The sequence below is a fragment of the Streptomyces sp. TSRI0281 genome, assembly GCF_001905125.1.
Classification (GTDB): Bacteria; Actinomycetota; Actinomycetes; order Streptomycetales; family Streptomycetaceae; genus Streptomyces.
The window spans coordinates 288,358-402,770 of the sequence record NZ_LWLE01000023.1 but is presented as its reverse complement, the minus strand read 5'-3'; the positions used below and the strand labels follow the sequence as shown (position 1 = coordinate 402,770).

At 71.1% G+C, this 114,413-nt stretch carries 100 protein-coding genes, 4 tRNA genes and 1 pseudogene (1 of these 105 running past the window's edge); 43 read left to right on the top strand and 62 right to left on the bottom strand.

Translation table 11 applies throughout. The annotated features are described in order from the left end of the window. On the top strand, positions 1-697 hold the 3' portion of the coding sequence (locus A6A29_RS26815; protein WP_073723604.1) for a fumarylacetoacetate hydrolase family protein. Its footprint begins 164 nt before the window's first position; the window shows 697 of its 861 coding nt (coding positions 165-861); the start codon falls outside the window, past its left edge; its stop codon occupies positions 695-697. 209 nt (positions 698-906) lie between these two features. Here the strand turns inward: A6A29_RS26815 and A6A29_RS26810 are convergent, their stop codons facing one another. Both A6A29_RS26810 and A6A29_RS26805 read right to left on the bottom strand, forming a co-directional pair. Next, a complete protein-coding gene (locus tag A6A29_RS26810) occupies positions 907-1,386 on the bottom strand; it encodes a heme-degrading domain-containing protein (protein ID WP_073723602.1) in 480 nt (159 codons plus the stop codon). Continuing rightward, positions 1,383-2,507, bottom strand: a complete 1,125-nt coding sequence (locus A6A29_RS26805) for a Gfo/Idh/MocA family oxidoreductase (protein ID WP_073723600.1) — start codon at positions 2,505-2,507, stop codon at positions 1,383-1,385. Before A6A29_RS26805 ends, A6A29_RS26810 begins: the two co-directional genes overlap by 4 nt. Positions 2,508-2,563: 56 nt before the next feature. On the opposite strand from A6A29_RS26805, the gene A6A29_RS26800 reads away from it, so the two are divergent. The 14 genes from A6A29_RS26800 (at position 2,564) to A6A29_RS26735 (ending at position 16,018) form a co-directional block, all read left to right on the top strand. Further along, a complete protein-coding gene (locus A6A29_RS26800; protein WP_198953278.1) occupies positions 2,564-3,808 on the top strand; it encodes an ROK family transcriptional regulator in 1,245 nt (414 codons plus the stop codon). A gap of 123 nt (positions 3,809-3,931) precedes the next feature. After that, entirely contained in the window at positions 3,932-4,372 is a 441-nt protein-coding gene (locus A6A29_RS26795) for a hypothetical protein (RefSeq protein ID WP_073723596.1), read from the top strand. Between the two features lie 194 nt (positions 4,373-4,566). Then, positions 4,567-5,547: a hypothetical protein gene (locus A6A29_RS26790; RefSeq protein ID WP_073723594.1), complete on the top strand. Its 981-nt coding sequence runs from the start codon at positions 4,567-4,569 to the stop codon at positions 5,545-5,547. Between the two features lie 95 nt (positions 5,548-5,642). Beyond that, positions 5,643-6,407: a GntR family transcriptional regulator gene (locus A6A29_RS26785; protein ID WP_073723957.1), complete on the top strand. Its 765-nt coding sequence runs from the start codon at positions 5,643-5,645 to the stop codon at positions 6,405-6,407. 146 nt (positions 6,408-6,553) lie between these two features. Then, the gene (locus tag A6A29_RS26780; RefSeq protein ID WP_073723592.1) at positions 6,554-7,678 is read left to right on the top strand and encodes a TIGR03364 family FAD-dependent oxidoreductase; all 1,125 of its coding nucleotides are present in this window, start codon (positions 6,554-6,556) and stop codon (positions 7,676-7,678) included. Between the two features lie 5 nt (positions 7,679-7,683). Next, on the top strand, positions 7,684-8,490 hold the full coding sequence (locus tag A6A29_RS26775; RefSeq protein WP_079183044.1) for a phosphonatase-like hydrolase: 807 nt from the start codon (positions 7,684-7,686) through the stop codon (positions 8,488-8,490). Then, positions 8,487-9,644 (top strand): ABC transporter ATP-binding protein, encoded by a 1,158-nt coding sequence (locus tag A6A29_RS26770; protein ID WP_079183025.1) that lies wholly within the window; start codon positions 8,487-8,489, stop codon positions 9,642-9,644. Before A6A29_RS26775 ends, A6A29_RS26770 begins: the two co-directional genes overlap by 4 nt. After that, a complete protein-coding gene (locus A6A29_RS26765; protein ID WP_073723590.1) occupies positions 9,637-10,518 on the top strand; it encodes a 2-aminoethylphosphonate ABC transporter permease subunit in 882 nt (293 codons plus the stop codon). The genes A6A29_RS26770 and A6A29_RS26765 overlap by 8 nt, the downstream gene beginning before the upstream one ends. Then, positions 10,505-11,302: an ABC transporter permease gene (locus A6A29_RS26760; protein WP_073723588.1), complete on the top strand. Its 798-nt coding sequence runs from the start codon at positions 10,505-10,507 to the stop codon at positions 11,300-11,302. Before A6A29_RS26765 ends, A6A29_RS26760 begins: the two co-directional genes overlap by 14 nt. 51 nt (positions 11,303-11,353) lie before the next feature. Beyond that, positions 11,354-12,415, top strand: coding sequence for a 2-aminoethylphosphonate ABC transporter substrate-binding protein (locus A6A29_RS26755; protein ID WP_073723586.1), 1,062 nt, complete (start codon positions 11,354-11,356; stop codon positions 12,413-12,415). Between the two features lie 298 nt (positions 12,416-12,713). Beyond that, the gene (locus A6A29_RS26750) at positions 12,714-13,502 is read left to right on the top strand and encodes an HAD-IIA family hydrolase (protein WP_073723584.1); all 789 of its coding nucleotides are present in this window, start codon (positions 12,714-12,716) and stop codon (positions 13,500-13,502) included. 82 nt (positions 13,503-13,584) lie between these two features. Next, positions 13,585-14,142 carry a hypothetical protein gene (locus A6A29_RS26745; RefSeq protein ID WP_073723582.1) on the top strand — a complete coding sequence of 186 codons (558 nt, stop codon included), beginning with the start codon at positions 13,585-13,587 and terminating at the stop codon, positions 14,140-14,142. Position 14,143: 1 nt separating this feature from the next. Beyond that, positions 14,144-14,878: a class F sortase gene (locus A6A29_RS26740; RefSeq protein WP_073723580.1), complete on the top strand. Its 735-nt coding sequence runs from the start codon at positions 14,144-14,146 to the stop codon at positions 14,876-14,878. A 93-nt stretch (positions 14,879-14,971) separates the two neighbouring features. Next, complete coding sequence (locus A6A29_RS26735) at positions 14,972-16,018, top strand: glycoside hydrolase family 6 protein (RefSeq protein ID WP_073723578.1); 1,047 nt, start codon at positions 14,972-14,974, stop codon at positions 16,016-16,018. 132 nt (positions 16,019-16,150) lie between these two features. On the opposite strand, the gene A6A29_RS26730 is transcribed toward A6A29_RS26735, so the two are convergent. The 3 genes from A6A29_RS26730 to A6A29_RS26720 all read right to left on the bottom strand — a co-directional run bounded on the left by A6A29_RS26730 (position 16,151) and on the right by A6A29_RS26720 (position 20,652). Then, positions 16,151-18,088 carry a kelch motif-containing protein gene (locus A6A29_RS26730; protein ID WP_073723575.1) on the bottom strand — a complete coding sequence of 646 codons (1,938 nt, stop codon included), beginning with the start codon at positions 18,086-18,088 and terminating at the stop codon, positions 16,151-16,153. Further along, positions 18,085-20,010 carry a glycosyltransferase family 2 protein gene (locus tag A6A29_RS26725; RefSeq protein ID WP_073723573.1) on the bottom strand — a complete coding sequence of 642 codons (1,926 nt, stop codon included), beginning with the start codon at positions 20,008-20,010 and terminating at the stop codon, positions 18,085-18,087. Before A6A29_RS26725 ends, A6A29_RS26730 begins: the two co-directional genes overlap by 4 nt. A gap of 568 nt (positions 20,011-20,578) precedes the next feature. Further along, a tRNA-Lys gene (locus A6A29_RS26720) sits at positions 20,579-20,652 on the bottom strand. Between the two features lie 185 nt (positions 20,653-20,837). Between A6A29_RS26720 and A6A29_RS26715 the strand changes: the two genes are divergently transcribed. The 3 genes from A6A29_RS26715 (at position 20,838) to A6A29_RS26705 (ending at position 24,635) form a co-directional block, all read left to right on the top strand. Next, positions 20,838-22,130 (top strand): peptidoglycan-binding protein, encoded by a 1,293-nt coding sequence (locus A6A29_RS26715; RefSeq protein ID WP_073723571.1) that lies wholly within the window; start codon positions 20,838-20,840, stop codon positions 22,128-22,130. 115 nt (positions 22,131-22,245) lie between these two features. Further along, entirely contained in the window at positions 22,246-23,877 is a 1,632-nt protein-coding gene (locus A6A29_RS26710; RefSeq protein WP_443333365.1) for an SPFH domain-containing protein, read from the top strand. Positions 23,878-24,044: 167 nt separating this feature from the next. Next, positions 24,045-24,635: a lytic polysaccharide monooxygenase auxiliary activity family 9 protein gene (locus A6A29_RS26705; protein ID WP_073723569.1), complete on the top strand. Its 591-nt coding sequence runs from the start codon at positions 24,045-24,047 to the stop codon at positions 24,633-24,635. A 136-nt stretch (positions 24,636-24,771) separates the two neighbouring features. Here the strand turns inward: A6A29_RS26705 and A6A29_RS26700 are convergent. The 7 genes from A6A29_RS26700 to A6A29_RS26670 form a co-directional block, all read right to left on the bottom strand. Continuing rightward, positions 24,772-24,845, bottom strand: a tRNA-Lys gene (locus A6A29_RS26700). A 263-nt stretch (positions 24,846-25,108) separates the two neighbouring features. Continuing rightward, complete coding sequence (locus A6A29_RS26695; RefSeq protein WP_073723567.1) at positions 25,109-25,867, bottom strand: IclR family transcriptional regulator; 759 nt, start codon at positions 25,865-25,867, stop codon at positions 25,109-25,111. A gap of 167 nt (positions 25,868-26,034) precedes the next feature. Next, the gene (gene ehuA, locus A6A29_RS26690; RefSeq protein ID WP_073723565.1) at positions 26,035-26,910 is read right to left on the bottom strand and encodes an ectoine/hydroxyectoine ABC transporter ATP-binding protein EhuA; all 876 of its coding nucleotides are present in this window, start codon (positions 26,908-26,910) and stop codon (positions 26,035-26,037) included. After that, on the bottom strand, positions 26,900-27,541 hold the full coding sequence (gene ehuD / locus A6A29_RS26685) for an ectoine/hydroxyectoine ABC transporter permease subunit EhuD (RefSeq protein WP_073723563.1): 642 nt from the start codon (positions 27,539-27,541) through the stop codon (positions 26,900-26,902). The genes ehuA and ehuD overlap by 11 nt, the downstream gene beginning before the upstream one ends. Further along, positions 27,538-28,269: an ectoine/hydroxyectoine ABC transporter permease subunit EhuC gene (gene ehuC / locus A6A29_RS26680; protein WP_073723561.1), complete on the bottom strand. Its 732-nt coding sequence runs from the start codon at positions 28,267-28,269 to the stop codon at positions 27,538-27,540. Before ehuC ends, ehuD begins: the two co-directional genes overlap by 4 nt. Before the next feature lie 16 nt (positions 28,270-28,285). Continuing rightward, entirely contained in the window at positions 28,286-29,188 is a 903-nt protein-coding gene (gene ehuB / locus A6A29_RS26675) for an ectoine/hydroxyectoine ABC transporter substrate-binding protein EhuB (RefSeq protein ID WP_073723559.1), read from the bottom strand. Positions 29,189-29,448: 260 nt separating this feature from the next. Beyond that, positions 29,449-30,426, bottom strand: a complete 978-nt coding sequence (locus tag A6A29_RS26670; RefSeq protein ID WP_073723557.1) for a D-2-hydroxyacid dehydrogenase — start codon at positions 30,424-30,426, stop codon at positions 29,449-29,451. Positions 30,427-30,628: 202 nt separating this feature from the next. Between A6A29_RS26670 and A6A29_RS26665 the strand changes: the two genes are divergently transcribed. Together A6A29_RS26665 and A6A29_RS26660 are read left to right on the top strand one after the other, a co-directional pair. Further along, the gene (locus A6A29_RS26665; RefSeq protein WP_073723555.1) at positions 30,629-31,393 is read left to right on the top strand and encodes a maleate cis-trans isomerase family protein; all 765 of its coding nucleotides are present in this window, start codon (positions 30,629-30,631) and stop codon (positions 31,391-31,393) included. Between the two features lie 113 nt (positions 31,394-31,506). Continuing rightward, positions 31,507-32,601, top strand: a complete 1,095-nt coding sequence (locus A6A29_RS26660; RefSeq protein WP_073723553.1) for an LLM class flavin-dependent oxidoreductase — start codon at positions 31,507-31,509, stop codon at positions 32,599-32,601. Between the two features lie 122 nt (positions 32,602-32,723). Here the strand turns inward: A6A29_RS26660 and A6A29_RS26655 are convergent, their stop codons facing one another. Beyond that, positions 32,724-34,616, bottom strand: coding sequence for a putative bifunctional diguanylate cyclase/phosphodiesterase (locus tag A6A29_RS26655; RefSeq protein WP_073723551.1), 1,893 nt, complete (start codon positions 34,614-34,616; stop codon positions 32,724-32,726). 383 nt (positions 34,617-34,999) lie between these two features. Between A6A29_RS26655 and A6A29_RS26650 the strand changes: the two genes are divergently transcribed. Beyond that, positions 35,000-36,241: a M6 family metalloprotease domain-containing protein gene (locus A6A29_RS26650; RefSeq protein WP_073723549.1), complete on the top strand. Its 1,242-nt coding sequence runs from the start codon at positions 35,000-35,002 to the stop codon at positions 36,239-36,241. Between the two features lie 107 nt (positions 36,242-36,348). Here A6A29_RS26650 and A6A29_RS26645 read toward each other — a convergent pair. The 7 genes from A6A29_RS26645 to A6A29_RS26615 form a co-directional block, all read right to left on the bottom strand. Then, a tRNA-Lys gene (locus tag A6A29_RS26645) sits at positions 36,349-36,422 on the bottom strand. Next, positions 36,413-37,099 (bottom strand): hypothetical protein, encoded by a 687-nt coding sequence (locus A6A29_RS26640; protein WP_073723547.1) that lies wholly within the window; start codon positions 37,097-37,099, stop codon positions 36,413-36,415. Before A6A29_RS26640 ends, A6A29_RS26645 begins: the two co-directional genes overlap by 10 nt. 211 nt (positions 37,100-37,310) lie before the next feature. Next, positions 37,311-37,652 carry a hypothetical protein gene (locus A6A29_RS26635; RefSeq protein WP_073723545.1) on the bottom strand — a complete coding sequence of 114 codons (342 nt, stop codon included), beginning with the start codon at positions 37,650-37,652 and terminating at the stop codon, positions 37,311-37,313. A 104-nt stretch (positions 37,653-37,756) separates the two neighbouring features. After that, a complete protein-coding gene (locus A6A29_RS26630) occupies positions 37,757-39,091 on the bottom strand; it encodes an AAA domain-containing protein (protein WP_073723544.1) in 1,335 nt (444 codons plus the stop codon). Further along, on the bottom strand, positions 39,088-40,755 hold the full coding sequence (locus tag A6A29_RS26625) for a hypothetical protein (protein WP_073723543.1): 1,668 nt from the start codon (positions 40,753-40,755) through the stop codon (positions 39,088-39,090). Before A6A29_RS26625 ends, A6A29_RS26630 begins: the two co-directional genes overlap by 4 nt. After that, positions 40,746-41,927, bottom strand: coding sequence for a hypothetical protein (locus A6A29_RS26620; RefSeq protein WP_385728332.1), 1,182 nt, complete (start codon positions 41,925-41,927; stop codon positions 40,746-40,748). The genes A6A29_RS26625 and A6A29_RS26620 overlap by 10 nt, the downstream gene beginning before the upstream one ends. After that, complete coding sequence (locus A6A29_RS26615; RefSeq protein WP_073723542.1) at positions 41,818-42,804, bottom strand: phosphatase PAP2 family protein; 987 nt, start codon at positions 42,802-42,804, stop codon at positions 41,818-41,820. Before A6A29_RS26615 ends, A6A29_RS26620 begins: the two co-directional genes overlap by 110 nt. Positions 42,805-43,133: 329 nt before the next feature. Here A6A29_RS26615 and A6A29_RS26610 point away from each other — a divergent pair, with 329 nt between their 5' ends. Continuing rightward, a complete protein-coding gene (locus A6A29_RS26610; protein WP_073723541.1) occupies positions 43,134-43,730 on the top strand; it encodes a histidine phosphatase family protein in 597 nt (198 codons plus the stop codon). A 504-nt stretch (positions 43,731-44,234) separates the two neighbouring features. On the opposite strand, the gene A6A29_RS26605 is transcribed toward A6A29_RS26610, so the two are convergent. Then, on the bottom strand, positions 44,235-45,635 hold the full coding sequence (locus A6A29_RS26605) for a transcriptional regulator (protein WP_073723540.1): 1,401 nt from the start codon (positions 45,633-45,635) through the stop codon (positions 44,235-44,237). 239 nt (positions 45,636-45,874) lie between these two features. Between A6A29_RS26605 and A6A29_RS48215 the strand changes: the two genes are divergently transcribed. Further along, on the top strand, positions 45,875-46,405 hold the full coding sequence (locus tag A6A29_RS48215; RefSeq protein WP_198953276.1) for a hypothetical protein: 531 nt from the start codon (positions 45,875-45,877) through the stop codon (positions 46,403-46,405). 75 nt (positions 46,406-46,480) lie between these two features. Continuing rightward, positions 46,481-47,392, top strand: a complete 912-nt coding sequence (locus tag A6A29_RS26595) for a spermidine synthase (RefSeq protein WP_073723539.1) — start codon at positions 46,481-46,483, stop codon at positions 47,390-47,392. An 86-nt stretch (positions 47,393-47,478) separates the two neighbouring features. Here the strand turns inward: A6A29_RS26595 and A6A29_RS26590 are convergent, their stop codons facing one another. Then, positions 47,479-48,033 (bottom strand): hypothetical protein, encoded by a 555-nt coding sequence (locus A6A29_RS26590; protein ID WP_073723538.1) that lies wholly within the window; start codon positions 48,031-48,033, stop codon positions 47,479-47,481. An 89-nt stretch (positions 48,034-48,122) separates the two neighbouring features. Between A6A29_RS26590 and A6A29_RS26585 the strand changes: the two genes are divergently transcribed. Continuing rightward, a complete protein-coding gene (locus A6A29_RS26585) occupies positions 48,123-48,827 on the top strand; it encodes a response regulator transcription factor (protein ID WP_073723537.1) in 705 nt (234 codons plus the stop codon). Next, entirely contained in the window at positions 48,824-50,281 is a 1,458-nt protein-coding gene (locus A6A29_RS26580; RefSeq protein WP_073723536.1) for a sensor histidine kinase, read from the top strand. The genes A6A29_RS26585 and A6A29_RS26580 overlap by 4 nt, the downstream gene beginning before the upstream one ends. A 309-nt stretch (positions 50,282-50,590) precedes the next feature. Here A6A29_RS26580 and leuA read toward each other — a convergent pair whose 3' ends face one another. After that, a complete protein-coding gene (gene leuA, locus A6A29_RS26575; protein WP_198953308.1) occupies positions 50,591-52,342 on the bottom strand; it encodes a 2-isopropylmalate synthase in 1,752 nt (583 codons plus the stop codon). A gap of 291 nt (positions 52,343-52,633) precedes the next feature. On the opposite strand from leuA, the gene A6A29_RS26570 reads away from it, so the two are divergent. Further along, on the top strand, positions 52,634-53,347 hold the full coding sequence (locus A6A29_RS26570; protein WP_073723535.1) for a FadR/GntR family transcriptional regulator: 714 nt from the start codon (positions 52,634-52,636) through the stop codon (positions 53,345-53,347). Positions 53,348-53,378: 31 nt separating this feature from the next. Here the strand turns inward: A6A29_RS26570 and A6A29_RS26565 are convergent, their stop codons facing one another. Genes A6A29_RS26565 through aspT (A6A29_RS26555) form a run of 3 tightly spaced genes read right to left on the bottom strand, consistent with a single transcriptional unit; the run spans position 53,379 to position 58,430 of the window. Continuing rightward, complete coding sequence (locus A6A29_RS26565; protein WP_073723534.1) at positions 53,379-55,025, bottom strand: bifunctional aspartate transaminase/aspartate 4-decarboxylase; 1,647 nt, start codon at positions 55,023-55,025, stop codon at positions 53,379-53,381. Between the two features lie 23 nt (positions 55,026-55,048). Then, positions 55,049-56,752, bottom strand: a complete 1,704-nt coding sequence (aspT, locus tag A6A29_RS26560; RefSeq protein ID WP_073723533.1) for an aspartate-alanine antiporter — start codon at positions 56,750-56,752, stop codon at positions 55,049-55,051. 1 nt (position 56,753) lies between these two features. Continuing rightward, on the bottom strand, positions 56,754-58,430 hold the full coding sequence (gene aspT / locus A6A29_RS26555) for an aspartate-alanine antiporter (RefSeq protein WP_073723532.1): 1,677 nt from the start codon (positions 58,428-58,430) through the stop codon (positions 56,754-56,756). Between the two features lie 736 nt (positions 58,431-59,166). On the opposite strand from aspT (A6A29_RS26555), the gene A6A29_RS26550 reads away from it, so the two are divergent. The 6 genes from A6A29_RS26550 (at position 59,167) to A6A29_RS26525 (ending at position 66,751) form a co-directional block, all read left to right on the top strand. After that, positions 59,167-60,489, top strand: coding sequence for an ABC transporter substrate-binding protein (locus A6A29_RS26550; protein WP_073723531.1), 1,323 nt, complete (start codon positions 59,167-59,169; stop codon positions 60,487-60,489). 142 nt (positions 60,490-60,631) lie between these two features. Then, positions 60,632-61,630, top strand: a complete 999-nt coding sequence (locus A6A29_RS26545) for a carbohydrate ABC transporter permease (protein WP_073723530.1) — start codon at positions 60,632-60,634, stop codon at positions 61,628-61,630. A gap of 15 nt (positions 61,631-61,645) precedes the next feature. After that, positions 61,646-62,563: a carbohydrate ABC transporter permease gene (locus A6A29_RS26540; protein WP_073723528.1), complete on the top strand. Its 918-nt coding sequence runs from the start codon at positions 61,646-61,648 to the stop codon at positions 62,561-62,563. Between the two features lie 63 nt (positions 62,564-62,626). Next, complete coding sequence (locus A6A29_RS26535; protein WP_073723526.1) at positions 62,627-64,114, top strand: GH1 family beta-glucosidase; 1,488 nt, start codon at positions 62,627-62,629, stop codon at positions 64,112-64,114. 230 nt (positions 64,115-64,344) lie between these two features. Then, entirely contained in the window at positions 64,345-65,376 is a 1,032-nt protein-coding gene (locus A6A29_RS26530; RefSeq protein WP_073723524.1) for a LacI family DNA-binding transcriptional regulator, read from the top strand. 178 nt (positions 65,377-65,554) lie between these two features. Further along, entirely contained in the window at positions 65,555-66,751 is a 1,197-nt protein-coding gene (locus A6A29_RS26525; RefSeq protein WP_079183023.1) for an esterase-like activity of phytase family protein, read from the top strand. Between the two features lie 307 nt (positions 66,752-67,058). Here A6A29_RS26525 and A6A29_RS26520 read toward each other — a convergent pair whose 3' ends face one another. The 10 genes from A6A29_RS26520 to A6A29_RS26480 form a co-directional block, all read right to left on the bottom strand. Next, positions 67,059-67,364, bottom strand: coding sequence for a hypothetical protein (locus tag A6A29_RS26520; RefSeq protein ID WP_073723522.1), 306 nt, complete (start codon positions 67,362-67,364; stop codon positions 67,059-67,061). A 69-nt stretch (positions 67,365-67,433) separates the two neighbouring features. Continuing rightward, positions 67,434-68,537, bottom strand: coding sequence for a methyltransferase domain-containing protein (locus A6A29_RS26515; protein ID WP_073723520.1), 1,104 nt, complete (start codon positions 68,535-68,537; stop codon positions 67,434-67,436). Beyond that, a complete protein-coding gene (locus tag A6A29_RS47635) occupies positions 68,534-68,665 on the bottom strand; it encodes a hypothetical protein (RefSeq protein WP_274535838.1) in 132 nt (43 codons plus the stop codon). The genes A6A29_RS26515 and A6A29_RS47635 overlap by 4 nt, the downstream gene beginning before the upstream one ends. 369 nt (positions 68,666-69,034) lie before the next feature. After that, complete coding sequence (locus A6A29_RS26510) at positions 69,035-70,240, bottom strand: helix-turn-helix domain-containing protein (RefSeq protein ID WP_073723518.1); 1,206 nt, start codon at positions 70,238-70,240, stop codon at positions 69,035-69,037. Positions 70,241-70,590: 350 nt separating this feature from the next. Continuing rightward, a complete protein-coding gene (locus A6A29_RS26505) occupies positions 70,591-70,998 on the bottom strand; it encodes a hypothetical protein (protein WP_073723516.1) in 408 nt (135 codons plus the stop codon). A 232-nt stretch (positions 70,999-71,230) separates the two neighbouring features. Then, positions 71,231-71,713: a hypothetical protein gene (locus A6A29_RS45935; RefSeq protein WP_073723514.1), complete on the bottom strand. Its 483-nt coding sequence runs from the start codon at positions 71,711-71,713 to the stop codon at positions 71,231-71,233. Between the two features lie 135 nt (positions 71,714-71,848). Further along, positions 71,849-71,921, bottom strand: a tRNA-His gene (locus tag A6A29_RS26495). 126 nt (positions 71,922-72,047) lie between these two features. Next, positions 72,048-72,650 carry an oligoribonuclease gene (orn, locus tag A6A29_RS26490; RefSeq protein ID WP_073723945.1) on the bottom strand — a complete coding sequence of 201 codons (603 nt, stop codon included), beginning with the start codon at positions 72,648-72,650 and terminating at the stop codon, positions 72,048-72,050. 10 nt (positions 72,651-72,660) lie between these two features. After that, positions 72,661-73,866, bottom strand: coding sequence for a helix-turn-helix domain-containing protein (locus A6A29_RS26485; protein ID WP_073723512.1), 1,206 nt, complete (start codon positions 73,864-73,866; stop codon positions 72,661-72,663). 360 nt (positions 73,867-74,226) lie between these two features. Continuing rightward, the gene (locus tag A6A29_RS26480; protein WP_073723510.1) at positions 74,227-74,535 is read right to left on the bottom strand and encodes a hypothetical protein; all 309 of its coding nucleotides are present in this window, start codon (positions 74,533-74,535) and stop codon (positions 74,227-74,229) included. Between the two features lie 376 nt (positions 74,536-74,911). Between A6A29_RS26480 and A6A29_RS26475 the strand changes: the two genes are divergently transcribed. Then, complete coding sequence (locus tag A6A29_RS26475; protein WP_073723508.1) at positions 74,912-75,433, top strand: universal stress protein; 522 nt, start codon at positions 74,912-74,914, stop codon at positions 75,431-75,433. Positions 75,434-75,692: 259 nt separating this feature from the next. Here A6A29_RS26475 and glmS read toward each other — a convergent pair whose 3' ends face one another. The 3 genes from glmS to A6A29_RS26460 form a co-directional block, all read right to left on the bottom strand. Beyond that, positions 75,693-77,522 (bottom strand): glutamine--fructose-6-phosphate transaminase (isomerizing), encoded by a 1,830-nt coding sequence (gene glmS, locus A6A29_RS26470; RefSeq protein WP_073723505.1) that lies wholly within the window; start codon positions 77,520-77,522, stop codon positions 75,693-75,695. Positions 77,523-77,565: 43 nt separating this feature from the next. Beyond that, a complete protein-coding gene (locus A6A29_RS26465) occupies positions 77,566-77,841 on the bottom strand; it encodes a hypothetical protein (RefSeq protein ID WP_073723503.1) in 276 nt (91 codons plus the stop codon). 87 nt (positions 77,842-77,928) lie between these two features. Further along, entirely contained in the window at positions 77,929-78,807 is an 879-nt protein-coding gene (locus A6A29_RS26460) for a DUF4429 domain-containing protein (RefSeq protein ID WP_073723501.1), read from the bottom strand. Positions 78,808-78,880: 73 nt separating this feature from the next. Here A6A29_RS26460 and A6A29_RS26455 point away from each other — a divergent pair, with 73 nt between their 5' ends. After that, on the top strand, positions 78,881-80,560 hold the full coding sequence (locus tag A6A29_RS26455) for a beta-N-acetylhexosaminidase (protein WP_158074471.1): 1,680 nt from the start codon (positions 78,881-78,883) through the stop codon (positions 80,558-80,560). A gap of 638 nt (positions 80,561-81,198) precedes the next feature. Here A6A29_RS26455 and A6A29_RS26445 read toward each other — a convergent pair. From A6A29_RS26445 to A6A29_RS26400, 10 genes are all read right to left on the bottom strand, one after another. Beyond that, the gene (locus A6A29_RS26445; RefSeq protein ID WP_073723496.1) at positions 81,199-82,044 is read right to left on the bottom strand and encodes a siderophore-interacting protein; all 846 of its coding nucleotides are present in this window, start codon (positions 82,042-82,044) and stop codon (positions 81,199-81,201) included. Positions 82,045-82,264: 220 nt separating this feature from the next. Further along, positions 82,265-82,540: a hypothetical protein gene (locus A6A29_RS26440; protein ID WP_073723494.1), complete on the bottom strand. Its 276-nt coding sequence runs from the start codon at positions 82,538-82,540 to the stop codon at positions 82,265-82,267. Between the two features lie 361 nt (positions 82,541-82,901). Then, positions 82,902-83,693 carry an ABC transporter permease gene (locus tag A6A29_RS26435; RefSeq protein ID WP_073723492.1) on the bottom strand — a complete coding sequence of 264 codons (792 nt, stop codon included), beginning with the start codon at positions 83,691-83,693 and terminating at the stop codon, positions 82,902-82,904. Then, positions 83,690-84,691: an ATP-binding cassette domain-containing protein gene (locus A6A29_RS26430; protein ID WP_198953267.1), complete on the bottom strand. Its 1,002-nt coding sequence runs from the start codon at positions 84,689-84,691 to the stop codon at positions 83,690-83,692. Before A6A29_RS26430 ends, A6A29_RS26435 begins: the two co-directional genes overlap by 4 nt. A 133-nt stretch (positions 84,692-84,824) precedes the next feature. After that, the gene (locus A6A29_RS26425) at positions 84,825-85,670 is read right to left on the bottom strand and encodes a DUF4097 family beta strand repeat-containing protein (RefSeq protein ID WP_073723488.1); all 846 of its coding nucleotides are present in this window, start codon (positions 85,668-85,670) and stop codon (positions 84,825-84,827) included. A gap of 82 nt (positions 85,671-85,752) precedes the next feature. Next, positions 85,753-86,271 (bottom strand): hypothetical protein, encoded by a 519-nt coding sequence (locus A6A29_RS26420; RefSeq protein WP_073723486.1) that lies wholly within the window; start codon positions 86,269-86,271, stop codon positions 85,753-85,755. 341 nt (positions 86,272-86,612) lie between these two features. Then, a complete protein-coding gene (locus tag A6A29_RS26415; RefSeq protein ID WP_073723484.1) occupies positions 86,613-87,779 on the bottom strand; it encodes an acyl-CoA dehydrogenase family protein in 1,167 nt (388 codons plus the stop codon). Between the two features lie 9 nt (positions 87,780-87,788). After that, positions 87,789-88,745: a hydroxymethylglutaryl-CoA lyase gene (locus A6A29_RS26410; protein WP_073723482.1), complete on the bottom strand. Its 957-nt coding sequence runs from the start codon at positions 88,743-88,745 to the stop codon at positions 87,789-87,791. Beyond that, entirely contained in the window at positions 88,742-90,697 is a 1,956-nt protein-coding gene (locus A6A29_RS26405; protein ID WP_073723480.1) for an ATP-binding protein, read from the bottom strand. Before A6A29_RS26405 ends, A6A29_RS26410 begins: the two co-directional genes overlap by 4 nt. Positions 90,698-90,704: 7 nt before the next feature. After that, entirely contained in the window at positions 90,705-92,327 is a 1,623-nt protein-coding gene (locus A6A29_RS26400; protein ID WP_073723478.1) for a carboxyl transferase domain-containing protein, read from the bottom strand. A gap of 99 nt (positions 92,328-92,426) precedes the next feature. Between A6A29_RS26400 and A6A29_RS26395 the strand changes: the two genes are divergently transcribed. The 4 genes from A6A29_RS26395 (at position 92,427) to A6A29_RS26380 (ending at position 95,689) form a co-directional block, all read left to right on the top strand. Then, a complete protein-coding gene (locus A6A29_RS26395; RefSeq protein WP_073723476.1) occupies positions 92,427-93,044 on the top strand; it encodes an SACE_7040 family transcriptional regulator in 618 nt (205 codons plus the stop codon). 162 nt (positions 93,045-93,206) lie between these two features. Further along, positions 93,207-93,869 (top strand): GOLPH3/VPS74 family protein, encoded by a 663-nt coding sequence (locus A6A29_RS26390; protein WP_073723474.1) that lies wholly within the window; start codon positions 93,207-93,209, stop codon positions 93,867-93,869. A gap of 84 nt (positions 93,870-93,953) precedes the next feature. After that, positions 93,954-94,436 carry a hypothetical protein gene (locus A6A29_RS26385; RefSeq protein ID WP_073723472.1) on the top strand — a complete coding sequence of 161 codons (483 nt, stop codon included), beginning with the start codon at positions 93,954-93,956 and terminating at the stop codon, positions 94,434-94,436. After that, entirely contained in the window at positions 94,433-95,689 is a 1,257-nt protein-coding gene (locus A6A29_RS26380; RefSeq protein ID WP_073723469.1) for a DUF418 domain-containing protein, read from the top strand. Before A6A29_RS26385 ends, A6A29_RS26380 begins: the two co-directional genes overlap by 4 nt. Positions 95,690-95,706: 17 nt before the next feature. Here the strand turns inward: A6A29_RS26380 and A6A29_RS26375 are convergent, their stop codons facing one another. Both A6A29_RS26375 and A6A29_RS26370 read right to left on the bottom strand, forming a co-directional pair. Then, positions 95,707-98,727 carry an acyltransferase family protein gene (locus A6A29_RS26375; protein WP_079183043.1) on the bottom strand — a complete coding sequence of 1,007 codons (3,021 nt, stop codon included), beginning with the start codon at positions 98,725-98,727 and terminating at the stop codon, positions 95,707-95,709. A 24-nt stretch (positions 98,728-98,751) separates the two neighbouring features. Then, a complete protein-coding gene (locus A6A29_RS26370; protein ID WP_073723467.1) occupies positions 98,752-100,527 on the bottom strand; it encodes a glycosyltransferase family 2 protein in 1,776 nt (591 codons plus the stop codon). A 676-nt stretch (positions 100,528-101,203) separates the two neighbouring features. Here A6A29_RS26370 and A6A29_RS26360 point away from each other — a divergent pair. Continuing rightward, entirely contained in the window at positions 101,204-101,983 is a 780-nt protein-coding gene (locus A6A29_RS26360; protein ID WP_073723462.1) for a phosphatase, read from the top strand. Positions 101,984-102,160: 177 nt separating this feature from the next. Here the strand turns inward: A6A29_RS26360 and A6A29_RS43400 are convergent. From A6A29_RS43400 to A6A29_RS26340, 4 genes and pseudogenes are all read right to left on the bottom strand, one after another. After that, positions 102,161-102,480 (bottom strand): annotated as a pseudogene (locus A6A29_RS43400) (LCP family protein); the annotation flags it as partial. Between the two features lie 257 nt (positions 102,481-102,737). Beyond that, positions 102,738-103,703 (bottom strand): cation diffusion facilitator family transporter, encoded by a 966-nt coding sequence (locus tag A6A29_RS26350; RefSeq protein ID WP_073723460.1) that lies wholly within the window; start codon positions 103,701-103,703, stop codon positions 102,738-102,740. Positions 103,704-103,841: 138 nt separating this feature from the next. Beyond that, the gene (locus A6A29_RS26345) at positions 103,842-104,717 is read right to left on the bottom strand and encodes an acyl-CoA thioesterase (RefSeq protein ID WP_073723458.1); all 876 of its coding nucleotides are present in this window, start codon (positions 104,715-104,717) and stop codon (positions 103,842-103,844) included. A gap of 19 nt (positions 104,718-104,736) precedes the next feature. Further along, positions 104,737-105,894, bottom strand: a complete 1,158-nt coding sequence (locus A6A29_RS26340) for an acyl-CoA dehydrogenase family protein (protein WP_073723939.1) — start codon at positions 105,892-105,894, stop codon at positions 104,737-104,739. Between the two features lie 222 nt (positions 105,895-106,116). Between A6A29_RS26340 and A6A29_RS26335 the strand changes: the two genes are divergently transcribed. After that, complete coding sequence (locus A6A29_RS26335; RefSeq protein WP_073723456.1) at positions 106,117-106,458, top strand: DUF5713 family protein; 342 nt, start codon at positions 106,117-106,119, stop codon at positions 106,456-106,458. 66 nt (positions 106,459-106,524) lie between these two features. On the opposite strand, the gene A6A29_RS26330 is transcribed toward A6A29_RS26335, so the two are convergent. Both A6A29_RS26330 and tnpA read right to left on the bottom strand, forming a co-directional pair. Continuing rightward, on the bottom strand, positions 106,525-106,878 hold the full coding sequence (locus A6A29_RS26330) for a mycothiol transferase (protein ID WP_079183021.1): 354 nt from the start codon (positions 106,876-106,878) through the stop codon (positions 106,525-106,527). Between the two features lie 102 nt (positions 106,879-106,980). Then, positions 106,981-107,409 carry an IS200/IS605 family transposase gene (tnpA, locus tag A6A29_RS26325; protein ID WP_073723454.1) on the bottom strand — a complete coding sequence of 143 codons (429 nt, stop codon included), beginning with the start codon at positions 107,407-107,409 and terminating at the stop codon, positions 106,981-106,983. 51 nt (positions 107,410-107,460) lie between these two features. Here tnpA and A6A29_RS26320 point away from each other — a divergent pair, with 51 nt between their 5' ends. Beyond that, positions 107,461-108,660 (top strand): RNA-guided endonuclease InsQ/TnpB family protein, encoded by a 1,200-nt coding sequence (locus tag A6A29_RS26320; protein ID WP_073723937.1) that lies wholly within the window; start codon positions 107,461-107,463, stop codon positions 108,658-108,660. Here the strand turns inward: A6A29_RS26320 and A6A29_RS26315 are convergent. Beyond that, the gene (locus A6A29_RS26315) at positions 108,619-108,873 is read right to left on the bottom strand and encodes a mycothiol transferase (RefSeq protein WP_079183020.1); all 255 of its coding nucleotides are present in this window, start codon (positions 108,871-108,873) and stop codon (positions 108,619-108,621) included. The genes A6A29_RS26320 and A6A29_RS26315 overlap by 42 nt on opposite strands. 257 nt (positions 108,874-109,130) lie before the next feature. Here A6A29_RS26315 and A6A29_RS26310 point away from each other — a divergent pair, with 257 nt between their 5' ends. Beyond that, positions 109,131-110,078, top strand: coding sequence for a 4Fe-4S domain-containing protein (locus A6A29_RS26310; protein ID WP_079183019.1), 948 nt, complete (start codon positions 109,131-109,133; stop codon positions 110,076-110,078). Positions 110,079-110,482: 404 nt separating this feature from the next. Here the strand turns inward: A6A29_RS26310 and A6A29_RS26305 are convergent, their stop codons facing one another. The 4 genes from A6A29_RS26305 to A6A29_RS26290 are packed head-to-tail and all read right to left on the bottom strand — an operon-like array spanning position 110,483 to position 114,393. Then, positions 110,483-111,127 (bottom strand): hypothetical protein, encoded by a 645-nt coding sequence (locus A6A29_RS26305; RefSeq protein WP_241838656.1) that lies wholly within the window; start codon positions 111,125-111,127, stop codon positions 110,483-110,485. 11 nt (positions 111,128-111,138) lie between these two features. Then, a complete protein-coding gene (locus A6A29_RS26300; RefSeq protein ID WP_073723452.1) occupies positions 111,139-113,601 on the bottom strand; it encodes a hypothetical protein in 2,463 nt (820 codons plus the stop codon). Continuing rightward, positions 113,598-114,023 (bottom strand): DUF6507 family protein, encoded by a 426-nt coding sequence (locus A6A29_RS26295; protein WP_073723450.1) that lies wholly within the window; start codon positions 114,021-114,023, stop codon positions 113,598-113,600. Before A6A29_RS26295 ends, A6A29_RS26300 begins: the two co-directional genes overlap by 4 nt. Positions 114,024-114,081: 58 nt before the next feature. Further along, on the bottom strand, positions 114,082-114,393 hold the full coding sequence (locus A6A29_RS26290) for a pore-forming ESAT-6 family protein (protein WP_073723448.1): 312 nt from the start codon (positions 114,391-114,393) through the stop codon (positions 114,082-114,084). Between the last annotated feature and the right edge of the window lie 20 nt (positions 114,394-114,413).

The window sequence follows — 114,413 nt, the reverse complement described above, 5'->3', positions numbered from 1 at the left end:
CGGACTGCCCGCACTGGACGCGGAAGGGCTGCGGGTCGGCCCGCCGCTCGGCCGGATCGGCAAGATCGTGTGCATCGGGCTGAACTACCACGACCACGCCACCGAGACCGGCGCGGCGATCCCCGCCGAACCGATCCTGTTCTTCAAGGCGCCGGACACCGTCGTGGGGCCCGAGGACACCGTGCTGGTGCCGCGCGGGAGCCGCAAGACGGACTGGGAGGTCGAGCTCGCCGTCGTCATCGGGCGCACCGCCCGCTATCTGGACTCCGCCGAGGAGGCGCTCGGACACGTCGCCGGTTACGCCACGGCGCACGACGTCTCCGAGCGCGAGTTCCAGATCGAGCGCGGCGGCACCTGGGACAAGGGCAAGAACTGCGAGACGTTCAACCCGCTGGGCCCCTGGCTGGTGACGGCCGACGAGGTGCCCGACCCGCAGGCACTTCCGCTGCGGCTCTGGGTCAACGGCGAGCTGAAGCAGAACGGCACCACCGCCGACCAGATCTTCCCGGTCGGCGAGGTGGTCCGCTATCTCAGCCAGTTCATGACGCTGTACCCGGGCGATGTGATCAACACCGGTACGCCGGCCGGGGTCGCCCTGGGGCAGCCCGATCCGAAGCCCTACCTCAGGGCGGGTGACGTCGTGAAGCTGGAGATCGAGGGGCTCGGACGGCAGCGGCAGGAGCTGAAGGACGCCTGATCCGCTGATCGACGGGTGAGTACGGCAGGGGCGGGGCACCGCGTGTCGCGGCGTCCCGCCCCCGCGTCCGCCCCTGTCCCTGCCCGGGCTCCTGCTCCTGCCCGGGCTCCTGCTCCTGCCCGGGCTCCTGCTCCTGCCCGGGCTCCTGCTCCTGCCCGGGCTCCTGCTCCTGCCCGGGCTCCTGCCCGAGCTCCTGTGCCTGCGCTGTCTCAGGCACCCAGCGTCGCGGCGAACTGCTCCAGCGCCTCGACCACCAGCGCGTGGTCCTCGGCCTGGGGCAGGCCGGAGACCGTGACCGAGCCGATCACGCCCGCGCCCTCGACCGAGATCGGGAACGAACCGCCGTGCGCGGCGTACCTGTCCGGGTCCAGCCGCGAGGACTCCTCGAACGTCGTTCCCTTCGCCCGGAACCGCGTGCCGACCAGGTAGGAGCTCTCGCCGTACCGCTCGACCACCCTGCGCTTGCGGTCGATCCACGCGTCGTTGTCCGCGCTGGAACCGGGCAGCGCGGCATGGAAGAGCTGCTGGGCGCCGCGCCGGATGTCGATCGCGACCGGGGCGTGCCGCTCGCGTGCCAGGGAGACCAGGAGGCCGCCGAGCGCGTACGCGTCGTCGTACCCGAAGTGCGGCAGCGTCAGGCTGCGCTCCTGGGAGATGAGTTCCGAAATGGTCGGAGCCCTGTGGCTCATGAGCGTCGCTCCTCGTCGGTGAACGCGTTCTCGTCGTGGTGCGGCAGCAGGGTCACGGAGACGCCCTCGCGGGCCGAACGGCGGGCGGCCTCCAGGACGTCCAGCGCGGCGGCGGCCTGAAGCGCGGTCACCGGGTTCGGGCCCGTGCCGCGTACGGCGGCGGCCACGGCGGCGTAGTACGCGGGGTAGTCGCCCGGCAGCGTACGGACCGGGGCGCCGCCGCCCGTCAGCGGGGACTCACCGGAGCCGATGCGGCCCCACAGCTCCTCGGGCTCCTCGCCCCAGGGCTCCCCGGCGGCCGGGCGCAGGCCCGCGCGCAGGGCGGCCTCCTGCGGGTCCAGCCCGTACTTCACATAACCGGCCTCCGAGCCGAGCACCCGGAACCGCGGGCCGAGCTGGGCCGCGGTGGCACTGACGTACAGATGCGAGCGGACCCCGTTCGCATGCGTGATCGCCAGGAACGTGTCGTCGTCGGCGGCCGCACCCGGACGGCGTACGTCGGCCTCCGCGTACACCTGCACGGCCGGGCCGAACAGGAAGAGGGCCTGGTCGACCACATGGCTGCCCAGGTCGTACAGCAGCCCGCCGATCTCCTCCGGATCGCCCGACTCGCGCCAGCCGCCCTTGGGGTGCGGACGCCACCGCTCGAAGCGGGACTCGAAGCGCTGCACCTCGCCCAGCTCGCCGTCGGAGATCAGCGCCGCGAGCGTACGGAAGTCGTTGTCCCAGCGGCGGTTCTGGAAGACCGAGAGCAGCAGCCCGCGCTCCTTCGCCAGCGCGGCCAGCTCCCGTGCCTCGACGGCGCTGCCGGCCAGCGGCTTGTCCACGACCACCGGCAGACCCGCCGTGAGCGCGGCCCTCGCGATCGGGACATGGGTCTTGTTCGGGGTGGCGATCACGACCAGGTCCAGCTCGTCCGCCCGCGCCCAGAGCTCCTCGGGCGAGGCGGCGAACCGGACCTCGGGGAACTCGGCGCGGGCCTGCGCCTGCCGCTCCTCGTTCGACGTGACGACCGTGTCGAGGACCAGGCCCCCGGTCGCGGCGATCAGCGGGGCGTGGAAGACGGAGCCGGCCAGACCGTAGCCGACGAGTGCGACGCGAAGGGGAGCGTGGGCAGTCATGCATTCCACTTAAGCAACGCTGTTGCCAAAGTGCAAGCGTCGGAGACAATGGGGTGGTGAACAGGAGCGATACCAGGAACGGAGCCGGGGCCAACCTTCCGACGCTGCGCCACCACAACGCCGCGCTGGTGCTGGACCTGCTGCGGGCGGCGGGCGGGGACGGCATCAGCCGCCTCGAACTCGCCGAGCGCACCGGGCTCACCCCGCAGGCGGTCAGCAAGATCACCGCCCGGCTGCGGGCGGAGGGCCTCGTCGCCGGGGCGGGCCACCGCGCCTCCACGGGCGGCAAGCCCCGCACCCTGCTGCGCCTGGTCCCGGAGGCGGGATTCGCGGTCGGGCTGCACCTGGACCGCGATGAACTGACCGCCGTCCTGGTCGACCTCACCGGTACGGCGGTGGCCGCGCGGAAGGCGCCGCTGGACCTCGGAGCCCCGGCCGGGCAGGTACTCACGGACGCGGCGGACGCGGTACGGGAGGTGTGCGCGATGCGGGAGGTGTCCACGGGCCGGGGGGCGGACGCGGTACGGGAGGTGTCCACGGGCCGGGGGGTGGACGCGGTACGGGAGACGGGCGCCGGCGCGCCGGAGCGGCGGATGCTCGGGGTGGGCGTGGCCCTGCCCGGCCCCCTGGACCACCGCGACGGGGTGCTGCACCGCGTCACGGGGTTCCCGCAGTGGGACGGGTACCCGCTGCGGGACGCCCTCGCCGCGCGGACCGGGCTGCCCGTGGTCGTGGACAAGGACACCAACGCCGCCGCCCTCGGCCTCGCCCTGGGAGCGCCCGACGCGGGCGACTTCGCCTACCTGCACCTGGGGACCGGGCTCGGCGCGGGGCTCGTGCTGGGCGGGGAGCTGCACCGGGGGACACGCACCGGGGCCGGGGAGTTCGGGCACCAGACCCTCCAGCTCGACGGCCCCGTGTGCGGCTGCGGGGGGCGCGGTTGCGTCGAGGTGCTCTGCCTCGCCGCCGAGGCCCGGGGCGACCGGGCGGAGGCCGCACGGGTGCTGGGGACCGGCGCCGCCAATCTGGTCGGGCTGCTCGGCATCGAACGGGTGGTGCTGGGCGGGCGCACCGTGGCCGCCGATGAGGACGCGTACGTACGGGGGGTGCGTGCCGTGATCGAGGAGCGCGCCCGGCGGGACGGGACCGGGCGGCCCGTACCGGTCACCGTCGCCGGGGGAGGCGACCGGCCGGTCGCGGAGGGCGCCGCACAACTGGTGCTCGCGCCGCTGTTCGGGCGGGTGGGGAGAATGGGTCCGGCGTCCGGCGGCCAGGACCTGTCCGGAACGCGCGACGCATGACCTATGACGGTGACGGATGACCGGTCACCGGACCGGTGACCGGTGACCGGTGACCGGTTGCCGATGGACGGCGTACGACGGACGCCGGACGACGGAAGCGACAGCGGGCCGAGGGGCGGGGTTGTGGGAGTGATCGAGCGGCTGTGGGCGGCAGGGGAGATGCCGTACGGCGACGCGCTGTACCGGCCGGACGACACCGCCCTGGAGGTGCATGTGGAGGGTCCCGGCGCCTACCACCCGGACGCCGGGCAGCCGATCCCCTTTCGCCTGGGGGAGCCGGTCGACCTGGCGCGGGTCATCGAGGAGGAGGGCATCACCGAGGCGGACCCCTACTTCGAGAGCCCGTTGCCGGACGGATCGGGATGGCTGTCCGGCGGCGGCAGCGGGATGGGCAACGTCGGCTACCTCGCCCGTCTCGACGCCGACCGCTCCTTGCGGTGGGTGGCCGTCATGTGGAGTTCCAACCCCTTCGTCGGCGTGCGCCACGAAGGGACGACCGCCGTCTTCACCAACGACTGGCACAACCTGCTGACCCTCGATCTCGCCGATCCGGCCTTCGGCTGACCTTCCACGGGGGCCGTACGGGCGACGGCCCGGCATGTCGCCGCCCCGCATCCGCGCGCGCGTGGCAACGTCGCTGTTCGCGTCGCATGTGTACGGGCGGGACGGCCTCCATCCGCGCCGCGCGTGGCAACGTCGCCGTCCACAGCCGGTGGCCCCCGCCCCGGTCGTTCGCGAGCAGCAAAGGGTGTCCCCCTATGCCCCCCAATCCCCCCGCACGGCTGCGCGACGGCCGCGCCTTCACCACCTTCGGACTGGCCGCGGGCCTCGCCGTGCCCGCCGCCCTCCTCGGCGGCACTCCGGCCGCCGCCCGGCCGGTCCCGGTGGCCGTACCCGCCACCGCCCCCGCCGCCGTCCCCGCGTCCCTCCCCGCCGACCAGCAGCCCGCCTGCGGTGACCCGGACACCAAGGACTTCCCCATCGACACCCGGATCCACGGTGGCCCCGACACCTACGCCTCCGGCGGCGGCTACGGCACCTGGTACCTCGATCTCACCAACACCACCTCCGAGTCGTGCCGCGCCATCCACCCGGTCCTGGTCCTCACCGACCAGGACCGGAAGCTGACCGCGGACCAGATCCAGCTGGAGTTCTCCGACGGCACCGGACCCGGCGCGGAACACCGGGTCACCTGGGAGACCACGGACCGGGACGAGCAGATCGGGGTCTTCGGCGGCGGTGAGTCGGACGAGGCGTTCCCCGGCTTCACCGTCCCCGCCGGACGTACCGTCACCGTCCAGGTCCGGATGGCTTTCACCTCCGACACCCGGCCCGGCAGGGTCACCGCCAACGCCGCCGTCGTCCAGCGCCACCCTGGGAGCCCCACCGGCAAGGGCGCGGGCAAGGACAAGGGCGACGGGGGCTGGGTGGGGGAGTCGGAGGACTACCCCTTCCGCATCGTCGAGGGCGACCTCGACAGCGGCGAACCGCGCGACTCCGGCGGAGACGGGGACGCCGAAGCGGGCACCGGTACGGGTACGGACCCGGAGACCGGCACCGACGGTACGGCGCCCCGCCCCGACTCCCCGCTGCGTGACGCCGCCGGGAATCCCCTGCCCGAGCTCGCCCGCACCGGGCAGGACCTGACGGCCTGGGCCGGGATCACCGCCGGTGCGCTGTTCGTCGGCGGGTCGGCCATGGTCGTCCGGGTCCGTCGGCTCCGGCGCGGCCAGGACTGAGCCCGCCGCGCATCCGCGCATCCGCGCATCCGCAGGTCCGCGCCGCGCGGCCGTCCGGCACCGGGATGTTCATCTGTGTCTGCCACCATCGGGCCGTGGACTACCTGAACGACCAGGCACCTGGCGCACCGATCCGTTCCGGCATTCCGGAGCACGGCCGTATCCCCAAGTACTACGCCGTCAAGGCTCATATCTCCGTCCTGGTGGACGAGTTGGGCGAGGGGGGCCTGCTGCCCACCGAGCGGGAACTCGCCCTGCGCTACGAGGTGTCGCGCGAGACCGTGCGTCAGGCGCTGCGCGAACTCCTGCTGGAGGGGCGGCTGCGACGGCAGGGCCGGGGCACCGTCGTCGCCGGTCCCAAGCTGGAACAGCCCCTCTCCCTGGCCAGCTACACCGAGGGCGTCCGCCGCCAGGGCCGGCAGCCCGGCCGTCATCTCATCGGCCTCGACCGCTTCCCCTGCCCCGAGGCCATAGCGGCCGAGATCGGGGTCCCGCGCGGCGAACCCGTCTGGCACCTGGAGCGCGTGCTGCTCGCCGACGACGAGCGGGTCGGCCTGGAGAGCACGTACGTCTCCGTCGCCCGCGTCCCGGAACTGGACACGGGGTTCGACCCGGACTCCTCCTTCTACGCCTACCTCCACGACCGGCTCGGGGTCTCCTTCGGGGACGCGGACGAGCGGATCGAGACGGTGCTGGCCACCCCGCGCGAGGCACTGCTGATCGGTACGCCGCCCGCCCTGCCGATGCTGCTGCTCCACCGGCTCTCGCGGGACACGGACGGCCGCCCGCTGGAGCGGGTGCGGACCCTGTTCCGCGGCGACCGGTTCTCCTTCACCGCCCACCTGGGCCGCCGCGGCTGACCTGCCGCTCGCGCGCGGCAGTCGACGCGATCGACTCACGTCGATAACGGGAACATAACAGGTCTAGGCCAAGCTTGGGTGGTCGTTCACCGTCCCGTTGCCGTACGGATCCGTACGGGCCACCCGCTCCGAGGAGCGTTGCCGTCGTGAGAGTCATCGTCGTAGGAGCCGGCGTGGTGGGAACCATGCACGCCTGGCACGCAGTGAACCGCGGCCACGAGGTCGTACAGATCGAGCGCGAGAGCGAGGCACGCGGAGCGTCGCTCCGGAATTTCGGACAGATATGGGTCAGCGGGCGGGCCGGTGGCGAGGAGCTGGAGACCGCGCTCCGCGCCCGTGAGCTGTGGCAGGAGATCGGGGAGCGGGTCCCGGACCTGGGCTTCCGGGCCTGCGGCTCGCTCACCCCCCTGCGCAACGAGCTGGAGACCGCCGTCGCCGAGGCGGCCGTCGCCAGGCCCGATGCGGCGGCCCGCGGCTACAAGCTGCTCACCGCCGCCGAGGCGCGCGCGGTCAACCCCGCCCTGCGCGGCACCTTCACCGCCGCCCTGTGGTGCGAGCGCGACGCGGCCGTCGAGCCGCGCACCGCCCAACTCGCCCTGAAAGAATCCCTGTTGGCCTCCGGGCGCTATACGTTCCTGGGGGGCCGCGAGGTCCGCGAGGTGGTCGGTACCGCCTCCGTGCGCGACGACCACGGTGACATCCACACCGGTGACGCCGTCATCCTGGCGACCGGCGCCTGGCTCGGCGGCCTCGTCCGCGAGCTGGCCGGACCCGCCCTCCCCGTGCGCCGTGTCCGCCTCCAGATGATGCAGACCGACCCGCTCGGCGAGGCGCTCACCACCTCCGTCGCCGACGCCGACAGCTTCCGCTACTACCCGGCGTACCGGGGCGGGGCACTGGACGCGCTCAACGCCGGACAGGCCCAGGACCCGACCGCCGCCGAGCACCGGATGCAGCTGCTGATGGTGCAGCGCCGCGACGGCGGACTGACCATCGGCGACACCCACGAGTACGAGCACCCCTTCGCCTTCGACACGGTCGAGGAGCCCTACGAGCACCTCACCCGGGTCGTCGAGTCCTTCCTCGGCCGCCCGCTGCCGCGCGTGCGGCACCGCTGGGCCGGGGTCTACGCCCAGTGCACCGACACCAGCCGCGTCGTCCACCGCCAGCAGGTGCGCGACGGCGTCTGGCTGGTCACCGGGCCCGGCGGACGCGGCATGACCTGCTCGCCCGCCATCGCCGAAACGACCGCCAACGAACTGGGCTGGTGAACACCATGACCACGCACAACCCCCAGGGCCCGCAGGCCCCGCAGCCCCCGCAGAACACTCAGGCCCCGCAGAACCAGCAGGACCCGCAGGGCGCGAAGACCCCCCTGACCCCCCTGGTACCCCTAACCCCCCTGAACCTCGTCGTCCTCGACATGGCCGGCACCACCGTCATCGACGGCGGCCTCGTCGAGCAGGCCTTCGCCACCGCCGCCGGGCGCCTCGGCGTGATCCCCGGCTCCGCCGACCACGCGGCCAAGCTCGACTACGTCCGCGCCACCATGGGCGAGTCCAAGATCTCCGTCTTCCGCCACCTCTTCGGCGACGAGGACAAGGCCCAGCAGGCCAACCTCGCCTTCGAGGAGGCGTACGGCGAACTCGTGGACGGCGGCCGTATCGCCCCCGTCCCCGGCGCCCGCGAAGCCATCGAACGCCTCACGGCCGAGGGCCGGACCGTGGTCCTGTCCACCGGCTTCGCCCGCACCACCCAGGACGCGATCCTCGCCGCCCTCGGCTGGCAGGACCTCGTCGCGCTGACGCTCTGCCCCGCCGACGCCGGTGGCCGTGGCCGCCCCTACCCCGACATGGTCCTCGCCGCGTTCCTGCGCACCGGCGCGGTGGACGACGTCACGAGCCTCGTCGTCGCGGGGGACACCTCGTACGACATGCTCAGCGGGGTCCGCTCCGGCGCCGGGATCGTCGCGGGTGTCCTCACCGGCGCCCACGACAAGGACCAGCTGACCCGCCACGGAGCCACCCACGTCCTCGGGTCGGTCGCCGAGCTGCCGGACCTGATCGCGCGGGCCGAGGCATGACGGGCGGGGCGGACGCCGTGCGCGGCGGCATCAGGTTCGACCGGGTCAGCGTCGCGTACGGCGGGAACGTCGTCCTCGACCAGCTCGACCTGACCGTCGAACCCGGCGAGGTCATGGCGCTCCTGGGCCCCTCCGGCTCCGGGAAGACCACCGCCCTGCGCGCCGTCGCCGGATTCGTCCGGCCGGCCTCCGGGCGGGTGTACCTGGGCGACCGCGACGTCACCGGGCTGCCCCCGCACAAGCGGGGCATCGGCATGGTCGTCCAGCAGTACGCGCTGTTCCCGCACATGCGGGTCCAGGACAACGTCGCCTTCGGGCTCAAGGCCCGCAAGACGGCGAAGTCCGAGATCCCCGAGCGGGTCGCCGAGGCCCTCGAACTCGTCGGCATGGCCGCGTACGCCACGCGCTACCCGCGCGAACTGTCCGGCGGCCAGCAGCAGCGCGTCGCCATCGCCCGCGCGCTCGCCATCCGCCCCGATGTCCTGCTGCTCGACGAACCGCTCTCCGCGCTCGACGCGCAGCTCCGCTCCGGCATGCTCGCCGAACTGGCACGGCTGCACCGGGAGTTGCCGGACGTCTCCATCCTGTACGTCACCCATGACCAGGTCGAGGCGCTCACCCTCGCCGACCGGATCGCCGTGATGGACCGGGCCCGGCTCCAGGACTGCGGCACCCCGCAGGAGCTGTACCGCCGCCCGCGCACCGAGTTCACCGCCTCGTTCGTCGGCAACGCCAACCTGCTGCCGGTCACCGTCACCGACACCACCGACCGCGTCGACTTCGCCGGTCACCACCTCGCCGTGCCCACCGGCCAGGTCGCGAGCGGCGTCACCGCCACCCTCTGCGTCCGGCCCCACCTGGTCGGACTCGGCGACGGGCCCAACGCCCTGACCGGGGCCATCACCGAGGTCCAGTGGCGCGGCTCCACCCACCGGCTGTACGTCGACATCGACGGCCACCGGGTCAAGGCCGACCTGCGCGAACTGCGTGAGACCCCGGCCCTCGGCGACAAGGTCACCCTGCACTTCGCCGCCGAGGACGCGGTACTGCTGCCGGTCGGGGCGGCGGCCGGAGCCCAAAGCCCTCCGGCGGCCGGACCCCAGGACGGTTCGGCGGCCGAGGGCGCGACGATATCCGGAGGGGTCCATGGCTAGCGTCGCCGCCCAGGACGTCCGCCGGGGCCCGTCCGGCAGCCGCATCGTCCGCGAACGCAGGACGGGCATGCTGTGGGCGCTGCCACCCGTCATCGTCCTCGCGCTCGTCTTCCTCTACCCGCTGGCCCTCGTGGTCCAGCAGTCCTTCTCCCCGGACGAGGGCGGCATCTCCCTCACCCCGTACGCCGACGTCTTCGCCTCCCGGTCCTTCCGCGACGCGCTCACCACCACGGTGTGGCTCGCGGTCGGTTCGACCGTCGGATGTCTCGTTCTCGGCTTCGTGCTCGCGCTGGTCATCGCCTTCGTGCCGTTCCCCGGCGGCAAGGCGGTCGCCAAGTTCATCGACGTGTTCCTCTCCTTCCCGTCGTTCCTGATCACGCTCGCCCTGCTCTTCATCTACGGCAGCGTCGGCATGGCCAACGGCATCTGGACGGATGTCACCGGCACCGCGGACGGCCCCTTCCACTTCCTCACCACACCCTGGGGCGTCCTGCTCGCCGAGATCACGTTCTTCACGCCCTTCGTGATGCGGCCCCTGCTCGCCGCGTTCTCGCAGATGGACACCGCCCAGTTGGAGGTCGCCTCCTCGCTCGGCGCCAAGCCGGCCCGGATCGTGCGGCAGGTGATCCTCCCCGAGGCGCTCCCGGCGCTCGCCGCGGGCGGCAGCCTCGTCCTGGTGATGTGCCTCAACGAATTCGGGATCGTGCTGTTCACCGGGGCGAAGGGCGTCACGACGCTGCCGATGCTCGTCTACGGCAAGGCGATCCTGGAGTCCGACTACCCGGCCGCCTGTGTCGTCGCCGTCGTGAACATCGCGATCTCCGTCGGCCTCTACAGCCTGTATCGGATGGTGAGCCGCCGTGTTGGTGCATAGCCGAACCGGGAAGTGGGCCACCTGGGCCGTCTTCTTCCTGCTCTTCGTCCCGCTCTTCGCGGTGCCGCTGCTGGTCATCGTCGCCGCGTCGTTCACCACGAACTGGTCCGGCGCCTTCCCCTCCGGGCCCACCACCGAGCACTACGCCGCCGCCACCAGCGGCGACTCCCTCCAGGCACTCACCACCAGCCTGGTCACCGCCCTCTCCGCCAGCCTCCTCGCCCTGCTCATCGGCAGCTGGGCCGCGCTGGCCGCCGCCTCGCTGCACAAGCGGGGGAAGCGGTTCCTGGACGCGCTGTTCATGCTGCCGGTCGCCGTGCCGTCCGTCGTCGTCGGCCTCGCGGTGCTCGTCGCGTTCAGCCGGCCGCCGGTCCTGCTCAACGGAACGCGCTGGATCGTGATCCTCGCGCACACCGTTCTTGTCACGGCGTTTGCCTATCAGTCGGTTTCGGCCGCCATAGTGCGTCTTGACCCGATGTACGAGCAGGCGGCGGCCAGCCTCGGCGCCCGCCCCTCGTACGTCCTGTGGCGGATCAGGCTGCCGCTCCTGCTGCCGTCCCTGACGGCGGCGGCGGGGCTCTGCTTCGCCCTGTCCATGGGCGAGCTGAGCGCCACGATGATGCTCTACCCGCCCGACTGGACACCGCTGCCGGTGCAGATCTTCGCGGCCACCGACCGTGGCTCGCTCTTCACCGGAGCCGCGGTCGCCGTGGTCCTGATGGGGACGACGCTGCTCGTACTGCTCGGCGTCTCCCGCATCCGCACCAGGGCCTCGTACCGCTGATCCGCGGCCCCTCCTCGTACGCCACGACTTTTTCCCAGGAGAACGACACCCATGCGCAAGAGCCACCTCAAGCCGATCGCCGCCGTATCCGGGGCGCTCGCCCTCGCCGTCACCCTCTCCGCCTGCGGCGGCTCCTCGGCCGCCTCCGACGAGAAGGTCGTCACCGTCTACAGCGCCGACGGCCTCAAGGGCGAGAACGGCGACGGCTGGTACGACAAGGTCTTCAAGGACTTCGAGAAGAAGACCGGCATCAAGGTCAAGTACGTGGAGGGCGGCTCCGGCGAGATGGTGCAGCGCGCCGTCCGCGAGAAGTCCAACACCCAGGCCGATGTGCTCGTCACGCTGCCGCCCTTCATCCAGCAGGCCGACTCCAAGGGGCTGCTGACGGCGTACGCGCCGGCCGGCGCCGACCAGGTCGACGGCGCCGACAAGGCGGCCGACAACAAGTGGACCTCCGTCGTCAACAACTACTTCGGCTTCATCTACAACAAGAAGGAGCTGAAGACCCCGCCGAAGAGCTGGGAGGAGCTGCTGGACGGAAAGTTCAAGGAGAAGGTCCAGTACTCCACCCCGGGCGTCGCGGGTGACGGCACGGCCGTCCTCATCAAGGCGATGCACGACTTCGGCGGCCAGGAGCCGGCGATGGCGTACCTGAAGAAGCTCCAGACCAACAACGTCGGCCCCTCCGCCTCCACCGGCAAGCTCGCCCCCAAGGTGGACAAGGGCGAACTCCTCGCCGCCAACGGTGACGTCCAGATGAACTTCGCCCAGTCCAAGGACATGCCCAACCTCGGCATCTGGTTCCCGGCGAAGGGCGACGGCAAGCCCACCAGCTTCGCCCTCCCGTACGCGGCGGGTCTGGTCGACAAGGCCCCGCACAGCGCCAACGGCAAGAAGCTGCTCGACTTCATGCTCTCCGAGCAGGCCCAGAAGGACGTCAGCGCGGTCGGCGGCGGATTCGCCGCCCGCGAGGACATCGAGGCGGCCGACGCCAACGCCGTCGAGCTGACCGAGCTGATGGAGGGCGTGGAGATCTTCGAGCCGGACTGGTCGGACATCGGCACCAACCTGGACGACTACGTGGACGCCTGGAAGTCGGCCACGGGCAGCTGACCGCCGTCGGAGCGCCCCGCACACGCGCGGACCGCGGGCCCACCGCACCGGCGCAGACCACCGGTGGAAGATAACAAAAGTGTAACAGGTCTGGACCCGCGCTCAACTCCTCGTCGGCGGACGGGGAGTTGAGCGCTCCCGTCGGCCGTGCGGCGGTCCACGCCCCCGACCGGGCCCGCCGGGCGGACCGCGGACCGGCACCCCTCTAAAATCGGGTACGTCGGCGCTGCACAACGCGGTGCCGCCGGCGTCCCGGCACCTCGTGTGCACAGCGTACGTACGGCAGGAGTCCCGTCACATGGCAGAGCGCAAGCCGATCGAATCCTGGCTCACCGACATGGACGGGGTCCTCATCCACGAGGGCACGCCGATCCCCGGTGCGGACGCCTTCATCAAGCGGCTGCGGGATTCCGGGCTGCCCTTCCTCGTCCTCACCAACAACTCCATCTACACCGCACGCGACCTGCACGCCCGGCTGAAGCGCATGGGCCTGGACGTACCGGTGCAGAACATCTGGACCTCCGCCCTGGCCACCGCCCAGTTCCTCGACGACCAGCGCCCCGGCGGCACCGCGTACGTCATCGGCGAGGCGGGGCTCACCACGGCGCTGCACGACATCGGGTACGTCCTCACCGACCACGACCCGGACTACGTGGTGCTCGGCGAGACCCGTACGTACAGCTTCGAGGCGCTGACCAAGGCGATCCGGCTGATCAACGGCGGCGCCCGCTTCATCTGCACCAACCCGGACGAGACCGGCCCGTCCGCCGAGGGCCCGCTGCCCGCCACCGGCTCCGTCGCCGCTCTCATCACCAAGGCCACCGGCAAGGACCCGTACTTCGCGGGCAAGCCCAACCCGCTGATGATGCGGACCGGACTGAACGCCATCGGCGCCCACTCCGAGACCAGCGCCATGATCGGCGACCGGATGGACACCGATGTCCTGGCGGGTCTGGAGGCGGGCATGCAGACCTTCCTGGTCCTCACCGGCCTCACCTCCCTCGCCGACATCGACCGCTACCCCTTCCGGCCGTCCACCGTCGTCGACTCCATCGCCGATCTGGTCGACCTCGTCGACCTGCGCTGATACCGGTCCGCCGTCGCCCGACCGGGCGCGTGCGGATGCGGAAAGCGGCCGCACGCGTGAACCTTCCAGAAGGAGGTTCACGATGCGTTCACTGCCCCTCACATTCTGTGCCGCAGCGGCGGTCGCGGCGATAGCCCTGCCCGCGCCCGTCGCTCTGGCCGCCCACACCGCCCCGGCCGGTAACGACGACCGAGGTTCGGTCTCGGTGACCCCGTCCACGATCGCCCCGGGCGGGGAGGTGGAACTCCGGACCGACGTCTGCGGCAAGGGCAGGTCGGCCAAGGGCAACTCCGACGCCTTCGTCTCCGAGGTCCACTTCGCCCCCGCCGACGGGAAGGGCATCTTCGCCGAGGCCCGGATCCGCTCCGACGCCGAGCCCCGCTCGTACGATGTCTGGGTGACCTGCAAGGACGGCAAGGGCAAGGCCACCGGCAGCCTCACCGTCATGCACCACAGCCGGCCCTCTCCCGTCGCGCCCGTCAGGGCCGGTGGCGGTGGCACCGCCACCCTCGCCGACCAGGCCGCCCAGTCGGACGGACCGGGCACCCGGCACGCGGTGACCGGGCTGGTGCTCGCCGCCGTCGCGGCCGTCGCCGTCGCCTTCCGCAGCGTGCGCCGCCGCCGCCCGGCCACGGACTGAGGTGTCCGCCTCGGACCGCCCGGCAGGCACCGGGCGGTGGCTCACCGGAGTGGCCTGGGCCGTCCTGCTGCTCGGCCTCTGGCTCTGGGGCCGCGAGGCCGGGGACGGACCCGGGGGCAACTCGGCCCCGACGACCGGCGATGTCGCCGCTGTCGGGCGCCCCCTGGGCGTCCCGCTGCCCCCGGCGCACGACCCCCTCGACGGGGCGCCGCCGCGGAGCGTGGAGATCCCGTCCGTGGGCATCGATGCACCCGTCGTCCCGCGCGGCCTGGACAGGGCGGGGGCGATCGACCCGCCCCCGTACGAGACGCCGCAGACCGTCGGCTGGTACGGCAGCGGCACCGAGCCCGGCACCGAGGGTGCCGCGCTCTTCGTCGGCCATGTCGACACCGAGACGAAACCGGCCGTGTTCTACGGGCTCAGCGCCGCCCGCCCGGGGGAGAAGGTCCGGGTGACCAGGACCGACGGCACGGTCGCCGAGTTCACCATCGACGACGTCCAGGTCTTCACCCGGGAACGCTTCGACGCGCAGAAGGCGTACGGACCGCGCGAGGACGGCCGGGCGGAGCTCCGGCTGATCACCTGCGGGGGCACGTACGACCACCGGACGCGCTCGTACACGGCGAACGTGGTGGTCTCCGCCTATCTGACCGGGGAGAAGGCCGCCGAGAAGGCCGGGAAAGCGGCCGGGGCGAGGGCCGGAGCAGCCGGCCGCGTCCGGCAGGCGGCCTCATGAGCGCCCGGACCGCTGTGTCAGGATGGATCGGACCGGCAGTACATCGGTGCAGGCAGTGAGAACAGTGCAGGCAGTGCACCCAAGGGGGAGTGGATGTACGGCAGTTACACCGGCCGGTCCGGGACGGGCGCTCGCGCGCGAACGGGCCTGCGGAGCGGTACGGCGGCCGCGGTCGGCGCCGTCCTGCTGCTGGCGGGATGCTCATCGTCCGACGACGGCGACAAGGGCGGCCCGGCGGCCGTCGAGCAGCAGCCCAAGGACAAGGACCCGTTCTGGGTCAACCCCGACGGGAACGCGGCCCGGCAGGTCGCCGACTACACCGAGGACGGCGACAGCGAGAAGGCCGGCCTGATCAGGAGGATCGCGCGGCAGCCGGTCGGCGAGTGGATCGGCACGGACAATCCCGAGGGCGAGGCGAAGGGCTTCACCGAGGCGGCCGCGAAGGCCGACCGGGACGCCCTGCTGGTCCTCTACAACATCCCGCACCGCGACTGCGGCCAGTTCTCCAAGGGCGGCGCCGCCGACGGCAACGCGTACCGCGCCTGGCTGGACAGTGTCGCCAAGGGCATCGGCGACCGCCGGGCCACGGTGATCCTGGAGCCCGACGCCCTGCTGCACCTGGTCGACGGCTGCACGCCCCAGCAGTTCCACGAGGAGCGCTACGACCTGCTGAAGGGGGCGGTCCAGCGGCTGAAGCGGCAGCCCGGCACCTCGGTCTACGTGGACGCGGGCAACGCGGGCTGGCAGTCCCCCGACGCGCTGTTCCAGCCGCTCCAGCGGGCGGGCATCGCGGATGCCGACGGCTTCGCGGTCAACGTCTCCAACTACCAGGCCACCGCCGCCAGCACCGACTTCGGCAAGCGGCTCTCGGCGAAGGTCGGCAACAAGCCGTTCGTCATCGACACCAGCCGCAACGGCAACGGCCCCTACCGCGGCGGCGACCCCGCGGAGAGCTGGTGCAACCCGCCGGGCCGCGCGCTGGGCGAGCCCCCGACCACGCGGACCGGCGACGACCTGGTCGACGCCTACCTCTGGATCAAGCGTCCGGGGGAGTCGGACGGCGACTGCAGGGGCGGCCCGAAGGCGGGGGCCTGGTGGCCGGAGTACGCCTTGGGGCTGGCCCGTAACGCTGGCCCGTGACGCAGGCCCGTCACTCAAGCCCGTCACTCAGGCCCGTCCGGTGAGGTGAGGGCGAAGGCCGCGCCCGGCAGCCGTCGCCCTCACCTCACCGGATGCCCTCGATCTCCGGTCGGGCTCAGTCTCCGGCCGGGCTCACTCCGGTACCTCCACCCACGTCCCCTCGGACGGGGTGCCCTTGTCGTCGGTGACGAACAGCATGTACCAGCCCGATGGCACGAGCGCCCGGTTCCTGGGCACCTTCACCGTGATCCCGTCCGCCGACTTCTCCAGCTCCAGGGCCACCGACCGCTGGTCCGTGTCCGTGACATGGGTGACCGCGCTGGGCCGCATCAGCTTCGCCGAGGTGATCGACGACGCGTGCCGGGTGGTGAACAGCCCCTTGCCGCCGCGGGCGATGCTCGCCGGCCCGGCCGTCAGCTCCGGCCGCGAGTCGCGGTACAGATAGGGCGGGGTATAGATCTCGATGCGCTGCTCGAACGTGCCGGGACGGGTGTTGGCCTTGTCCGAGTAGAGCGAGTCCGAGCCGAAGATCATGACCCGGCCGTCCGGCAGCAGCACCGAGCCGGAGTGGTAGTTGCGCCCCACCGCCGGGTCCGCGACCCGCTCGTACGCGTCGGACTTCGCGTCGTACAGCCGGGCCTGGAGCACATCCGAACCGCCGCGCCCGCGGTAGTCGTTGGAGCCGCCGGTGACCAGCAGGGAGTCGTCGGGCAGCAGGGAGGCGCTGGGGTAGCGGGTGCCCTCGGCCAGGGACGCGCCATCGGCGAAACGCGGCTTCTTCTGCCCGAGGTCGACCAGCCGGGACTTCTCGCTGGACTCCTCGGACTCGCCCACCCCGCCGCCGCCGATCACCATGAACTTCTCGTCCTGGGCCGGGGGCAGCCGTACGGTCGCCGAGGTCTCCAGCTTGTCCGGGTCGCTGAGCCCGGGGATCTTCGTGAACTTGTTGGTCGCCAGGTCCCAGACGCCGGGGGCGCGGCCGACGTCGGCCGGCCCGTATCCGGCGTTGGAGCCGGAGTAGAAGAGCTTGCCGTCGTTGAGGAGGAAGACCGCGGGGTAGGTGGGGAACTTCCGGACGATGCCGGTGTACTCCCACGTCTTCGTCTCCGGGTCGTAGACCTCGTCCTTGCCGGGCACGATCTGCCCGATCTCGTCCAGACCGGAGAGGGCGAGGACCTTGCCGTCCTTGAGCGTGGTCAGCGTCGGGTACCAGCGGGCCTCGTTCATCGGGTCGACGGTGATGTACTTCTCCGCGACCGGGTCGAACTCGAAGGCTTCCCTGATGCCCTGGAAGTCCTTCTTGTCCAGGGCGAGTTTCTGGGCGATCCCGTAGACGTTGCGGGTGTCGGAGCCGGACAGGCCCGCGATCCGGTAGTTGTCCTCGGTGCCCGTCTCGTGCTTCGTACCGGACTTCTGGGCCTCGACGTAGATCCGGCCGAGACCGGGGTCGTTGCGCAGGAAGGCGCCGGTGTTCTTGTCGAAGACCTTGGTGGCCTTCTCGATCAGCACCGGGTCCTTGGAGACGAACGTCTTGCCGTTGTCCTTGCCGGTGAACCGGGTGCCCGCGGGCAGGGTGACCGGCTTGTCCGGGTCCTCGTTGTGGACGATCATCAGGCCGCCGGCCTTGGTGACGTCGCCCTTGAGCTTCTCGTACCGTTTGGTGCCGCCGGCTATGAGGAGCTTCCCGTCCGGCAGTTGGGTGTGACCGGAACAGAACATGTCCTTGGGCGTGGGTATGTTCTTGAAGGCGTTGGTCTTCGGGTCCCACAGCACCGAGCGGAAGCTCTTCGCGTCGAAGTTCTTCTGGTTGTTCCCGGAGCCCGCGACGAGCAGCACCTTGCCGGTGTGCAGCAGGGCCGCGTGGATCGTGTTGATCCGGAACTCGGACGGGATGTCCAGGAAGTCCCAGTGACCGTTGGCTGCCTTGTACTCCGGCTTGTTGATCGCGTACTCGTGATAGCGCTCGATGCTGAAGCGGTACAGCCACGGCCCGTTCGCTCCCGCGAGCGCGAGAACCACCGCCGTACTGATCGCCATGCGGCGCGTACGGCGGCTCGGACGGTACTTCATTTCTTACGTCCCCCAAGGGCGATCTGCATGGTCTGGTCATTGCCGGGGAAACCGGTCTGCGCCGGAACGGCCGGCTCCGGACGGGGGGCCGACGGTCCGCCGCCGCGGTGCGATCCGCTCCGGCGCTTCTTCTTCTCGGCGCGGACCGTGTACCGCCAGCCGAAGATCGGGGCCGCGGTGATCAGCAGCGCCAGGGACGCCCAGGTCAGCATCGCGGGATGGCTGTGGCCGAGGAAGAACGAGGCGGTGATGGACCCGGCGAAGACCAGGATGAAGAACAGGTGGATACGGAAGGTGCCGAAGAGGGTGTCCGGGCTGGACGAGTCACCCTTGGGCGTCACCACGAACGAGCTCTTGCGGCGCAGTGCCGCGTCCATCAGGGAGCGGGCGTAGATCGGGGCGGAGAGCGCGGACATCACCATGCCGGCCAGTCCGCCGGAGCCCTCGGGCTCGTGCGGCGAGACGTTGTGGCGGCGGTTCCAGATGTACAGACCGATCTGGAGCGCGGACGCGTTGCCGTACAGCATCATCCAGATCGTCGGGTCGATCTGCACGCCGGAGGCGCCCATGCCCAGGAACAGCGCGCAACTGAGCGCCGCGAGAATCCAGTTCAGGGCCGACATCGGATAGAAGATGATCATCATCGTGTAGTTGAAGAGCTTGCCCGCGGGCATGGTGCCGAAGCCTCTCCAGAACTGCTTGAGGATCGTCTCGTACGTCCCGCGCGACCAGCGCAGCTGCTGGGTGAAGAAGTCCGTCCACGCGGTCGGGCCCTCGCCGACGGCCAGCACGTCCGGGGTGTAGACCGAGCGCCACTTGCGGCCGGTGACCGGGTTGCGGTGGCGGTGGATCTCGAAGCCGGTGGCCATGTCCTCGGTGATCGAGTCGTACAGGCCGCCGATCTGCTTGAGGGCGGTGATCCGTACGGCGTTGCTCGTGCCGACGAACATCGGGGCGCCGTAGCGGTTGCCCGCGCGCTGGATCAGGGCGTGGAAGAGGAACTGCTGGGACTCGGCCGCCTTCGTGACGAACGTGTCGTAGTTCCCGTACACCTGCGGGCCGATGACGAAGCCGATGTCCGGGTCGCGGAAGTAGCCGAGCATCCGCTCCAGGTAGTTGGGCAGCGGTACGTGGTCGGTGTCGACGGAGGCGAAGAAGTCGTAGTCGCCGCCGTGCGCGTCGAGCCAGGCGTTGTAATTGCCGTGCTTGGTCTTGGCACGGTGCGGTCCCTTGGCCTGGTTCCAGTGCGCGACACCCTTGCGGGAGAAGTGGTGCACACCGAGCCGGGCGCAGACCTCCTTGACCGCGGGGTCGTCGCCCTCGTCGAGCAGCCAGACGTGCATCAGTCCGCGGTGCCGGATGCGCACCGCCGCCTCCAGGGTCTTCGTCACCATCTCCAGGGGCTCCTTGCCCGGCACGAAGGAGGTGAGGAAGGCGACCCTGGTGCCGGACTCGGGCACGACCGGCACCGGGTCCCGGGCGACGAGCGTGGCGTGCGCGTTCGACAGGACGTTCATCGTGCGGAAGAGCTCGATCAGACCGATCGAGACCAGCATGACGATGTCGAGGATCAGCAGGGTGTCGTTCTTGAGGTTCGGGTCGCGGTCCGTCCAGTGGCCCGGCTGCATCAGCCAGGCGAAGAGGCCGAGCGAGACGAGCGGAGCCGCGCCCAGCAGCAGCGCCGCCCGGAATCGGTGCGGCTCCTGGGAGAGCAGCGAGCGGTACTGCACGGTGTACGGCTTGACCGGGTCGGGCTGGGTCAGTGGTCCCGCGAGCCGGCTGTAGTGCTCGTAGTCGTAACGCGGCAGCGGCTTCTTCGCGCGCCGCCGCTGCCCCCCGGCCCGTAGCTGCGGCGGTATCCGTAGCTGCGTGGTCCGGGAAGGGTCGTTGTCCTGTCGGTCGCCCGGCGGCGTCGACGTCATGGGTCATCCCCCCGCACGCATGCTGGTGCGTGATTGGTCGGTCACTTGGTGCACGGCGGGCGCCCCCTGTTCACCGCGCACACACATCTGGTGGGCCGCCGTTCCCACAGGGACATGGAAACGCGGCCTTCCGGTTGCATGATGCCCTCTCGGTATCCGTACCCGAGCGGGACCCCCACCCCGCGGCGCCCACAACCGGAATGTCACGCTCTGCTGTCCCAACTGCACCGAACAGCAGCTCCCTTGAAGTGCTGCGGATGCCCTCCTCGCGGCTCCCTCCGAAGCCGACGGCACCCAGACAGGGTGGCCGACCCCTGGCGCGATCGCAAGGGTGAAACAAGCTGTTTGTCGTTCATATGCGCGATTTGGGTAGCCCTTGTGGAGGGGGTGTGTGGAGGTGTTCATCAGCACACTGCGACCGTCCGGTTACTGCCCGGTGACGGACTGAATCCTGTGAAGGAGCTGTGTGCGCGCCGGGCGTGCGCTGCGCTTCCCGGGCCGGTCGACCGTGAGTGGCTCGAAACGGTCGAAGCCCCCTCACGCTCGGTGAGGGGGCTTCGACTGTGCGTGCGCCGTCAGGGACTCGAACCCCGGACCCGCTGATTAAGAGTCAGCTGCTCTAACCAACTGAGCTAACGGCGCCTGCTGACCTGGAGAACTCTACCCGACCTCGAAGCGTGCTCCGAACCATTTCCCGGCCGCCACGCCCTGTCGGATGGTCGTTTTTTCTCATTGGTCCGTCAAAATGCGATATGTCAGGAGAGTTGAGACACTGACGCCCGTTGCACATGCGCCCAAAGATCTTGACGAGTGCGGAGGGGAATCGCATGACTGTGCCGGTCTTCGAGGAGTACGAACCCACCATCGACTGCATCTGTGCGGGGTGCGCCCTGCAGCGGCGCACCGCCGCCAGGGCCCTGCCGGTGCGGCACGGCGGCCACCCGGCCGCGCACGGCGCGCGCCGTGCGCTCGTCCTGGCCACGGCCGCCGGGGTGTGCCTGTCCAGCGGGGCCGTCGAGGCGGCGGTCGCGGCCGACCACGCCGCCGGAGCCGCCCGGACGGACGAGAAGGCCGACCCCGAACCGGCCACCCCGCAGGGCGAGGCGGGACCACTCGTCGGTTCCGGGGCGTCCGGGCCACCGTCCTCGACATCGGGCCTGCGCAAGACCACCCGGGCCGACATCATCAACCGGGCCAAGAAGTGGGTGTCCGCGAAAGTTCCGTACAGCATGGCGAAGTACTGGTCGGACGGGTACCGCCAGGACTGCTCCGGCTTCGTGTCGATGGCCTGGAACCTCGGCGGCAACGAATGGACGGGGAGTCTCGCGGCCTACGGGACGCGGATCTCCCGCTCGGAGCTCCAGCCCGGCGACATGCTGCTCTTCCACAATCCGGCCGACCCGTCCAAGGGCTCCCACGTCACGATCTTCGGCGGCTGGACCGACCACACCCACAGCCACTACATCGCCTACGAGCAGGCGCGCCCGAACACACGCAAGCAGTCGACCCCCATGGCGTACTGGAACAACTCATCCAAATACGTGGCCTACCGGTACAAGGGGCTCACCGGGGGGACGAGCGGCAGCGGATCGTCCACGAGCTTCCCCGGCGCCGGGAAATTCGGCCCCGGCGCCAGCAACAAGTACGTCACCCAGCTCGGGAAGATGCTGATCGAGCGGGGCGGGAAGCGGTTCTACAAGGTGGGTCCGGGGGCCGCCTGGGGCGACGCGGACAAGCGGGCGACCCAGGCGTTCCAGAAGGCCCAGGGCTGGAAGGGCAAGGAGGCGGACGGTCTCCCCGGCCCGCACACCTGGCGCCTCCTGGTGAACGGCACCGGGCGCGACATCCCCGCCACGGGTGCGGGCGGCAGCGCGAATACGGCCGTCCCGTTCCCCGGGCCCGGTTATTTCAAGCCCGGTCAGTCCAGCGGCCATGTCGACAGGCTCGGCAAACAGTTGGTGAAGAAGGGCTACGGCAAGCATTACGTGTCGGGGCCGGGGCCGCGCTGGGGCGAGCCGGACCGCCGCAACGTCGAGGCGTTCCAGCGGGCCCAGGGCTGGCGCGGCGGCGCGGCCGACGGATACCCCGGGCCGGAGACCTGGCGCCGGCTCTTCGCGTGACGGATCCCTTCGCGTGACGGACGGACATGACGGAACGGACACGACGGAGGCGGGAATGCGACCCACGGTGTCGGACAGCTCCGGGCCCCCGGAGAACGGAAAGGAACGGGAACCGGTGAACGCAGACGAGAACCACCCGCGGCCAGCCCGCCCCTCCGGGCAGCCGGAACGGTCCGGGCAGCCCCGGTCCGCGCCGCGTCCGGGGACGGCCCCCTCCCCGGCGGGGGCGGCGGTCCCCTGGCCCGCCGAGGGCCAGGCGTCCCAGGCGTCCCCGACGTCCCCCGCCCGCTCCGATCCCGCCCGCTCCGACGGATCCGGCTCCGGCCCCGACTCCGACGGCCCCGGCCTGGATCTCGTGCTGAACCTCGCCCCCGGAGGGTCCGTCGCCGCCGGAGGTGCCGTCATCCAGGGAGGCACCGTCGTGCCCGGGGCGGCGACGGCGCCCGGAAGGGCCGTCGCGTCCGCCCTCGGGGCGGTGTCGGCCACGGTCTCCGTACCGGTGCGGGGTGCTGACGGCCCGTTCGGCCTCGGCGGCGGGGAGCCGGACACCGGGATCACCCCCGTGACCCTGCCCGCCGCCCCCGGCGGCGACTCACGCCGGCAGACGGGCAGACGGCACTCGGTCATCGCCAACGAGACCACCGCCTCCATCCCCGTACACCTGCTCTTCCGCGACGAGCGGGAGGACACCGGCGCCGCCACGCTCCCGGTGGCGGTGGCCGGGCGCCCGTCCCGCTCGGAGCGGACCCCCGGTGTACGGCGTCCGCCCGAGCCGCGTGCGCCCCGGGCCCCGGCGCACGCGCGGGCCCAGGTGCAGGCGCCGACCCGGCCCTCCCCGCTCGGCGACCCCCGGCTCGTCGAGCGGCCCGGCCCGGTGCTGCCCGGCTGGGCCGCGCTGCTCACCGGGGCCGCCGGGCTCGCCGCGGGCCTCGCCACCCTGTGGTGGGTGGGGGCGCTGCCCGCCGCCGCGCTCGCCCGGCTCGGCCTCGGCTCCCGCCCGTACCACGGCATCGGCATCGGAGCCTGGGCGGTGCTCGCCCTCCTGGTGACCGTGGTGCTCTTCGCGCTCGGCGGTCTCGGCCGCGGACGCGTCGGGTACGCCTGGGTGCTGACCCTCTTCGGCGACTACCGGGGGAGTGTCCGGCGCACCGGCCTGCTCTGGGTCTCCCCGCTGCTGCTGCGCCGCCGCGTCGACGTACGGCTGCGGCACTGGCGCAGCGAGTCGCTGCGCGCCGTGGACGCGAACGGTACGGCGCTGCGCGTCGTGGTCCTGGTCGTCTGGCGGATCAAGGACACCGTGCGGGCCGCCCTCGGGGTCGCGGACCACGAGGAGTATCTGCGCGAGCAGGTCGAGGCCGCCATGGCCCGGGTCCTCTCACAGCTGCCCGCCGACGCGTTCCACGAGGACGCCCCGACCCTGCGCGACGCGGAGGCGGTGGGCGACGCGCTGACCCGGATGCTGAAGGCGGACTGCGAGCCCGTGGGCATCGAGGTCTACTCCGCGCAGCCGACCGGGATCGAGTACGCCCCCGAGGTCGCGGCGGCGATGCAGCGGCGCCGGGTGGCCGCGATCGACGCGAAGCACCGCGACAGTGTGCTGACTTCGGTCGTGGACGCGGTCGACGACACGGTCAACCGGCTGACCTCACGGGGCATCGTGGAGCTCGACGACTACGAACGGAAGGCGCTGGTCAAGGATCTGACGGTGGCTTTCTACACCGGCCGCAGCGGTGGGGGCGGGGCCTGAGGGGCTCGGGACACCGTCGTGACGATGCTTCGGAATCCGATGCTCATTGGTCTGGACATGTTCACGTCGCGTCAATAATCTAGGCCTTGGTCTAGACCGCACGACACGCGCGCAGCAGTCGAGCAGTGCTCATGGAACATCCCCCACGTTCTTGAGGAGCGACAGCAATGCGGAAAAGGGCAAGCGCGGCCGTGGTCGGCCTGGCGATCGCGGGTGCTTCGGTGCTCGCCACCAGCAGCGCCAGCAGCCACGGCTATACGGATTCCCCCATCAGCCGTCAGAAGCTCTGTGCCAACGGCACGGTCACCGGCTGCGGCAACATCCAGTGGGAGCCGCAGAGCGTCGAGGGGCCCAAGGGCTTCCCGGCGTCGGGTCCCGCTGACGGCAAGATCTGTTCGGGTGGCAACGGCACCTTCTCCCAGCTGGACGACCCGCGTGGCGGCAACTGGCCCGCCACCCAGGTCACCGGCGGGCAGGGTTACAGCTTCCGCTGGCAGTTCACCGCCCGTCACTCGACGAGCGACTTCCGTTACTACATCACCAAGAACGGCTGGGACTCCACGAAGCCCCTCACCCGGGCCGCCCTGGAATCGCAGCCGTTCATGACCGTGCCGTACGGGAACCAGCAGCCTCCGGCGACGCTGACCCACCAGGGCACGATCCCCACCCAGAAGACCGGCAAGCACATCATCCTCGCCGTCTGGAACGTCGCGGACACCACCAACGCGTTCTACGCCTGCTCGGACGTCAAGTTCTGACGCCTGACCGGTTACCGTGCGGGGCCGTGAGGGGTGCCTACGCTGCCGCGCGGGCGGCACTCCTGATGGACCTGCCGACCACGAAAAACACACTGGGTGCTCCCCGTGATACGGAGAGCACCCAGTGTGGTGTCTGTGCGCCGTCAGGGACTCGAACCCCGGACCCGCTGATTAAGAGTCAGCTGCTCTAACCAACTGAGCTAACGGCGCCTGCTGACTCGAAAATAATACCTGGTCTCCAGGGGTGCTGATGACACGCGCCCGCCGGGCCCGCGGAGCCGCCGCCCACCGGGCCGTACGCCACGGTGTCGTCCGGCGGACCTGGGCCGTACGGGGGGCGTCGTCCGCCGGAGACCTGGGCCGTACGGGGGCTACGCCCGCCGGAGACCTGGGCCGTACGGGGGCGTTGTCCGCCGGAGACCTGGGCCGGTACGGGCCGGGACCGTCCGCCGCCCTGCCGCGTGCGAGGTCGCCTACAGCGCCATCGACAGCAGCACCGGTGCCGCCCGCCGGTTCAGCGTCTCCGCCGCCGACCGCAGCCGGTGGGCGTCCTCGACCGGCAGGGACAGTGCCAGACAGCCCGCCGCCGACCCGGCCGTCAGCGGCACCGCCGCGCAGACCGTGCCCACGGCGTACTCCTGGAGGTCCAGCACCGGGACCGTCGCCGGCTGGGCGTCCAGCTTGGAGAAGAGGACCTTCTCGCTGGTGATCGTCCGCGAGGTGAGCCGGGGCGTCCGGTGCCGGGAGATGTGGTCGCGGCGGCCGTTCTGGTCGAGCTGGGCCAGCAGGCATTTGCCGACCGCGCTGGCGTGCGCCGAGGAGCGGAAGTCCACCCACTCGTTGACCGCGGGCGTCAGGGGACCGTCGGCCACCTGGGTGACCCGGATCTCCCCGTCGACGTACCTGCTGAAGTAGACCGCCGCGCCGACCGAGTCGCGCAGCTGTATCAGGGTCTCCTGGAGCTTGGTCTCCAGTGCCTGGCGGCGGGCCGCCCCGGAGCCGAGCAGCAGCAGCGCGGCGCCGGCGACATAGGCGCCGTCGGCGATCTGCTCGACGTACCCCTCGCGGCGCAGCGTCAGGAGCAGCGAGGCGAGGTGCCCGGCGGGCAGTCCCGTCTCGCGGGAGATCCGGGCGTCGGTCACACCGTCGCCGTGCTTGGAGACCGTTTCGAGCACACGCAGGGCGTACTGCACCGCGTGGAACGGTGCGGTCGGCTCGGGCTTCAACGCCACGGTTTCCCCCTACCAGGTTGTGACCGCAAGCTTTCGCCCCACGATAGCGGCCAAGAAGCCTTTGTTGGGCGGCCGTTGGCGAGTTCGCGGATGCGCCCCGGCGCTGTCAGCTGGGGCGCACCCGTATGGCATATGCCAGAGTCATGGTCGGTGCCTCAATGGCGAGGTCACAGCACCGCGTTGAGGAACTCGCGCGTACGTTCGTGCTCCGGGGCGGTAAAGATTTTTTCCGGCGAACCGGCCTCCACCACCCGGCCCGCGTCGAACATCAGCACCTTCTTGGAGACATCCCGGGCGAAATTCATCTCGTGGGTCACACAGACCATGGTGATGTCGGTGTTCCTGGCGATGTCGCCCAGCAGCTCCAGCACCCCGGCCACCAGCTCCGGGTCGAGCGCCGAGGTCACCTCGTCGAGCAGCAGGATCTCCGGCTCCATCGCCAGCGCCCGCGCGATGGCCACCCGCTGCTGCTGCCCGCCGGAGAGCTGGGAGGGGTGCGCGTCGATCTTTGCGGACAGCCCGACCAGGTCGAGCAGCTCGCGGGCGCGGGCCTCCGCCTCGTCGCGGTCCTTGCCCAGCACGCTGATGGGCGCCTCGGTGATGTTCTGGAGCACCTTCATGTTGGGGAAGAGGTTGAACTGCTGGAAGACCATCCCGATCTTCTTGCGGGACTCGCGCAGCTGTTTCTCACCGGCCGGCCGCAGCGAACCGTCCGGGGTGCGGACGTGCGACAGCGGGGAGCCGTCCACCCAGATCACCCCGTCGCTGACCTTCTCCAGCGTCATCAGCAGCCGCAGGATCGTCGTCTTGCCGGAGCCGCTGGGGCCGATCAGGGTGACGTGCTCGCCGCGCTCCACGGTGAAGTCCAGCCGGTCCAGCACCACATGGTCGCCGTACCGCTTCACGACGTTGTCGAAGCGGACCAGCGGACGGGCGGTGTCCGGGATCACCGGGGCGGTGTCCTCGGGGGATGCGGCCGTGGTCTTCCGCACGGGGGGAGGGCCGAGGGGGAGCGGCTCGGTGGGGAGAGGTTCAGTGGCCAAGGCGCTTCTCCAGCTTTCTCATCAACAGCGACGTGGGGTAGCTCGCGACCAGGAAGACCAGGCCCGCGAGCGTGAACGCCTCGGTGTACGCGAAGTGGTCGGCCCCGTACTTACGGGCCTCGAAGACCATTTCCTGCACCATGATCACGGCGAGGAACGGGGTCTCCTTGAACATCGAGATCGCGTAGTTGCCGAGGGCCGGCAGCACATTGCGCACCGCCTGCGGCAGGATCACGGCCTGCCAGGTCCGCCGCGGCGACAGCGACAGCGCCCGGCACGCCTCCCACTGGCCCTCGGGCACGCCGTCGATCCCGGCCCGGTACACCTCGGAGGTGTACGCGGCGTAGTGGATGCCCAGCACCACGATCCCGATGGTCAGCGGCTCCACCGAGGTGAACAGGGCGGCGGCGCCCACCAGTTGGACGAGCAGCGGGGTGGAGCGGACGAACTCCACGACGACCCGTACCGGGACCGTCACGAACCTGCTCGGGGCCCGTCCGGCCACCGCGACGGCCAGTCCCAGGACCGCCGCGACGAGGGTGCCGAGCACGGTCGCCAGCAGGGTGACCTTGAAGCCTTCGAGCACCAGGGGCAGGACGTCCATGGCGGCGTTCCAGTCGAAGCCGTTCACCGGGCACCTCCGACGGCGGTGGTGGTCGCGCTGCGGCTCTTGAGCAGGCTGCCCGCGCTCGTCTGCAGCCCGAGCCGCCGCTTGGCGGTCCGCTCCAGCAGGTTCATCAGCAGGGTCAGCGCATAGGCCAGGACGAAGTAGGCGGCCAGCAGGGTCAGATACGCGGTGAGGGTCTCACCGGTGCGGTCGCGCAGCTGCTGGATCACGGTCATCAGGTCGGCCGCGGAGATCAGCCACAGCAGCGGGGTGCACTTCAGCAGCTGGATCAGCAGATTGGTGAAGGACGGGATCATCTGCACCCACGCCTGCGGCAGGATCACCTTCCGCATCCGCCGGGCCGGGCTGAGGTTGAGCGCGAGGGCGGCCTCGTACTGCCCGCGCGGTACGGAGTTGATGGCGCCGCGCACGATCTCGGAGCCGTAGGCCCCGTAGTTCAGGCCAAAGGCGACAACCCCGCAGAGCAGCGGCGTCAGCTCGTATCCGGTCAGCGGCGGCATCGCGTAGTAGAGCCAGAACAACTGGATGTAGAGGGAGGTGCCGCGGAAGAACTCCACGACGACGCGGGAGGCGCCGCGCACCAGGAGGAGCCGGCTGCCCGCCATCAGACCGAGGAGGAAGGACAGGGCGAGAGCCAGCAAGGAGCCCAGCACGGTGGCCTGGAGGGTCACCCACAGACCCGCGCGGACCTGCGGGAACTCATCGACGAGAGTGGAGAAGAAGTCACTCATGCAGTGGTCCGCCCCGTCAGCCCTTGCACAGATCCGCGGTCTTCAGCGTGGCCGGCGGGATCTCGGTCGCCCCGAAGCCGTACTCCTGGAGGAGGCTCACATAGCGGGACTTGTCCGCGACGATCTTCTTCAGCTCGCGGTTGAACGCGTCCCGCAGATCCTCGTTGCCCCGGCGGAACACCGCGCCGCCCGGGGAGAACTGCTGCTTGCCGTCCAGCTCCGGGACGAACGCCTCGGTGACCTCGGTGGCGGGGTTGGTCTTCGCCAGCCAGCGCAGCGAGATGCCGGTCAGCAGGAAGGCGTCGATCCGGCCGCCCTTGACGGCGTCCGCGCCGTCCTGCGGCTTCTGGAGCGACTTGATCTTGCCCTCGGCGATGCCCGCCCCCTTGGCGTACGAGCCCTCGACCGCACCCGACATCACTCCGACGGTGATCCCGGCGGCCTTCGCGGAGGCCAGATCGGTGATCTTCTTCGGGTTGCCCTTCTTGACCATCAGGGCGGTCGGGGAGATGAACTCCGGTTCGGAGAAGAGGGCGTTCGCGCAGCGCTCCGGGGTGATCGCCATGCCCGCGCTGACCACGTCGTACTTCCCCGCCCGGAGTCCGGGTATCAGGCCATCCCACTCCGAGAGGGTCGGCTTCAGCTCGTCGACGCCGAGCGCCTTGAAGATCTCCCGGTGCAGGGTGGGCGCCTCGCCCTTGAGCTCCTTGCCCTCCAGATAGCCGTACGGGGCCTCATTGGCGTAGGCGACCCGGACGAAGCCCTGCTTGCGGAGCTTGTCGAGCGCGCCCTTGCCGTCCGTGGCCCCGGCGTCGGTCTTGCTGCACGCGGCCAGCAGACCGGGCACGACGAGCAGTCCGCCCACGGCCGCCGATCGGTGGAGAAAGCCCCGGCGGGAAAGGTTCGGGAAGTCAGCCATGGTTCGCAATCTCCTGGAGGGCTCGGACAGTCCGGACAGGGTGAGCGCCTGCCCGATCCCGTACGTCTATGCAGGGAGAAGTCGCATGTAACCGAAAAGCGGCCGGAGGGTGACCTTCCCGTGCCCTGTTGGGGGCGGAGGGCGACGAGGGGTGTGCGGGGCGTATCCCCCGGAGTGGCACGGTTCATGACTGGCCGTCACCGGGGGCGGCTCGGCCGGTCGGCCGATCCGTCCGGTTCGCCCCGTGTCGTCGTCCTCGGTCAGGTGAGGGGTGCGTCGCCCTGGTTCAGGTCGGGGGAAGGGACGTAACCGCGCTTCTTGTCCACCACGTTCGGCAACGGCTGCCCGTCCGCCCACAGTTCGTACATCCGCACGAACTGCTCACCCAGCCGGTCCCGCCAGCCGACCGTGTCCCCGCTCATATGCGGCGAGATCAGCAGCCCCGGCACGTCCCACAGCGGACTGTCAGGCCCCAGCGGCTCCTCCTGGAACACATCCAGCGCCGCACCCGCGATCCACCGCTTGCGCAGCGCGTCCGTCAGCTCGCCCTCGACGACCATCGGACCGCGCCCCACGTTGATGAACCGTGCCGACGGCTGCATCAGCCCGAAGAAGCGCGCGCCGAACATCCCGCGCGTCGACTCCGTCAGCGGCGCCGCGCAGATCACCCAGTCCGCACGGGCGGTCAGCCGGTCCAGGTCCTCCAGGCCGTGGATCGTGCGGCGCGCCGTACGCCCCACCAGTGCCACCCGCACACCGAGACCGTGCAGCAGCTTCGTGATCTCCCGCCCGATCGGTCCGGCGCCCACGACGACCGCCCGCGATCCGGCGATCTGCTGCCCCTCCCGGTGGTGCCAGCGCCGCTGCCGCTGGAGATCCAGCGTGCCGGGGAGGTCCTTGGCGAAGGCGAGCACCAGCCCCGCCACGTACTCGGCGATCGGCCGCTCGAAGATGCCCCGCGCATTGGTGACCACGGTGTCGGACGCGGCCAGTTCCGGGCAGAGCAGCCGGTCCACGCCCGCGCTCGCCGTATGTACCCAGCGGGGCCGCGGCCCCGCGCCCGGCCAGGCGGCACGGACGGCGTCGGAGGTGAAGTCCCAGACCAGCAGCACGTCGGCGAGGGGGAGCTGCGCGGCCAGGCTCCGCTCGTTCGCGTACCGGACGCCGACCCGGCCGGTCAGCCGGCCGAGGCGCGGGGACGGGGCGGAGTCGAGAACGAGGAGCACGGGCTCTGGCATCAGTGGGCAGCCGCTTCGCAACGTCTGAGATGTGCGGATTGACCACGCTCGCATCCGAACCTGCCGCCGTCAACAGGGCCTACCGGGTTCGCCCTGGTCAGACCCAGTACGGCCGCCCCGATGCCGCACCGGGGGAATACTGGGAAGAGGCCGGGGCACCCGTGACCGGTCACGCGATCCGGGACGAAAAGGAAGGGTGGACATGACGACCGTAGGACTTCTCTACCCGGGCCACTCGGCCGAGGACGACTTCCAGCGTATCGAGATCATGCTCGACAGCGACATCAGGCTGCCGCTGTTCCACACCGACATCGGCGAGGACCCCCGGCGCGTCGACCGCCTGCGGGACATGGGCGCACCGGACCGGCTCGACGCCGGGGTGGAGGAGCTGCGCCTGGCGGGTGCCGAAGCGCTCATCTGGGCCTGCACCGGCGGAAGCTTCGTGTACGGCTGGGAGGGCGCCCACGAACAGACCGCCGCCCTCGCCCGCGCCGCGGGCCTGCCCGCCTCCAGCACCTCCTTCGGCTTCGTCCACGCGGTACGGGAGCTGGGCGCCGGACGGGTCGCGGTGGCCGCGACCTACCCCGAGGACATCGCCGGGCTCTTCACCGGCTTCCTGAAGGCCGGGGGCGTCGAGGTGGTCGCGGGCCCGGGCGGCGGCATCCCGGCCGCCGACGGGCCGGGCGGCGAGGACGCGGAACTGGTGAAGCGGCTGGCCGTCGCCGGGGACCACCCGGACGCGGAGGTGGTGCTGTTCCCGGACACGGCCCTGCACACCGCCGCGTACATTCCCGAGCTGGAGGAACTCCTCGGCAAACCGGTCCTCACGGCGAGCCAGGTGGCGGTCTGGGAAGGGCTGCGGCTGGCGGACCGCCGGGCCTGGTCCCCCGAGCTCGGCACCCTCTTCGCCACCCGCGTACCCCCGCCGGGGACATGGGACCAGAAGGGAATCGAGGTCCGGGAGTAGGGCGCCGTTCCCCGGGCCGAGAGGTGGCAGCGCCGTCCCCGCGGAATAAGCGGAGCCATCCTCCTGTTGCATTCTTCCGCATACACATCAGCACCACCGGGAGAGGCCGACACGTGGACGAGATCCGAGGCGACGAGATTCGCGGCACCGCAGGCGGAACGGCCACCGTGCCCCTGTCCGTGCTCGACCTGGTGACCGTGGGGCAGGGCCGCACCGCGACCCAGGCCCTGCGCACCAGCGTGGAGATCGCCAAGCTGACCGAGCGCCGCGGCTTCCACCGCTTCTGGGTCGCCGAGCACCACTCCATGCCGGGCGTCGCCTCGTCCTCCCCGGCCGTGATCCTGGCGCACCTCGCCGCCCACACCGAGCGCATCCGGCTCGGCTCCGGCGGCGTGATGCTGCCCAACCATGCCCCGCTCGTCATCGCCGAACAGTTCGGCACGCTGGAGGCCATGGCCCCCGGCCGCGTCGACCTGGGCCTGGGCCGCGCCCCCGGCACGGACGGTGCGACCGCCGCCGCGCTGCGCCGCACCGAGCGGCTCGGCGAGGGCGCCGACGACTTCCCGCAGCAGCTCGCCGAGCTGATCAGGTTCCTCGACGACGACTTCCCCGACGGCCACCCGTACGCGCGGATCCACGCCGTGCCCGGCCCGGTCCAGGCCACCGCGCCCGGCGGGGTGCAGTCCCCGGCCCGCCCGCCCGTGTGGCTGCTGGGCTCCTCCGGCTTCAGCGCCCGGCTGGCCGGTGTCCTCGGGCTGCCGTTCGCCTTCGCCCACCACTTCTCGGCCCAGAACACCGTGCCCGCCCTGGACCTCTACCGGGAGTCCTTCAAGCCGTCCGCCGTGCTCGACGCCCCGTACGCCCTCATCGGTGTCTCGGCGCTGGCCGCCGACGACGAGCGCGAGGCCCGCCGCCAGGTGCTCACCGGCGCCCTGTCGATGGTGCGGCTGCGCACCGGCCGGCCGGGCCTCATCCCGAGCCCCGAGGAGGCGGAGGCGTACTCCTTCAGCCCCATGGAGCGGGAGTTCGTCGACAGCTGGCTCTCCAACGTCATCCACGGCACCGCGGACGAGGTCCGCACCGGCCTGGACGACCTGGCCAAGCGCACCGGCGCCGACGAGCTGATGATCACCGCCAACGCCCACGGCGGGGACGCCCGGCTGCGCAGCTACGACCTGATCGCGGACGCGTACGGGCTGCCCGCCTGATCCTGGACGCAGACGCAGACGCAGACGCAGACGCAGACGCAGACGCAGACGGAGGTCCGTGCGCGACCGGGACGGTCCGGTCGCACACGGTCCGGTCGCGCACGGGGCTCATGGCACCAGGCTCACGGCAGGGGCCGCGCACCGATCAGCCCGGCGATCTGTTCCGGCGCGACCGCCCGTGAGTACAGCCACCCCTGCCCGGTGTCGCAGCCGATCCTGCGCAGCCGCTCCGCCTGCCCCGCCGTCTCCACGCACTCCGCGGTGACGGTCAGCCCCAGCCGGTGCGCCAACTGCACCATCGCCTCGACGATCGTCTCGTCGGCGGGGCTGGGGTGGGCGCCGTCGTCGTAACGGAAGCCCCGGACGAAGGAACCGTCCAGCTTCAGTACGGAGACGGGCAGCCGGCTCAGATAGGCCAGGTTCGAATAGCCGGTGCCGAAGTCGTCGATGGCGATCCGTACGCCCATGTCGCTCAGCTCCTGGAGGGCCCGCAGCGGCCGGCCCGCCGAGCCCATCACCGCGGACTCGGTCAGCTCCAGTTGCAGCAGCCCCGGTTCCAGTCCGGTGTCGGCCAGGATCTCCGCCACATCGGCGACCAGATCGGAGTCCCAGACCTGCCGTACGGCGACGTTGACGCTGATGAACAGCGGCGGCGCGTCCGGGTGGTCCAGCTGCCAGTGCCGCGCCTGCCGGCACGCGGTGCGCAGCACCCACCGGCCGAGCTGGACGATCGAGCCGTCCTCCTCGGCGATCGCGATGAACCGGTTCGGCGCCAGCACCCCGAACCGCGGATGGTTCCACCGGATCAGGGCCTCCACCCCGTGGACGACCCCGTCGGCCATGCCGACCAGCGGCTGGTACTCCAGCGTGAACTCACCGCGCTCCACGGCGGGCCGGAGCGTCGAGGCGAGTGCCTGGCGGGTCATGCGGTGGGCGTTGCGCTCGGGGTCGAAGAGGGTCCAGCGGGCCTTGCCGTCCGCCTTGGCCCAGTACAGCGTGGTGTCGGCGGCCTGCATCAGACCGGTGGGCGAGGTACCGGCCGTGGCCCGTTCCACCACCCCGATCGACGCGGAGACCGAGAGCCGCTGCCCGGCCAGGTCGAAGGGCTGCTGGATCGCGATGAGCAGCGCGTGGGCGAGATCGGTGAGCTGTTCCGTGCCCGAGGAGTCCTCCACCAGGATCGCGAACTCGTCACCGCCCAGCCGGGCCACCAGAGGGCTGCCGCCCCGGTGCCGGGTCTCGCTCCCGGCGCAGTCGGTGAGCCGCCCGGCGACGGCCGCGAGCAGCCGGTCGCCTATCCGGTGGCCCAGGGTGTCGTTGACCGCCTTGAACCCGTCCAGATCCAGGTAGCAGAGTCCGATCCGGCCGTGCGGGGGCAGTGTGTCGTCCTGGTACGGGGTCTCCAGGGCCGTCGAGAGCCGCTCGAAGAACAGTGTCCGGTTGGGCAGCCGGGTCACCGGGTCGTGCATCTGGAGGTGGCGCAGCCGCTTCTGGAGCTCGTGCCGGTCGCTGATGTCCGCGACCGACATCAGCATCCGGCCGACGGCAGCCCCGTCCGAACTCTCCGTCGCGTCGGAGGTCTCCGCCCCGTGCATTGGTACGACGGTGATCTCGGCCCACAGCGGGCGCCCGTCGGGATGCTTGAGCCGACGGGTGCAGCGGAACCGGGATCGCCGGCCGAGCAGCACCTCGCGGTACGCGTGCCAGATGTGGCCGTCCGCGGCGAGGTCGACCAGGTCGGCCGCCGGCTGTGCGGCGAGGGCCGACGGGGCGGTGCCCAGCAGTCCGCCCAGCGCGTCGTTGGCGCTGACGACCTGGCCCCGCGCGTCGACCACGGCCATGGGCATGGTGGCGACCCGGAACGCGGCGCGGTAGTCGCGCAGCTCGGAGGCCGTGGGTGCCACCGCGTCCGAGGCTGTGGGCGCCGCCGCGTCACGCTCCGTGACAGAAAGGGGCGTGGGGTCGGGGGCTGCTGGGCCTGCCGTGGGCCTCGGCCCTTCGGAGGTTCCGCTCACCGCTCGCTCCCGCTGTGAAGGTCGTCGTGAACAGGTGGATCGGACAGGGCGCCGGGTGGAGGGCCCGGGTGAGGGGCGGAAACCACGCGGGAAAACGTGGTGAAGCATAGAGGGTGGCGCGGCGGCCGTTCCAGCCGGTCCACCGTGGCGGGCTCCGTGTCCGCAGGGCGTCCCCCTGTTCGGCGTCGATCCAGTTTGTCCGCTCGTGATCTCTTCTGTGCGGATCTGTTATTTCGCGTCAATGGATTGATCAAAGGTGACTGTCCGTGAAGGGTGGCGGTCGGGCGGCTCCTGACCCGAGTGGGGCAGCACAACTGGGCGTACGGCTCCGAACCGGCACAGGGTGGGCGAGGTGTCCCGCATTTCCCCATCCGGAGGTAGATGTGCCGCGTCAGCACAGACCCGGGGGAGTGGAAAGGCCGAGTCTGCGCAGTGTGGCGGCCGCTCTGACCTCCCTCATGGCGCTTGCCGCCACGTCCCTGGTCGCGGGCCCCGCCCAGGCCGCCACGGGCGACGCGGGCCCGTGCGCACTGCCCCGGACGGCGGCGCACCACTCGCTGGGACTGGACAGCTGGAACGGCTCCTACCCGCGCCCCGACCGCGGCCTGGACGCCGTCATGATCTTCCTCTCGTTCCCGGACTCCGCGCCCACCGTCACCCCGGAGATACTGGCCGCCGACCACTTCCCCGCGACCACGCACTTCTTCGAGCGCGCCAGCTACGGCACCTTCACGCTCCGCCCGCACCCGCAGCGGCGGTGGACGCGGATGCCGCACCCCTCCGCCCATTACGGGATAGAGCGTGACTGGGACTCGGGGCGGCGCACCGCCTACCTGCGCGACGCGATCGCCGCCGCCGACGACGAGGTCGACTTCTCCGCGTACGACATCGTCTATCTGGTCGCCGATCCGGACGCTCCCGGTGTCGACTCCGACGCCACCAAGGTCGTCAACTTCGACCGGCCGCTGCGCGCCGACGGCGCGGACATCAGGCGCGTCGTCACCGTCTTCGAGCAGCACCCGCCGGACCGCAACGTCCTCGCGCACGAGACCGGGCACGTCTTCGACCTCGCCGACCTCTACCACCGGCCCACGGACGGCAAGGGCGACTGGGACACCTACGTCGGTGACTGGGACGTCATGGGCAGCCAGTTCGGACTGGCTCCGGACCTGTTCGGCTGGCACAAGTGGAAGCTCGGCTGGCTCGACCGGCGCCAGGTGGTCTGCGTGCAGGGAACGGCCGATCTCACCCTGGAACCCATCGCCGCCGCCCCCGTGCCCGGCGGGTCCATCGGGACCCGGCTCGCCGTCGTCAGGACGGGCGAGGGCAGCGTGCTGGCCATCGAGGCCCGCAGTGCCGTCGGCAACGACAGTGCGACCTGCTCGGAGGGCGTCCTGATCTACCGGATCCGCAACGAGACACCGTCCGGCGGCGGTCCGGTCGAGGTGATCGACACCCACCCCGACACCCAGTCCTGCTGGGACCGGTCGGTCTACCCGCCGCTCGCCGACGCCCCGCTCGGGGTCGGCGAGACCTTCACCGTGCCCGGCGAGCGGACCAGGGTCGGGGTCGCCGACCGCACCCCGTCGGGCTCCTGGACGGTCCGGATCACCACCGGCGCGTAAGGGCTGTCCCCTCTCGGGCCGCATCGCTTCCGCATCGCTTCCGCAGGGCTTTCCGCCGGGCGCACGAAGAAGCCCCCTCGCTCTCGCGAGGGGGCTTCTTCCGTCTGTGCGCCGTCAGGGACTCGAACCCCGGACCCGCTGATTAAGAGTCAGCTGCTCTAACCAACTGAGCTAACGGCGCCTGGTGACGTCGTAGACATTAGCATCCTGATCGGCGTGAGGAAAAATCGAACTATCGTCGGCCGCCAGGGGTGCCGACCGGCCCACCCGCACGCAGGCCCAGAGCATGACGTCCGGTCCGGGGAGCCACGGGCTACGGGTGTCGGGGGCGACCACCCAGCGGGGCCCGGAGTGGGTCGAAGCGCAGGTCAGGGGCGGGACGGTCACCGCGTCGCCGGTGCCGTGACAGAGCAGTGGCGGGACGGTCCTCTCCTGCCCACGGCGCTGCTCGGGCCCCCCGGTGCCCCACTCCTCCCAGGCCAGCAGCGAGGGCAGCCGCTGGGCGGTTCCGGGGGCCGTGAACAGCATCATCCGGCCCCGGTGCGTGGCGACCGGGCCGGAGCCCGGACCCTCGGCCCAGAGCTGCTCCAGCATCCGGCGACCGAACAGCGCGGGGACGTTCACCACGTCGAACGCGGAGCCGCACGGCAGTACGCCGGGCGAGCCGGGACGGGCTTCCCACTGGGAGAGCGTGCTGCGCGGATAGGCCGTGGCCCCGGCCAGCCACGCGGCGCCGGCCGCGGTGACCTGTGCGGTGTGATGGGTGGCCTGGTCCCGCAGCAGGGCGAAGATGTCGACGCCGTGGTGCGGGGCGGCACCGGCCTGCAGGGTCGTTTCGTCTTTCAGCCAAGCGCTCATGGACCCAGGTCTACCGGGAGTGACGAGACCGATTCCGAGAGTTGCCAAAACTGGGACACGGCGGGAGGCGAGGGAGTATCTTGCCCGACGGCATATGCCAGGGGTCGTACCCGAAGTCAACGAAAGCGACCGTGCCCCAGGCCGGTCAGGGCCTGCCTCGGAATATCCGGTCAGGGCTTCCGGATGTCCGGTCTGGCTTCCGGGTGTCCGGTCAGGGCCTCGGGGCGTTCAGCAGGGACCGGCCGAACTCGATCATCTTCTTGGCATAGTCCTCGGTCCACTCCGCGCGCTCCGCGACATCCGTCACGGTCAGCCGGTCGAACCGGCGCGGGTCGGCCAGCTGGGCGGCGGCCATCGCCTGGAACTCGACCGCCCGGTCGGTCGCCGCCCGGAAGGCGTGCGTCAGCTCGGTTGCGCGGGTCAGCAGGTCCTTCGGGTCCTCCAACGACTCCAGGTCGAAGAAGTGCTCGGGATCGGCTGCCGCCTCCGACGGCTCGAAGAGCAGCGGCGCGGGACGCAGCCTCTGCCGCTCGTTCCGCTCGGGCTGTGCCATGGGGTGTCCCTCCTTCGGGCGGCCGGACGGCCACCCTCCATTGTCCAGCCCCGCGCAAGGGGGCTTCCCGCCCCGGTGCCCGAGGCGCGTGCGTACGCCGTCCGTCAGGGCCGCCACCGGACCCGGTGCTCCGCCAGATGCGCCAGCACCGCGTGGTTCGCCTCCCACCCGTCCGGGAACTTCACCGTGACCCCCAGCTGCACCGGTTCCGTCGACGGATGCTCGTCCAGCAGGTCCGCCACGCCCTCGCGGCACACCACGACACAGGCGTGCCGGTGGCGCGAGGCCAGCACGCACAGCCGGCCCGTCTCCAGGTGGAAGGCGGTCGCGTCCGGGCGCCCGGACAGCGGATGCAGGACCACCGTCACATCGAACTCGCGGCCCTGGAGCCGGTTCGCCGTGTCCACCGCCACCCCCGTGACGCCCAGCTCCGCGAGGGCCGCCCGGACCGCCGCCGCCTGATCGCGGTGGGCCGTGCCGACCGCGACCCGGTCCGCCGTCACCGGGACCGGGTCCTGGGACCGCTCGCTCGTCGCGACGCCGCCCCGGTCCAGCATCCGGCGCACCACCAGGGCCACCGCCCGTACCGCCTCCGGGTCGGTGCGCGGGGTGTGCCTGGCCGGCAGCTCCAGCAGCCCCCAGCCGGACTCCGCCGCCTCGTCCAGCACCCGGTCCGGGCCCGAACCGTCCGACGCGACCCCGAACGAGAGCCGCCGGTCCCCGTGGCCCGTACCGCTGCGGAACGGGGTGTACGGGTAGAACGCGTCCGACACCAGCGGTGCGGCCGACGCGGGCAGCCGCCAGGACACCGGCAGCCGGTGCTGCGGCAGCTGCGGATTGTGCGCGAGCAGCGTGGAGACCGCGCTCGCCGAGGGGTCGTAGCTCAGCCCCGCCCACTGGTCCGCGCCGACGATCGAGAACGGGTCCAGCTGGCCGGGGTCGCCCACGAACAGCGCCCGCTCGAAGAGCCCGGCGACGGCCAGCAGCGCATCCGAACGCATCTGGTACGCCTCGTCCACGATCGCGTGCCCCCACGGCTCCACGTTCTTCACGTGCGCCCACTTGGCGGCTGTCGAGATGACCACGTCGAGCCCGGCCAGGTCCGCCGCCTTCGCCGACTTCCGTACGTTGGCCAGCCCGTCCAGCACCTTGTCGTACGGGTCGGAGTCGTTGCTGTGCAACCGGCCCACCGGCAGCCCCGGGTCCTTCTCCGCCAGCCGCACCACCAGGTCGTCGACCTGTGCGTTGGTCTGCGCGATCACCATCAACGGGTGCCCCGCGGCGGCCAGTTCCAGTGCGGCGCGGACCACGAGGGTCGACTTCCCGGCGCCCGGCGGCGAATCCACGACAATGCCGCGCGAGGTGCCGCGCAGGGTGTCGCCGAGGATCGCGTCGGTCGCCCGCGCCGCCGCGGCGCCCGGGTCGAACGTGGCCGTCACAGCAGGTCCTCGGGGGTCACGGGGTCGGGATGTTCACGGAGATCGTCGGCCGCGCCCGGCGGGCCGCCATGGGTCCACGGGGTCTCCTCCGGGTCCGGCAGCTTCGGGCCGCCGCGCTGATCGTGCTCGAACAGCGTCCAGGCGATCCGGTCACCCGGCTCCGGAACCGAACCGGGTGCCGGTTCCTTGCCCCGCCCCATCCGGTCCAGGATCCGCAGCACCAGCAGGATCTCGCCCGCGTCGTCCGTCCCGCCGTCAATGCCGTCCACGGCGTCCGAGGTGTCCACGGCGTTCCCGGCAGCCACGGTGGCGTACCCCGCGAACTCGGCGGTCTGCGGCTTGCCGTCCAGCGAGCGGTACACCTTGGTCCGCTCGCCCAGGTGCGGGCGTTCGGCCGTACGGACCGTGACCAGGGGACGCGGCGAGGGCCGCTTCGATTCGCTGTACGCCATCTCCACCTCGGTCACCTCCGCGAGGAACGCCTCGCCCGACAGCCGCCGTCCGGCGAGCACCAGCGGATCGTCCAGTGCCTCCTGCGCGTCCAGCTGCGCCTGGGCCGTCTCCCGCGAGGCCAGCTTCTGTGCCGCCGTCACGGCGTCGTCCCGGCGCGGCTGCGGCGGCTCACCGGAGCGCACCCGGTCCCGGTGGCCGGTGAACGACCAGCGGTCCCGGGTCCACCGGTCCTCGGCCCTGGCCCCCTCGGGCAGCTCCCGCAGCAGATCGAGCCCCCGCCACACGGCGTCCCAGGTGGGCAGCAGCACCCCGGCCAGCAGCGAACGGATCTCCCGCTCGGCGGAGCTCAGCTCACCCAGCCGGGCATCCGCCGCGAGCCCGTCCTCGGCGGCGGCCAGCGAGGTGCGCGCCCGGTCGTACTTCTCGATCGCGGGTGCCAGCAGCCGGTTGTCGAACGCCGGGTCGGTGGCCGGTCCGGCGGGCGGACAGAGCAACTGGCCCTCCTGGTCCCGCGCCAGCTCCGCACGGAGCGCCGCCTCCGCCCCCGACTCGCCCGCCGACGGGTCGATCCAGGCGAGCAGCGCCCCCAGATGCTGGTCCTCCAGGCTGCTCTGCCCGGTCGCCCAGTGCCGGTTCAGCAGATCGGTGGTGGCGAGCAGCAGCGAGGAGCCCGGCACCCGGGCGCGCTCCCCGTAGTGCGTCAGCCAGCGGCCGAGCAGGGGCACCCGTGCGGGCGCCGGATAGGGGGTGTCGGGATCGTCCTCGGCGGTCCGCCGGAAACGCATCGACCGCCCCAGCAGCCGGACGAACTCGATGCCCGCACGGCTCGGCACGATCAACTGGGCGGCGTCCGCGCACAGTTCGACCTCGACCTTGACCTTCTTGCCGGTCTCGGGGTCGACCTCGTTGCGCTCGGCCGGCTCGACGACGTCCGCGTACTCCTCGATGTGCGGCAGGACCGCCTCGGCCAGCTCCGCCAGGAAGGTGAACCGCAGGTCCCGGTCGCGCGGCTGGGCGACGGTCAGCAGTCGGGGTGCCTCGCGGTCCGTCCCGACCAGCGCCCCCAGCGGGGCGCCCGCCTCACCGGCGGTGGTCAGCGGCACCAGCACCAGGGGCGCGGCGGTGAGATGGCGGTGGCGGACGGTGGCCATCGGCTGCGCGCGGCCGCTCTCCACGGCCTCCAGCCGGGCCAGCGTGTTGATCAGCGACATACGGCCGCGCCCTCCAGTGCCTCCGCGCGCAGCGCCGCTGCCCTGCGCAGTGCGGCGACCGTGGGGTCGGCCGGGTCGCCCTCCTTGCCCGCCGCGGCGGCCAGGACCCCGGCCACCGTCGTCAGCCCGCCCAACTCGCCCCGTACGCTCCGGCCCAGCGACTCCACCGCGCCCTCGGCACGGGACTTCGCCCGGCAGTGGAAGGCCAGCTCGCACGCGGCCAGGCATTCCGGGGCGTACGCCGCGGTGACGGATTCGACCGCGGCGTCGAGCTCCTGCGGGGAGCACTCCGGGTCGAACGTCGTCCCCTCGGGCAGCGTCGCCGCGATGTCCTCGATGCGGGTCAGCCGGGTCAGCTGGCGGCTGGTGACGGCGCGCTGCTTGCGTACGTCCACGACCGAGGCGGTCGGCAGGTTGGAGAAGTCCTTCGGGCAGACCAGCAGCACCCGGTGCCCGACCTCGGCACCCTCGGTCAGCGCCGCGACCCGCTCCAGGGCCAGCACGTAGACGGCGGACTGGCGGGCCGCCGCGCCGACCTTCGCGGCGTCGGCGGAACTGTCGATCATGGGAAAGGACTTGATCTCGACGACCGTCCACCGGCCGCCGGGGTGCACCACCACCGCGTCCGGCTCCAGATAGGCGGGCGATCCCGCCACCTCCAGGGCCAGCATCGGGTGGTCCAGCAGTGTCCAGCCGCCCGCCGCCGTCGCCTCCCGCAGGGCGAGCGCGGTGCGCGCGGCGCGGCCCTCGGGTCCGGCCGCCGTCAGATCGGGCACCCGCACCTCGGCCGGCGCCTCGGCACCGCCGCCGAGGCGTTCGTGCAGCAGGCGCAGCAGCTCCGTACCGCCGTCGGCCTTGACCTTCGCCTCGAACGCGTTGCCCCGCATGAAGGCGAACTGGGACTGGCCGAACGGGGCGGGGGAGCCGAGAGCGGTGGCGAGGACGGCCTTGTCCACTCCGGCTCCGTCGAGCAGCGCACGACGCTTGCAGCCGGGGTTGGCGGCGAGGGCGGCCAGCGCGCGGGCGTCGAGCGGGTGGGGTGCGACGGACGGGCCGCGCAGTTCAGCGAGCCGCTGCCGGAGCGTCGTCGCTCTCCGCCGCGTCGCTTCGTGCCGCGTCGATTGCTGCCGGGTCGCTTCGTCCGGCGTCGCTTCGTGCCGTGTCGGTGGAATCTGCGGAGGTGGTCCGCTGGCCGGGGATTCGCTCACCCGCGGAAGTCTTGCATCCGGCACTGACAATCGGGGACTTCGTCGCCGTGGAGGCCGCGGCGACAGGGGCGGAAGCCGCCCCGAACCGGTCCTTGACCCGGTCGGCCAGCCGCATCACCGGCCTGGTCAGCAGTGCTCCGACGCCCATCACGGCGGCGCCCGCGACGGCGTCGAGGAAATAGTGGTTGGCGGTGCCCATCACCACGAAAGTGGTCAGCAGCGGGTAAGCGATGCCCGCCGCCCGTATGAGGGGGTGGCGGCCGTGGCGCCACAGCAGGACCCCGCACCACACGGCCCAGCCCACGTGCAGACTGGGCATCGCCGCGTACTGGTTGGTCATTCCGCTGAGCCCGCGCGGCGCGCTCGCGCCGGTACCCCACCAGCCGTACGAGCTGTACTGGGCCATCGTGTCGACGAATCCGTATCCGGCGTCCAGCAGCCGGGGCGGGCAGGTCGGCATCAGCGTGAAACCGATCATGCCCAGCAGGGTCGAGGTCATCAGCCAGGTCCTGGCCGCCCGGTAGGCGGCCGACCTGCGCCGGAACATCCATATGAGGACGGCCGGGGTGACCAGGTAGTGCAGGGAGGCATACGCGAAGTCGGCGGGTATCCCGAGCGACGGGGTGTCGGTCAGCAGCCGGTTGAGCGGGTGCTCGGCGTTGATGTGGAGCGCCTGCTCCAGGCGGAGAATGGCCAGGCCGTGGTCGACCGCCGTCGACACATCGCCGCGGACCACGAGCCGTCCCGCCGAGTACAGCGCGTACACCACCGCGATCAATGGCAGTTCCGTCCACCAGCGGGGCCGGTGGCCGGGCACGGGCGCGGCAGTGGCGTGCGGCATCCGGTAGCTCTCCCCATGTTCATGCGGCCGACGGCGAGCGTTCAACCGTACGGTGGTCGTGAGCCGCCGTTCCCCCCGGGGGGCCCCTTTCGGACGCCCCGTACCCCTGCGGTTCCCGGTCGCGGCCGGGCCGCGGAACAGGACTGCTCAGGGTGGGACGCGGTTACGGCCCCGGAGGTTGCCTGCCGGGCACGTGAGAGATGATGGAGCGGGACGAATCGGCTCCGCCCTCGACCGAGCCCGGAGCCGTGCCGCCGTCCCTCCGTCGCCGTCCCGGCCACCGCAGTCCGGGACCTGTTCACCGTTCCACCGTTTCAGGGAGAGCCGTCATGGCACCGCGAATCCTGCTCGCCCGGCATGGCCAGACCCAGTGGTCCGTCCAGGGCAATCACACCGGCAGGACGGACATCCCGCTCCTCGACTCCGGCCGCGCGGGCGCGAAGCTGCTCGGTGCACGGCTGCACGAGGAGCCCTGGGCGGGGCTCCCCGGGGTGGAGGTGCGGACCAGCCCGCTCGTCCGGGCCGCCGAGACCTGCGAGATCGCCGGGTTCGGGGAGCGGGCCGAGCCGTGGGACGCGCTGATGGAGTGGGACTACGGGGCGTACGAGGGGCTGACCCCGGCGCAGATCCGGGCGGACCGTCCGGACTGGCTGATCTGGCGCGACGGTGTGCCGGAGGGGGAGACGACGGCGGAGATCTCCGCCCGCGCCGACGAGATCGTCGACTGGGCGCGCTCGGCGGACCGGGACGTCCTGGTCTTCGCCCACGGGCACATCCTGCGGGCGCTGGGCGCGCGGTGGCTGGGCGAGGACGTGTCCTTCGGGGCCAGGATCAGGCTGGATCCGACGTCGCTGTCGGTGCTGGGGTGGGCGTACGGGATGCCGGCGGTGGAACGCTGGAACGACACGGGCCACCTGCACCACTAGCCGCGGCGCCCACGTTCCAGCCGGTCCGGCGTGCCCCCCAGCCGGTCCCGGGCGTCCACTTTCAGCCGGTCCGGCGTTTGAGGACGGAACCTTTGTGCCGGGGCGGGCGCACCTTGGCGGTCGTGGGTGTCCACTTTCAGCCGGTCCGGCGTTTGAGGACGGAACCTTTGTGCCGGGGCGGGCGCACCTTGGCGGTCGTGAGTGTCCACTTTCAGCCGGTCCGGCGTTTGAGGACGGAACCTTTGTGCCGGGGCGGGCGCACCTTGGCGGTCGTGGGCGTCCACTTTCAGCCGGTCCGGCGTTTGAGGACGGAACCCTTGTGCCGGGCGGGGCGCACCTTTGTGGTCCTGCGGGGCCGGGTGGGCGCGCCCGGAACGTGGGGTGGCGCCGGGCTGGGTGGGTGCGTCCGGAACGTGGGGTCGCCGGGCGCCGGACCGGGTGGGCGCGTCCGGAACGTGGGGTCGCCGGGCGCCGGGCGGGCTGAATGGGCGCGCCCGGAACGTCTCAGTGGTGGGTGCGGTCCGCGTGGCGGGTCAGGAACGTGGCCACCCCCGCCGCCCCACCCCGCGGCTCCAGCACCCGCGCCGCCCCCGCCAGCATTCCCCGGATCCGGGAGGAGCGGACCCGGTCCAGCAGGTCCAGCGCCTGGTGGCCCGTCGCCGCCGCCTCGTCGGCCAGGCCCGCCCGTGCCAGGTCACCCGTCAACTGCGCCCGGTACAGCGCCAGGTTCCTGGTGAAGTGCGCGTCCTGGAGCGCCACCGCACGCCGCCCGTGCCGGGCCGCCCGGGACCAGTCGCCCAGCGCGGACCAGCACTGCGCCTCCAGCAGCTCCATCTCCGCGTCCCGGAAGAAGGTCATCCACTCCGGATCCGCGGCGGACGGCCCCCGCTCGAACGCCGCACGGGCCCGCCCGATCGCCCGGTCGCACCCCGTCCGGTCGCCGAGCCCCGCCCGGCCCCCCGCCTCCCGCAGCGCGAGCAGCGCCAGCAGCCGGGGCGAGCCGAGCGCGCGGGCGGCCCGCTGTCCGGCCTCCGCCGCCCGGACCGCCTCCCGGGGCCGCCCCGTGTCCCGCGCCAGGAACGACGCGTTGCAGAACGCGTGCGCCTCCAGCGCCGCGTCACCGGCCAGCCGGGCCATGGCGAGCGCCTCCGCGTAGTGCGAGCGCGCGTCGTCGAACCGGCCCGAGTCATGGGCCAGCCACCCCACCGAGATCGCCAGCTCACCCGCTCCCGCGTGCAGCCGGTCCGCGGTGGCGCGCCGGGTCGTGGCGCCGGAGTCCAGCAGCGCGTACGCCGCCCGCAGCGGCTGGCCCGCCCGCCGGTAGAGCCCGTCGCCGCCGTGCCGGTCGTCCAGCAGCCGGATCTGCCGCACCGCCTTCTCGACGGCGGCCACCTCCGTCTCGCCGACCCGGCGCTGCGCGGGCAGGAAGACCGGGGCGGCAGCCGCGCGGGTGCCGTCGAAGCTCAGGGACGCGGCCGCCACCGTGGCGGTACCGCTCGTCATGAACACGCGACGCAGCACGTCGCTCTCCTCGTCGATGTCGATGTCGCCGCGGCCCGTGGCGGGCGGGGGAAGGGACGGGGTCGGGGGCACGGGCAGGGGTGAAGAGGACGAGGGCGCCGGGACCGTGTCGCGCGCCCCCCTCCCACGCACAGCCTCACGGGCCGAGAACCCCAGGTCGGCCAGGGACGACCCGGGGAACATGTGCAGGAAGACCCGTTCGTACGCGTAGTTGGGACAGCGGATCTCGCCGGACTCCACGCGCCCGATGTACCGGGCGTCGCACGCGACGTGTTCGCCGATCTCGCGGGCGGCCCTGCGGACGGCCGCCGCGAACTCCCCCGCCGAGCGTCGGCCGCGCAGTTGGCGGAAGACGACGTTGGGAACTGGCCCTGTCGACACCATGGCTGGCCCTCTCCAGTGCGGCCGGGCTCCTGGTTCAGGTGTCCCGGCGGGGCAAGAACGTACCTGGTGTGACGAACCGCATACACAGGGTTTCCCTACAAAAGGGATAACTCCCCCCTGATCCGCCATGAACTGCCACCCTTTGCGGCGGCGTGGCGCCGTAGCCCTTGACGCTGTCGGCGCGTTGGACACATGGAGACGGAGTGCGGCTCCGTTCGGCGATGAGAGGAGGGGTTCCCTTGCTGCATCTCGGCTCGGAGACCGGCTCACGTACGACCGCGACGAACTCGACGGGCACGACGACGAACCCGACGGCCGAGGCAGCGAACCCGACGGGCGCGGCGGCCGATCCGGCGGGCACGGCGACGCATCCCACGGGTCCGGCGGCGACTTCGCCCCACCCCGCGGACGGATCCGCCGAGGAACCCTGCGACCTGGTCACCGTCCCGTCCCGCCAGGGCCTGGAGGCCGTGGACATCCTGCGCCGCGGCGCCGACCAGGAGCCGGTCGGCCCGGTGCTGCACGACGGCACCTGCGACACCCTGGGATTCCTGGTGCCACCGGGCACCGCCGAGGCGTGGGACGTACCGGGCAGCGCCTGTACGTCCACGAACGGCCGCGGGCTGCGCATCCCCGCCGAGCCGCCCGTCTCCGGCTCCGGCTGGCTGCTGCCGCCCGCCGACGACGCCCCGGTCACCGACCCGGCCGCGCTCCGGGCCGCGCTCGACCAAGCGGCCCGGGTGATCGAAGCGGCCGACAACTGCAGCTGAGCCCATAATGGCCGGAAGGGCGGATCTGCCGCCGTTGCCGGTACCCCGGGACCCCATCAGCGAGGATCAGCGAACGTGGCACGTCGAGGAGCGCCGGCCGGGGGCGCACGGAAGGGTTCCGCGCGCAAGCAGGAGCGCCGGGCCGGCAAGGGAGAACGGGCCGGGACGTCCCAGGCGGTGGACGGCGGCCTCGCCGAGCTGATACCCGACCGGGAACGGCCCCACGGCTGGACCCTGCTGCTGGACGGCGCCCCCCAGTCGCACGTGGACCTCGACGACCCCACGTACCTCTCCTTCGAGTACCAGCGCAGGATCGGCCACATCATCGACCTCGCCGCCCCCGCGCAACAGCCGCTGCACGTCCTCCATCTGGGCGGCGGCGCCTTCACCCTCGCGCGTTACGTCGCGGCGACCCGCCCCCGCTCCACCCAGCAGATCGTCGAGGTCGACGCCGCCCTCGTCCAACTGGTGCGCGGGGAGCTCCCGCTGGACCCGCAGGCCCGGATCCGGGTCCGCGCCACGGACGCCCGCGCCGGGCTCGGCAAGGTCCAGGACGGCTGGGCCGACCTCGTCATCGCCGATGTGTTCAGCGGGGCCCGTACCCCCGCCCATCTCACCTCCGCCGAATTCCTCGCCGAGGTGCGCCGGGTCCTGAAGCCCGGTGGGCAGTACGCCGCCAACCTCGCCGACGGGCCGCCGCTGGCCCATCTGCGCGGCCAGATCGCCACCGCCGCCGCCGTCTTCCCGGAGCTGGCGCTCGCCGCCGACCCGACCGTGTGGCGCGGCCGGCGCTTCGGCAACGCGGTGCTGCTCGCCTCGGACCTGCCGCTCGCGGTCGCCGAACTGACCCGCCGGGTCGCGAGCGATCCGCACCCCGGCCGCGTCGAACACGGGCGGGCGCTCGCGGACTTCACCGGAGGCGCCGCCGTCGTCACGGACGAGGCCGCCAAACCGTCCCCGGCCCCGCCACCCTCGGCCTTCACATAACGCCGGGGACGCGTACGCCCGCACGCGGCCCGGCACGCCGCCCGCTCCTTCGCGATCCCCGCGCACACCCGGCCCCGCGCACCCGGCTACGGGTCGACGATCTGGACCGTCGGCGGATGACCGTTCCAGGTGCAGAACACCGAGTACGTCGCCTCGCCCCCGTCATTGAAGTTCACCCGGATCCAGGCCTCGTTCGTCCAGACCTGCATCGACCAGCCCGGTTCCGGGGTCGCCGAGACCAGTTTCGCCGCGTCGCTCCCCAGCTCGAAGACGACCCGGCCCCCGTCCGTGCGGTACCCCTTCACCTCGCCCGCGGGCGCCGATGTCTTCGCCCCGGCGCCGGACGGCTGCCGGGACGGCCGGGCGGACGGCGGCGACGACGTGGCGTCGGGGCCCGAGGTCTCCGGATCGGTGGTGCGCGGCGACGGGGGAGGCGCGGCCCGGTGCGTCGAGGACGACACCGGCTCCCGGTCGGCCTCTCCGGTCCCCTCGGAGGCCGACGTGCCCACCGCGATCGGAACGGCGCGCGGAGGGTCGTACGCCGTCCCCGCCATCACCGTGTGCACGCCCCACCACGACAGCGTGACCGCCGCCCCGGTGGCGAGCGACCACGCGATCGCGTGTACGAGTCCTCGTTGCATCCGGGACATCCTGCACCACCCGGGCCCGTGCTGTCCCCGTACCTCCGGCGGCGGGACCGGGGGCCGTTGAATGGCGTACGGTGCCGCCCATGGCAAGTGTGCTCGTGGTCGAGGACGACCAGTTCGTACGTTCCGCCCTCATCCGGCACCTCAGTGAGGCCGCTCATACGGTACGGAGTGTGGGGACCGCGCTCGAAGCGCTGCGCGAGGTGGCGCACCACGGCTTCGACGTGGTCATCCTCGATCTCGGACTGCCCGACCTCGACGGCGCCGAGGCGCTGAAGATGCTCCGGTCCATCACCGACGTACCGGTGATCATCGCCACCGCGCGGGACGACGAGAGCGAGATCGTACGGCTGCTCAACGACGGCGCGGACGACTACCTGACCAAGCCGTTCTCGGTCGAACACCTCTCGGCGCGGATGGCCGCCGTGCTGCGCCGCTCGCGCGCCTCGGGCGGTGAGGCGCCGCCGCCCAGGGTCATCCGGGTCGGCGGGCTCGCCATCGACCCGCTGCGCCGCCAGGCCGAACTGGACGGCACGGCCATCGATCTGACCCGCCGTGAATTCGACCTGCTGACCTTCCTCGCGGGGCGGCCGGGCGTCGTCGTCCCGCGCAAGGAACTGCTGGCCGAGGTCTGGCAGCAGTCCTACGGCGACGACCAGACCATCGACGTCCATCTGTCGTGGCTGCGCCGCAAGCTGGGCGAGACCGCGGCCCGCCCGCGCTATCTGCACACCCTGCGCGGCGTCGGCGTGAAACTCCAGCCACCGGCCCCGGAGCCGCCCGCATGAGATGGGCCCTGGTCAGGGTCTGTCTGGCGGTCACCGCCATGGTCGCGATCGCGTTCGCCGTGCCGCTCGGCCTCGTCGTCAAGGAGATGGCCAGCGACCGGGCCTTCTCCGACGCGGAACGGCAGGCCGCCACGATCGGGCCGACCCTCTCCATCACCACCGACCGCAAGGAGCTGACCCGGGCCGTCCTGTCCACCGAACCGGGCGACGAGGGACGGCTCGCCGTCCATGTCCCGGCCGCCGACGGGCCGGGGCGCCGGGCGCTGGAGATCGGCACCCGGCGTGCTCCGCGCGAGGACGTGGAGACCGTACGGAAGGACGGGCGTGCCTCCATCACCGCGGTGCGGGGCGGCTCCGCGCTGCTCACGCCCGTCGCGCTGGGCTCCGGGGACATCGCCGTCGTCGAGGTGTTCGTGCCCGAGGACGAGGTCTCCCACGGGGTGGCCACCGCCTGGCTGATGCTGGCGGGTGTCGGCATCGCGCTGATCGTCGGCTCGGTGGCGGTCGCCGACCGGCTCGGCGTACGCATGGTGGAGCCCGCCCAGCGGCTCGCGGGCGCCGCCCAGGACCTGGGGGAGGGCAGGCTCGGGACCAGGGTCCCGGAGGAGGGGCCCACCGAACTGCGGTCCGCCGCCGTGGCGTTCAACTCGATGGCCGACCAGGTCGTCCAGCTCCTGGCCAACGAACGGGAACTGGCCGCCGACCTCTCGCACCGGCTGCGCACCCCCCTCACCGTGCTCCGGCTCAACGCCGCCTCGCTGGGCGAGGGACCGGCCGCCGAGCAGACCCGGGCCGCGGTCGAGCAGTTGGAGCACGAGGTCGACACGATCATCCGTACCGCCCGCGAACAACGCCCGCAGACCCAGGGCGTACAGAAGGGTGCGGGCGCCGGCTGCGACGCGTCCGAGGTGATCCGGGAGCGGATGGGCTTCTGGTCGGCGCTCGCCGAGGACGAGGGGCGCGAGGTGCGCCTCGCGGGAGTGGAACGTACGGTACGCATCCCGGTCGCCCGGCCCGAACTGGCCGCCGCCCTCGACGCGTTGCTCGGCAATGTCTTCCGGCACACCCCCGAGGGCACCGCCTTCGCGGTCGATGTGCACCACAGCGGTGACGCGGTGATCGTGCTGGTCTCGGACGCGGGTCCCGGGATCGCCGACCCGGAGGCGGCCCTGGCCCGGGGTTCCAGCGGCCGGGGCGGGGCGGCGGGCGCGGTGGGTTCGACCGGACTCGGCCTGGACATCGTGCGCCGGGTCGCCGAGGCCACCGGTGGCGACCTGCGGATCGGCCGTTCGGTGCTCGGCGGTACGGAGGTCCGGATCTGGATCGGGCTGCACGGGAGCCGGCCGGAGCGGGGCGGCCGGGGACACGGGCGACGGGTGGGCCGGCAGCGACGCGGGAAGATCCGCCGGAACGCGGAAGTCCGGGGCACCCGCGGCCCGGGGCCGAGCCGCTGACCCGCGAAGACCCGCACCCCGGCCCACCGTCGACCCGCGAAGACCCGCCCCCCCGGGCCACCGCCGCCACCGCCGCCACCGCCGCCCCGCACCATTAACCCGCGCCGATGGGTCCCTTAAGTCCGCCCTAAGAACCGCAACTCCGGACCGGATCGCCCCCTTTGTCGGAATCGGTGCCGCTAGCGTGCTCCCGCAGCCCCCCACCGCCCGCGCGCTCCGGCCGGTCCCCATCCCCCCACCCCGGCCGGGGCGCGCGCCCCGTCCCCGCCGGCGTGCGTTTCCGGGGCACCGGCTCGGGCCCCTCCCGGCTCAGGCCGCCCGGTTCACCGCCGAGAGCACGGCCGTCACCGAGGCGGTCAGCACGGACGTGTCCTGGCCCGCACCCCAGCACCGCCGCCCGCCGACCAGGCACTCCACGTACGCCATCGCGGGGCTGCCCTGGCCCCGCCCCGTCGCGTGCTGCGTGTAGGTGAGGATCTCGACCTCGATCCCCGCACCGGCCAGCGCGTGCGTGAACGCCGACACCGGGCCGTTGCCCGTGCCCTCGTAGTCGCCCTCGCGCAGGCCGTCGTCCGTCCGGAGCGTGCAGATGAAGCGGTGCTCACCCGTCGGGCCGCGGTCCGCCGTCCAGGAGGTGAGGGCGACCGCGCCGTCCCGTCCCGGCGTCAGATACGTCGCCCCGAACAGCTCCCACAGATCCTTCGGGGTGGCCTCCAGCCCGCTGTCGTCCGTGGCCGCCTGCACCGCACGGGAGAAGTCGGCCCGCATCGCGGCCGGCAGGTCCACGCCGTAGTTGCTGTGCAGCAGATGGGCGATGCCGCCCTTGCCGGACTGGCTGTTGACCCGGATGATTGCCTCGTAACTACGGCCCACGTCGGCCGGGTCGATCGGCAGGTACGGTACCGACCAGAGCGCGGAACCGCTCGTCTCCTGGTGGGCCAGGCCCTTGCTGATGGCGTCCTGGTGGGTACCGGAGAACGCGGTGTAGACGAGGTCGCCGCCGTACGGGTGGCGCGGCGGCACCGGCAGCCGGTTGCAGTGCTCGACCGTGCGGCGGATCTCGTCGATGTCGGAGAAGTCGATCATCGGGTCGACCCCCTGGGCGTGCAGGTTCAGCGCGAGGTTCACCAGGTCCACGTTGCCCGTGCGCTCCCCGTTGCCGAACAGGCAGCCCTCCACGCGCTGGGCGCCCGCCAGCACGGCGAGTTCGGCGCAGGCCACCCCCGTACCGCGGTCGTGGTGCGGGTGCACCGAGAGGATCACCGAGTCCCGCCGGGCCAGGTTCCGGTGCATGTACTCGATCTGGTCGGCGTACACGTTCGGCGTCGCGATCTCCACCGTGGCCGGGAGGTTGTGGATCACCGGCCGGTCGGGGGAGGCGTCCCACAGCTCGGTCAGGCTGTCGCAGATCTCCAGGACGAAGTCCGGCTCGGTGAGGATGAAGACCTCGGGGGAGAACTCGAACCGGATGTCCGTGTCCGGCGCTGCCGCCGCGAGCCGCGCCATCTGTGTCGCCGCCTCCCGGATCACCCCGTGCACCTCGGCCCGGCTGCGGCCCAGCACCACCTCGCGCCAGACCGGCGCCGTCGGGATGTACAGGTGGACGACCGCGCGGTCCATCCCCGCCACGGACGCGAAGGTCCGCTCGATCAGGTCGGCCCTGGCCGGGGTGAAGACGACGGGGGTGACGTCGCCGGGCACCGCCCCGCTCTCCACCAGATGCCGTACGAAGTCGAAGTCCGTCCGGCTCGCGGAGGGGTAGCCGACCTCGATCTCCTTGAACCCCATCGTCACCAGCAGGTCGAACATCCGGCGCTTGCGCGGGGTGTCCATCGGTTCGGCCAGCGCCTGGTTGCCGTCCCGCAGGTCGACCGGCACCCACAGGGGTGCCTGCTCGATCCGGGCGTCGGGCCAGCGACGGCCGGTCAGGGGCAGTTCGACGCGGTCGAAGGCGGAGCGGTAGCGGTGCGAGGGCATCTCGCTGGCGCGCTGCGGATTCCAGGCGGGCGCGCCGGCCGGGACGGGGCCGCGTGGCGTACGGAGGGTGGGGAAGCCATGCATCGTGGACGTGGATCCGGAGATGGGGCCGGACGTGGGGCCGGACACGATGTCGGAGGTGGGGCCGGGCATGACGTCGGAGGTGGAGTCGGGCAGGAAGCCGGGCGTGACGTCGGACATGGAAACGGTCTCTTCTCGGGTCGCCGGACGCGACCGGCACAGCACGGCACCCCGCGGCGGGGTGCCGGTCGCTTCAGGCCCCGCCGCGGCAGCCGAGAAGAAGGAGACCGCTGAGCGTCATGCCGGTACAGTAGCCACCGAACAAGTCCTCAGACAACCTGACAGGTGAAACCCGTGTCCTCGCCCGGTCCGCTCGGCCGCCCCCTCGGCCCGCTCCGCCCCAGTCCCCTCGTCGAGCAGGCCACGGACCACCTGCGCGAGCAGATCACCGGCGGACAGTGGCCGGTCGGCACGAAGATCCCCGGCGAGACCACCCTTGCCAAGACCCTCGGGGTCGGCCGCTCCACGGTCCGCGAGGCCGTGCGCGCCCTGGCCGCGACCGGGCTGGTCCAGGCCCGGCAGGGCGCCGGGGTCTTCGTCATCGCCGATCGCCCGCACGAGGACTGGCCCACGCGGCTGCGCCGGGCCGCGGTCACCGATGTCTACGAGGTCCGGATGATCGTCGAGGTCGAGGCGGCCCGGCTCGCCGCCGAGCGCCGCACCGAGGACGACCTCGTCGCCCTGGACGGGGCGATGGCGGCCCGCCGGGCGGCGAGCGGCCGGGGGGACGCGGAGTTCGTCGACGCGGACATCGCGCTGCACCGGGCGGTCGTGGCCGCCGCCCACAACCCCGTACTCACCGATCTGTTCGCGGAGTTCGCCCCCGCCCTGCGCCAGGGCCTGATCGACCTCGTCGACCTGCTGGACCTGCGCACCGCCCACCCCGGCCACGGCGAGGACACCCACGCCGCCCTCGTCCGGGCCGTGGTCGCGGGCGACGCGCAGGAGGCGGCCCGGACCGCCAGGGCCGAGCTGGAGGCCACCCTCGACATGCTGCGGGGCGCCTGATCCGGTGCCCCGCAGCACCTGGACCGGGGGCCTACCGGGACTGCCACTCCTGCGCGTACTCATCGAAGATCGCCCGTAGATGGTGGCCGATCTTCAGGTAGTCCAGGTCGTCCAGGTTGGCCAGCGACACCCGTACCGACCACTCCGGCCCGTCGAAGCCGCCGCCGTTCAGCAGTACCACCGAGGTCTGCTCGGCCAGCCGGAACAGCGGGTCGACCGGTTCGTAGTTCTTCTCCAGGAAGTCGGCGAACGGCTTCCCGTGGACGCGTTCGGCCTCCGCGAGCAGGTCCAGTTCGATGTAGTACGCGGCCCGCTCGGGGTCCTCCGAGATCTTCATGTGCACGCCCTCCAGCAGGAGTTCCAGGCGCTGACGCACGATGGCACGGATGCGGTGCTTGTACGCCTGGCCCTCGTCCAGCATGTCGAAGAGCGAGAAGAGCGACATCATCACCTGGTGGGGGAGCGACAGCCCGGCGGTGTGGTTCAGCGCCACCTGCCGGGAGTCCGCGACCAGCCGGTCGATGAACGTGATCTTCTCCGGCTCCAGCGACAGCGTCCCGTACCGCTTGTTCAGCCGGGCCTTCTCGTCCGGGCCCTGTGCCGCCAGCATCGCGTCGATCACGTTGTCGTCGTGCAGCCCGATCACCCCGAGCCGCCAGCCCGTGGCGCCGTAGTGCTTGGAGTAGGAGTACACGAGGATCGTGTTGCGCGGCAGATCGGCGGCGAGCGAGCGGAAGCCCTCCACGAAGGTGCCGTACACATCGTCGGTCACGATGATCAGATTCGGGTTCTGCTCGGCGACGATCGACATGATCTGCTCGGAGACCCTCGTGGAGAGCGCCAGCGAGGGCGGATTGCTGGGATTGACGCAGCAGACCATCTTCACCGTCGGGTCGGCGAGCTTGGCGATCTCCTCCGCCGGGTAGCGCCACTGACGCACCCCGGTCTCCGTGAACAGACTGGCCTCGACACGGACCACGTCGAAGTCGTACGTGTCCAGCTCCGGGATCTCCAGGTACGGGGTGAACACCGGGACCATCAGGGCGATCCGGTCACCCTTCCTCAGAATCCCGTTCTTCAGCAGCGAGTCGAAGATGTAGCACATCGCCGCCGTGCCGCCCTCGGTGGCGAACAGGCTCAGGTTCTGCCCGGCGGGCGGCCGGTGGTCGAACATCTCGTCCGCGACGTACCCGCGCACGATCTGCTCGGTGTGACGCAGAATCCGGCCGGGTACCGGGTAGTTGTCGCCGATCGAGGAGTCCGCCAGCTCGTGGACGAAGGCATCGGGGTCGAAGCCGAACCGCTTGACCGCCAGATCCACACTCGCCTTGAGCAGTTCGATGCCGGGCAGCTCCGGGTGCGTACGGGTGAAGTGCTCGAAGCGCTCCGCGCAGCCGACCTCCTCCGGCATACCGCCCAGGTTGTCGGCCGTCCACACCCGGCGGGACTCGGAGATCGCGAAGTAGCCCAGCGCGTGGTATGCCTCGCGGGGGCCGGTGGCCACCCAGTTCGGGTTGCCGCGGCCCGCGTTGAGCATGGCCCGGGTCGTCTTGCCCTTCTGGCCGGGCTTGTCGCTCTGCGCCGACTGGGCGATCGTGATGAATTTGTCCTTCAGCTCGAACGGGCTGAGCTGGGCGAAGGAACGGATCTCTTCGCGGCTGGGGGTGGTCTTGGGCATGGTGGTCTCCGCTCCCGTGCGTTTCAGTGGTTGAGGATGACGATCACGGCGCCCCACACGGTCAGCAGGACGTTGCCGACGGCGTAGGGGATGGTGTAGCCGAGCGTGGGGATCTGCGACTTCGAGGTTTCGTTGACGGCGCCGATCGCAGCCGTGGTGGTCTGGCCACCGGCCAGCACACCCATCAGGATCGGGAACCGGATCTTCTGGATGTAGTGCCCGACCAGGAAGCCGACGATCAGCGGTACGACGGTGGCGACCGCCCCGAGGACGAGCAGCCCCCAGCCGGCCGTGGACAGTCCGCCGGTGAAGCTCGGCCCGGCGTTGATGCCGACCACCGCGACGAAGAGACACAGCCCGAGCGTGTCCATGAACCACTGGGCGCCGGGCGGCACATTGCCGTACGTCGGGTACTTGGCGCGGATCCAGCCGAAGACCAGACCCATGATCAGGCCGCCGCCCGAGGTGGACAGCGAGATCGGCACCCCGCCCGCGGTCAGCGCCGGGATGCCGAGACAGCCGCCGAGGAAGATACCGAGGCCGACCCAGATCATGTCGGTGGCGAAGCTCGTCGGGACGGGCTTGCCGATCTCCCTGCCCGCCGGGCCGACGAGCCGTTCGGGACCGGTGAGGATCACCGTGTCGCCGCGCTCCAGCTTCGTGGACAGCCGGTAGGGGAATTCCGTGCCGGCCCGGTACAGCTTGTCGAGGTAGACGCCGACCATGAACGGCTCGCGCCGCAGCTCCTCGACGGTCCGGCCGAGCTGGGCCTTCTCCGAGGCGACGACATGCAGCGTCTCGGTGCGGTAGCCGAGCAGTTCGACGTCGTCGGCCTCGGCGCCGATGTGCGTACGGGCGTCGAAGTCGACCAGGTCGTGGCGCAGGGCGCTGACCGCGAGGGTGTCGCCGAGCGCCAGGGCCCGTTCCTGGTCGTGCTCCAGCACCGTGCCGCCGCGGCGGACACCGGTGAGGTAGACGCGTCGGCCGAGCTCCTTCTGCTGGTTCTCGAAGTCCTCGACGGTGCGGCCGACGAGGTCGGGGCGCTGGACGGTGTACGCGCGCAGCACCACCTCGTAGTAGCCCTCGCCCTCGTCGGGGCTCTCGTTCGGGGCGTCCAGCTCGGCGGCGAGCTCGGCGCTCTCGGTGGCGAGGTTCCTGCGGTACAGCCGGGGCAGCACATTGGCCAGCAGCATCGCGCACAGGATCGTGCCGAGCGGATACGTCACCGCGTACCCGACCGCCACCAGGTTCTCCTGGGTCTTCACCTCGGCGGAGGAGAGGCCGGGCAGTGTCCCGATGGCGTCCTGGGCGACACCGATGGCGGCCGACTGCGTGAGCGCCCCGCTCATCAGACCGGCCCCCAGCCCGGGACCGTAACCGAGCAGTGAGGCGAACAGCCAGGAGACCAGCAGCCCGGTGACGCAGACGACGACGGCGTTGACGACCTGGGGCAGGCCGTCCTTCTTGAGGCCGCGGAAGAACTGCGGGCCGACCCGGTAGCCCAGGGCGAACAGGAACATGATGAAGAAGAGGTTCTTCACCGTGTCGTCGATCTGCACCTTGAACTGGGCGCCGAGCACCAGCCCGGCGACCAGACAGCCCGTCACCGCGCCGAGCGCGATCGCCTTGTACCGGACCTTGCCGAGCAGGAAGCCGAGCGCGATGACGACGAAGACGAGCAGTTCGGGATGGGGCTGGAAGATGTTCCGGTTGAGGAAATCGATCACCTCAGGCTCCTAGGACGCCGACGAGGATCGGCCCGGTGAGCGGCAGCAGGAAGTTCGAGAGCGTGTACGTGATCGTGTAGCCGAGCAGCGGCACGGAACTCTGGGCCACCTGGGTGATGGAGGTGATCGCGGGGGTGGAGCACTGCTGTCCGGCGATGGCGCCGATGAGCAGCGGTTTCTCGATCTTCAGCAGCTTGCGGCCGACGATCAGCGAGATCGTCGCCGGGACCAGCACCATGGCGATGCCCGCGAACGGCAGCAGCGCCCCGTACTCCTTGAGCAGCGGCCATGCCTGCGGCCCGGCGGTCAGTCCCGTGCAGGCGATGAAGACCGCCAGGCCCAGGTCCTTGAGCGTGCTCGCGGCCTGCGGCGGGAAGGCACCGAAGGTCTGCTTGCGGGAGCGGAACCAGCCGAAGATCAGGCCGGAGATCAGACAGCCGCCACCGGTGCCGAGCGACATGGGGATGTCACCGGCGTTGATGACGATCTGGCCCAGCAGGGAGCCCGCCACGATGCCGAATCCGAGGTAGATGAAGTCGGTCGTGTCGTTCCTGACCACGGCGCCGATCTTCGCGACCAGCTTGTTCAGCCCGCCGCGCGCACCGACCAGGGTCAGCACATCACCGCGGTAGAGCGTGGTGCGGCCCGAGGCGGGCAACTGCTGGTCGTTGCGCACGACCTCGGTGATGTAGACCCCGTCCGCGCGGAATTCGGGATGGTTCTTCTCCAACTGGTCGATGGTCCGGCCGTGGGTGGCCTTCTCGGTGACGGCGACCTGCTTGGTGGCCAGCGGGGTGTCGAGACCCGGAACGGCGGGCGTCTCGGGGCCGATCTCCCGGCCCGCCTCGATGATGGCCGCGCGCCGCCCGACGACCTGGACCAGGTCGCTGAGCGTCAGTTCCAGGCCGGCGTCGGGCGTCAGCAGCTTGCTGCCGCGCTTGACGCCCTCGACCGTGATCCGGCCGCCGAGCGCGGTCTCCAGCTCCCCGATGGTGCGCCCGTCGGCCAGGGTCACGAGATAGGTGCGGCCGACCGTGCCGGGCAGCGCCTCGCGCTCGTCGGACTCCAGGCCGGCCGCTCCGCCGCGCATCTTCTCCCAGAGTTCGCGCGAGGCGTCCGCCAGGTTGATCCGCAGCAGCATCGGCATGATCTGGCTGGTGAAGAGCACGATGGTGATCAGGCCGAACAGATAGCAGACCGTGTACGCGGTGGCGACATGCCCCTGGTACCGGTCGATCTGATCGGCGGTCAGCCCGCTGAGCTTGCCGATGGCCTCGGTCGCCGTACCCACGACCGCGGACTCGGTCGCCGCGCCCGCCAGGATGCCGGCGGCGGTGCCGACGTCCAGGTCGAACCCCTTGGCCAGGCCGTAGGCGATGCCGAGGACACAGACCAGCTCGATCAGACAGAGCGCGAAGAAGCGCAGGCTCCTGCGGTTGAGGTTGGCGAAGAACTGAGGGCCCGCCATGTAGCCGAGCGAGAAGATGAACAGCGCGAAGAAGACGGTCTTGACGTCGTCGTTGACGCTGATGTGCCGGGTGCCGAGCAGCAGCGAGACGATCAGCGTCCCGCAGATGCCGCCGAGGGTGATCGGGCCGACGCGGAGCTTGCCGACCAGATATCCGGCGGCAAGACAGAGGAAGAGCGCCAGTTCGGGATGGTCACGGATGACACCCATCGCGCCTCACCCGTCCAGCGGGGAATCGGTGATCGAAAGGGACATAAGGGTGAAATTAGCAGCAGTTGGGTGTGAAGGCACTGCACTGTGCGGCCCCGTGCTCACGGGTCTTCCCTGGGTGGCCGAGGGGCTGGCCGGGGGATGGTCGCGGGGCGGCCAAGGGGGTCGGCCGGGGGCGGCTGGGGGGTCGGTCGGGGGACGGCTGAGGGGTCGGTCGGGGGACGGCTGAGGGGCGGGTCTTCGGGGAAAGAACGCGGAACCGGCCCGGGTGGGGTGCCCGATGCCCCGGCCCGTTCACCTTCCGGCGGCCGTGTCGCGCCGCCCGCCTCCCCGCCGGGCCACGCCGGACAGTCGGCCGGCCGGGGCGCGCGGGGATGATCTCCGTCGCCGCCGGCGGTGGATCACGCTGCCGTACGGGCGCCTGACCTGCACGCATGAACCCATGGGGCGGACGGGCGATCAGAAGCCCCGTCAGGGACGCAAGATGTCGTGCGGGCACGTTCGCGTGACGTGATGGACACGCTCGGGCAACGGAAACGTCTTCAACTCTTGACACTCACCCCCTTGAGGCAGCAACCTTCCGACATCGGCGCATGGGAGCGCTCCCACAGTGCACGGGAATCTCGTGCGCATGGCACTGCCCGTGCCTCCGCCCCGTACCACCTGTCGTCGTCCGCGCCGCTCCCCGGGCCCCGCGGAGCGACGCCGGTCCCACCCCGGAACAAGGAGTAGTGGAATGCGCATCACCCGCAGCGTTGCCGGTCGACGCCGTAGAACCGCGATCGTGGCCACCACGGGCCTGACGGTCTCCGCCCTCTTGCTCACCGCGTGCAGCGACTCCTCGGACTCCGGCGGTGGAGCCGATGCCGACGGCAACATCACGCTGACCGTCGCCGACTTCGGGCAGTTCGGGTACAAGGAGGCCGGGCTCTTCGAGAAGTACCACGAGCTCAACCCGAAGATCACGGTCAAGGAGGACACCACCGCCGAGGAGAAGAACTACTACCCCAAGCTGCTTCAGCAGCTGAACTCGGGCAGTGGGCTGGCGGATGTCCAGGGGATCGAGGTCGGCCGGATCAAGGAGATCGTCGACACCAAGGCGGACGCGTTCGCCGACCTCGGCAAGGTGATAGACGTCGACGAGTGGGTGTCGTGGAAGGAGAAGCAGGCCACGGCCCCCAGCGGCGCGGTGATCGGTGCGGGGACGGACATCGGCCCGATGTCCCTCTGCTACAACACCGAGCTCTTCGCCAAAGCCGGTCTGCCGACCGACCGCGCCGAGGTCGCCAAGCGGACCGCCGGGGGCTGGGAGGACTTCCTCGCGCTCGGTGAGGAGTTCAAGAAGAAGGCGCCCAAGGGCACGTACTTCATGGACTCCGCGAGCGCGATGTTCAACGCCGTGGTCAGCTCGAACGCGAAGCAGTACTACGACGAGAGCGGCAAGCCGATCTACCAGGACAGCCCCAGCGTCAAGCAGGGCTGGGACCTGGCCGCCGAGGCCGCGTCGAAGAAGCTGACCCAGGGCCTCGCGCAGTTCGAGGACCCGTGGCAGGCCGCCCTGCGCAAGGGCACCATCGCGACGGTGGTGTGCCCCGCGTGGATGGCCGGTCAGATCTCGACGTACGCCGGTGACGCCAACAAGGGCAAGTGGGACATCACCACCGCCCCCGGTGCGACCGCCGCCAACTGGGGCGGCTCCTTCCTCTCCGTACCGAAGTCCGGCAAGAACGTGGACGAGGCCATGAAGCTCGTCAAGTGGCTGACCGCCCCCGAGCAGCAGGCCGCCGTCTTCAAGGCGATCGGTGTGTTCCCGTCCAACAAGGGCGCGTACGAGCTGCCCGACGTGAAGAACGCGACCCTCCCGTACTTCAACAACGCCCCGATCGGGCAGATCTACGCGGATGAGGCGACGTCCATCCCCGAGGCGGTCATCGGCCCGAAGGACGGCGTGATCAAGGACTCCATCTCCACCCAGATCAACAACATGGAGCAGCGCGGGACCAGCCCCGACGATGCCTGGGACGCGGCGACCAAGGCCATCGACAAGGCGATCGGCTGAACCGCCGCCGGTGCGGGCGGCCGTCCGCCGCCCGCACCGGCGCTTCCGGCGAAACCGCCCTCATCCCCACCCCGTCTCCGCCTCCGGTCCGGCCGCCCACCGCGTCGTCCTGCCGGCGCACCCCAGGGAAGGACTCCCGCCCGTGGCAACCTCGACCTCCACCCGGGACGCGTACGCCCCGCCACCCGGTGATCCCCGACGCGAACAACGGGCCGCCCGACGTCAGTTGTGGCGCAGCCGGCTGTGGCGGTTCGACGACAAGGCGTCCCCGTACGCGTACATCGCGCCCTTCTTCCTCGTCTTCGCCGCCTTCGGGCTCTACCCGCTCATCTACACCGGCTGGATAGCCCTGCACCGGGTGGAGATGACCGGCCTGGATCGGATGGAGTGGGTCGGCTGGGGGAACTTCGACCGGATCCTGCACGACTCCGAGTTCTGGACGGCGGTCAGCAACACCTTCCTGATCGGGGTCATCTCGACCGTTCCCCAGCTGCTCGTCGCGCTGGGCCTGGCCCATCTGCTGAACTACAAGCTGCGGGCCAGCACGTTCTGGCGCACCGTCATCCTGACGCCGTACGCCACCTCGGTGGCCTCGGCCGCCCTCGTCTTCGCGCTGGTCTTCCGCGCCGACGGCGGCCTGCTGAACTGGGCGCTCCACTTCGTCGGCTTCGGTGACACCAACTGGGCCAACGGGCACTGGACGTCGAAGATCGCCATCTCCGTGATCGTGATCTGGCGCTGGACGGGGTACAACGCCCTGATCTACCTGGCCGCCATGCAGGCGGTACCGAACGACCTGTACGAGGCCGCCTCGCTCGACGGCGCGTCGCGCTGGCAGCAGTTCCGCAAGGTGACCATCCCCTCGCTGCGGCCGACGATCCTCTTCACGATCGTCATCTCGACCATCGGCTCGATGCAGCTGTTCGGCGAGCCCCTGCTCCTGGAGGGCGGCGCGCTCGGCGCCACCGGCGGCAACGAGAATCAGTACGAGACGCTCAGCGTCTACCTCTACAACTACGGCTGGAATCTCGGGCATCTGGGCCCGGCCGCCGCAGTGGCCTGGGCGATGCTCGCCCTCCTGCTCATCATCGCCGCGGTCAACTGGCTCATCGGCCGCTTCACACGCACCTCAGCGGCCTGACCGGGAGCGAATTCCATGACCATGACCAGCCCCACCCACGCCCCGCAGGCCCTCCCGCCGAAGCCCGAACGCCGGACACCGCGGCGTACGAGCCGCTTCCGGATGGGCGCGGGCCAGCAGATGAAGGGCGGCCCGTTCGCCTACGCCGCACTGATCGTCGTCGGTATCGGTTCGCTGCTGCCGCTCTACTGGACGCTCGTGGCGGCGTCCCGCACCCAGGACGAAGTCCTCGCCAGCACCCCGCCGTTCCTGCCCGGCGGGCGGCTGTTCGACAATCTGCGGACGGCCTGGGAGCAGGCGAACCTCGGCAAGGCGATCGTCAACAGCATCGTCGTCTCCGCGTCGATCACCGCGGCGACGCTGTTCTTCTGCACGCTGGCCGGCTACGCCTTCGCCAAGATGCGCTTCCGCGGCCGCGGCTGGCTGATGACCGCGGTCATCGCCACGCTGACGATCCCGCCGCAGCTCAGCGTCGTCCCGCTGTTCATGATGATGTCCGACCTCGGCTGGGGCGGACAGCTCGAGTCGGTGATCTTCCCGACCCTGGTGAGCGCCTTCGGCGTGTTCTTCATGCGTCAGTACCTGATCGAGGCACTGCCGTACGAACTCATCGAGGCGGCCAGGATCGACGGAGCGAACAACCTCCGCATCGTGCTGAGCGTGGTCCTCCCGGTGGCCCGCCCGGCGATGATGGTGCTGGGCATGCTCACGTTCGTCCAGGCATGGAACGACTTCTTCTGGCCCTACCTCGCGCTGAACCAGCAGAACCCGACCCTCCAGGTCGCGCTGGGGCAGCTCAGCGCCTCCTACACCCCTGACCAGAGCATCGTCATGGCGGGCGCGCTGATCAGCACGCTGCCGCTGCTCGTGGTGTTCGTCCTCTTCGGGAAGAAGATCGTCGGAGGGATCATGTCCGGCGCGGTCAAGGGGTGACACCCCCCCCACCACCGTTCTGCCCCTGCCTCTGCCCCACCCACCCCATGGGAGCGCTCCTCCATGACTGCCGTACGACCCGACGCCACCCTCACGCCCACCGCCGCCGACCCGCACGGGGAACCCGGGGCGCCCCTCTTCCCGGCGGGCTTCGTCTGGGGCGCCGCGACCGCCGCCTACCAGGTGGAGGGCGCCGCCGCCGAGGACGGCCGCACCCCCTCCATCTGGGACACCTTCAGCCACACCCCCGGCAAGGTCCACAACGGCGACACCGGTGACATCGCCGCCGACCACTACCACCGCTACGGCGACGACGTCGCGCTGATGAAGCGGCTCGGGCTCAAGGCGTACCGCTTCTCCGTCTCCTGGTCCCGGGTCCAGCCCACCGGCCGCGGCCCCGCCGTCGAGCGCGGCCTGGACTTCTACCGCAAGCTCGTCGACGAGCTGCTGGCGGCGGGCATCACCCCCGTCGCCACGCTCTACCACTGGGACCTCCCGCAGGAGCTGGAGGACGCGGGCGGCTGGCCCGAGCGCGCCACCGCCGAACGCTTCGCCGACTACGCCGCCATCATGGCCGGTGCGCTCGGCGACCGGGTCGGCATGTGGACCACACTCAACGAGCCCTGGTGCTCGGCCTTCCTGGGGTACGGCTCCGGGGTGCACGCCCCCGGCCGCACCGAACCGGCCGCCGCGCTGCGGGCCGCCCACCACCTCAACCTCGCCCACGGCCGGGCGGCCGAGGTCCTGCGCGACCGGCTCCCCGCCACCGCGCAGATCTCGGTCACCCTCAACCTCCACCAGGTCCGCCCGCTGACCACGAGGGCCGAGGACGCGGACGCCGCCCGCCGGATCGACGCGGTGGGCAACCGGGTCTTCACCGGCCCGATGCTGCGGGGCGAGTACCCCGAGGACCTGATCGCCGACACCGCGCACCTGGTCGACTGGTCCACGCTCGTCCGGGACAGCGACCTGCCGGCGATCTCCCGCCCCGTCGACGTACTCGGCGTCAACTACTACACACCGACGATCGTCTCCACGCCCGCCTCCGGTGCGGGGGACACCCGCAACGACGGCCACGGCAACAGCGACCACTCCCCGTGGCCCGGCTCCGAGCACGTCGCCTTCCACCTCGCCGAGGGCAGGCCGCGTACGGCGATGAACTGGTCGGTGGACCCCGACGGGCTGTACGACCTGCTCCTCGACGTCACCCGCGACCACCCGGGCCTGCCCCTGATGGTCACGGAGAACGGTGCCGCGTTCGACGACTGCGTGACCCCCGAGGGCACGGTCGAGGACCCCGAGCGGATCGCCTACGTGCGCGGCCATCTGGACGCCGTACAGCGGGCCGTGGCCGACGGGGCGGACGTGCGCGGCTACTTCCTCTGGTCGCTCATGGACAACTTCGAGTGGGCGTACGGGTACTCGAAGCGCTTCGGCGCGGTGTACGTCGACTACGCGTCCCAGCTGCGCACCCCCAAGGCGAGCGCCCACTGGTACGCCGACGTGATCCGCCGCCACGCACTGCCCCCGGTGCCGGACGCCCACGCCTGACCGCCGCCGCACCACGAAGCCGGGAGACCCCGTTCCACCGGACGGGGTCTCCCGGCTTTCGCGCGGGTACGGACCCGGCGACGATCACCGTTCCCGGCCGCCTGCCCGTAGACTCGGCATCGCTGGGAGCGCTCCCAAGCCGCATGGTCCGGCCCCCGCCGGGACGAAACATCCGAGACTTGGATTGGCTTTGCGGCTGTGAGAAATTGACCGGAAACGGGGAGGCAGCCATGACGGCAGCGCGAGTACGGAGCGGCGGGCGGCCCACGCTCGAAGAAGTGGCGGCACGGGCGGGAGTCGGCCGGGGCACCGCCTCCCGCGTCATCAACGGCTCGCCGCGGGTCAGCGCGCAGACCCGCGAGGCGGTCCAGGCGGCGGTCGCCGAGCTGGGCTACGTACCCAACCGGGCCGCCAGGGCACTGGCCGGCAACCGCACCGACGCCATCGCCCTGGTCGTCCCCGAACCCGAGACCCGCTTCTTCGCCGAGCCGTACTTCTCCGACATCGTGCGCGGCGTCGGCGCCGCGCTCGCCGACACCGAGATGCAGCTGCTGCTCACCCTCGTGGGCAACGACCGGGAGCGCCGCCGACTCGCCCAGTATCTGACCGCCCACCGTGTCGACGGTGTCCTGCTGGTCTCCGTGCACGCCGACGACCCGCTGCCCGACCTGCTCGAACAGCTGGGGATGCCCTCCGTGATCAGTGGCCGCCGCAGCGCCGCCGAACCCCTCGCCTCGGTGGACTCCGACAACTTCGAGGGTGCGCGGGCCGCCGTCGACCACCTGGTCTCCCGGGGCCGCCGCTCCATCGCCACCATCACCGGCCGCCTGGAGGTCTACGGCGCCCAACGCCGCCTGGACGGCTACCGCACGGCCGTCGCCGCGGCGGGGCTGGCCCCCGACGAACGCCTCATCGCCCCCGCCGACTTCACCGAGGAGGGCGGCGCCCGTGCGATGCGCGAGCTCCTGGCCCGCCGCCCCGGCCTCGACGCGGTCTTCGCCGCCTCCGACGTGATGGCCGCGGGCGCCCGTCAGGTCCTGCGCGAGGCCGGCCGCCGCATCCCCGACGACGTCGCCCTGGTCGGCTTCGACGACTCGGTCGTCGCCCGCCACATGGACCCGGCCCTCACCAGCGTCCGCCAGCCGATCGAGGAGATGGGCCGCACGATGGCCAGGGTCCTCCTGGACGAGATCGCGGGCCGCTCGGAAGAACGCCCCAGGATCGTGCTGCCGACGGAACTGGTGGTACGGGACTCGTCGTGAGGGCGCCGTGCGCGCACCGCCGCTGACGGACCGACAGGGAGGCTGTGCGCACTGTCCGGTGAGCCGGTTGGGCATGCCGTCGGCTGCTCGCTGAGAACAACCGTTCGTCCCGCCGCAGGGGTCATTCACACGCATGGGTGACTGCGCTCGACGCGCATGCCGGGACAAGATCACATACATGAAAGCTTCCTTGATCCGCCGCGCGTGTGCCGCGGCCCTGGTGCTGGCGACGGTCACACCCCCCGCGGTGGCCGCCCAGTCGGACGGCACCGCCGCCCGGTCCGGCACTGCCGCACGGTCCGCCATCGCCGCACCGTCCGCCATCGGGGCGCAGGTCCGGCTGCTGGGCGAGAAGACCGTTCCGCACAAGCTTTCCTTCCGGGACACGACGGTCGGCGGTCTGTCCGGCATCGACCGGAATCCGTGCACGGGCGAGTACGTCATGGTCAGCGACGACCGTTCGTACCTCCAGCCCGCCCGCTTCTACACCGCCAGGATCGACGTGGACCGCGCCGGAGTGCACTCCGTCGACTTCACCGGCACCCACCCGTTCCTACAGCCGGACGGCTCGGTCTACCCGCCGCCGAGCCTCAACGACGGCAAGGCCGTGGACCCCGAAGAGCTGCGCGTGGACCCGCGGAGCTGCCGGTACTGGTGGGCCCAGGAGGGCGACCGGCCGAGCTCGGCGAGCGCCCCGGTGATCCAGCCGTCGATCCAGTTCGCCAACCGCACCGGCGCCTATCGCGGCCAGCTCCGCCTGCCGCCCAACTACGAGTTCACCCTGGGCGATCGGGGCCTGCGGCGGAACAAGGCGGTGGAAGCGATCACGTTCGGAGCCAGGAGCAGCGTGCTCACCAGCGCTGTCGAGGGTCCGCTGCTCCAGGACGGTCCGGAGCCCGATCTGGAACGCGGTGCCCTGGTCCGCGTCACCCAGCAGAACCGGAAGGGCGACGTGCTCGGGCAGTTCGCCTATCCCCTGGAGAAGATCTTCACCGCGTCCGACCCGTCCAGCCCGTGGGCCCCGGACACCGGCGTGCCCTCGATCCTCGCCTTCCCCGACGACCCCAGCCGCTACCTCGTCCTGGAACGCACCTGGGTGGCGGGCGCGGGTTACAAGATCCGCATCTTCGACGCCACCACCCGCGGCGCGACCGAGGTGCAGAAGCTGGACTCGCTGGCCGGGCAGAGGGTCCTGCCGATGCGCAAGAAGCTGGTCGCGGACTTCCACGACCTGGGCCTGTCCACGATCGAGAACACCGAGGGCATGACCTGGGGTCCGGACCTGCCGGGCGGCGAGCGAACCCTGCTGCTGGTCAGCGACGACAACTTCTCCCAGGAGGAGGCCACCCAGATCGTCGCACTGGGCGTCCGCTGAGAAGCGGGTAACGGCGACGGGCGAGGGGCCACGGCACCGCAGGACCACGCCTCGGCTCCTCCCGACCCCCCTGGTCCGGGAGGAGCCGGGTCCGTCACCTGAGTCCGTGCCGGTTCGAGTCGCGGCAGACGCCCTTCGTGGTGCCGCATCCGGAGCATCCCTGCCCGCCTTCGTCGTTCGCGGGCGGGGCGGGGGTCGGGCTGTTGTGCATGGTGGTTCCGTTCAGGTGGTGGGCCGCCGGTGGCCGGTGTCGTGATCGTCGGCCACCGGCGGGGGTTCAGGGGCGGGGAATCGGCGTCCCCGCAGATCAGGTGGTGCCGTTCCGGATGTGGCAGACGCACCCGCAGTCGGCGCGTCGGCAGTGGTCATGCGCGTCGGCCAGGTGGGGTTGCTGTGCCGCGCGGCAGGGGGTGCTGTGTGTGTCGCCGCGGAGCTGCTCGGCCAGGGCCAGCATGTCATCGAGCCGGGACTCTGCGGTTGCGGCTTCGGCCAGTTCGGTGTCCGTGATCGGGTCGCCGTGCCACAGGAGGGTGATCCCGTGTTCGGGGCACCGGGCCATGTGCGCGGTCTCGATCGCGAAGTCGTGGACGCCGCCGCTGTGGTGGCACTTCACTCGAACCCCCTCCGTGTGTGCTCCGGCGGCTGAGTCCTGGCCGCGCGCACGGCCAGGACTCAGCTGCACCTACGCCCTCGTGGGCTCGATGACTGTGTGCGGATTACGCAGCCAGACATGCTGGGCCCGGTGGGTCGCGGTCATTCCGAACTGGTCGGGCCCCGGCCGGCCGAGCCCCTCGTACTCCCACCACGCCTGCTCGATCTCCTCCCACAGAAGCCCCGGACCGTACTGCCAGACGTCCTCACCTGTGACCGCGATCGCGGCGGCCCCGTCCCCGCGGCTCGCCCACACCTGAGCGCCGTCAGGGGTGTCCTTGTGGGTGACACGGACGCCGGGCAGCCGTGCCCCGGCGTACAGCGCGAATCCGAGGTCCAGGATCTGCGCGGGATCCAGTCCCGCGGAGCGACGCCGTCCCTTGCCCTCCACCTGGTGGGCGGTAGGCCGGTGAGATCGCATCGGCATGTACGACGCGCCGCCGGTGAACATGCCGACCGCGGTGCCGTCCTCCTGGACGTGGAGCTGGACCAGGGCGCCGGACCAGAAGTCGCGAGTCAGCGGGGCGACGATGATCCCGCCCGGCCGGACCTGCCGGACCAGGGCATGCGGGATGTATCGGAGAGCGCATGTCGCGATCAGCCGGTCGACGGGGCCCATGCCGGGCCAGGGGTGCTCGCCGTCCCCGATGCGCAGGTGCGGCCGATAGCCTGCGCCCGCGATGGCGTTCGCAGCCTGCCGGGCGAGGGCGGGGTCCAGCTCGATGCTGTAGACCTGCTCGTCTCCGAGCCTCTCGGAGAGAAGTGCGGCGACGTGCCCTGAACCGGTGCCGATCTCCAGCACCCGGTGCCCGTCCTCGACCTGGAGCAGCCCGAGCATGCGGGCGACCATCGACGGCTGGGAGTTGGAGGATGTCGCGATGCCGGGTCCGGCCTCGGCTCCGTCGTCGAGCTGGGTGACGACCGGCTCGTCCGAATGGACCAGGGTGAGCCGGTCGTCCGTGCCGCCGACCGGCTCACACCGGTCGGGGAGCTGACGCCAGGCAGTCTCCGGAATGAAACGCATCCGTGGCACGGCCTCCCACACCTGCCGCCAGCCGCGATCGAGCAGCCCTCGGTCGGCGAGGCCCTGGACCAATTCCTGATAGGTGGGGGCCTGCCTCTGTACGGTGCTCACGACTGCGCGGCGTCCTTCTGGGGGCCGCTGCCGTCCGGTGACGGTGCCGGAGCCGGATCCGGCGTCCATGGCTTGTCCGAGGGGGCGCCGCCGTGCTTTCCGTCGCTGGCCTGCTGTGCAGTGTTCATGCGTCTGCCCTTCGTCCGTGACCACCCAGCGGCGGCCGGGTGATCCGCGGGGGTGTGCTCCGTCGCTCCTCGCGCCACGCCATCCTGAGCTTGGACGCGGTATCGCAGCCCGCTCCCTTTGTGCACGCGTCACAGGTCACTGTGTGGCCCACCCACGCGGCGTACGCCGGATCGTCCGGTGCGGCTCTGGTCTCGGCACTCATGTTCGCCCCTTGCGGAAATGGGTGCGGCGCCGGTCGATCCTGGAGGGGGGAGGACCTGCGCCGCCGTCATGGGGATCACGCTAAGTGCCCGTGCGATCACAAACCAGAGGCGTACCCCGCCAGTTGAGCAGCCGTTCCCCGCCGAGGTAGGACGTAGCGCCCTACCTCACATCGCCGGATCCACGCCGAGCCGCGCGGCGAGGCCACGCAGAAGGCCGTTCCGCCGACGCTCGGCCTCAAGCATCTCGCGCACTGTCGCGGCGGCCAACGACTGAAACCGGATCCATTCCGGCTGGTCGGCCTCCACCTCCAGCAGCAGTTCCAGGGCGCCCGCGTGGTCGCCGGTCCGGTAACGGGCCTGCGCGACGTCCAACCGGTACGACGCCGAGTGAACCGGGCGGCTGATCGCCCCCAGGTCGACCGAGGCCGCAGCATCCAGCGCGACGTCCGGTCGGCCCTCGCTCCCGGCCAGCGCGACGTTCACCCGTTGCGTTCGGACGTCGACCGGGCTGAAGACGCTGCCGTACGCCCGGACGGGGCCGGACTGCACGGCGGCGGACTCGGCCAGCGTGAGTAACTGCATGGCTTCGTCGTGCTGGTCGGCGCGGGCGGCCGGCGTCGCGGCCGAGATGAGCAGGTTCCCGTAGACGGCGAGCTGGTCCGCTGCCGCGCGGCGGCGCGGCGGTTCGAGCTGGTCCGCCTTCCGCTCGGCGATGTCGCGTGCCTGCTCCCATCGGCCCTGGCGCAGGAGTACCCACGACAGGGTCGATACGCCCATGCCTTCGAGCAGCGGGTCCGATGCCCGCTCGGCGGCGGCGAGTTGCTTCTCCACTGCGGTGTAGGCCCAGTCCGGGTGGCCGGACTGCGTGGAGAGGGACGCGGCCAACTGGTAGGCGAGGGCAAGGTCGGTCCATACGCTCTCGGTGTCGTGCTGACGTGCGGCGGCGCGGCCGTCACGGAGCAGGCCGGGCAGCGTGCCGGCCAGCTCCGAGTAGCCACCGGCCCAGTACGTCGCCGTAGCGGCCCGCACCTGCTCGGCCCATTCAGCCGGTCCGGGAGGGTCCTCAAGGTCGGTATCGTCCAGGACGCCGGGGAGGGAGCCGGGGTCCTGGATCGCGTCACGCAGCGCCAAGAGGCCGCCGTCATCGTTAAGTTGCCGGGTCACGGTGGGCTGTCCCACGAGACGCTCAAGCTGGACGTCCAGAGCCCGGGCGAGACTCCGTAAAGTGTTGATCCGCGCAGACTCCCGTACACCCTGCTCAAGTTTCCTGATGGTGTCGACGGACACCCCGGAGCGCTGGGCGAGCTGGTCTTGGGTGATGTCGCGGAACTCGCGCAGAGCGCGGATGCGGTCGCCGATGGACGTGTTCATGTGTGGACCCCCGCCAGAAGGTGTGGATTCACGGTACTCCGAAACGCAGAAAGTCCCCCTCCGCCCGAAGACGAAGGGGGCACCCCCGCAGTGCGGGGGTGGTTACCGGGCGGGCTGGCCGCTACCGGGACACATCTCGGTGCCGGTGCCGCCGACCTGATGGCTGGAGGTCGGGGTGCCGGCCGGGCTTCCGACGCCCGCGCCGCAAGACGGGCAGTAGCCCTCGGTGAGACCTGGGTCGAACCGGCGGCCGGGGGTCGTGTGGCGACACATATCAGATCCTCCTCGTTGGAGTGGTGCTGACAGGTGGTGCACGTGCGCCCTGGCCCGGACGCCCAGGCAGGGAGTCCCTAAACCTTCCGCACGAACGCCTTCGCCCCGTTGTTGAACTCCACGGTCATGCCGAGGTTGTCCGGGCGCTCGTCCTTGCGGGTCGACCAGCGGGTGATGCTCGCGATCTCCCGCGACTCGGACCGGCCGATCACCGCGGCCAGCCACGCCTCCGCGTTGTCGCCGGGCTGCGGCTCGCCCCAGGCCGGAAAAGCGTCGTACGCGACCGGAACGTCAGCGTGCTCGTGCTTCTCGCCGGCGGCCAGCTGCCCGATGATCTGCCAGCGGGACTCGCCTGCGGCGGCGACGATGACGAGGCCGAAGGGGAACCGGCTCTCTCCGGCTTCGGCAGCCGTCTGGACGCGGGTCACACCGGGGGTGTTCTTGACCAGGTCGAGGACGAAGTCCTGGAATCGCGCGGGTCGCATTTGTGATCAATCCTTCCATGGCGGCCGAGCCAGTCTAGGCCCGTCCGGGCGACCGAGAAGCCAGCCATCCCCGCACGTGCGAGGTCACCTACGGATATCCGGAACTGGTCTGGCTAACCCCACACATACGGGGGCTATACCTTCTGACCTGCGACTTTGTGGGCGCCGACCATGAGGATCAGTGACTTTCGCTGCCCCGGATACTACCGGCGAGGCACCCTCTTCGGCAGGCTCACGGATACGTCCTCCGGCTGGGATCCAGAGTCAACGACGACGGCGACGTACTCGGGGCCGGCGGCGCCCCATCACGGCGGCACACCCATGCATCCGGATCGCCCGGCGGCGGCTGAAGGCTGTACCCAGCCGGGCAGGCAGGACCCGCCTGGCCCGAGACGCGAGCCATGGTGGTGTGCCGGAGTAGCGACAGGTGGATGCGGAGGTCGCGTCGGCAGTCCTCGCGAGTGCGATCCTCGATGCCGGTCAGCTTGCTGATGCAGCGCTCGGCCCACTGCTCGAATGGCATGTCGCCGGGAACGGCGGGCTCCTCCACGAAGCCGCGGCCCTTGGTCCACCCGTGCGGCCACTGCTGGCCGTGCGCGTCGACGAGCTTCTTGAACTGCTCGGCACTGTTCTTGTCGCCGAAAGGCTCAGATTCCGAGCTTCCGCTCCGGCCACCCTGGACCCAACGCGCTTGGTAGATCGCTGTTCCGTCCATGCGACACGCTTCCTGACGGTCGCCATGAAAGGACGATAGGCCCGAATCGGGGGCCCTGTTGGGCCCGCGTCGGGGCGGATCTGGAAACAGATCAGCCCCTGACCCGTTTTCCCGGGTCAGGGGCTGATCATTCAGGGTGAGTAACGGGACTTGAACCCGCGACATCCTGGACCACAACCAGGTGCTCTGCCAGCTGAGCTATACCCACCATGTCGTCCGGTCGCTTTTCCGACCGGCCGAGAAAAAGTGTACAGGGTCCGGGAGGGTGCTCGCGCCCCCGTTGTTTTTCCCCGGTCCACGGGCCCCGAAGGGCCCGTGACCTGGGCTTGTCGTGCTACTCGGGCGGCAGCACGTGGCGCGCCGCGATCTCCTTGGCGCGCTCCGAGTCCGGGCCGGGCTGCGGTACGAAGACCGCCTCCCGGTAGTAGCGCAGTTCCGCGATGGATTCGCGGATGTCCGCCAGTGCCCGGTGGTTGCCACTCTTGGCCGGGCTGTTGAAATACGCCCGCGGGTACCAGCGGCGGGCCAGCTCCTTGATGGAGGACACGTCGACGATCCGGTAGTGGAGGTAGCCCTCCAGCGTCTGCATGTCCCGCGCGAGGAAGCCGCGGTCGGTGCCGACCGAGTTCCCGCAGAGGGGGGCCTTGGCCGGCTCCTTCACGTGTTCGCGTACGTATGCCAGGACCCGCTCCTCGGCGTCGGCCAGGGTGGTGCCCCCGGCCAGCTCGTCGAGGAGACCCGAGGTGGTGTGCATCTGCCGCACCACCTCGGGCATGGTCTCCAGGGCCGCGTCCGGCGGGCGGATCACGATGTCCACCCCTTCGCCGAGCACGTTCAGCTCCGAGTCGGTGACCAGTGCGGCCACCTCGATGAGTGCGTCGTCCGTCAACGAGAGCCCGGTCATCTCGCAGTCGATCCACACCATGCGGTCGTTCATGCGCCCCACCCTACGGGGCGCTCCGCTGTCCCGGCAGGGCCGGGCGACCGGGGGCGTACGGGTCCGGACCCGGTACGGAGTGCTCCGAGGAGCCCCCCGAGGCCCCGACCGGTACCGCCGGGCTCCGGCGGCCGGACGGTGAACCCTGGGTGGGTACGACCGTGTCGATCACCGTGGCGGTGCTCTCCACCATCCCTCCCTGCGGACGGCGGGCCCGATAGGCGGCCCGGTACGCGGCGGGGGAGGAGCCGAGCTGGCGGCGGAAATGCCCGCGCAGCGCGACCGGGGAGCGGAAGCCGCAGCGGCCCGCGACCTCGTCGACCGAGTAGTCGGAGGTCTCCAGCAGCCGCTGCGCCTGCAGCACCCGCTGGGTGATCAGCCACTGGAGCGGTGCGCTGCCGGTGAGCGAGCGGAACCTCCGGTCAAAGGTCCGCCTGCTCATATAGGCGCGCGCGGCCAGCGTCTCCACGTCGAACTGTTCATGGAGATGCTCCAGGGCCCAGGCCACGACCTCGGCGAGCGGGTCGGAGCCGATCTCCTCAGGCAGAGACCTGTCGAGGTAGCGCTCCTGGCCGCCACTGCGCCGCGGCGGCACGACGAGCCGGCGGGCCAGTGCCCCGGCGGCCTCCGTGCCATGGTCCGTGCGCACTATGTGCAGACAGAGATCGATCCCGGCAGCCGTCCCGGCCGAGGTGAGCACATCGCCGTCGTCGACGAACAGCTCACGCGGATCGACGTGCACCGACGGATAGCGCTTGGCCAGCGTCGGTGCGTACATCCAGTGGGTGGTCGCCGGGCGGCCGTCCAGCAGACCGGCCGCCGCGAGCACGAAGGCCCCGGTGCACAGTCCGACGATGCGGGCGCCCTCCTCATGGGCGCGGCGCAGCGCGTCCAGTGCCTCGGCGGGCGGCGGCGAGGTGATCGAGCGCCAGGCGGGCACCACGACGGTGCCTGCCCTGCTGATCGCCTCCAGGCCGTACGGCGCGGTGAGTTCGAGTCCACCCGTGGTACGCAGCGGCCCTTCCTCGCCGCCGCAGACCAGCAGGCGATAGCGGGGAACTCCCGCGTCCTGCCGGTCGATTCCGAAAACGGAGAGCGGGATGGAGCTCTCGAAGATAGGGCCACCACTGAACAGCAGCACGGCTACGACTTCACGGCGTCGCCGCCCGGTCAGCTTTCGTGCGGCCTCCGTTGCGGTGGCGGAGTCCTGGCTCATGACGCTAAGCCCCCCTCGGTGTTCGCGTCTCCCTGGTCCTTACGGGCCTGTCGCTCCTGCACGTTTCCCCTCGGTATTGCACGGGTCCCCAGCCTTCGATACCCATGATCGAATCTACTGTGTCCCGCAGTCCCGACGTGACACGTTCCCCCGTCGGCACTATGTCGACAAGGCAACTTGGCGCGAAGCATTCGATCACGAAGCGTTCCACTCGCGGGCCGCGCAGGGAAGTGCGCCTCGCGATCATGGCCCGTCCGCGTTGGGTGAAAGCGTACCGCGCGGTCTCTTCCTGCCTGGTGGCAAGTGGGTTGGTCGGCCATATCGCCAAGGATTCGGCGCAGATGTGAAGTTGGCTGAAAACTAATGGTTGCGCGTGCTGGATCCGGTCACGCCCGGCGCACAACTACCCGCCTGGCGACCGCTCCGGTGCGCTCCTTCGGCCCTTCGGGCGGTGGCGCGTTCGGACCGGCACAGCAGCAGCCGGCAGACTGCCGTGACGGACGCGAGCCCGAGGGCGGAGACGGTGGCATTACCGACCGATGAGCCGTACACCACCAGAACCGCCGGTACGAGCAGGCCGCCGAAGACCACCCAGCGGGCCGCGATACCCGCCCCGTCGGGCGCGGTTTCGGGGCTCGGCTCGGACGAGGGTCCCGACGGGGTGGGCACGGTTCTGCTCCTTGAGGTGGTGGCGCGGTGGCACGGTGTGACGATGTGGCTAACGGAGGCCGTTCGAAGGGGTCACTCCCCGGTACTCCCATTCCCTTCCGTCCGCTTTCCCTCGTGCGGAAAACAGGACGATCGGACTTCTCCGGCGGCGTGGCGCTCGGTGTAGTGCACAACCGGCATTGCCATACGGGGCCGCCTCGGGCATGCTCCCTGCAACGCCGTGCGCGCTTTTGCGGGGGTCTGGGCAGTGGAGGAGTGGCGCCGTACCCTTGGGGGTAGGGGGTTGGGAAGATGATTCCCGGACAGCCGCACCACCCGCTGAAGCACCTTCTCAAGCCGCTCCCTCCTCACGAGGACTCTCTTCGCCGAGACACCGATGGCCGGTCACGAAATCCCTGAACCCGCAGACCGCAAGCAGGTAGCCGACCCCCGGTCGGAACCGCAGACGGTCGAAGAAACACGTCATTCCTGCGATCCCGCGTTCCGGCACGGTGTGGTGGTCGGTTTCGACGGCTCCACGTCCAGTGAACGGGCCCTCGCGTACGCCGTCGGCATGGCTTGCAGATCCGGCTCCGGTCTGATCATCGTCCATGTCGCCAACCGGCTGCCGACCACCGTCTGGGCGGGCTGCGAACCCCCCGTCTTCGTCGATGTCCCCGATCACCGGACCGAGGTCCTCGGACTCGAACTGGCCTGCGCGGACTATCTCTCCGAGGTGCCCTGGGTACTGGTCGAGCGCGGCGGCGACATCTGCCATGAGCTGGAGGAGGTCGGCCGCGAGTATTCGGCGGACGCCATCGTCGTCGGCTCCACGCACGGCCTCGTCGGCCGGATCTTCGGCTCGGTGGCGGGGCGCCTCGCCCGTCGCGCACAGCGCCCGGTGATCGTCATCCCCTGAGCCCCGGACCCCCGGTGATCGTCATCGCCTGACCCTCGCCCCCGGTCAGGTGCCGGACAGGCCGGCCGGGGGCCGGGATGGCGCCGGACGGGCCGGACGGGCTGGACGGGGCGTCAGGGGGCGCGTGGGGCACCCGAGTTCACCGTTGCGTGTGAAGCGTCGCGCCTGAAGCGTGAGCCCGGAGCGTGAACGCCAGGAGCCGTCCCGCACCCCTGGCAGGGGGGCGGGACGGCTCCGGGGACCGTGGCTGCGGAATTGCCTACTCGACCGTGACCGACTTCGCCAGGTTGCGCGGCTTGTCGATGTCGCGGCCCATGGCCAGCGCCGTGTGGTACGCGAAGAGCTGGAGCGGGATGCCCATCAGGATCGGGTCCAGCTCGTTCTCGTTCTTCGGTACGACGATGGTGTGGTCGGCCTTCTCCTGCTCGCGGTGGGCGACGGCGAGGATGCGTCCGCTGCGGGCCTTGATCTCCTCCAGCGCCGCGCGGTTCTTCTCCAGCAGGTCGTCGTCCGGGACGATCGCGACGGTGGGGAGCTCCGGCTCGATGAGCGCCAGGGGGCCGTGCTTCAGCTCCGAGGCGGGGTACGCCTCGGCGTGGATGTACGAGATCTCCTTGAGCTTCAGGGAGGCCTCCAGCGCGACGGGGTATCCCCGTACCCGGCCGATGAACATCATCGACCGCGCACCGGCGTACTCCTCGGCGAGCTTCTTGATGTCGTCCTCCGCTTCGAGGATCTCACCGATCTGCTCGGGCAGCTTGCGCAGGCCCTCGATGATCCGCCTGCCGTCGGAGACCGACAGGTCGCGGATGCGGCCCAGGTGCAGGGCGAGCAGCGCGAACGCGACGACGGTGTTGGTGAAGCACTTGGTGGAGACGACACAGACCTCGGGGCCCGCGTGGACATACATGCCGCCGTCGGCCTCGCGGGCGATCGCGGAGCCGACGACGTTCACCACGCCCAGGACGCGTGCGCCCTTGCGCTTGAGTTCCTGGACGGCGGCCAGCACGTCGTACGTCTCGCCGGACTGGGAGACCGCGACGTACAGGGTGTCGGGGTCCACGACCGGGTTGCGGTAGCGGAACTCGGAGGCGGGCTCGGCGTCCGCGGGGATGCGGGCCAGCTCCTCGATGAGGCCGGCGCCGATCAGACCCGCGTGGTACGAGGTGCCGCAGCCGAGGATCTTGATCCGGCGCACGCCCCGCGCCTCGCGGGCGTCCAGGTTGAGACCGCCCAGGTGCACGGTGGAGAACCGGTCGTCGATCCGGCCGCGCAGCACCCGGTCGACGGCGTCGGCCTGCTCGGAGATCTCCTTGTGCATGTACGTGTCGTGGCCGCCCATGTCGTACGACTCGGCCTCCCACTCCACCGTGGTGGGCGTGGCCGTCGTGGTCGAGCCCTCGGTGGTGTACGTACGGAAGTCGTCGGCCTTGAGGGTGGCCATCTCGCCGTCGTCCAGGGTGACGATCTGGCGGGTGTGGGCGACCAGCGCGGCGACGTCGGAGGCGACGAACATCTCCTTCTCGCCGATGCCGAGGACGACCGGGGATCCGTTGCGGGCGACGACGATGCGGTCGTTGAAGTCGGCGTGCAGGACGGCGATGCCGTACGTGCCCTCGACGGACTTCAGCGCCTCGCGGACCTTCTCCTCCAGAGTGCTGGCCTGCGACCGGGCGATCAGGTGGACCAGCACCTCGGTGTCGGTCTCGGAGAGGAAGACGACACCGTCGGCGACGAGCTTCGCACGGAGCTCGGAGGCGTTGTCGATGATGCCGTTGTGGACGAGGGCGACCTTGCTGTCGGCGTCCAGGTGGGGGTGGGCGTTCTCGTCGCTCGGGGCGCCGTGGGTGGCCCAGCGGGTGTGGGCGATCCCGGTGGTCCCGGTGAACCGCTTGGGGACGCGGGCCTCCAGCTCGCGGACCCGGCCCTTGGCCTTGACCGTCTTCAGGACGCCCGGCCGGCCGGCCGCCGCCTTGCCCGTGATGACGATGCCCGCGGAGTCGTAACCCCGGTACTCCAGCCGCTGCAGGCCCTCCAGCAGCAGCGGGGCGACATCACGCTTTCCGATATAACCGACGATTCCGCACATAGAGTCTCTGCCCCTCCAACGACGTACAAAGATCGGACCGTGCTCAGCCGTAGACGATGCGGCGCAGCTGGCGGAGCGAGAGCTCCGGCGGCGCCACCGCGCGGTGCGGCAGCTCGGCCGCGATGCGTTCGAAGATCTCCGTGTTGACCAGGCCGCCGGACCGCAGTTCCCGGTGGCGGCGCCGGACGAAGTCGTCCGTCGTCTCGTCGAAGTACGCGAGCACGTCGAGGATCACCCGGGCCGCTTCGCCGCGCTGGAGTGCGCTGGAGCGTACGAGGTGGTCGATGAGGTCGTCGTGCGACGAGCGGCGTTCAAGCACTCGTCGATATTGCGCGGCGTCGAGGTGTTATGCAAGAAATCTGCCCGATATCGGGCAGGGGGTCGTCGGTGGAGGCCGCCGATCGGGTCAGAGGCGCTTCAGGACGGCCTGTTTCGCCGTGCTGAACTCCTCGTCGGTGAGCACCCCGGCCCGATGCAGCTCGCCGAGCTCCCGCAGCCTGCGCAGGAGTACGTCGTGATCGTCGGCCGCGGCGGTGGGGTCGATGGCCTTCGGTGCCGCGTCGGCCGCCCCGGTCTTCTCCAGGGCCTTCCGCGCTCCGGGCAGCCGCACCAGCACCGCCGCCGCGACCAGGACGGCCGTGTACTCCTTCTTCGACAGACCCCACAGGTCCAGCGAGTGCGGGTCGAACTTCGGCGGCGCCGTGACCGCGCCGCGCCCCAGCTCGAAGCGCAGATGCCCGTTCTCCAGGCCCACGGCGGGCAGCCAGCGCACCCCCGTGACGGACGACACCGGGAAGGAGACCGTGCCGCCCGCGGTCTTCGACTCCTCGGCCTTCCAGTTCCAGGTGAGCCGGACGGTGTCCCCGTCGAACGAGGCCGTGCCGTCCCCGCCGCCGCCGGAGACCGGGAGGGCCGGACCCGGCAGCAGGAAGCGGTCCACCGGGCCGTCGGGCACCTGCTCGATCAGCAGGGTGTTGCGCACCTCGTCGACGAAGTACTCGGCGACGCCCGTGCGGTCCTTCTCCACCGTGAGGACATAGGGGTCCGCGCCGTCCTTGAGCCGGCCGTCCGCGGCGAGCAGCACCGGGCACGCCCCGCCGCGCAGCCGCAGCCGGAGCCGGCCCCCCTTGCGGTCCGGTTCGAACGAGATGCCCGCCAGCGCCTGTACGGGGACGGCGAGTTCGCCCAGGTCCTGCCGTACCGGATGCGCCTTGCCGCCCGGCACGATCCGTACCGTTTCGCCGTCGAAGGTCCACGTTCCGTCGCGCTGGATGATTTCCGCCATGCCGGTGATTCTGCCAGCCGACCGTGGCGGAAGTGGTCCAGTCATTGACGGGTGCATGACTTGCGCGATACGGATGGTAACCGTTCGGTCGCACAGAAGAACCGCAGGTGACCCCGTCGAAAGGGACCGGCTTGTGACACTGCACAGAACGCTTCCCCGTCTGTTCGGCTCGCTGCTGCTCGTCGTGGCGGCCGGCTTCGCGGGCATCGGAGCCACGTCCGCCCCCGGCAGCGCCGCCCCGGTACGGGCGGACACGCCCCGGCCGCTCGGGCAGCTCGTGCCCGTCCCCGCCGAGGTGGCGCCGGGCGGCTCCCCGTACGCCATCACCCCGTCGACCAGGATCCGGGTCGCCGGCGGCACCCGCGAGGTCCGGGAGATCGGCGCGTATCTGGCGGGCCTCCTGCGCCCCTCCACCGGCTACGCGCTGCCGGTCACCGGCCGCGACGGCCGCGACGGCATCCGGCTGGAGCTCGGCGACGGCGACCCCGGTCTCGGTGCGGAGGGCTACCGGCTGCGGTCCGCCGAGGGCGCTGTCACCATCACCGCCCGCGCGCCCGCGGGGCTCTTCCACGGCGTCCAGACGCTGCGTCAGCTGCTCCCCGACCGGGTGGAGCGGAACAGCAGGCAGGAAGGGCCCTGGCAGATCGCGGGCGGCACGGTCACCGACTCCCCGCGCTACGCCTACCGGAGCGCGATGCTCGATGTCTCGCGGCACTTCTTCTCGGTCGCCGAGGTGAAGCGGTACATCGACCAACTCGCCCTCTACAAGCTGAACAAGCTGCATCTGCACCTCTCCGACGACCAGGGCTGGCGCATCGCCATCGACTCCTGGCCCCGGCTGGCCACGTACGGGGGCTCCACCGAGGTCGGCGGCGGGCCCGGCGGGTACTACAGCAAGAGCGACTACAAGGAGATCGTCCGGTACGCCGCCTCCCGCTATCTGGAGGTCGTCCCGGAGATCGACCTGCCCGGCCACACCAACGCGGCACTCGCCTCCTACGCCGAGCTGAACTGCGACGGCATCGCGCCGCCCCTCTACACCGGCACCACCGTCGGCTTCAGCTCGCTGTGCGTCCCGAAGGACGTGACGTACGACTTCGTGGACGACGTCGTCCGCGAACTGGCCGCGCTCACCCCCGGGAAGTACCTCCACATCGGGGGCGACGAGGCGCACTCCACCAGCCACGAGGACTTCGTGGCGTTCATGGAGAAGGCGCAGGCGATCGTCGGGAAGTACGGCAGGACCGTGATGGGCTGGCACCAGCTGACCGGGGCGAAGCCGGTCGAAGGGGCCGTGGCGCAGTACTGGGGCTACGACCGTACGGGCGCCGCCGAGCGGCAGCAGGTGGTGGACGCCGCGAAGAACGGCACGAAGCTGATCCTGTCCCCGGCCGACCGGTCCTACCTCGACATGAAGTACACCAAGGACACGAAACTGGGGCTGTCCTGGGCCGGGCTCGTCGAGGTCCAGCGGTCCTACGACTGGAACCCGGCGACCTACCTGGAAGGTGCGCCGGAGGGCTCCGTCCTCGGCGTCGAGGCACCGCTCTGGACGGAGACGCTGACCGACAGTACGGAGATCGAGCAGATGGCCTTCCCCCGGCTGCCGGGGCTGGCGGAGCTCGGCTGGTCTCCGGCGGCGACGCACGACTGGGAGACGTACAAGGTGCGGCTGGCCGCCCAGGGGCCGCGGCTGACCGCGCTCGGCATCGACTTCTACCGGTCGCCGCAGGTGCCGTGGGCCGGACAGTGACGGGCTGACGCCCGTACGTACGAGAAGGTGAGCGCCCGGAGGACCGTCTCCGGGCGCTCACCCGTTCATGGGGCCCGTCGCCACGCGGCGATCGGGTTCTTCGGCGTGCCGGTCGGCCGGAGCGCCGCCGCCACCGCTGCCGCCGCCGGGTCCGCCGGACCGGCACGGAATCCGGCGGAGACGGGGCCGTCGGGAGGTGGCCGGTTCCTCGGCCGGACGGTACGCGGTTCTGGCCAGGGCGGGGGAGACCGCCTCCCGGTGGACCGGCGGGGCGTTCGCCGTACGGCCGGGCGTCGCACGCAGGTCCGTGAAGAAGTCCTGTGCGTGCAGCGGGAGAAGCCGGTCGTGGCCGAATTCCGCGAGGGCTTTGCGGACGAGCAGTCTGTTTGCGGCGGTCCGGTGGTCCGGCGCTCCGGGGAGAGGTGGGCGACGCCGCCGGTGCGGAGGGTGGTCATCACCGGGAACCTCCGGTGGTGATGGCCTGGAACCGCTCCCGCGTACAGGCGCCGAGCAGGGCGTGATGAAGGCGTCGTGGTGCCGGCGGGCGGCGATCGCGGGCATCCTCCGTCCGGCTCGGGCGTCTTCGGTCCGGCTCGGACCGCTTCCGTCCGGATTGCGCATCCTCCGTCCCGTCCGGCTCAGGCGTCTTCGGTGGCCGCTTCCGCCCGCAGCTGCTCCTCGCTGAGCCCGCGGCGCCAGTAGCCGACGAAGGTCACCCGCCTGCGGTCGAACCGCCGCTCCTGGACGAGATGGCGGCGCAGCGCCCGTACCCCGGACGATTCGCCCGCGATCCAGACGTACGGGGTGCCCCCGGGCAGTTCGGCGGCCCGGACGGCGTCCACGCCCGAGGGGGCGCCCTCGCTTCGTACGAGCCAGCTGATCCTGGCCCTGGCCGCCGTATTGAGGGCCTGCCGGTCCTTGGTGTGCGGCACCTCCAGCCACACCCGGGCGGTCAGCCCGGCGGGCAGCCACTCCAGAGCGGCGGACGCGGCGGGCAGCGCCGTCTCGTCGGCCCAGATCAGCACCCAGTCGGTGTCCTGGGGCGGCCGGAAGCGGACGGCCGTGTTGTCCTCGACGGCCGGGCCGAGCGCCTTGAGCGACTGCCCCGGAGCGGAGGTCATCGCCCAACGGCAGGCGGGACCGCCCTCCTCGTGCAGCGCGAAGTCGATGTCGACCTCGGTGGACCCGTCGGCCGCACGGCGCTGCGCACGCACCGTGTACGAGCGCATCACCGCCCGCACGTCCTCCGGCAGCGCCCGCCACTCGGCGAACCAGTCCTCGCCGGTGGGCAGTACCGGCTCGGACTGTCCCGGGTGCGGCAGGAACAGCGACAGGCTCTGGTCGCGGCCCCCGGCGGCGAATCCGTCGAGCCCCGCGCCGCCGAAGGTGATCCGGTGCATCGTGGGGCTGAGCCGTCTGGTCCGGAGCACGGTCAGGCCGAAGAACCGGAAGGGGGCGATGGCGGGTGCGGGGGCAGTCGTCATACGGGAGTTCCTCCGGTACGGGCGGGGCCCGCGGGCGGACGGCCCGGCCCCGGCAGCGGCGATCCGAAGGAAGGTTAGCCTAACCTTTGTGTCTGTGGAATGGGCCGGATCCGCCCCGCCTTCACGGGCCGGGCCCGGCCCCACGCGCGTGCGTTGCCCTCGGCGCATCCCCGGCCCGGCTGACGTGATCGAGGAGGAGAGCGTGCCAGGGTCGGTCGGGTCAGTTGTTGCCTCCGCCGCCTCCACCGTTGTTGCCTCCGCCGCCAGTGCTGGGGGGCGGGGAGAGCAGATTGAGCAAACTGCCCAGAATGTTGGGGTTGTAGATGTTCGTGTTGCCGCAGACGTTCGCCACGCCCGCGTCTCCACCGACGGCGCATACGACGGCGGGGTTTCCGCCGTCTCGGCCGTAGCCGTCCGAGCCGGCGACGGCCCAGCCCGCGTTCGCGAGAACGAGACCAGCGGCTGCAGCCGCCACGACAGCGATTCTCTTGATCATGTTTCTTCCTCTGCTTCGTTGATGGATTTCTTTCATGGTGCGGAGTCAGGAGTGCCTGTGCTTCCAGGCTTGGCCGACGTTCCGCGTGTCTAGGAAGGATTTCGCTCCTTTCGCCCAAGGGTCCGATGGGCTTGGGTGAGGACGGCCCGCCACGGAGCACTCTGCTGACCTGTGAAGTCATTGAGGCTTGTTCGGCCATGAGTCCGCTCGCAAGCGCGGCAGGACCATCGGCGGTGCGGGAGCGGCCAGGGGCGGCGGGGAACGCCGACGGGGCGGCGTACTCCGACGTGGTGTCGGGGTGCGCCGCCCTGGGGTCGGACGTGGGCCGGGTGGTGGGTGGTGGCCGGCGTGGCGGAGGTCGTTACTTCGGGTCGCGGTTGAACTTGGCGGTCGACCAGAAGTAGCCGAGCACGGTGAGGCCGACGCACCAGGCGATGGCGAGCCATCCGCTGTTGCCGATCTCGGTGCCGAGGAGCAGGCCGCGGAGGGTTTCGATGGCGGGGGTGAAGGGCTGGTACTCGGCGATCGGCTGGAACCAGCCCGGCATCGTGTCGACGGGGATGAAGGCGCTGGAGAGGAGGGGGAGCAGGATCATGGGCATGGCGTTGTTGCTGGCGGCTTCGGCGTTCGGGCTGATCAGGCCCATGCCGACGGCGATCCAGGTGAGTGCCGTGGAGAACAGGACGAGCAGTCCGAATGCCGCCAGCCACTCCAGGACGGAGGCGTCGGTGGAGCGGAAGCCGATGGCCACGCCGACGGCTCCGACGAGGATCACGCTGATCACGCATTGCAGGACGCTGCCGACGACGTGTCCGACGAGCACGGAGCCGCGGTGGATGGCCATGGTGCGGAAGCGGGCGATGATGCCTTCGGTCATGTCGTTGGAGACGGAGACCGCGGTGCCGATGGTGGTGCTGCCGATGGTCATCAGCACGAGCCCGGGAACGATGTAGGCGATGTAGTCGGAGCGGTCGGCGCCGCCGCCGCCGATGCCCGCGCTCATCACGTCTCCGAAGATGTAGACGAAGAGCAGCAGCATCATGATCGGTGTGAGCAGCAGGTTCAGCGTCATGGACGGGTAGCGGCGCGCGTGCAGGAGGTTGCGGCGCAGCATGGTGCCGGAGTCGCGGACGGCGAGGGTGAGGGCGCTCATCGGACGTTCTCCTTGGGCTGGTGGGGGACGGTGGCCTTGGCGGTGAGGGCGAAGAAGACATCGTCGAGGTCGGGGGTGTGGACGGTCAGTTCGTCGGCTTCGACGCCTGCGGTGTCGAGCCAGTCGAGGAGGGAGCGGAGTTCGCGCTGGCTGCCGTCGCTGGGGATCTGCAAGGACAGCGCCTCGTCGTCGCGGGCGGCTTCGTTCAGGGTGGTGGCGGCGGCCTGGTACGCGGCCGGGTCGGTGAAGCGGAGCCGTACGTGTCCGCCGGGGATGAGGCGTTTCAGTTCGTCGGCGGTGCCTTCGGCGGCGATCTTTCCGTCGTTGAGGACGGCGATGCGGTCGGCGAGTTCGTCGGCCTCGTCGAGGTACTGGGTGGTGAGGAAGACGGTGACGCCGCCCGTGACGAGCTCGCGGATGATGCCCCACATGTTGTGGCGGGAGCGGGGGTCGAGGCCGGTGGTGGGCTCGTCGAGGAAGATGATCCGCGGGTTGCCGACCAGGGTCATGGCGATGTCGAGACGGCGCTTCATGCCGCCGGAGTAGGTGGAGGCGGGCTTCTTCGCGGCCTCCGTCAGATCGAAGCGCTCAAGCAGCTCGGCGGTGACCCGCCGTCCTTCGGTCCTGGGCAGGTGGTGCAGGTCCGCCATGAGGAACATGTTCTCCTCGCCGGTGATCAGCCCGTCGACGGCGGAGAACTGTCCGGTGACGCCGATCGCGGCCCGTACCCCGTCCGGTGATGCGGTGACGTCGTGGCCCGCGACCTGGGCCTGTCCGCCGTCGGCGGTGATGAGCGTGGAGAGGATCTTCACGGCGGTGGTCTTGCCGGCGCCGTTCGGGCCGAGCAGCGCGAACACGGAACCGGCAGGGATGGACAGATCGATGCCGTCGAGGACGGTCTTGTCGCCGTACGACTTGCGCAGACCGACGGCGGAGACGGCGGCCGGTGACGGGTGGCTGTCACCCTGCCTGGACGTGGACATGACAGAAGAAGGCATGGAGCCCTCCCAATCGGAGGCTGAAGTGGCGGGGGAAGTGGCTGAGGTGAGGTGAGGCCGGCGAGGCCAGTGGTGCTGGGTGCCGGTCGTGCTGGTCGTGCTGGTGGTGCCGGTCGTGCCGGTCGTGCCGGGGTCAGGACTTGGCGCGGCGGATGTCGATGTTGCCCCAGCGGGTCCGGGCGCGGACCTCGACGGTGTCCTCGGTCTTCTCCGGGGTCTCGGAGGCGGTGAGTGTGTTGCGTACCTGCCCGCGGCCGGAGCTGACGTCGAGCCAGGCGGCGGTGCCCTCGCGGATGCCGATGTCGATGGCGCCGTAGGAGGTCTCCAGCTGGACGGTGCCGCGGGCGACTTCGGCGACGCGCAGGGTGCCGTGGGCGGTGGTGGCGGTGACGGAGCCCTCGGCGCGTTCGATGGCGATGTCGCCGTTGGCGCCGCTGACCCGCAGGTCGCCGGTCGCGGCGCCGACGGTCGTGGTGCCGTGCGAGTTCTTCAGGACGGCGGTGCCGTCGACCAGGCCGACGCGCAGGCTGCCGGAGCTGGTGGTGATCTCGGCGGGACCCTCGACCCGGTCGACGGTGATCGAGCCGTGGGAGGCGGTCAGGTGGAGCGGGCCGGTCGTGTCGAGGCGGACATCACCGGACGAGGTCTTCACACGGACGTCGCCGAGCCGGCCCGAGCCGAGCACCTGGGTCCAGGAGCCGGTCATGTCGACGCCTGAGCCCGTGGGCAGGTCGACCGTCACGTCGACGGTGCCGGTGGGCCCGACGAGGTAGCGCTGCTTGGGCGTCCTGACGGTCAGGACACCGCTCGCGAAGGTGACCTCGGTCTGCTCGGCGGCCCGCACGTCCTTGTCCTTCTTCGGGTCACGGGGCCGCACCTCGACGACCGTGTCGAGGCGGTCGCCCGCGGCGAACTGGACGGAACCCGCGTCCACACGGGCGTTGACCGAGATCGGCTGGGGAGTGTCGAAAGAAGGCATGGCTGTCCCGTCCTCTTGGGTCCTCGTGGCGTCCCCGCTGGTGGGACGTGGTGTGGGTGAAGTGGTGCGGGCGGGGGTGCGGCTAACGCACCCAGCCCGTGAAGTTCTGTCCGACGTTCTGGGCCTTCTCCGTCGTACGGGGCCGGGTGCCGCCGTCGACCGCGGCCGACACGGCCCGCACCAGCCACGCGTTGACCGACAGGCCCTCGCGGTTCGCGGCGTCCTCGGCGCGTGCCTTGAGGTGGGCCGGCAGCCGCAGATTGACGCGGGCGGGGCCGCCCTCCTCGCCGTCGGCCGGAGCCGGGGCCCTGAGCGGTTCGAGGGGCGCTGCGGGCTCCGCGGGGGCGTCGCCCTCGGTGGGCGGGAGCACCACCACGAAGTCGGGGTCGAGGCCACGGAGCCGTACGTCGACCGAGCCCGGGGCGAGTTCGCGGGTGATCTCGTCCGTCGCGGCGGAGAGCACATTCAGCATGGCCAGCCGGGTCGCCGACTCCAGGGGAGCGGTGAGCCTTTCTGCCAGCTCGCGAGCTTCGTCGCCGCCGGCTGCGGCGGCCACCGCGAGTTCGCGGCGGAGGGTGTCGACGTACGGGGTGAGGTCCATGACGCAATAGTGGCACCACAATGGCTCCATGCGCAAGCCGTGAAGCGACATTCCTGTGCCGGTCGCGGCTGAAACTGCTCTGACCTGCGGAAATGTAGTGGCACCTCTCTGGGAAAGTGTGGCGCCATGCGTGCCCATGCGCTTTAGGCGGCACGGAATGGCGCCGGATGGCACCGGATGGCGTTGCGTGGCACCGCGTGGTGCCGGGTGGCGTCGAATGGAGCCAGGTCGTGCCGCCATAGGCCGCCACAGCCGCCACAGCCGGCGGACCGCTCAAACAGAAAGCCGCCGTGCGCCCCGCAACCGGACGCACAGCGGCTTCACCGAGCCAGGGTCACCGCTCAGGCGGGCAGCCCCAGCTCCCGGGCGATCAGCATCCGCTGGACCTCGCTCGTGCCCTCGCCGATCTCCAGGATCTTCGAGTCGCGCCACATCCGGGCCACCGGGTACTCGTTCATGAAGCCGTAGCCGCCGTGGATCTGGGTCGCCTCACGCGCGTTGTCCACGGCGACCGTCGAGGAGTACAGCTTGGCGATCGCCGCCTCCTTCTTGAACGGCTCGCCCGCCAGCAGCCGGGACGCCGCGTCGCGCCAGCCGATGCGGGCCATGTGCGCGCGCATCTCCATGTCGGCGATCTTGAACTGGATGGCCTGGTTCGCACCGATCGGCCTGCCGAACGCGTGCCGTTCGGCGGCGTACTTCACCGACTCGTCCACACAGCCCTGCGCCAGGCCCGTCGACAGGGCGGAGATCGCGATCCGGCCCTCGTCCAGGATCCGCAGGAACTGCGCGTACCCGCGGCCCTCCTCGCCCAGCAGGTTCGCCGCCGGGACGCGGACGTCGGTGAAGGACAGCTCGCGGGTGTCCGAGGAGTTCCAGCCGACCTTGGAGTACGGGGCGGCGACCGTGAAACCGGGGGTGCCGGAGGGCACGATGATCGAGGAGATGCGCGGGGCGCCGTTCTCCTTGCGGCCGGTCACCGCCGTCACCGTCACCAGCTCCGTGATGTCCGTACCGGAGTTGGTGATGAAGCACTTGGAGCCGTTGATCACCCACTCGCCGCTCGCCTCGTCGAGCACCGCCGTCGTGCGCGTACCGCCCGCGTCCGAACCGCCGTCCGGCTCGGTCAGGCCGAACGCGCCCAGCGCCTCGCCCGAGCAGAGCCTCGGCAGCCACTGCCGCTTCTGCTCCTCGGTGCCGAAGCGGTAGACGGGCATCGCGCCCAGCGAGACCCCGGCCTCCAGGGTGATCGCCACCGACGAGTCGACCCGGGCCAGCTCTTCGAGGGCGATCCCGAGGGCGAGGTAGTCGCCGCCCATGCCGCCGTACTCCTCCGGGAACGGCAGCCCGAACAGACCCATCCGCCCCATCTCGCGCACGATCTCGTACGGGAACTCATGGCGCTCGTAGAGGTCGCCGATCTTCGGGGCGATCACGTCGTGCGCGAACTGCTCCACGGTGCGGCGCAGTTCCTCGTGCTCGGCGGTCAGCCGGTGATCCAGGGACATGGTGGTGGTTCACTCCTTGTGGGAGAGCGCGCGGACGGTACGGGAGGGGCTGGGGCGGCCCAGCTGTTCGGCGAGCCACACGCTGGTGGCGGTGAGCGCGTCGAGGTCGACCCCGGTGTCGATGCCGAGGCCGTCGAGCATCCACACGAGGTCCTCGGTGGCGAGATTGCCTGTCGCGCTCTTCGCGTACGGGCAGCCGCCGAGGCCGCCCGCGGAGGAGTCCACGGTGCTCACCCCGTGCTGGAGCGCGGCGAGGGTGTTGGACAGCGCCTGGCCGTACGTGTCGTGGAAGTGCACCCCGATGGTGTCGGTGCGCACGCCCCCCTCGTTCAGCTCGGAGAGCAGCGCCTGTACGTGGCCGGGGGTGGCGACGCCGATCGTGTCGCCGAGGGACAGCTCGTCGCAGCCCAGGTCTATCAGCGCCCTGGCGACCCGGACGACCTGGTGGACGGGGACGGGGCCCTCCCACGGGTCGCCGAAGCACATCGAGAGATAGCCGCGCACATGCACTTTGTCCGCCTTGGCGCGGGCCACGACAGGCTCGAACATGGCGAGCGACTCGTCGACGGTCCGGTTCAGATTGCGGGCGGCGAACGTCTCGGTCGCCGAGCCGAACACGGCGATCCGGCGGGCCCCGAGCGCCAGCGCACGGTCCAGACCGCGCTCGTTCGGCACGAGGACCGGCAACGCCACGTCCCCGACGTCCGCGATGTCGCCGAGCAGGGGGAACAGCTTCTCCGCGTCGGCCAGTTGGGGCACCCACCTGGGGTGGACGAAGCTGGTCGCCTCGATCGTCGTGAGCCCGGCGACGGCGAGCCGGCGGATGAACTCCGCCTTCACCTCCGTCGGGACGACCGCCTTCTCGTTCTGGAGCCCGTCGCGGGCCCCGACCTCGTGGATACGGACCCGGGCCGGCAGGTCCGGGGCGGGCACCTCCATGGGCAGGCCGTGCGGTCGTGCGGTCATGCTTCCTCCCCGGCTGCGGCTACGGGCGCCACCACGGCCAGGACCTGGTCCATGGCGACCGTGGCTCCGGCGGTGACGTCCAGTTCGGTGACGGTGCCGGCGTGCGGGGCGGAGATGACGTGCTCCATCTTCATCGCCTCGACCACCAGCAGGCTCTGCCCGGCCTCGACCTCGTCCCCGACGGCCACCTTCACCACCGTGATGGTCCCGGGCATCGGCGCGGCCAGCGTGTCGGCCCCGGCGCGGGCGGCGCCGCTCAGGGACGCCTCGACCGGGTCGTGGTCCTGGACGTGCCAGGTGTCGCCGTCGCGGCCCAGCCAGTGGCCGCTGCGGTGGAAGTGGTGGGTGACGCCGTCGAGTTCGACGCTCACACCGTCCGGGGTGACGGTCGAACCGCCGGGTGCCGAGTGGGCCGAGGGCGCACTGCCCTGCACCCGCAGCGGGAAGACGAGCGGGGCAGGTGCGCCGCCCGTGCGCCAGCCGTTCGGTACGGAGAAGGGGTCCGTCCAGCCGCCCGCGTCCGGCCGGGGGGCCAGCGCGTCGCGCCGCAGCGCGGCCGCCGCCGCGTACACCTCGTCCGGCACCCCGTCCGGGACCAGCCCGTCCGCCTCGCGCTCCACCAGGCCCGTGTCCAGCTCGCCCGCCACCACCGCCGGGTGGGCCAGCAGGCGGCGCAGGAAGCCCGCGTTGGTCGGGACGCCCAGGATCACGGTGTCCGCGAGGGCCGCGCGCAGCTTGCGTACGGCGGTGGCGCGGTCGGGGCCGTACGCGATGACCTTCGAGAGCATCGGGTCGTACAGGCTGCCGACCGGCACGCCCTCGCTGAGCCCGGAGTCCGTCCGCACCCCGTGGCCCTGCGGCTCGCGCAGGGCCAGCACCGTGCCGCCGGAGGGGAGGAAGCCGCGCGCCGGGTCCTCGGCGCAGATCCGGGCCTCGATCGCGTGCCCGGTCAGGGTGATGTCGCTCTGGGCGTACGGGAGGCGCTCGCCCGCCGCGACCCTCAGCTGCCACTCCACCAGGTCGAGGCCGGTGATCAGCTCGGTGACCGGGTGCTCGACCTGGAGACGGGTGTTCATCTCCATGAAGCAGTACGCGGCGGGGTCGTCGCCCGGGACGATGAACTCCACCGTGCCCGCGCCCACATATCCGCAGGATCGGGCCGCCTGGACGGCCGCCTCACCCATCGCCGCCCGGGTCGCCTCGTCCAGCAGGACCGACGGCGCCTCCTCGATGATCTTCTGGTGGCGGCGCTGGAGCGAGCACTCGCGCTCGCCGAGATGCACCACATGGCCGTGCGCGTCGGCCAGCACCTGGATCTCGATGTGGCGCGGCCGGTCGATCCACCGCTCCACCAGCAGCGTGTCGTCGCCGAACGAGGCACGGGCCTCGCGCCGGGCCGCCGCGATCTCGTCCGCCAGCAGCGCCTCGTCGCGGACCAGCCGCATGCCCTTGCCGCCGCCGCCCGCCGAGGGCTTCAGCAGCACCGGCATGGCGATCTCACGTGCGGCTGCGGCCAGTTGGGCGTCGGTGAGCCCGCTGCCCGAGGAGCCGGGCACCACCGGCACCCCGGCCGCCGCGACGGTCTCCTTGGCCCGGATCTTGTCGCCCATCAGGGAGATCGCCGGGGCGGGCGGCCCGATGAAGACCAGCCCCGCGTCCGCGCACGCCCGCGCGAAGCCCGCGTTCTCGGCGAGGAACCCGTACCCCGGGTGCACGGCCTGCGCGCCGGTGCGGCGGGCCGCGTCCAGCAGGGCGTCCACGCTGAGGTAGCTCATCGCGGCGGGCGCCGGGCCGATCCGGACCGCCGTGTCCGCCTCCCGTACATGCCGGGCGTCCGCGTCCGCGTCGCTGAAGACGGCGACGGAGCGCACTCCCATCTCCCGAAGGGTCCGGATCACCCGGACGGCGATCTCGCCGCGGTTGGCGACCAGAACGGTGTCGAACATCGTCATCTGTTCCTCACATCCTGAAGACGCCGAAGCCGGGCCCGGCCGGGTCCTTCTGGGGCAGCGGGGCGTTGGCGCAGGCGGTCAGGGCGAGACCCAGCACCTGCCGGGTGTCCAGCGGGTCGATCACCCCGTCGTCCCAGAGCCGGGCGGTGGCGTAGTACGCGTTGCCCTGGGTCTCGTACTGGGCGCGGATCGGGGCCTTGAACGCGTCCTCGTCCTCGGCGCTCCAGTCGTCGCCGAGCTGGTCGCGCTTGACGGTGGCCAGCACGGAGGCGGCCTGCTCGCCGCCCATCACGGAGATCTTGGCGTTGGGCCACATCCACAGGAAGCGGGGGCTGTAGGCCCGGCCGCACATCGAGTAGTTGCCCGCACCGTACGAACCGCCGACGACCACGGTCAGCTTCGGCACCCGGGTGCAGGCGACCGCCGTGACCATCTTCGCGCCGTGCTTGGCGATGCCACCCGCCTCGTAGTCCCGGCCGACCATGAAGCCGGAGATGTTCTGCAGGAAGACGAGCGGGATGCCGCGCTGGTCGCACAGCTCGATGAAATGCGCGCCCTTCTGGGCGGACTCGGAGAACAGGATGCCGTTGTTGGCGACGATGCCGACCGGGTGCCCGTGGATACGGGCGAAGCCGGTGATCAGCGTCGTCCCGTACTCCGCCTTGAACTCCTGGAACCGCGAGCCGTCCACCACCCGCGCGATCACCTCGCGTACGTCGTACGGGGTGCGGGAGTCGACCGGCACCGCCCCGTACAGACCGGCGGGGTCGACCTTCGGCTCCTCGGCCGGCCGGACCGACCAGGGGAGCGCGCCGCGCTCCGGCAGCGTGGCCACGATGTTGCGGACGATCCGCAGCGCGTGCGCGTCGTCCTCCGCGAGATGGTCGGTGACCCCCGACGTACGGGAGTGGACCTCGCCGCCGCCCAGCTCCTCCGCCGTGACGACCTCACCGGTCGCGGCCTTCACCAGCGGCGGACCGCCGAGGAAGATCGTGCCCTGGTTGCGGACGATGACGGCCTCGTCGCTCATCGCGGGGACGTACGCCCCGCCCGCCGTGCAGGACCCCAGCACCGCCGCGATCTGCGGGATACCGGCCCCCGACATCCGGGCCTGGTTGTAGAAGATCCGCCCGAAGTGGTCCCGGTCGGGGAACACCTCGTCCTGCATGGGCAGGAAGGCCCCGCCCGAGTCGACCAGATACAGGCACGGCAGCCGGTTCTCCAGCGCCACCTCCTGGGCGCGCAGATGCTTCTTCACGGTCATCGGGTAGTACGTGCCGCCCTTGACCGTGGCGTCATTGGCGACGATCACGCACTCCCGGCCGCTGACCCGCCCGATTCCGGCGATCACCCCGGCCGCCGGGGCGGCGCCCCCGTACAGCCCCTCGGCCGCCAGCGGTGCCAGCTCCAGGAAGGGCGAACCCGGATCGAGCAGGGTGTCCACCCGCTCCCGGGGCAGCAGCTTGCCGCGTGCCACATGCCGGGCGCGGGCCTTCTCACCCCCGCCGAGCCGTGCCGTGGTGAGCCGCGTGCGCAGCTCCTCGGCGAGCGCGTGATGCGCCGCCTCGTTGGCCTGCCAGGCCTCCGAGGCGGGATCGGCCGCGCTCGCCAGGACCGGTGCCTGCTGCATCGTGTCGAGCCCCCTTGCCCGTACCGCGATTGTTAATGAGCGTTAACGCATTGCGTTCAGGTTAACGAGCGCTAACGGCCCTGTCTAGAATGAATCCCCATGAGCACCCATGCCGCCGCCCGCGTCGCGGCTCCCACCCGCCGCGAGCAGATCCTCCGGGAGGCCGCCCGCCTCTTCGCCGAGCGCGGCTTCCACGGCGTCGGCGTCGATGAGATAGGGGCCGCCGTCGGTATCAGCGGCCCCGGCCTCTACCGCCACTTCCCCGGGAAGGACGCGATGCTCGCCGAGCTGCTGGTGGGCATCAGCGAGCGCCTGCTGGCGGGCGGCCGGCTCTGCGTGTCGCAGGACGCGGCCGACGGGGACGGCTCCCCGCGCGCCCTGCTCGACGCGCTCATCGAGGGCCACATCGACTTCGCCCTGGACGACCGCCCCCTGATCACCCTCCACGACCGCGAGCTGGACCGCCTGCGCGACACGGACCGCAAGCGGGTGCGCCAGCTCCAGCGCCAGTACGTCGAGGTCTGGGTCGGCGTCGTCCGCGAGCTCTACCCGGACCTGGCCGAGGACGAGGCCCGCGTCACCGTCCACGCCGTCTTCGGCCTGCTGAACTCCACCCCGCACCTGGCCCGCCCCGAGGCGCTCCCCGGCCGCACGGCGACGGCGGAGCTGCTGCACCGGCTGGCGCGGGGGGCGTTCGACGCGGCGGCCGGTTCGTAGGGGCCGGCAACCTCAGGGGCGGGTGAGCGCGTCTCTCCTCCCAGGACGGGCAGGAGACGCGGGACGCGACAGGACGTCCGATGCGCGCAGGACACGTAGGGCGTCCAGGACACGCAGGGCGTCCAGGGCGTGCAGGACGAACGAACGAGGGGGACACGACGGATGACCGTCACGCTGGCCGAAGAGATCATGCTGCTGTCGCTGGACGAGGAAAGCGGCGCGGCGAAGGGGCGCACGGCCGCGGGCTGGGGCGTGGCGGGCGGCATTCTGCTGGAGCTCGCCATGGCGGGCCGGGTCACCGTGACCGGCGGCCGGATCGAGGTGACCGACGCGTCGCCGACCGGTGACGCGCTGCTCGACGGACGGCTGGGACGGATCGCCGCCTGGACGAAGGGCTCCGGCAGGCGCAAGGCGGCCGACTGGCTGACGAAGGACCAGAGCAAGGGCGTGCGCGCGGCGGTGGACCGCCTGTGCGAGCGCGGCCTGGTGACCGAGGAGCGGCACCGGGCGCTGGGCCTGTTCCCGACGCGGCGCTATCCCGAAGCGGACGGCTCCGTGGAGCGGGAGCTGCGGGACCGGCTGAGCGCCGTCGTCCTGGACGGCGCGGAACCGGACAGCCGTACCAGCGGACTGGTCGCGCTGCTGCACGCCGCGAACATGCACCGCCAGGCGTTCCCCGACGTACCGCGCAAGCGGATCGCCCCGCGCATGGCGGAGATCGCCGACGGGCAGTGGGCGGGCGACAGCGTCCGCGAAGCGATCCGCAACGTCCAGGCGGTGGTCACGGCCGTCACCGCGGTCACCGTGATCACCGCGGCGGGCTGACCGCGCGCCGACCCGGAAACGGGGCACGGCCGAAGCCGCCCCTCCGGCCGGAGGGGCGGCACCATCACGATGTGCGGGGGACGCGTGTCGCACCACCATGAACCGCACCGGGAGACGTCCGGGGCACTGCCTCACGACGCGTCCGGTGAACCGCCCCGGGAGACGCCGGGCATAACGCCGCCGGGGGCACAGCTCGGTGGGACGTCCGGCGCAACGCCGCCGGGGGCACAGCTCGGCGGGACGTCCGGCGCAACGCGGGAAGCACGGCTCGGCGGGACGTCCGGGCCCTCGCCCCGGCCGTCGCGCCGGGAAACGGTCGAGCGGAACCTGTGGGCCTCACCGGCACTCTTCGTCCTGGCGGCCTGGGCGCTGTTCCGGGCCGGGGACCTGGCATCCACCGACCGCCTCACGGACCTCGCGTGGATCAGCTACGCGGTGGGCTGGCTCCCGGCCCTGGTGATGCTCGTCCGGTCCCTGGTCCGCCGCGCCGCCCCCGGCTTCGGCGCAGTCTTCTCGTTCGGCATCCTGGTGCTCATGGGCGCCCTGTTCCTGGGGAATCACGCATGACGCACCTCCCGCCCCCGCCCCGCTCCGCCGCTCCCGGGACGGCCGCCGCACCTCCGGGTATACCGACCGGGCCCCGGCGGCACCGGATCGTGGAGGTCGACGCCCTGCGCGGCTTCGCGCTCGGCGGGATCTTCCTCGCCAACGTGCTGGTCATGGCCGGCATCGAGGGCCGGCGCGGCGGCGGCCCGCTCACCGGTGGCGTGGACTACGCCGCGCTGTGGCTGGTCACGATGTTCGTGCAGACCAAGTTCTACCTGCTGTTCTCGTTCCTCTTCGGCTACAGCTTCACGCTTCAGATGAGCTCGGCCGCACGCGACGGGGCCCGCTTCGCACCGCGGATGCTGCGCCGGCTCCTCGCCCTGTTCGTCCTCGGCCTCCTGCACGCCGCGCTGCTGTACACCGGTGACATCCTCACCGTCTACGCCCTGCTCGGCCTGATCCTCTTCGCCGCCCGTGGCGCCGCCCCGGCCCGGATGTGGCGAGCCGCCCTCTGGGTGTACGGAACCGTCGCCGCCCTCTACCTGTTCTTCGCGGCGGCCGTCACCCTGCTGGACCCGGCCGACGACGGCGACGCCGCCGACCTCGCCGAGCAGACCGCCGAACTGACCGCCGCCTACCGGGGCGGCGCGGGTGACGTGATCCGCGCGAACATCGGAGCCTGGCCGGACATCCTGGCCGGGCTGTTCATGATGGGCGGCATGGTCGTCGCCGCCTTCCTGGCCGGATACGTGGCGGGCCGGCGCGACCTGCTCACCGGCATCGTCGGCCGCGTCGACCGGCTGCGCCGGATCCTCGTGGGCGGGCTTCTCGTGGGCCTGCCGGGCGGGGCGCTCATGGCAGCGGGCGCGGTCGGACCGCTCTCCGCCCGCTGGGAGATCCTGTTGTTCGTCGTCGGCATGATCACCGCCCCGGCACTGAGCGCCGCCTACGCGAGCGGCCTGCTGCTCTGGTTCACCACACCGCGCGGCGCCGCCCTCGCCGCCCGGCTGGCCCCGGCGGGCCGCATGGCCCTGACCAACTACCTGACGCAGTCCCTCGTCATGGCCCTGGTCTTCACGGGCTACGGTGCCGCGCTGTACGGCCGGGTGGGCGCGGCCACCGCCCTGGGCGGGGCGCTGCTCTTCTACGGATGCCAGCTCGTCGTCTCCGCCCGGCTGATGCGGCGCCACCGGCTCGGCCCGGTGGAGTGGCTGCTGCGCACGGCAACGCTGTGGGGCCGGCCCCGCCGAGGACCGGCCCCACCTCCCGCGTAGCACCTCCCGCGTAACGCCTACCGGGCTGCGGCGGCCCCCTCCCGGGCCGAGACGGTGACGCGGTCGACCCGCATCGGGTGGCCGGGCTCGGTGGCGGGGCCCGGACTCGCCCCGTCGGCGAGCGGCAGCTTGCCGCCGACGGCCACGTTCAGGATCAGGAACACCCCGTGGTCCACCGCCCGCTTCCAGGTCCGGCCGTCCATCGCGGCGGCCGTCACCCGGTGGTACAGGCGCCCGTCCAGATACCAGCGCACCTGCTCCGCACCGGGGGAGAGGTCGACCTCGACGGCGTACGAGTGGAACGCCGTACGGCAGCCGGGGCACGGCTGCGGCCCGGAGGTCAGGCCCACCGGCTCCTCGCAGGGGCCGCCCTCCAGGACGCCGCAGTGCATGCTGCCGAACACGGTGTCCCGGCCGTTGACGGACTCCATGATGTCCAGCTCCCCGACGCCCGGCCAGCCCGTGTACCCGTCACGCAGCGGCGCCCCCAGGGTCCAGAAGGCCGGCCAGTAGCCCGCCGCCCCGGCCCCCGTGACGTCCGGCAGCGCGATCGACGCCTCGATCCGCAGCATCCCGCCGGGCGGCGGCGCGAAGTCGGAGCGCCGGGTCTCGATGCGGCCCGAACTCCACTCGCCCGCCTTCCTGGTGGGGACGATCTCCAGTGCGCCCTTCCCGTCGAGGCGGACGTTGTCCGTCGAGTCGGTCATGGTCTCGATCTCCCCCGTGCCCCACTGCGGCGCGGGGCAGCCCGGGTAGCAGGTGCCGCGGTCGTACTGCCAGTGCGCGGCGGACGGGCGGCTGCCCGCCGGGCCCTCGAAGTCGTCCCGCAACAGCTCGGTCCACCCGTCGGCCCCGGGCCTTCCGGGGGCGCTCGGTGCGGGCGTCACGGGTACACCGGGCGCGGACAGCGCGCCGGATTCGCCGAGCAGCCGCTCCAGCCGGGGGGTCAGTACGACGGCGGCCACGTTGGTCAGATGGGCGTCGTCCCGGTAGAGCAGGACCCGGTCCCGTACGGCGGGGCAGACCGGACCGTCCCCCGGGCACAGGACGGGGTTCACGCTGATGCTCCGTACACCGGGCAGCGCGCCGGACGCGATCCGCCGGGCCAGCGGATCGGCCGGTACGGCGTCCTTCCGGGCGAACGCGCAGGCCCCGGGGTCCTCGGGGCGACCGGAGACGCACGCGGGGATGTCCGTACCGGGTACGGGGGTGTCCTCGATGTAGACGATCGGTGCCCCGAGAGCGCGCAGGGGCTTCAGCGTCTCCTCCCAGCCCCGGGCGAGGAGCGCCGGGTCGGCGGTGTAGCGGTTGAGCGAGGCGATCACGATGAGCCTGGGCTTCGGCTGCTTCCGCAGCCGCTCCAGCGCGTCCGCCCGCCAGGTGTCGCACTCCCGGTAGGCGCGGCCCAACTGCGGGCTGTCCACGGCCAGTCGGGGCAGCGGGCAGCCCTGCTTCACCAACTCCTGGAGCGCCCAACCGCGTTCGGCCGCCAACGCGAGCATGGGTGAGAACCACTGCCCGGCGTGCGAGTCGCCGAGCAGCACGATCCGGTCCGGGCTGTCCGTCGCACCGAACAGGCACGTGGGGCTGCGGGTCACGGCCGGCGCGACCTCGCACGCACCGTCCGGCGGGAAGTCCTTGCGCGCCTGCACGGGGTTGGGCACCACGGGCCCGTCCGCGAGCGGCGCACCGGCGCCCCGGACCAGGAGCGAGGGCCCGGCGGCGGCTCCCGGCGCGAGGCCCTGGAGGTCGACCGGGGTGGCCGGGCCCAGCAGCCGGAGCGTCGTGGTGCCCACCACCAGCGCCAGCACGACCGGCAGGATGATCGCCGAGACGCCCACCGCCAGTCCGCGCCGGGGGAGTTCGGAGACGGTCCGGCTGCGCCGCAACGGCTGCTCCACCCAGCGCATGGTGGCCAGGGCGGGCAGCGCGGACGCCACCGTCAGGGCGGTCCGCTCGGGCCAGCCGAGCGCCCCGAACCGGGCCTCGGCCAGCACGAGGACGGGCCAGTGCCACAGATAGAGGTTGTAGGAGAGCCGCCCGATCGCCCGCGGCGCCCGCCCCGCCAGCAGCCGCCCGACCCCGTACGGCCCCTCCACGTACCGCTCGCCCCGGCCGGGGATCGCGGCCAGGATGACGGCCGCCGTGGCCAGCGTCGGTACGAGCGCGGCGTAACCGGGGTACGGGGTGCTCGCGTCGTACGACAGGACGCACCAGACGATCGCCGCCGCTCCGGCCCACCCGCACAGCAGGCGCAGTGGACGCGGCCCGCGCATCAGGTGCCAGGGCAGCAGGGCGAGCAGCGCCCCGGCACCGAACTGCCAGACGCGCGAAGGCGTACCGAGGTACGCCAGCGATACGGAGGAGTCCGTCCAGCGCAGGGACAGGGCGAGCGACCCGAGGGCCAGCACGGCCGTGACCAGGGCCACGGTGCCGCGCACCGCCCGCCCCCGGCGGACCGCGCGGGCCGCGACGGTGACGAGCACCGCGAGCAGCGGGGCCCAGAACAGATAGAACTGCTCCTCCACCGCGAGGGACCAGAAGTGCAGCAACGGGCTCTGGTCGTGCCCGGCGGCGAGGTAGTCGGTGCGCTGCGAGACGAACCGCCAGTTGGCGACGGACAGCGCCGCCGCCACGACGTCGTACTCCAGGTCGGTGCGCCGCAGCGGTACGGTCAGCCAGGCACCGGCAACCGCCACGGCGGCGAGCACCACGGCGGCCGAGGGCAGCAGCCGCCGGGCGCGGCGGGAGAAGAAGTCGCCGAGCCGGATGCGGCCGGTGGTGATGGCCTCCCGGACCAGCAGCCCGGTGATCAGGTAGCCGGAGATGACGAAGAAGATGTCCACCCCGACGAACCCGCCCGCCAGGCCGGGTATCCCGGCGTGGAAGGCGAGGACCGCGACCACGGCCACCGCGCGCAGACCTTCGATGTCGGGCCGGAACGTGGACCGGTGCGGGCTCGGCCCGGATTCGCCGCCGGAGCCGGTCACGGGCGCGGCGGCCCTCCGGCGTCGGCGCGGGGTCACGAGGAAGGGCATGAGGATGGTGCCTTTCACTTCAGCTCAACTCAGCCAGGGGAGCATCGGGTTGACGAGCCCGGAGGCGAGCAGGCCGGTCAGCAGGAGGACGGCGGAGGCGGCCAGGGTCTCGGGCCAGCGCCGGGGCAGCATGTGGGTCCGGGCACGGAGGCCGGTGACCAGGCCCGTGACCGGATTCGGGACGGGCCCGGTGCGGCCGGCGGGCTGAAGGGCGCCAGCGCCTGCGGCCTTCGCGTTCGCGGTCGCCCTTGTGTCGGTCTTCGCCCTCGCGGGTGCCTTCGGGCGCAGTTCGGCCAGCAGGTCGCGGATCAGCGGCACATTGATCTGGCACTGCACCAGGAGGTAGAGGACCAGGCCCCAGTTGGGCTCCCAGCCGTTACGGGCGACGGCCAGCGCGAGCCCCGCGGCGGCGGCCCCGTTGGACACGACGAGCCAGACCAGCGAGACGCCGACCACCCGCCGGGCCATCCCCCCGGAGGCCCCGGTACCGCGCGCGCCGGTGGGCACCCAGGCGGCACTGCGGCCCCGCAGCGTGTGCACGAAGGCGGTCGCGGCGGCCACGCTCGTCAGGACGTTGGCGCGGATCACCTCCACCCGCCAGCGGGTACGGCTGACGCGCGGCAGCAGCACATGCCAGAGCCAGAGCGGTGCGAGGAGCGGCAGCACGTGCCAGGGGCGGATGTGGTCCGGGTACAGGAACATCATCACCAGCGGCGGCAGCGGCGCCGCGAAGGTGTTCACCGCCGTGGCCAGGTATCCGACGATGCCTTCGTAGAAGCACAGCCGCATCCGCCAGGGCGCCCGCATCCGCCGCAGCACGGGCGTCCCGAGCAGATGCAGATTGCCCATGGCCCAGCGGTACTGCTGGTTGACGAAGGCGGTGAGGTGGTCGGGGGAGGTGCCCTTGGCCACCAGTACCGGTACGTACTGGGTGCGGAACCCCTGTTCGTACAGGGCGAGTCCGGTGTACAGGTCCTCGCTGTGGTCGAGCCGGGCGAAGCCGCCCGCCAGGTCGATCGCGCTGCGCCGGTAGACGGCGTTGCTGCCGCAGCAGATGGCGGCGTCGCTCGCGTCGCGCGACGGCTGGATCCAGCGGAAGAACCACTCCTGCGCCGACCCGGCGGCGCGCTGTATCCAGTCCATGCCCTCGTCGGTGTCGAAGCACTGCGGGCTCTGCACGATGCCGACGCCGGGGTCGGCCAGATACGGCACGAGGTGGCGAAGGAAGTCCGGCCGGGGCGCGAAGTCGGCGTCCAGGATCGCGATGAACTCGGAACTGCTCAGGGTGAGCGCGTGGTTGAGGTTGCCCGCCTTCTTCAGATGCCCCCGGTCGGGCCGTACGACATAGGTGTAGCCGTGCTCGGCCGCCAGCGCGGCGACCTCGGGCCGGTCGGCGTCGTCCAGCACCCAGACGGTCAGCGCCCCCGGCCAGTCCACGGCGGCGACGGCACGGTAGGCGTTGGCCAGCACGGGCAGCGGTTCGCCGCAGGTCGGCAGGTAGAGATCGACGCCGGGCAGCTCGGCGGGCCGCCAGGCGTGCACGAGCACGTCGTGCGACTGCCGGGTCAGCCGGCGCTGACGCAGGCTGTTCAGCGAGGAGAGCAGCAGGGCCACGACGTTCAGCCCGAGAACCGCGAGGAACGCCCACAGGGCGGGTGTCCGCAGCGCGAAGGTGAACATCGTCGCCGCCGTGAACACGAAGGCGAGCGAACTGCTGACCAGGACCCAACGCCGTTGTGGACCGAAGTACCAGTAGAGCTCGTCGTCGGACGGTGGTTGCGGAAGATGACACACGCTCATAAAGCCCCCCACGGCTGCGTATGTGGCAGTTTCAGGTGGCCCACCCTAGTACCAAAGGTATAGACCACTTCGCCGTGCGTGCGGGAACTGGCGGAATCGGACACGGAATTGGCGTGACTCCGGTGGTCCAGACCTCTGTGTGTATCCATTTGAGCGGCCGACCCCGTCCGGCCCACGAAGGAGCAGGTCACACGGGGGTGAACAGTCCGGGAAGACTTCCGCCACGGGACGCCGGGCCGCGGAACCCGGGGCAGGGACGCCGCCGGGGCCCGGGGCCGGGGCTGGGGAGCTGGGGGGCGGGAGCTGCCGGAGCCCGGACCGGGGACCGCCCCGTCCCGCCCGGACCGCGACCGGCCGGCGCCCGCCCCGGTGATCGTCCGGTACCGCCCGGCACGCCCGGACCGCGACCGGCCGGCGCCCGCCCCGGTGATCGTCCGGTACCGCCCGGCACGCCCGGACCGCGACCGGCCGACGTCCCGTCCGGCGCCCGACCCGGCGACCGCCCGGTGGCCGTCTGCCCTGCCCGGTGTCCGTCCCGGCGACCGGTCCACCCCGCGCGGTGACCGTCCGGCGTCCGACCCGGTGAGCGTCCGGCGTCCCGCCCGGTGACCGGCCCGTCCTGCCCGGCGGACAGGACACCCGGCACGCGGCGCACACCGGACGGCACAATGGGTCCATGCCGATACCCAGCCGTGCCGCCCTCGTCGACCACCTCGTCCGTACGCGTATCGCCGGGGACGTCGCCACACCCCGTGACAACAACCTCTCCCACTACCGCAAGCTCGCCAACGGCGACCGCCACTACTGGCTGGGCCTGGAGCTCGGCGACCGCTGGGCCGACGAGCAGGACGTCCTCGCCGTCATGGCCGAGCGGTGCGGTGTCAACGACGACCCCGCGCACCGGCAGGGCCAGGACACCATCGACCCGGAGCTGACCGTCGACGGCCTGGAGCGGATGGCGGCCCGGCTGCGCAAGGCGGCCGCGGGCTCCGAACGCGTCCTGTTCGCCACCGGCCACCCGGGCGGCCTGCTGGACGTGCACCGCCAGACAGCGGACGCGCTGCGCCGGGCGGGCTGCGAGATCGTCCGGATCCCCTCGGGGCTGATGGCGGACGAGGGCATGGTCTTCCAGTTCGCGGACGTCGCCGTGCTGGAGCGCGGGGCGACCCTGTGGCACACGCACTCCCCGGCCCCGATGGCGGCCATCCTGGACGCCATGGAGCAGCAGGGCCGGCCGCTGCCCGACCTGGTCGTCGCCGACCACGGCTGGGCGGGCTGCGCGGGGCAGCGCGGCCTCGACTCGATCGGTTACGCGGACTGCAACGACCCGGCGCTGTTCCTCGGCGAGTCCGAGGGCACCCTCCAGGTCGCCGTCCCCCTGGACGACCACGTCACCGACCCGCGCTTCTACGACCCGATGACCGACTACCTCCTGGACGCGGCCGGACTGCTCTGAACCCGCGGGCGCGCCTGCGTACGTGCCCGAGCCCGCGGCACACGCCCGAGCCCGCCGGGAGGCCCGCCAGGACGCCGGGTCACTGGGACGCCGGGACGCCCGTCCGGTGTACCCGGCGGGCGCGCGCGGGCGGTGCCGGGTCAGCCGCAGCCGCAGCCGCAGCCGCAGCCGATGCGGGAGCGTGTCGACGGTCTTCATGAAACGGGAGAAGTCGACGCCGAGGAACCGGTCGATCTTCACCCCGGTCATTTCCTCGACCGTACGCATCGAGAGGTCCGCACCGCCCTCCGCGTACGCTCCGTTGATCTTCGACGGGTGCGTCCCGCCCGGTGACCGGCCCTTTTCCGATTCGCCGAGATATGGATCAGCATCCTGGTGTCCGTGCAGTCGCAGGCGACACCGCCCAGGCGGTATTTCTCCTTTTCCTGCCGTGTGATCGTGTCCCGGCCGTCCGTTCCGACCAGCAGGATGTTCATGCCGCGCCCCTGGGCGCGGGGACTGAACGAGCAGCGGGGTGAGTGCGGCAGCGGCCAGCGGCCAGCGGGACGGGGCGGACCATGCGCCGTTTCGGTCCGACGGGCGGAAATGGCGGTGTCGGCCGGTGGAATTGGGTCATGAGCGTCGCTCTCCCCGAAAAGGATTCCTGAAGGCGTACATTTTCGGAGAGCCGTATGATTTCGCGGACGCGCCCGTGCCGCGCCCCGGGGTGAATCGCCCGTGCTGCATACGATTGGACGCGGTCACCCGGACGCGGTCACCCGTTCGCGCGCGCCGCGCGGGCCCGGCGCTGCTCGGGCCCCGGCGTCGGATCGAGATAGACACGGCGGATGGACGGAAAGCGTTCCCGCAACTGCGCCTCCGCCTCCTCGCAGGCCCACTCGACCTGCTCGGCGCTGGCCATGTCCCGGAAGTCGATCTTCGCGGCGATCAGGATCTCGGTCGGCCCCTGGATGAGCGTGGTCAGCTCCAGTACGTCCACGATGTGCGGGACCGACAGCAGCTCCTCGCGCACCCCCGCCCGCATCGCCTTGGGCAGCGGGCGGCCGATCAGGAGCTGGGCGTTGGACCGGCCGAGCACCCAGGCCACGTACACGAGCAGCGCACCGATCAGGATCGAGGCGATGCCGTCCCACACCCCGGAGCCGGAGAGCTGCCCGCCGAGCAGCCCGCCCGCGGCCAGCAGCAGACCGACCAGGGCCGCCGAGTCCTCCATGACGACGGCCTTGACCGCGGTGTCGGGGGTGTGGCGGAGGTAGTACGTGTCCGGAACGCTCAGCTTCGACGCCTCGCGCCGCACCTGTCTGACGCCCGTGCGCAGTGAGTAGCCCTCCAGCAGGAAGGCCACACCGAGCACGATGTACGAGATGAGCGGATCGCCCAGCTCCTCGCCCTCGACGAGCGTGTGGACGCCGTCGTAGACGGAGAAGACGGCGCCGCCGACGAATGTCGCGATGGAGGCGAGCATCGCCCAGATGTACCGCTCGGGGCCGTAGCCGAGGGGATGGTCCTCGTCGGCGGGCTTCTCGCTCCGCTTGAGCGCGGTGAGGAGCATGACCTCGGTGACGGTGTCGGCGACCGAGTGCGCGGCCTCGGACAGCATCGCGCTCGATCCGCTGATCAGCCCCGCGACGGCCTTCGCCACGGCGATGCCGAGATTGGCGACCGCCGCGACGATGACGGTGAACGTGGACTCCCCACCACCGGAATTCTCGTCACTCATGGTGGGGAGTATGTCCGAATCAGCGGACCGCGGCCTGTTCGGCCCCGATGGACCGCGGCCTGTTCGGCCCTGATGGACCGCGGCCTGTTCGGCCCTGATGGACCGCGGCCTGTTCGGCCCCGATGGACCGCGGCCTGTTCAGTCCCGGGGGACCCGGACCACGCCCTCCTGGATGACGGTGATCGCCAGCTGCCCGTCCTGCGTGTAGATGCGGGCCTGGCCGAGACCGCGCCCGCCGGACGCCGAGGGCGACTCCTGGTCGTACAGCAGCCACTCGTCGGCCCGGAAGGGCCGGTGGAACCACATCGCGTGGTCCAGGCTGGCGCCCACCACGTCCCCGACCGCCCAGCCGCCGCGCCCGTGGGCCAGCAGCACCGAGTCGAGCAGCGTCATGTCGGAGACGTACGTGGCCATGCAGACGTGCAGCAGCGGGTCGTCCGCGAGCTTGCCGTTCGTCCTGAACCACACCTGGGAGCGGGGCTCGCGCGGCTCGCCGACGGTGCCGAACGGCGGGGCGTCCACGTACCGCAGGTCGACGGCGGCCCGCGCCTCGATCAGCCGGTCCACGACACCCGGGTCGCTGAACCGGTCCGCGTACCGGGGCAGCATCCGGGCGGCCGTGGGCAGCGTCTCCGGATCGGGGGCGGCCGGCATGTCCGCCTGGTGCTCCAGCCCGTCCTCGTATGTCTGGAAGGACGCCGAGAGGTGGAAGATCGGCTGCCCGTGCTGGACGGCGACGACCCGGCGCGTGGTGAAGGACTTCCCGTCGCGGATCCGGTCGACGCTGTAGACGATCGGCGCGCCCGGGTCCCCGGCGCGCAGGAAGTACGCGTGCAGGGAGTGGGCCCCCCGGTCGGCCGGGACGGTGCGGCCCGCGGCGACCAGCGCCTGGGCCGCGACCTGGCCGCCGAAGACACGGGGCACGACCGCGCTGCGGCTCAGGCCCCGGAAGATGTCCCGCTCGATCTGCTCCAGGTCGAGCAGATCGAGCAGGGAGTCGAGTGGTGCGCTCATGAAGGGAACGTAGCCGCTCTTACAGACCCATGGACTTGGCGATGATCGACTTCATGACCTCGCTGGTGCCGCCGTAGATGCGGTTGACCCGGTTGTCCGCGTACAGGCGGGCGATCGGGTACTCGTTCATGAAGCCGTAGCCGCCGTGCAGCTGGAGGCAGCGGTCGATCACCCGGTGCGCGACCTCGGTGCAGAACAGCTTCGCGGACGCGGCCTCGGCCGCCGTCAGCTCCCCGGCGTCCAGGGCCTCCAGCGCGCGGTCGGCGACGGCCTGGGCCGCGTCCACCTCGGCCTGGCAGGCGGCCAGCTCGAACTTGGTGTTCTGGAACGAGGAGACCGTCTTGCCGAAGACGGTGCGCTCCTGCACGTACTGCTTGGCGAAGCCGACGGCGGCTGCGGCCTGCGCGTACGCGCCGAAGGCGATGCCCCAGCGCTCGGAGGCCAGGTTGGTGCCGAGGTAGCCGAAGCCCTTGTTCTCCTCGCCGAGCAGGTCCTCGACCGGAACCTTGACGTCGACGAACGCCAGCTCGGCGGTGTCGGACGTGCGCAGGCCGAGCTTGTCGAGCTTGCGGCCGATCGAGTAGCCCGCGGACTTGGTGTCGACGGCGAAGAGGGAGATGCCGAAGCGGCGGTCGTCCTCGCGCGGGGCGGAGGTGCGGGCGCAGACGATCACACGGTCGGCGTGCACGCCACCGGTGATGAAGGTCTTCGAGCCGTTGAGGACGTAGTGCTTGCCGTCCTCGGAGAGCTTCGCGGTGGTCTTCATGCCCGCGACGTCGGAGCCGGTGCCCGGCTCGGTCATCGCGAGGGCCCACATCTCCTCGCCGGTGGTGAACTTCGGCAGCCAGCGCTTCTTCTGGTCGCCGGTGGCGAGCATCTTGATGTAGGGCAGGCCGAGCAGCGTGTGCACGCCCGAGCCACCGAAGGAGACACCCACGCGGGCGGTCTCCTCGTAGATGACGGCCTCGTACTTGTGCGAGTCGATGCCCGCGCCGCCGTACTCCTCGTCGACCTCTATACCGAAGATGCCCAGCTCACCGAGCTTGTGGTAGAACTCGCGCGGCACCTGGCCGGCGGCGAACCACTCGTCGTAGACGGGCACGACCTCGGCCGCGATGAAGGCGCGGATGGTCTCCCGGAACGCCTCGTGGTCCTCGTTGAATACCGTACGGCGCACGGGTGCCTCCTTGGTGGCTGTCAGCTTCGGCTTCGTCAGCATGGCTAAGCGCTTGCTCAGCCACCTACTGAAGTTACCCGGCAGTCACGGGGCCTGTCCAGGGTGATGCTCGGCACGCACACACCCCGGACCCGGCGTTGTCAGTGGGGTGGTGCAGGATCGGGGCGACGGATCTTCGGGCTTTCGGTTTTGGGGCCTTCGAGCGAGCGAGGGGGGATCGCCGTGGCGATCACGAACGAGCAGGTGGCGGCGCACACATTCCTGCTCCCGCTGTACGAGGACGACTACTACCCGGACCATGTGCTCGACAAGGGCAAGGCGGTCCTGCTGCACCTCTGCGAGCGGATCGAGGCCGAACACCCCGCGGACCTGACGGCGCTGTACGCGCTGACCGAGGTGGCGACCGAAGCGTTCAACGACCTGGAGGCGGAGTTCGAAGCGGCGGGCAGCGACATCGAGACGGTCGCCCGCGAGGAGATAGGCGAGGCGTTCTGGTTCATCGCGATGGCCTACGGCTTCGAGGACGCGGACGGGGAAGAGCTGATCTCCGCCCGGGAATGGTGACGCCTGCGCACCGCATGAACGACATGCTCAGGGGCGCGTGGACGCCATGAGGCGCCCCTCACGCGATCACCGTTGAGCGGTGGTGTTGGCCCCGTCCAGCGCTTCCCGGATGATGTCCGCGTGCCCGGCGTGCTGGGCCGTCTCCCTGATCAGGTGCAGCAGGACCCGGCGCGCCGGCCAGTGGACCGTCTCCGGCGGGGACCAGGGAGTCCTGGGCAGGGGCACGCTCCTGTCCAGGTCCGGCCGAGCCCTCACGGCCCCTTCGATCGCCCGCGTCGCGTTCGCGTACAGCTCCAGCAGCCCTGGGAGCGTTTCCCCCTCCGTCATGCGGTACTGCTCCATGTCGAGCATCCCGTCCGGCAGTTCCCCGTCCCCCCCCCTGACCAGGATCTGTGCCCACACCCGCTCGCCATTGGCCATCCTTGATCTTGCGTGGGTATCCCCGGCTTCAGCCGGGGAGGGAAACGCATCCTTGGAGCGGAGGCGCGGAGCGCCGGAGTTCTCTTTGTCTCGGGGGGATGGTCAGACAGGGCGCTTCTGGCCCTCGATGTACTGCCCTATCACGGTCAGCGGTGCCCCGCCGCAGGAGCCCGCGAAGTAGGAGCGGGACCAGAAGGCCGACCCCATGCCGATGCGGTTGATCCGGCCGGTGTACTCGGCACGCAGGTACCTGGAGCTGACCCCCTTGAGCGAGTTGATCAGCTTCGACAGTGCCACCTTCGGCGGGTAGTGCACCAGGAGGTGGACGTGATCGGTCTCGCCGTTGAACTCCCGCAGCTCTGCTTCGAAGCCGGCGCACACCTCGCGCATGATCTCCTCGCACCGTTTGAGCATGGCGTCGTCGAAGACGTCTCTGCGGTATTTGGTAACGAACACCAAGTGAGCATGAAGGTTGGAGGCGACGTGACGCCCGGTGCGGACATCGGGGTTTGGCTCCCAGCGTGGTGACATACACCGATGCTAGTGTGATCCAGAGCACTTGATTGAAAGGGGGTGGGCCGGATGATTCGTGCGTACAAATTCCTCATGCGGCCCACCGTGGGCCAGACGATCGCGCTCGTCGAGATGCTGCGGGATCACTGCTCCCTCTACAACGGCGCGTTGCAGGAACGGCGGGATGCCTACCGGCACGCCTCGAAGACCAGCATCAAGTACGGGACGCAGTCCGCGCAGCTCAAGGAGATCCGGGCGTTCGACACGGAACGCCAGGGCCGTTGGTCGTTCTCCGGCCAGCAGGCCACCTTGCGCCGTCTGGACAAGGCGTTCGCGGCGTTCTTCCGCCGCGCCAAGTCCGGTGGGACGCCCGGCTACCCGCGCTTTCGCGGGGTGAACTGGTTCGACACGGTTGACTTCCCCAAGGACGGCGACGGCTGCCGCTGGGACTCCACCCCCCACGATCCGGTCACCCGCGTCCGCTTCCAGGGCGTCGGGCATGTCAAGGTCAACCAGCACCGGCCGGTAGTCGGCAAGGTCAAGACCGTCTCGGTCAAGCGCGAGGGCCGCAAGTGGTTCGTCCTGCTGACCGCCGAGCAGACGCAGCCCGAGCCGCTGCCCGCGACCGGCGGTGTGGTCGGCATCGACATGGGCCTAGCGAACTTCCTTGCCGACTCCGAGGGAAGGTTCGTGTCCAACCCGCGCCACGGCCGCACCGCTGCCGCAAAGCTCGAAGCCGCACAGCAGGCGCTCAGCCGGTGCAAGCGCGGGTCGAAGCGCCGCCGCGAGGCCGTGCAGAAGGTCGCCGCCCTGCACCGAAAGGTCCGCCGCCAGCGCCTGGACCACGCGCACAAGACCGCCCTTGACCTCGTACGCGCGCACGACTTCATCGCGCATGAAGACCTCAAGATCCGCAACATGAGAGCCGCTCCCGCGCCGGAACCCGACCCCGACAGGCCGGGCGCGTTCCTGCCCAACGGGGCCGCGGCCAAGGCCGGGCTGAACCGTTCGATCTCGGATGCCGGATGGGGGGTGTTCCTGACGATCCTGCACGCCAAGGCTGAAAGCGCCGGACGGGAAGTGATCGCCGTGAACCCCCGCAACACCTCCCGGACCTGCCCCGAATGCGGGCACACCGCCAAGGAGAACCGGCCCACCCAGGAGAAGTTCCACTGTGTCTCGTGCGGCCACACCGCGCACGCGGACACGGTGGCAGCCGTGAACGTTCTAAGGGCCGGGCTGGTCCATCGCAACGCCAACCAGGCATAGCGAGAAGCCCCCTCGTTTACGAGGGGTAGGAGTCACGTGCTTGACGATTCCGCCCAGCGTGAGCTCGCTGACGGTGGTGCGGCGCATGGCCTGCGTGTCGGTGATGCCGCGCACGGTGATGAGCAGCAACTCCCGCTGCTCGGCAAGAGCGCGCAGCAACTCACCGCGCTCTCCGGGGGGAAACGTGGCCGGACTGTCCGTGGAAGTGGTCATGGGCCGACCGTCCGTAGGCAGGAATTAGGTCAGTACATGTTCTCGACAGAGCAGGCGAAGTCCGCCCGCGCTTCCCCGTCGCTCATTTTCGCGTAATACGTTTCAGGAAAATTTGGCGCTTTTCGGCATTTCCTGCGCTCGATCACAGAGCGGGCTCCTCCGGGAAGCACAAGCACCGGTCCCCCTTCCTCTTTTCCTTCGGGGCGGGATACCCCTTGAGGAGACGTACAGCCTGCGCAATCCAGGACGGAGCCACCATGAACGACGATCTGTTACCCGAATCAACGGGAGACCGGGGCGCAGCCACCGACGGGGAAAAGCCGAGCGCGGGGGACGGCGGCGGCTGGTATGTCGACACCCGCTGTACGAACTGCGACGTCGCGCGTCAGCTGGCCCCTGAACTGATACGCGAGACCGCTGGCCGCTCCGAGATGATCCGACAGCCGCGGAACGGGGCGGAGGCCCGGCAGTTGCACGCTGCCGCGTTCGCCTGTCCCGTCCGGTCGATCCGTCACTCCGGCCGTCGACTCGACGGTGCGCTGGATCCCTTCCCCTTGGCCCTGGACGACGCTGTTCACCTGTGCGGGCACAACTCCCCCCGCACGGCCGGAGCCAACTCCTACCTGCTGCGCCGGCCGTCCGGCACCCTGATGATGATCGATACGCCCCGTTGGAGCGGCACGCTGGCTGCGCGGTACGAAGAACTGGGTTCCGTCACCGATGTCCTGCTCACGCATCGGGACCACGCCGCGCACGGCCGCCGCTACGCCGATCGCTTCGGAGCCCGGCTGTGGATTCACGAGGATGATCTCGACGCCGCACCCGACGCCGACCATGTCCTGCGCGGCACGGATCCGGTCGAGATCGGTGAGGGCATGACAGCGCACCCGCTGCCGGGTCACACCCGGGGCAGCGTGCTCTACATCGCCGACGAGCGGTACTGCTTCAGCGGAGACAGCCTGTACTGGTCGCGTACGACGGCTGATCTGGAAGTGGCCGAGAGCGTCACCTGGTACTCCATCGAGGAGCTGGGCGCTTCCTTGCTGCGTACCACCGACCGGCTGCACTTCGAGTGGCTCCTGCCGGGCCACGGCGACCGCAAGCGGCTCCCCGCCCGGGAGATGGCCAGGCGAATGAAGCAGCTGACGGCCCGAGTCCAGATGCTCCGGCCCAGGCCCATCGATTTCACCGCTATGCGCTACTGATGAGTTCCTGTCGCCAACCTGCCGGAGATCCATGAGTGTGGCTGGGTGTGGCCATGTCTAGCCGGGCGGGGCTGGCCCCTGGAACGGGTGCGGCCACCGATGATCACCGATGTGTGAAGACACCAGATCTGATGGTGGCCGTAGGGCACAGCGTGGATCCAGCCCGGTGGTAATTCCTCCGCCCACATTGGATCTCAGCGGAGGTGCTTCCTGAGCGGCATCTCCCGCGAACCAGGATGACTGTCGGCGGCGTCCCGGTCGGTCCAGTCTATTTCGGGGAGACGTGTGCTCATGGCATCAGCCGATGTGCAGGTGTGTCACCGGTCCAGTCCGAACCGGCTGATCAGCATCGGACCGCAGCAGGGCACCGGTCACGTCGCTCTTCCCCCCGTGCCTCCGGCAGGTCACAGCGAATCGGTGAGATTGGGGCCGAGACCTCCGATCACATCGGGAGATTTGAGCCCATGGCCTTCAGCAACTCCGAAGTAGGTGGCCTCGCCCGGCTCTGCCGTAATTCCAAGCATGCCGTCAAGATCCCGTAGTGCAGCGGAAAGGCGGGGTGCATTGTTCATGTATACGGAGGCGTGTGGCACCCCTCGAAAGTCATAGGCGCCCCATACATCGTGGTGGACCGACAGCTCCGCCGAGGGGCCGATCGAATCGGGAGATACGGTCAGTTCGACCAGGCGTGGTTCGCGATGAGGGTCCCCCTCTTTATCGAACCAGGTGCCGGAACCCACAATGAGGATCTCGGACATTTCTGCGTTAGGGTGTCCAGTCGGGCGGCATGCGCGTGTCTGTTCTGCGATTGCTGCATCATTCAGCGAGAGCCCCAAGATATCAAGGCGGCTATGAATCCCGAGCCCTCCTTTGCCTACCTCGAACCAGCTCCATTCCAGCGACGTCGGTTCCAGTAGTTCGTATCTCCGCAGAACGGCAGTCATGTGAGCAGCTGTCTCTAGAGCTGCTTTCAGTCCTGGTGCTGTCACATCATCCAGATCCCAGAACCACGAGCCGCACGTCCTTGGAGCGCGCATCAGAAGCGACATTGAAAAGATCCTTACGGTTCTACTGCTTTGGCTGGGTACACGGTGATGGAGCCGTCCTGAAAGCGTAGCTCGAAGGAGGCGTTGGTTCGATCTGCTGCCCTCTGGACTTTATTCAGAACCTGCTCAGTTATCGCGCCCTTCGCATCCTGGATATCAAGAATTGCCACCTTTACCTTGACTCCGGGGCCTGCCAGCTGCTTCGCAGCGATGCCCTTCACGGCCGAGCTGATCCCGTTGGCGCTCTCGACGGTCTTGAGCTGCGCGCCGTACTCGATGCCGTTCTTGGATCTTGACAAAACATCCAGGTCGAGTTTTTCTTCGGGCAACTTCAACTCAAATTCGATATTGTCCATACTCTTGGCCCGTAGTTCAGACGCATGCTCCATGGCCTGATGGACAGCAGGGATCATGTCACCCTGCTTTACCTGGAAGATCAGACTTTTGTACCCAGGCATGCGGGCAAAATGTCCGTTCGTGATGTGATCGGCGACAGCGGCCCCGTATGGCGACTTCCTCAGTTGGGTCAGCATGCGTTCTTGGTCTACATGAGGGATCTTCGACTCAGTCAGAGCCGCAGTCACGTCCGCCTCCTGAGTGGGGGCCATCCTGCCGCTGGGTTGCTGGGCGATTCGCTCGCCTTCCAAATGGACGGGAACCTGATCGGGTGTCCTGGCGCCGTCTGCACCCGTGCCGTTGTGGGAGCCGATGTCACTGCCAGGTGGTCCGAACTCGTCAGGACCGCCGGAATGCCAGCCCGTGTGACCACCCTGGTGGGGGATACCTTGTCCGCCACCGGCTCCGTGGCCAGCGCCGCTGGATGTTGGATCGTGGGCGGAGTGGCCGCCCACAGGCGAGGGGCCCGGGACGTGGTTGCCGCTTGAGGGGGTGGGGTCGGTGTGGCCATTACGGATGGTGCCGCCTGCGGTCCCACCGGCAGGGTGGGATCCCTCACCGGGCACGGGGCCGCCTGGTCTGCCCCCGGACAGATCGCTTCCGGTGCGGCCGGCGTCGGCATGCGCGCCTGCGCCGACCAGGGATCGATCAGGTACCGGGGCATGAGTGCCAGAGGTGTTGGGGGCATCGTCGGAGAGTTGAGCGAGGCTGCCGTCGTTGTTATAGAGGTGGCCTTCGCGGTCCATGTACGGGGCGCCCTCGGCGAAGGGGGACTTGACCGTTCCTTCCGGGAGGGCCACCACCCCTTCCGGCAGTTGGACGGTGCCGTCGCGGAGCTTGACCGCTCCGTCCGGGATGGCCGTGCCCGCGGGCAGGTCCACCGTGCCGTCGGGGAATCTGACGGCACCTTCCGGCAGGGTGAAGATGTTGTCCGGCAGGGGCGGGATCTCCACGGCGCCCGAGCCCTTGAGGCCGGCCATGACGTCGCTGATCTTCGTCAGGCCCGCGCCCGCGCCCTTGAAGACGTACGTCATCGGGTCGATGATCCGGCCCGCCTTGCCCGCGAACGACAGGGCCTTCGCCGCGACGGCCGCCTTGCCGGCGCCGGACACTCCGCCGCCGGCTCCGCCGGTGAAGACGGTCGTCAGGACGTTGAATGTCACCGCGCCCGCCGCCCGCGACGGGTTCTCCCCCCACTGGTCCCACGCCAGGAGCGCCTTGCCCGTCTCCTTCATCGCCCTGCGCGAGTCCCGGGCGAAGCCCGGCAGGCGGTCCTCCGGGGTGGCCCAGAGCAGGCCGGGTGCGGCGACGGTGAGGATGACGCCGGTGGTGAGGTCCTGGAGTCCGCTCCACGCCTGCTTCGCCGCGTCCCAGCCGTCAGTGCCGAACAGGGTGCCCAGGCCCTTGATCGTGCCCCACACGCCGTCGACGAAGACGCCCTTGGTGAAGTCCCAGAGGTGCTCGCCCAGGTGCCACCACGGCTTGGACTCCTCGACCGGGTCGCCCCAGGGCAGGCCCTTGGCGTGCTTGAGGGCCTCGGCGTCGTAGCCGTACGTGCCCTCCTTGCCGGAGCCGTCGTCGGTCTTGAGGGGGGTGCCGCCGACCAGGGCCACGATCTTGGCGTGGCAGGCCCTCTCCACCGCCTGGAACGCGGCCCAGGTCTCGGCGATCTCGTTGTGGCGGTTGTTGTTCTCCTCGACCAGGTCGCCGTCCTCGCGCCATTTGTCATCCGCGTCGGCCTTGACGAGGAAGGCCCCGGCGTCGCGCTTCAGTTCCTTGAGTTTTTCGACCAGCGGGTAGGCGTCGTCCGAATACGTGCTCAGCGCGCTCGCGATGGTGCTCAGGTCCGACTTCAGGGAAAGTCCGGTATCCGCGACCGGCTTCGTCGTCGCGAACAACTGCTCCGCCTCGGGCGCCCGGTAGAAGGCCTGCAGGCCGCCGAAGCTGCTGTGGACGTCACCGGCGGTCGTGGAGATCGTCGCCCCGCTCTTCGTCAGAGCGGTCACCTGCGTGTCGAGCAGCGCGAGATTCCCGGTGAAGACCGGGATCCCTTCCAGCGCGACCGGGTCGTTCTCGCTCACTTGCGGCCCCCCAGATCCTTCAACAGATCCAGACGGACGGACTTCGCCGCGTCCTGGGCCTGCTTGGCCGTGTCCAGGTCGCCTTCCACGTACTCGTTCGTCGCCGTGGCCGCACCCAGCACGGCGGCCTGAATCCGCTCCGCCATCGACGTCAGCTGCGGCTGACGCTCCTTGAGGTACTCACCCAGCGCCGCGGCCACCGGGCCCATCGCGGCGTGCGAGAGGGGTTCCTGCCCCGGGGCCACCGGGCCCTGCAGGGGAGTGCCGGCCGCCGTGCCCGGCACCGCCGTGCCTGCGGCCTGCGCCGCCTCCGACATGGCCTTGACCATCGCGTTCAACGCCTTCTCCAGGTCACCGGCATGCCCGCCGACCACCTTCAACTGACCCTGAACACCCTGCGGCTTGATATCCCACGCCACCATCGAAGCCCCGCCCCCCTGAACACCCGAACCCACACATCACGACCCGCGGAGCGCGAACTCAGCCGATGCCGTCCACCGCGGCCTTCGCCCGCGCCAGCGTCTGCTGGGCGGTGCCGTCGTTCTTCTCCAGCGTCGTCCTCAGCAACTGGATGATGTTCCTGACCTCCTGCGAGGTCGCGTTCCAGCGCAGTTCCTTGCCGTGGTACTCATCCGCCACGCCATCGGCCGCGAAGTCGTTCATCGCCGCCTTCACCTGGGTGTCCCGCGCGGTGATCACCTGCTCCAACTGCGCGATCACCACCTGGATGGTGCCCTGCACCTCGGTCGACGCACCCGTGTCGTACGAACGCCGGTCACTGTTGCCCGCCATCAACCATCACTCCCCGTGAG

Bases quoted from the DNA above. Each gene is read 5' to 3' on its own strand.
- A6A29_RS26810 (WP_073723602.1), bottom strand. From the start codon at position 1,386: ATGAGCCACAGGGCTCCGACCATTTCGGAACTCATCTCCCAGGAGCGC.
- A6A29_RS26805 (WP_073723600.1), bottom strand. From the start codon at position 2,507: ATGACTGCCCACGCTCCCCTTCGCGTCGCACTCGTCGGCTACGGTCTG.
- A6A29_RS26790 (WP_073723594.1), top strand. From the start codon at position 4,567: ATGCCCCCCAATCCCCCCGCACGGCTGCGCGACGGCCGCGCCTTCACC.
- A6A29_RS26775 (WP_079183044.1), top strand. From the start codon at position 7,684: ATGACCACGCACAACCCCCAGGGCCCGCAGGCCCCGCAGCCCCCGCAG.
- A6A29_RS26770 (WP_079183025.1), top strand. From the start codon at position 8,487: ATGACGGGCGGGGCGGACGCCGTGCGCGGCGGCATCAGGTTCGACCGG.
- A6A29_RS26765 (WP_073723590.1), top strand. From the start codon at position 9,637: ATGGCTAGCGTCGCCGCCCAGGACGTCCGCCGGGGCCCGTCCGGCAGC.
- A6A29_RS26755 (WP_073723586.1), top strand. From the start codon at position 11,354: ATGCGCAAGAGCCACCTCAAGCCGATCGCCGCCGTATCCGGGGCGCTC.
- A6A29_RS26750 (WP_073723584.1), top strand. From the start codon at position 12,714: ATGGCAGAGCGCAAGCCGATCGAATCCTGGCTCACCGACATGGACGGG.
- A6A29_RS26745 (WP_073723582.1), top strand. From the start codon at position 13,585: ATGCGTTCACTGCCCCTCACATTCTGTGCCGCAGCGGCGGTCGCGGCG.
- A6A29_RS26735 (WP_073723578.1), top strand. From the start codon at position 14,972: ATGTACGGCAGTTACACCGGCCGGTCCGGGACGGGCGCTCGCGCGCGA.
- A6A29_RS26730 (WP_073723575.1), bottom strand. From the start codon at position 18,088: ATGAAGTACCGTCCGAGCCGCCGTACGCGCCGCATGGCGATCAGTACG.
- A6A29_RS26725 (WP_073723573.1), bottom strand. From the start codon at position 20,010: ATGACGTCGACGCCGCCGGGCGACCGACAGGACAACGACCCTTCCCGG.
- A6A29_RS26715 (WP_073723571.1), top strand. From the start codon at position 20,838: ATGACTGTGCCGGTCTTCGAGGAGTACGAACCCACCATCGACTGCATC.
- A6A29_RS26705 (WP_073723569.1), top strand. From the start codon at position 24,045: ATGCGGAAAAGGGCAAGCGCGGCCGTGGTCGGCCTGGCGATCGCGGGT.
- ehuC (WP_073723561.1), bottom strand. From the start codon at position 28,269: ATGAGTGACTTCTTCTCCACTCTCGTCGATGAGTTCCCGCAGGTCCGC.
- ehuB (WP_073723559.1), bottom strand. From the start codon at position 29,188: ATGGCTGACTTCCCGAACCTTTCCCGCCGGGGCTTTCTCCACCGATCG.
- A6A29_RS26670 (WP_073723557.1), bottom strand. From the start codon at position 30,426: ATGCCAGAGCCCGTGCTCCTCGTTCTCGACTCCGCCCCGTCCCCGCGC.
- A6A29_RS26665 (WP_073723555.1), top strand. From the start codon at position 30,629: ATGACGACCGTAGGACTTCTCTACCCGGGCCACTCGGCCGAGGACGAC.
- A6A29_RS26640 (WP_073723547.1), bottom strand. From the start codon at position 37,099: ATGAGCGCTTGGCTGAAAGACGAAACGACCCTGCAGGCCGGTGCCGCC.
- A6A29_RS26635 (WP_073723545.1), bottom strand. From the start codon at position 37,652: ATGGCACAGCCCGAGCGGAACGAGCGGCAGAGGCTGCGTCCCGCGCCG.
- A6A29_RS26625 (WP_073723543.1), bottom strand. From the start codon at position 40,755: ATGTCGCTGATCAACACGCTGGCCCGGCTGGAGGCCGTGGAGAGCGGC.
- A6A29_RS26615 (WP_073723542.1), bottom strand. From the start codon at position 42,804: ATGCCGCACGCCACTGCCGCGCCCGTGCCCGGCCACCGGCCCCGCTGG.
- A6A29_RS26610 (WP_073723541.1), top strand. From the start codon at position 43,134: ATGGCACCGCGAATCCTGCTCGCCCGGCATGGCCAGACCCAGTGGTCC.
- A6A29_RS26605 (WP_073723540.1), bottom strand. From the start codon at position 45,635: ATGGTGTCGACAGGGCCAGTTCCCAACGTCGTCTTCCGCCAACTGCGC.
- A6A29_RS26590 (WP_073723538.1), bottom strand. From the start codon at position 48,033: ATGCAACGAGGACTCGTACACGCGATCGCGTGGTCGCTCGCCACCGGG.
- A6A29_RS26585 (WP_073723537.1), top strand. From the start codon at position 48,123: ATGGCAAGTGTGCTCGTGGTCGAGGACGACCAGTTCGTACGTTCCGCC.
- A6A29_RS26580 (WP_073723536.1), top strand. From the start codon at position 48,824: ATGAGATGGGCCCTGGTCAGGGTCTGTCTGGCGGTCACCGCCATGGTC.
- leuA (WP_198953308.1), bottom strand. From the start codon at position 52,342: ATGCATGGCTTCCCCACCCTCCGTACGCCACGCGGCCCCGTCCCGGCC.
- A6A29_RS26565 (WP_073723534.1), bottom strand. From the start codon at position 55,025: ATGCCCAAGACCACCCCCAGCCGCGAAGAGATCCGTTCCTTCGCCCAG.
- aspT (WP_073723532.1), bottom strand. From the start codon at position 58,430: ATGGGTGTCATCCGTGACCATCCCGAACTGGCGCTCTTCCTCTGTCTT.
- A6A29_RS26550 (WP_073723531.1), top strand. From the start codon at position 59,167: ATGCGCATCACCCGCAGCGTTGCCGGTCGACGCCGTAGAACCGCGATC.
- A6A29_RS26540 (WP_073723528.1), top strand. From the start codon at position 61,646: ATGACCATGACCAGCCCCACCCACGCCCCGCAGGCCCTCCCGCCGAAG.
- A6A29_RS26535 (WP_073723526.1), top strand. From the start codon at position 62,627: ATGACTGCCGTACGACCCGACGCCACCCTCACGCCCACCGCCGCCGAC.
- A6A29_RS26530 (WP_073723524.1), top strand. From the start codon at position 64,345: ATGACGGCAGCGCGAGTACGGAGCGGCGGGCGGCCCACGCTCGAAGAA.
- A6A29_RS26525 (WP_079183023.1), top strand. From the start codon at position 65,555: ATGAAAGCTTCCTTGATCCGCCGCGCGTGTGCCGCGGCCCTGGTGCTG.
- A6A29_RS47635 (WP_274535838.1), bottom strand. From the start codon at position 68,665: ATGAACACTGCACAGCAGGCCAGCGACGGAAAGCACGGCGGCGCCCCC.
- A6A29_RS26510 (WP_073723518.1), bottom strand. From the start codon at position 70,240: ATGAACACGTCCATCGGCGACCGCATCCGCGCTCTGCGCGAGTTCCGC.
- A6A29_RS26505 (WP_073723516.1), bottom strand. From the start codon at position 70,998: ATGCGACCCGCGCGATTCCAGGACTTCGTCCTCGACCTGGTCAAGAAC.
- A6A29_RS45935 (WP_073723514.1), bottom strand. From the start codon at position 71,713: ATGGACGGAACAGCGATCTACCAAGCGCGTTGGGTCCAGGGTGGCCGG.
- orn (WP_073723945.1), bottom strand. From the start codon at position 72,650: ATGAACGACCGCATGGTGTGGATCGACTGCGAGATGACCGGGCTCTCG.
- A6A29_RS26485 (WP_073723512.1), bottom strand. From the start codon at position 73,866: ATGAGCCAGGACTCCGCCACCGCAACGGAGGCCGCACGAAAGCTGACC.
- A6A29_RS26475 (WP_073723508.1), top strand. From the start codon at position 74,912: ATGGCCGGTCACGAAATCCCTGAACCCGCAGACCGCAAGCAGGTAGCC.
- glmS (WP_073723505.1), bottom strand. From the start codon at position 77,522: ATGTGCGGAATCGTCGGTTATATCGGAAAGCGTGATGTCGCCCCGCTG.
- A6A29_RS26460 (WP_073723501.1), bottom strand. From the start codon at position 78,807: ATGGCGGAAATCATCCAGCGCGACGGAACGTGGACCTTCGACGGCGAA.
- A6A29_RS26455 (WP_158074471.1), top strand. From the start codon at position 78,881: ATGGTAACCGTTCGGTCGCACAGAAGAACCGCAGGTGACCCCGTCGAA.
- A6A29_RS26445 (WP_073723496.1), bottom strand. From the start codon at position 82,044: ATGACGACTGCCCCCGCACCCGCCATCGCCCCCTTCCGGTTCTTCGGC.
- A6A29_RS26440 (WP_073723494.1), bottom strand. From the start codon at position 82,540: ATGATCAAGAGAATCGCTGTCGTGGCGGCTGCAGCCGCTGGTCTCGTT.
- A6A29_RS26435 (WP_073723492.1), bottom strand. From the start codon at position 83,693: ATGAGCGCCCTCACCCTCGCCGTCCGCGACTCCGGCACCATGCTGCGC.
- A6A29_RS26430 (WP_198953267.1), bottom strand. From the start codon at position 84,691: ATGCCTTCTTCTGTCATGTCCACGTCCAGGCAGGGTGACAGCCACCCG.
- A6A29_RS26425 (WP_073723488.1), bottom strand. From the start codon at position 85,670: ATGCCTTCTTTCGACACTCCCCAGCCGATCTCGGTCAACGCCCGTGTG.
- A6A29_RS26420 (WP_073723486.1), bottom strand. From the start codon at position 86,271: ATGGACCTCACCCCGTACGTCGACACCCTCCGCCGCGAACTCGCGGTG.
- A6A29_RS26415 (WP_073723484.1), bottom strand. From the start codon at position 87,779: ATGTCCCTGGATCACCGGCTGACCGCCGAGCACGAGGAACTGCGCCGC.
- A6A29_RS26410 (WP_073723482.1), bottom strand. From the start codon at position 88,745: ATGACCGCACGACCGCACGGCCTGCCCATGGAGGTGCCCGCCCCGGAC.
- A6A29_RS26405 (WP_073723480.1), bottom strand. From the start codon at position 90,697: ATGACGATGTTCGACACCGTTCTGGTCGCCAACCGCGGCGAGATCGCC.
- A6A29_RS26400 (WP_073723478.1), bottom strand. From the start codon at position 92,327: ATGCAGCAGGCACCGGTCCTGGCGAGCGCGGCCGATCCCGCCTCGGAG.
- A6A29_RS26395 (WP_073723476.1), top strand. From the start codon at position 92,427: ATGAGCACCCATGCCGCCGCCCGCGTCGCGGCTCCCACCCGCCGCGAG.
- A6A29_RS26390 (WP_073723474.1), top strand. From the start codon at position 93,207: ATGACCGTCACGCTGGCCGAAGAGATCATGCTGCTGTCGCTGGACGAG.
- A6A29_RS26380 (WP_073723469.1), top strand. From the start codon at position 94,433: ATGACGCACCTCCCGCCCCCGCCCCGCTCCGCCGCTCCCGGGACGGCC.
- A6A29_RS26375 (WP_079183043.1), bottom strand. From the start codon at position 98,727: ATGCCCTTCCTCGTGACCCCGCGCCGACGCCGGAGGGCCGCCGCGCCC.
- A6A29_RS26370 (WP_073723467.1), bottom strand. From the start codon at position 100,527: ATGAGCGTGTGTCATCTTCCGCAACCACCGTCCGACGACGAGCTCTAC.
- A6A29_RS26360 (WP_073723462.1), top strand. From the start codon at position 101,204: ATGCCGATACCCAGCCGTGCCGCCCTCGTCGACCACCTCGTCCGTACG.
- A6A29_RS26350 (WP_073723460.1), bottom strand. From the start codon at position 103,703: ATGAGTGACGAGAATTCCGGTGGTGGGGAGTCCACGTTCACCGTCATC.
- A6A29_RS26345 (WP_073723458.1), bottom strand. From the start codon at position 104,717: ATGAGCGCACCACTCGACTCCCTGCTCGATCTGCTCGACCTGGAGCAG.
- A6A29_RS26330 (WP_079183021.1), bottom strand. From the start codon at position 106,878: ATGGCCAATGGCGAGCGGGTGTGGGCACAGATCCTGGTCAGGGGGGGG.
- tnpA (WP_073723454.1), bottom strand. From the start codon at position 107,409: ATGTCACCACGCTGGGAGCCAAACCCCGATGTCCGCACCGGGCGTCAC.
- A6A29_RS26320 (WP_073723937.1), top strand. From the start codon at position 107,461: ATGATTCGTGCGTACAAATTCCTCATGCGGCCCACCGTGGGCCAGACG.
- A6A29_RS26315 (WP_079183020.1), bottom strand. From the start codon at position 108,873: ATGACCACTTCCACGGACAGTCCGGCCACGTTTCCCCCCGGAGAGCGC.
- A6A29_RS26310 (WP_079183019.1), top strand. From the start codon at position 109,131: ATGAACGACGATCTGTTACCCGAATCAACGGGAGACCGGGGCGCAGCC.
- A6A29_RS26305 (WP_241838656.1), bottom strand. From the start codon at position 111,127: ATGTCGCTTCTGATGCGCGCTCCAAGGACGTGCGGCTCGTGGTTCTGG.
- A6A29_RS26295 (WP_073723450.1), bottom strand. From the start codon at position 114,023: ATGGTGGCGTGGGATATCAAGCCGCAGGGTGTTCAGGGTCAGTTGAAG.
- A6A29_RS26290 (WP_073723448.1), bottom strand. From the start codon at position 114,393: ATGGCGGGCAACAGTGACCGGCGTTCGTACGACACGGGTGCGTCGACC.